Genomic DNA, 115343 nt, shown 5'->3' with positions numbered 1-115343 from the left:
GTGTGAAGTTACTAGTGGCGAGTTAAGATCGATAGATGACGAATCGTTAAAACTAAAATATTTCCCTTTATCTGAAAAGCCCCTTTTAGCATTGCCATACCCAGATAAAATATTTTTATAAATGTAAAATAGCACACCGTATTTATTACAGGTGTGCTATTTATATAACCCCGTCGTATACATTTCCGTCAATGTATGTATTATCTCTTCTAACTCTAATTTTTTATCATTTTTCACAATCGTCCAAAGAAACATCTCATTCATTGCGAACCAAGCACGTGCTACAATTTCTTTATTTAATTCAGGCTGTGCTAATCCACTTTCTTGAGAGTATGTAATATCCTGCGTAATATTGTTTATGAAGCGTTCCCGTATCTCGTCCCAGTTTTGACGTATCTCTTTTGATAATCCGATTGCTTCTTCTACAACTTGTAAAATAGCTCGTTCTTTCTTTGCTAGTTGTAGAAATGCTCTAACTTGATTTTGAATCATTTTATGTGCTTCTTCCTTCGTTTGAGGCAAAAAGGAGCGCTTGGTAATATCATAAAATTGATTCATAACATCTTCCATTAAAACGATAAGGAGATTATCTTTGTTTTTAAAGTATACATATGCTGTACCATATCCGGTTTCTGCATGTTTAATAATTTGTGTAATTGTCGTTTTTTGAAATCCGTTACGTATAAAAATAGTGTAACCAGAGTGTAATAGTTTCTTCTTGGTTTCTAAGGAGCGGTGTTTTCTTGATGAAAGGGTACTGTTTTTCAAAGAATCACCTCTTTATACTGAAATATCTGAAAATATAACTGTATTGTAAAAGAAATTCATATATAAAGTCAACTGACATAATATCATTGACGTCGTATCAATTGAGGTGATATATTTCAATTAGTTAGAATAAAAAGAAAATTAAAAGAAGGTGACACCATGTATAAAGAACCATTTCAACCGAATTATGAATATGCGCTTGAATGTGATAAACATGATGAACTGAAAGATTTTCAAACTGAATTCTATAAAAAAGAAGGAACGATATATTTAGATGGAAACTCATTAGGACTACTTTCAAAAAGAGCAGAGAAATCGTTACTTACTTTGCTAGATTCATGGAAAGAGTATGGCATTGACGGCTGGACAGAGGGTGAGCATCCGTGGTTTTTCCTCTCGGAGAAATTAGGTGAGTTGACTGCACCTCTTATTGGAGCTTTACCAGAAGAAACTATTGTAACCGGTTCCACGACGACAAATATACACCAAGTGATTGCCACATTTTATGAGCCGAAAGGAATACGTACAAAAATTCTTGCGGATGAATTAACATTCCCGTCAGATATATATGCACTTCAAAGTCAAATTCGTTTAAAAGGATTAGATCCAGATGAACATTTAGTAAGAGTGAAAAGCAGAGATGGTAGAACACTTTCTGAAGAAGATATTATCCATGCGATGGAAGATGATATCGCTTTAATTTTATTACCTTCTGTTTTATATAGAAGTGGTCAAATTCTTGATATGAAACGTTTAACAACGGAAGCTCATAAACGCGGTATTCATATTGGATTTGATTTATGCCATTCAATAGGATCTATTCCGCATTTTTTCAAAGAATGGGATGTTGATTTCGCTATTTGGTGTAATTATAAATATTTAAATGCAGGACCTGGTGGCGTTGCAGGAATTTATGTAAATAGTAAACATTTTAATAGACTGCCAGGGTTGTCTGGATGGTTTAGTTCTAGAAAAGATAAGCAGTTTGATATGGAGCATACATTAACAGCTGCCGATCATGCAGGTGCTTATCAAATTGGTACACCGCACGTATTAAGTACAGCACCTTTAATTGGTTCTCTTGAAATGTTTAAAGATGCTGGTATTGAACGTTTACGCGAAAAATCTTTACATATTACAAGATATATGCTGAATTTAATTGATCACGAATTAAAAGATTTCGGATTTACAATTGGAAATCCATTAGAGGATGAAAAACGTGGCGGGCACATATATTTAGAACATGCAGAAGCAGCACGTATTTGTAAAGCGCTAAAAGCAAATGGAGTTATCCCTGATTTCCGAGCACCTAATGGAGTAAGACTGGCGCCGGTCGCTTTATATAACACATATGAAGAAGTGTGGAAATCTGTACAAATATTAAAGAAAATTATGAAAGAAGAAGAGTATAAACAGTTTGAAAATAAGCGAGAGGTTGTGGCATAAGCATGAAAACATCAGAGTGGATTGATATTTCACAACCGCTAAATAATGATATTGCAACGTGGCCAGGAGACACACCGTTCTCATATGAAGTTTCATGGTCAAAAGAAGAAAGTGGCTCGGTAAATGTAGGAAAGTTAACGATGAGTATTCATACAGGTACTCATATTGATGCACCATTTCATTTTGATAATGATGGAAAGAAAGTATTAGATTTAGATGTTCAAGTTTATGTTGGCCCAGCACGGATTATTGACGTTTCTAATCTTGAAAGCATCGGAAAAAAAGAACTAGAAAGTTTTCACTTAGAAGGTGTAGAACGATTATTATTACGTACATCTTCACATGGGAAAGCTGAAGAATTTCCAGTTGTGATCCCTCATTTACGTGCTGATATAGCGCCGTTTCTTTCAGAAAAAGGAATACGTTTAATTGGAGTAGATGTACCATCAGTTGATCCATTAGATGATAAAGAATTAGCAGCGCATCATCAATTATTTAAACATGGAATTCATATTTTAGAAAATGTCGTACTAGATCATGTAGCAGACGGTGATTATGAATTGATTGCATTACCACTTGCATTAACTGATGCGGATGGAAGTCCAGTTCGAGCCGTTATTAGACCAATATAAGTAGAATCATATAAAAGGGGCGTTTGGCTAATATGAAAGAAAATGAAAAAGTGATTATGGAAAAAGGGATTCATACGGATTTTAAAGAGAATATGACGTATGGGGAGTATTTACAATTAGATAGTTTATTATCTTCTCAAAAAAGATTATCAGACCATCATGATGAAATGTTATTTATCGTTATTCACCAAGCAAGTGAGCTTTGGATGAAGCTCATTTTACATGAGCTAAATGCGGCGATTGAATCTATTAAACAAGATAAATTACAACCAGCTTTTAAAATGTTAGCACGTGTATCAAAAATTCAGTCTCAAATTATTCAATCTTGGGATATTCTTGCGACATTAACACCATCAGAATATATTGAGTTTCGTGATTCACTCGGTCAAGCTTCAGGTTTTCAATCGTATCAATATCGTATGATTGAGTATGCACTTGGCTATAAAACGCCACATGCATTAAAAATTTATGAAAAGGATCCAGAATTACATGCACGACTTCATAAAGCGCTACATGCACCAAGTCTATATGATGTCGCGATTCAAGCATTAGTAAAAGAAGGATTCCTTATTCATAAAGATGTGTTAAACCGTGATATTACGCAGCCTTATGAAGAAGATGCAACAGTAGAAGCAGCATGGTTAGAAGTGTATGCGGATGTGAAAAAATATTGGAACTTATATCAGCTTGCTGAAAAATTGATTGATATTGAAGACTGGCTACAACAATGGCGTTTCCGTCATATGAAAACAGTAGAAAGAATTATTGGACATAAAATGGGTACAGGTGGATCCTCCGGTGTTTCTTATTTAAAGCGAGTACTTGATCAACAATTCTTCCCAGAGCTTTGGAATGTTCGTACGAAATTATAAAAATAAACCTGTCAGTTCATTATGGCTGACAGGTTTATTTTTATTTGAGCACAATTATGTTTAAAATGAAGGAACAAGATATAATAAATGGATTAACTATTTAAATGGAGGTAAAGTTTTGGATTTCAAGCAACTAGAAAATAAATTCGAAAAGAAAAAAGTGAATACATTTCTTGTTTATCAAAAAGGACAATTAACAACTGAGTATTATAAAACACCCGAATGTGCAAATAACTTATATAAAATAAATTCGATTACAAAAAGTATCGTATCTTTATTAATTGGTATTGCAGTTGATAAGGGCTATATAAATGATATACATACACCGATCACAGAGTGGATTGAAAATGTACCTAGGGGAAAACATAATTTAACACTATATCACTTATTAACAATGACTACTGGTGAGGACTGGAAAGAGTTTGGGAATGGAGTAGTATTCCCAAATGACTTTGTAGAATCAGAGAACTGGGTACAGTACATATTAGAAAAGCCAATAATTGAAGAACCTGCTACAAAAATGAATTATAATTCAGGTTCTTCTCATTTACTGAGCTATATTATTCAAGAAGCTACTGGAATGTCGACAGAGCGGTTTGCAAAGAAATATTTATTTAATCCATTAGAAATTAACGAATACGAGTGGCAACAAGATCCGCAGGGTATATATGTCGGCGGCTTCGGTATGAAAATGAAATCTACCGATTTATTAAAATTAGGAAAATTATGTTTGCAAAATGGATATTGGAATGAAAAAGAAATTGTATCAGCGAAATGGTTAGAAGAGTCAAGTAGGGCGCATTTTGAAACATATGAACATGTCGGCGCATATGGATATCACTGGTGGGTATTACATACCGAAAGATTTCACATACCGTATTGTATATATTTCGCTATGGGATACGGCGGACAATACATCGTTATCATTCCTCAGTTAGAAGTAGTAGCTATTATAAGTAGTCATATGCCAAAACGTGGGCTCGTTCCATTAAAACTATTTATTGAGCATGTACAGGGAATTTCTAATTATATATAAGAAAAGGAGGGAATGTATGAAGGATGAAAAAATTTTATCTTTATTTAGATTCTGTTTAAGTCTTCTAGTATGTAGCGCCATTATTACGCAATTCATAATCAGGGCACAAGTGAAACCGTTCAATCCAGTTAACTTTTTTAGTTTCTTTACTATCGAAAGTAACATTTTAGTTGCATGTATTCTCCTTTTAAGCAGTATCGGAACAGCTACATTTGGTCGCTCAGAACAGTTTAGTATACTTCGTGGTGCGGCAACGGTATACATACTTACGACAGGACTCGTTTATTTTTTGTTACTAAGAGGGTTAGAAGAGTCACTTCAAACGGCAATACCATGGGTAAATACTGTGCTACATTATATCATGCCGATTGCAATGCTTTTAGATTGGATTTTAAATCCACCTATTAAGAAAATCACTTGGAAACAATCTGCAAGTTGGCTCTTATTCCCGTGTTTTTACGTTGTATATAGCTTAATACGTGGCCCAATCGTGAATTGGTATCCATATCCGTTTTTAGATCCAAGAATAGGTGGGTATGGTAAAGTACTTTTATACAGTATAGGGATAGCAGTTGTAATCGGTGCTATTTGTATATTGGTAAGATTTTTAGGGAATCGAAACTTTAGAAAAGAATTTTAGAAATGCAAGAACCCCACTGTGTCTGTTTTTAACAGTGGGGGTTTCACTTTATCCAGCTATTTGTCGGGCTGCCCGTAAAAGTCCGATTGGTGAGGGCTGATGATTAGTGGGAGATGAACAAAACCCCCACTGATTAAGGTTTCACTTTATCTACTCGTCTTCTGAAACGACAACTTTATAAATTTCTCCGTCTTCGTTTCAAATTCTACATCAACAAAAACACCGTATTCTTTTCCATCTTCACGTAACCACAATTTAAATTTTTCAACAGTTATTTGAACTGTTTTTGGTTTTCTACCTATATGAAGATAGTCAATAATTTCTGCTTTTGGGTATTGTTCTTTCGTCTTTTCTACGGCAAGCTTACCCCATTTGGCATACGGCGGCTGCGCATGAACAATTGATGAGCCTGTATATATATTTGAACATGTTGTTAGGAACAGAATGACAAGTGCGACACGCTTTAACAATTTCTTCATGATGAACTCCTTTTATCTTTTTTGTATATTGTTTACATATTTTTTCAACGATATGAGTTTGGATTTTTTTGTCTTCTTTACATAAAAGCGAGGCTTTTACAAAACATAACCAAGAAATCATTTCCGTAATTAAGGAGGGAAAATTATGCGCCAAAAGGCTATTTTTAAAATAGCAGTTTTACTTGCGTTCATAGGACTGTCTTTAATGGTCAGTAGTATACAACTAAAGAATGTAGAAGCTTTTTCTAATCAAGTCATTCAAAGAGGGGCATCTGGCGAAGATGTCATTGAACTGCAATCTCGTTTGAAATATAACGGATTTTATACGGGAAAAGTGGATGGTGTTTTCGGATGGGGTACATATTGGGCACTTCGGAATTTTCAAGAGAAATTCGGATTACCCGTTGATGGTTTAGCTGGAGCTAAAACGAAGCAAATGCTCGTGAAAGCAACAAAGTATGACAAGTCAACTGCTAATAAAGGGGCGACAACGAATAAAGGAAATAGTGGTGGCACTGCACAAGAGAATAAACCACCTCAAAATAAAGGGACAAATGTTCCGAACGGTTATTCTCAAAATGATATTCAGCTTATGGCAAACGCAGTATACGGAGAATCACGCGGTGAACCATATTTAGGACAAGTTGCAGTAGCTGCTGTCATTTTGAACCGTGTTACAAGTGCATCATTCCCAAATACTGTTTCAGGTGTAATCTTTGAGCCTAGAGCATTTACAGCGGTAGCCGATGGACAAATATATTTAACGCCAAATGAAACAGCAAAAAAAGCAGTTTTAGATGCGATTAACGGATGGGATCCAACAGGAAATGCTTTATATTATTTCAATCCAGATACTGCGACTAGTAAATGGATTTGGACTCGTCCACAAATTAAAAAAATCGGTAAACATATTTTCTGTAAATAGAGCGGAGGTGGGACAATGTTACGAGGTATTATTATTGTATTATTAACAGTCGGTGTAGTAGGAACAGGATATTGGGGCTATAAAGAGCACCAAGAGAAAAATGCGGTTTTAATTCGAGCGGAAAATAGCTATCAACGTGCATTCCATGATTTAGCATACGAAGTCGATTTATTACACGATAAAATTGGCACAACACTTGCGATGAATTCACGATCATCTTTATCACCTGCATTAGCAGATGTATGGCGTTTAACATCTGAAGCTCGCTCAGATGTAGGACAACTTCCTTTAACATTAATGCCATTTAATAAAACGGAAGAATTTTTAGCGAATATCGGTGATTTTAGTTACCGTGCAGCCATTCGTGATTTAGAAAAAGAACCGTTAAATGAGCAAGAATATAAAACGTTGCAAACTTTATATTCAAATGCAGGAAATATACAAGATGAACTAAGAAAAGTACAACATCTTGTTTTGAAAAATAATTTACGCTGGATGGATGTAGAAATGGCACTTGCATCAAATCGCGATCCAGCAGATAACACAATTATTGATGGATTGAAAACTGTAGAAAAAAACGTAACATCATATTCTTCTACAAACTTCGGACCGACCTTTACAAGTGCGCAAAAAAATAAAAAAGGCGGATTTGAAGCGGAAGGAAAGGCAATTTCTAAAGATGAAGCGGCGAAAATTGCCAAATCGTTTTTGAATTTAAAAGGAAATGAAAAAGTAGATGTTGAGAAAAGCGGAAAAGGTGCGAAAGAATCCTTCTATAGTGTGAAAATTAAAGATGAAGCAACGAACAATGAGTTCTATATGGATATTACCGGAAAAGGCGGATATCCAATTTGGGTTATGAATAACCGCGAAATTAAAGAACAGAAAGTTAGTTTAAACGATGCAGGTAGTAAAGGTTTGAAATTTTTAAAGGACCATAAGTTTAATAATATGGAGCTTTATGATAGCTCTCAATATGATAATGTTGGTGTATTTACGTATGTAGTAAATGAAAATGGAGTACGAATTTATCCAGAAGCAATCCAAATGAAAATTGCTTTAGATGATGGTTCTATTGTTGGGTTCTCCGCAAAAGAATATTTAGCATCACATCAAAAGCGAACAGTTCCATCGGCAAAGCTAACTGCAGCAGAAGCAAGAAAGAAAATCAATCCGGATGTAAAAGTCATGGAAGAACGTAAAGCTTTAGTAGTCAATGATTTGCATAATGAAGTACTTTGCTATGAATTTGTAGGCACTTTAGGAAAAGATACGTACCAAATATTCATTAATGCTAATAGCGGGGCCGAGGAAAAGGTAAAGAAAATGCAAGCTGTTGAAAAAATTTATGATTAAACCTTAATAGTGAAGTGGTGAAAATAATGAAAACTCTAATATATATATTGATGCTTTGCTTTGTTATAACTGGATGCAGTATTGGAAAAAAAGACAATCCAAACGAAAAAACGGAACAAAAAAATGTTTCAATGAAAAATGTTAATTATACGAATAAATCAAATAAGCCAAATGAAAAAGCAGCAGATCATTTAGCATCTTTAGCGGCAAGTGTGCCAGGTGTGAATGATGCAACCGCGGTCGTTGTTGGAAAATATGCTATTGTAGGTATTGATGTAAAAGCAAAACTTGATCGAACTCGAGTTGAATCAATTAAATACTCTGTTGCAGAAAGTTTAAAAAATGACCCTGACGGTGCTAATGCAGTCGTTGTAGCAGATGTTGATACGTATGAACGCCTCAAACAAATTGGAAAGCAAATTAAAAAAGGAAAAACAGGTGAAGGTATACTAGATGAATTAGCCGCTATTGTGGGCCGAGTAATGCCACAAGTTCCAAATGATATGATAGAAAATAGAGAAACGAATCCAATTAAAGATAATGATAAACAATTACCAAAAGATGAAGAACAAGAGTTAAGAAAAGAACAGAATGATCAATCAAATAATCATTTGAATAAATGAAATTAGCCTCGTACTTAATTGTACGAGGTTTTTAAATATAATATTAAATATTCAGTTTATTTTTAAGGGAAAATATGGTTTAATTATGATGGGAGGGACAACTGTTATGATGAAAAAAAGCGCATGTATATTGTTTAGTTTATGCTTAGGTTTCAGTATGACAGCGTGTGAACAGAGAAAAGAAGTGAAAAATCAAACAGCAACTTCTTCTACTGTGATGGAAAAGCAACAGAAAGAGTCTATCAATATAAATCATTTCTCGAGTATAAATGAAGGGATGACTTATACAGAAGTGAAAGATTTAATTGGTTTTGAAGGAGATTTACTTATAGAAGAAGGGGTAGAACATTCTACACAAATTAAACAAATTTTTGCTTGGAAAGGAAACAATCCAAATTCATTTGTTGAAATTACCTTTTTAGATGGAAGAGTGCATTCAAAAGCACAGCAAGGTATAGGTTAATAAGCTAAAAAATGGGAGAGTTTAGCATGAACATACACACAGGGGAAATTCAATTAGTTCCGTATAAGGAGAAATATAAAGAAGTTATACAAACATTTACTTTACCAAGTGAACAAGTTCAGTTTACATCAGATCCAAGCGCATTACTGGAGAAAGCAAAAAGTGATCGTACAAAAAATGTGATTGTTATTTTAGATTACAATGGGGTACCGGTTGGTCTTTTCTCATTGCAAACAGGCGATAGAGTACAGGAATTTACAGACAATAAAAACGCTTTACTTTTAACCTCATTTTCTATAAATCACAATAGACAAAGAAAAGGATACGCCAAAAAGTCATTGTTATTATTAGACGAGTTTGTAAAACGTTATTTTCCAATAAAAAATGAAGTTGTACTTGCTGTGAATGAAAGAAATATTCCTGCACAAGATTTATATGCAAAAGTCGGCTTCCAAGATAAAGGTTTTAGAAGAATGGGACCAATAGGCCAACAAATAATAATGCATTTGTCTATAATGAAATAATGAGATAGAAAACTTACTCTTGAATATTCATGTAGTAGGTTTTTTTATTTTAACAATATATAATATATGTATATAAAATGAAATAGAAATGAAGGATATAAAAAATGAATCAAGATAGAAAATGGAATATCGTTGGGGGAAGAGTGATTAAAACTGGGATTGCAGTTTTTCTTACAGTGTTAGTTTGTGAATTTTTTAATATCTCAACTTGGAGTTATAAAAATGATTTAAAAGATTATAAACCAAATCATTATCATCACCATTTTTCAAGTGAGTATATTATTTTATTTGAGGTATTATCTATTCATGATATGTTAGAAGAATTAAAACAAATATCCGAGAAATATGAGTGGGAAAATCGATTCAATTGATAAGTTCATTTTATTGTGGGGGGAATAGTATGACACTTTATATTGCATTACTAAGAGGAATCAATGTCGGTGGACATAAAGTAATCAAAATGGCTGAGTTAAAACGAGTGTTTGAATCAATAGGGTTAAAACAAGTGAAAACGTATATACAAAGTGGTAATATAGTGTTCGAATCTGAGGAAGATATAAACTTTCTAAAAGACCGAATACAAATGGAAATAAAAAATGAATTTGATTTCGATGTTCCAGTCATGCTAAGAACACATGATGAATTTATAAATATTATTAAGCAATGTCCGTATGAAGTTCATTCATTGTTAGAAGGAGAAAGTGTTCATATTGCTTTTTTAGCTAATGTACTTTCTGAAGAAGAGAGTAGTCAATTGCTTATATTTAAAAGTGAACTTGAAGATTGCTATATAGATGAGAAGGTCGTTTATTTGTTTTTCAAAAATAGCATTCGAAATTCTAAATTAATGAACCAGTTTCAGAAGTTACATACACCAGCTACAGTTAGGAATTGGCGGACTGTGAACAAATTAAAAGCAATTGTAGAGGGTATGTAAATATAAAAAGATGAGGTTTTCTACATGTAGAAAACCTCATCTTTTTATTTATATTGTTTTGCAACTACGAGTTCGACAATAGGATAAATAAAGAATGAAGAGCAAATTGCGATGAACAGAGGGAGGTTTTTTACTCCATCTAAATTAGCCCCCATAGAAAATCCTTCAGAGAAGATTAATATAAGGAACATTACAACTACAAGCACAAAATATGCAATTTTAAAGCTTTTATATGTAATTTGTTGTCCCATTTCATCTTGACTTTCTTCTGATACACCGTGGGGATCTCCCCAAGTAATGTAATTAATTAAATTACTAAGTATTAACGAAATAGCAAAAATCGTACCGCCCAAAATAGAACCTTCAGTTATGTATTTATATGTGCCATGTACTAGTATTGCAATTAATGCTAAAACAATGATTATAAAAATAGTTTTTTTAGTATTCAATAAATAATTGCCCCCTCGATTGTAAAAAACTCTTTACAAATATAAGTATAAAATTGGAAAAGTATCATGTCAAATACTTTTTACATAAAATATGTAAGTATGTAATATTTTAGTTCTATGATAAATAAAAAATTACAATACATTTGAATGTAAAAGAATGGGCTCGCATATATTTGGAAGGGATGTCAGATTAATTTAGGGGGTAGTTATGTCTATACTTTTAAAAGCTGGTGCAGATGCAGGAAACAACGGTTTGAAGTTAATGGTGAAAGGGCAAGACCCTATTTTTATTCCGAGTATTTATTCTTTATATATAGGTGAGCCTACAGGACTCTTAGATGAGGTAGATGTTTCATTATCTGAATTAGAAAACCACATTGATGTGACTATAAGTTCGCCATCGTTAATGCTAAATAATGTACGATACATCGTTGGAGAAAAAGTCATTCAAGATCAATTAAAAGGTACTGAGGTAGAGAAGAAATCAAATAAGTCAACGGATGAGTTAATGGTTATTACAATACTATCAGGTTTGGCGGTAAGCGCTATGCGTCAAAGTCCAACTTCTAGCCATATTAATATTCGTTATGATTTATCTGTCGCTCTTCCTATGCAACTTATTACACAAGAAATAGCTGCTGAAAATGCAAAACGTTATATGGGAAATCATAAGGTTATTTTCCATTATCCGAACGGACGCGATGTGACAATTAATGTTTCAATTGAGTATTGTAAATGCCTGCCTGAGGGTGCTTCTGGGACGTGGGGCATTGTATACGATGAAGAAGGAAATGTTGTGAAACATAAAATAGAATGTGAGCAAAATCAAGTTTCTGAAATTGATTTTGTAGATAAAACGCTACTCTCTTTTGATATTGGCGCAGGGACGACAGAAGAAGTCGTTTCATTAGGGGTGAATTTCCGTCCGCAACTAAGTAAAGGTTTATCTTATGGTGTAAAAGAGACGTTACTACAAATCATTACGAGATGGAACCGGAAGTATCCAACTAAAACGATTGATAGTATTACAGAATTCAATCAAATTTATTTAAATGATAAGCATCCGAGAAATACCTTATTAGTTGAGGAATCACAGCCAGCACTATTAGGTTTAGCAGCACGTGTTGCAACAGATATTATAAATAAAATTGATGATATGAAAGACGATCCATACGTGTTTATTTATGGCGGGGGTGCAGTAATTATTAAAAACAGTTTAAAAATGATTTTAAAGCAAAAAGGACGACTCAAAAATGTAATCTTTGTAGATAATCCGTTATTTACAAATGCACGAGGATTATTAGTCTATACTTGTTCGCCAAAATATAGAGAGCATAAGCAAAAAGAGTTAGGATTTACAAACTTAACGATAAGTTAGTTGGTGGAAGTATGCGATCTAGGCGATATAAACGTGGTGATCGAGTAAAAATCAATATTCATAAATCGGTATCACCTGAAATGCTTGCGTGGCTGAATAAACAATCAAATCCAACTAATTTCTTCTTCTTTGCTGCGCAGCAACTATTTAAACAAGTAGGAGATATTGACGTTTCTAAAGCTTTACCAAGCAGCCATGTTTTCTCATTATATGTGGAGCCTTCATCCTTATTAAAAGTCGAGGTAAACCCTTTTAAAAACATGACACTAGACACAAATACATCCACCGAAAATGCAAAAAAAAAATTATGGGAATCTGTTGATCAATTAGATTGTCCATTTTTTTAAACATAGAAAAATATAAGAAGTCCCCATCACTATACATACGAATACAGTGATGGGGTTTTGTTTGTAAATGGAAGGGGGCACAATACAATTTGTGCCCCTTCCATTAGTTATTTATCTAAATTTTAGATGTATGTTTAGAAACAGCATTAATTATGCTTTCCCAGTCATCTGGATGGTTTTCATGGCCTGCCCCTTTAAGAGTTAATAGCACTGAGTTTGGAATTTCATCAATTAGTGCGAGGCCATGTTCAAATGGGAGTGCTGTATCGTCTGTTCCGTGAATAACCAATGTAGGTGCTTGTATGGAGTGAAGTACACCCTCATATGCATCATCACCTTGAAGTAAAGCGTGATTAAACATACTTAATAAATTGTTTGCGCGTTCTATTTCTTGTTTTACTTGTTTATAAACTCTATTTTCATCAAATATTCGTTCTGATCCACATAATAGACGAGATCCTGAAACTAAATACTCTGCCACATCATTTTTATTTGTCCAATCTATACTTGTGCCATTTACATGATGTGTTAAAATCCTTTCATCCATTGGAGGTAAATCGCGAGTATTGTCATCAGATCCTATTACACTAGTCGCTAGTAAAGTTAGCGTCAAAATTCTTTCGGGATGTTTTACAGCGGCAATTTGAGCAATCATACCACCTAATGACATACCAAATAGGTGAGCTTTATCAATATGATAAGCATCTAGTACTCCAATTGCATCTTCAGCCATATCTGTTACTGTATAATTGGAAGTTCTAGGTTCATAGGTAACAGAGCGTCCAACATCACGGTTATCAAAGCGAATAACAAACTTCCCCGTACTAGCCAACAGCTCACAAAACTCTTCATCCCAATAAACCATGGAACATGTAGCACCCATAATTAATAAAATAGCAGGGTTCTTAGGGTTTCCAAAGCTTTCTGTACATATATCAATTTCGTTTATTTTAAATATCTTTTCACTCATATAGTTAGCCCCATTTCTTTTGAATTTAATTAATAAAACAGTTTTGGATGATTCTAAGATGTGTGTAAGATTCGTATTGGAATTCATCCCGCTATTTGCTGGTCAGTAAGAGTCCCGTCTCAAAATTCAGGGAAAGTAAAGAGGTTGGGAGGGGACCAACTGCCCGAAAAAGCCCAATTGGCGAGGGTTGATTAAAGTTTCACTTTATAATGCTTCTTGCATAATTACCCCCAAAAATAATTATATGTTAATTCAAGGAAAAAAATTTTGAGAAATAATTGTATGTTATTAAAATAAACAGCAAGGAGGAGAGGAAATGAAAGCAATTGTTATTGATCAATATGGTAGTGTTGAAGAATTAAAAGAAAGGCAAGTTTTAAAACCGGTTGTTCAGAATAACGAAAAAGCTCAACAATAAATAATATCCCATACTATACATTTTCATTTGCGGGTATTATTTATTGTTAGCTATTGTGATATTACTTCTAACAAATACTGTTTCGTATTGTATCGTGTAATTTTTCTAATCCAATTTCCATATCTTTCTCGTTTAACATTGAATAGCTAATTCTTAATTGGTTATCATTTGTTTCGTAATTTAATAGACAAGCCGTTCCTGGTAAAAAAGAGACATCTACTTCATTTGCTTTTTGTAATAAGGTAAAGGGATCTATCGAATCAGGCAGTGTCACCCATAAATTAAAACCTCCATTTGGTATTTCAAAGTTTAGTTCTTTTAATGGCGACAATATATCAATTGTTAAATCACGTCTCATTTGTAAAGCTGTACGTAATTTTTCTAAATGGTTTTTCATACGTTCTGCACGTAAAAATGGTAGAAGTGCCTTCTGTGTTAATAAAGGACTACCGATATCCATCGAACCTTTTACTGCATATAGCCATTCAAAAATAGGGCCATCGGCAATAAGTGCTGCGATACGCAGTCCTGGTGCTAACGTTTTACTAAATCCTTTTATATATATTACGTGGCCATCTTTATCAAAACTTTTGATTGGGGGCGGGATTATAGCATCCTCAAAATATATTTCTCCGAAAGAATCATCTTCAATGATAAAAAATTGATATAGCTCCGCTAGTTCTATAAGTTCCATTCTTCGTTCTTTACTCATTACTGTACCTGTCGGATTCTGGAAGGTTGGATTTGTATACAATAAAACGGGATTTTTACTTTGACAAATATCATCAATTAAGTCGGAGCGAACTCCATGATTATCAAGAGAAACGGGAATGATTTGAACACCTTTATTGATGAAAACATCAAGCGCAGCACTGTAACATGGACTTTCTACTAATACAATATCTCCAGGTTTTAATAATGTTTGAGCAATTAAATCAATTCCTTGTTGTGCTCCGCTTGTAATTAATAATTGAGATGGGTCTGTCACTAATTTCTGGTGTTCATTTAAGTAATTTGCTATTTCAACTCGCAATTCATAATCGCCTTGAACTGGCCCATAAGTTGCTAACAACATCGGATTTTTATCCAGCAATTTATGCATTTCATCTGCCAAAAATGGATTTGGTAACAGACGAGGATACAGAATTGCTTGTGAAAAATTATAATATTTACGGTGCTTATTCATTGCATATTGAGAACGCATAACATTAATCGTTTTCGTTTGTTGCCATTTATACGGAATTGGTTTGAAATCTTTCTTTACCCGTTTATATATGTAAGCACCTTTTCCTTGTTCGATGCGTATATACCCTTTCGTTTCTAACTGTTTATACGCTTTACGAACTGTTAATACATTGATTTGTAAATCTGTGGCCATACAACGTAAAGAAGGAAGAGATTCACCATGTGAAAGCATACCACTTTGTATTCTGTCAACAATTTGCATATATATTTGCTTGTAATACGGTATGTTTGTTTCTTTACGCAATACAATTTTCATAGGTTCACCTATTTTTCTTTTTAACTTAATTAAAGCGAAAAATATATAGGGAATCAACTACAACTTGAAGTAACTGTTATATGTACCGATACACTGTTATACACCATAGCCTCTATACTCATTCTAAGAGTAAAAAGGAGGAAGCAAAATGGTCATTTTTAATTACATTTTAGTATGTATTATTTTCGGGACAACATTTTTAACGATAAAAATTGGAATTGAAGCAGGGGCGCCACCGTTGTTTTCAGCAGGAATTCGCTTCTTTTTAGCGGGCATAATCCTTATGATTATTTTTAAATTCAAGCGAAAAGAAATTATGCCACATATATTTTCAAAACGCATTATGTATGCTGGATTTTGTTTAACATTTATGACATTCGCAAGTTTATATTGGTCAGAACAATATATTTCTTCGGGATTAGCTGCTGTTCTTTCTGCTACGGGACCAATGATGATTTTATTAATACAAGCAAAGAGGAATAGGGAGAAATTACAAAAGGAACAACTCGTTGCTTTAGTTATTGCACTAATAGGTGTTATATTTGTTTCTTTACCAGGAATGCATCAACAAGTAAGTTTCATATGGAGTATCGCTTGTATTGTGTTAGTTATAGGGGAGTTATTTTACGGAATAGGCTCTATTCGTTCGAAAGAAATACTGTCAGATTTATCAAATGTATCACCATTTCTTATTAACGGTATTCAAATGTTTTATGGAGGGATTTTACTACTAATCGCATCTATTATTGTAGAACAACCAAATGTAACCGTATTAACTTCATGGAGTGTGCAATGGCCTATTTTATATCTCATATTTATCGGATCGATTGGTGGACACGGATTATATTACTGGCTCTTATCAAAAACAAATCCAGTATTTCCATCGACGTGGTTATATGTATCACCATTAATTGCAATAATTGTGGGATATATCATTTTAGGAGAACCTTTAAATCCTACAATGGGAATGGGGGCTTGTCTTATATTGATTGGTGTATTTTTGGCCAATCGTTCAACACTACGGACTTATTTCAAAAAAGGGCGGTTATTAGAGAAGGAGATGTAGTTCCATAAAGCAACAGCCCTGTATATTACAGGACTGATAAAATAAAAAACACAGTTGGAAAAATAACCAACTGTGTTTTTTATAATTAATTCACTTTTTTAATAAAGCCTTTATAATGACGTTTTACAAGCTGGCTTTCTAACGTCTTCATAGTTTCTAGTGCTACACCGACAATGATAAGTAAGCTTGTACCACCAATTTGAGCAGAAGGTGGTAACGTAGCAATTTTCGTGAATACGAGCGGTAATATAGAAATAGCACCTAAGAAAATTGCACCGATAAATGTTAAACGGTATAGAATTTTAGTTACATATTGTTCAGTTGCTTTACCAGGACGAATACCAGGAACATATCCATTTTGCTTTTTCAAATTCTCAGCCATTTGTTCAGGATTTACTTGAATAAATGCGTAGAAGTATGTGAAAGCAACGATAAGACCGACATAAAGTGTCATTCCAATTGGATGTGCGAAATCAAGATTTGCAACTAACCATTTTGATACGCTTGAATCAGGGAAGAGCTGCGCAATTGTACGTGGCGTCATTAAAAATGCAGAAGCAAAGATAACTGGTATAACACCAGCACTATTTACTTTAAGAGGTAAATGAGTGTTTTTTGCTCCTTGATATGGATTGTTTCCTGAAACAGCTTTTGCATATTGGATCGGTATTTTACGTACAGCTTGTTGAATGTAAATAACGCCAACAACTATCGCTAAAATTACGAGTCCAATTAAAACAATTTTTATTATGTGCATGAATAGCTGATCTCCAGCATTTTGGAATTGTTGTAAATAAATTTGATTTGCAACATTTGGAATCGCAGCAACGAGACCTGCGAAGATAATCATCGAAATACCATTACCAACTCCGTTAGCGGTAATTTGTTCGCCTAACCAAAGTAAAAATGCAGTACCTGCAGTTAAAACTGTCGCAATAAATAAGTATGTAGTCCAGCTTTGATCTGTTATTAATTGTCCACCTGCTATATTATTAAAGCCATAAGACATTCCGATGGCCTGTATGAATGCGAGAATGATTGTAAAGTATCGAGTGAATTGAGCTGATTTCTTACGGCCCATTTCTCCTTGCTTTGCCCATTCCGAAAACTTAGGTATAACATCCATTTGTAGTAATTGTACTATGATGGAAGCTGTAATATATGGTGTAATACCTACAGCAAAGATTGAGAAGTGTTGCAATGCTCCTCCGCCAAATACGTTTAACATACCTAGAACGTTAGCTTGATCTTGTACTTTTAATACCTCTGCGTTAGTATGAGGAACTGGAATAAACGTGCCAATTCGAAAAACGATTAACATCGCTAGTGTAAAAAGGATTTTCCTTCTTATCTCAGCTACTCTCATGAAATTTGAAATCGTACGAAACATTATGTCGCCTCCTATATTTTTATCAGTAAAAAACTGATTATTATACCCTATGAAGTAACCACAAACCTCCTTCCACACTAAATTCATTTGACAAATGGATTTTCATACACTTTGTAGTTTTCACGGATATAAAAATATAAGGTGTTATATAAGCGACCTATACACTTTACGTAATCATTCAATACCCATAATATATCGAATAAATTAACAAATGTACATACATACGCATTAAAAATGAATAAATAGGGTCGTTTTTTACATTTATTTAATGATAAATTGATAGGACATTATACTGGTAAATGCGCTTCGTATATTCCTTTAATCAATTAAAATCCTCCACCTTTTTATTTTCTTACAATCAATATATCGATTTAAAAAGACTTTAAAATCAAATAAAAGTATGAAAGTACATACTACTTTAGTAGTAGTAATAGTAATCAATTGTATTTCAATTAAAATTCATGTGATTAGAGGATTCTTTTTATTTAAGAAGGAATAAATATTTAAAGAAAGCTAAATAAACAGTGTACATATTTATAGGGGAGAAGATGTAAATGAAAGTTTTTATAAAAAAATTACCACCATTAGAAGTAGCATATATAAGACGAACTGGTAGCTACTTTGAACCACAAGATCACTGGGGAAAGTTACTAAATTGGTCAATTGAAAATAAACTTTATCCACCAGAGCAATCATTTATCGGAATATCATTAGATAATCCTGAACTTGTTGCAAGTCATAAGTGCCGGCATGATGCATGTGTTACGATTCCTGAAAACTTCGATAAAGAAAAGTATCATGATGTGCAATTTAAAAGATTAGATGGAGGTATATATGGTCTATGCCAGTTCTATGATGAACCTCATAAATTAAGTGCAGCGTATCAATACATGTATGCAGAGTGGCTACCAAATAGTGAGTATGATGCAGATTATGATAGAGATAATTTAGAGTTTTGCTTAAATAATGTTGCTGAAGATCTAGAAGGAAAGTTAAAGGTTGATTTATTTGTGCCAATTAAAAAGATATAAAAAACAAATAACTTCATTTGTGGTTTTAAAATGAAATTGGAATAGTAGTGAAAGAAAATCTTTTTTCAAAGATAATATTTCTAGCGTAGGAATTTAAGTATGTAGGTTGCAATGAAAGGAGAATCCACATGGATACATTTGTAAATGACAAGTTTTATGAAACGAGAAAACAATTAGTTGAGGAAATTTCTTTGTTGAGTGATGCTCAATTTAATAGGAAACCAGATAAGGATAAATGGAGTATTGCACAAGTTTGTCATCATTTAGTTTTATTAGATGAGAGAGTTATAACAGTTATTTCATCAGGATTAAAAAAGTTAGATAGTACCCAAAATGAGCGTAAAGAAATTCACACTATTTTATTAGATAGAACGAAAAAGTTTATAGCCCCAGAAATGATTGAACCAAGTATAGAACCATTTGAAGTGCAGCAAATGCTCAATATGCTAAACGAATCAAGAAAAGAATTGATGCGTTTCCTGAGTACAATAGAAGATGAGTCTGTATTAGCGAAAAAAGCAGTGATGCATCCAGCTCTTGGAGAATTATCCCTTGATCAGTGGATAGAACTGATCTATTTGCATGAACAGCGTCATATAGAACAAATCAAAGAGATAAAATTGCTTTGTGAAATTGAAGAGTAAAAATCATTCCCTATTTATTGATGCGTATTATAAACAGGGGAAACGGTTGATTCATATTGATTCAGAAGAAAAAAATAGAATGAAATTAGTTGAAAGTGACCAATAAGCTTAAGAAAATATGAAACTATCCGATTTTCTGTATAAGTGTAACCCCGTCTTAAATGAAGAGCGGGGTTATTTTTTTGGAAGTATTTTCATTGAGAAGGAAATACTTCGACAATGAAATTCAAAAAATTAATCATCATAACATATTTTATATGCGAATTTTAGTAAATTGAAATAATGATTTTATGATGATGAATGATATGTCCGTATTTTGAAAGTACTCTTCACACGCTTAAGGAAGGGGTATTCTGTCAGGAAACGATAAAATACAATTCTGTTAGGGGATGTATGCAATTTATTCTCTTTATTTTGCAACAGAACCACCTTCAAAATTATCTTTTGTAGTTGAAGTTTCCTGAATAATAAGTTACATTTTTAAAGTTCAAGCAACTTTATGAAAGTACAAAAAGGGGAGAAATATTATTATTATGCAAAAAATGAAATGGAAGAACTATGTATGTTACTTTGTAATTCTATTACTGCTTGGAACAGCAGTAATAGTCAAACCACCTATCTCTAAGGCTGAGGAATCTGAAGTTAATATCACATTGTTAGGTACTGCAGATATTCATGGTAGATTTTTGCCTTGGGATTATGCGCTTGATGGAGCAAATATGAGTGGAAGTTTGACGCAGCTTTATACGGTTATAAAGAAGGTCCGTCAAGAAAATCCAAATACCATATTAGTAGATGCTGGGGATACAATTCAAGGAAACTCAGTAGAATTATTCAACGATAAACCACAATCGCCAATGATGGTAGCGATGAATACAATGGGATATGACGCCTGGGCATTTGGAAATCATGAATTCAATTTTGGATTAGATACATTGAAAAAAGTTAGTGAGCAATATAAGGGAAAAACGTTAGCAGGAAATATTTATAAGGAAAATGGAGAGCGCTTTCTTCCTGCATATACAATTGTAGAAAAAGGTGGAATTAAAGTTGGGATTATTGGTATGAATACACCAATGATTAGTGATTTTGAAAAAGGGACAGATCACTTAGATGGTTTAGTGGTGAAAAATCCGGTAGAAGAGACGAAAAAGGCAATTAAGGAATTAGAAGGTAAAGTAGATGTAATGGTAGGAGTTATGCATATGGGATTAGAAAATGAGAATGGTATCCCTGGTACTGGTGTTCAAGATATTGCAAATGCTTGTCCGGAACTAAGCGCTATTTTTGCGGCTCATATGCATAAACTTGTAAAAAAAGAAGTTGTAAATGGCGTAATTATTACAGAACCAGATAAATATGGAACACATATTTCACGTATTGACCTTACTTTTACAAAGCAAGATGGGAAATTGGTTTTAAAAGATAAAACTGCTACCGCTATACCTGTAAAAAATGCTGATGGAACAACGATATTATCTGATCCTACACTTGAAGAAACATTAACACCTTTTCACGAATATGCGAGAGGAGATGCAAATGTTGTAGTCGCTCAATTAAAGGGGAGAAATCTTGTTCCTGAAAATGAAATAAAAGGTATTCCAAGTGTTCAGATTCAAGAAACACCTTTATCAGATTTCTTTCATGAAGTCATGCTCTACTACAGTAAAGCGGATGTAGTAGCCCATCAAATTGATAATGATTATGCCCGTTTGGATATAGGTCCTATTAAGAAAAAAGATATTGCGTACAATTACCAATATGCCTTGGGAGAAATTACAGTATATAAGATTTCTGGAAAAGATTTAAAAGACTATATGGAATGGGCAGCAGGATATTTTAACTCATCTCGTGCCGGAGATGTAACCGTTAGCTTTGATAAAACCCGCCGTGCATCTAAATACAGTACGAACGATTTCTTTGGAGGCGTAAAATACGAAATTGACTTAACAAAACCATATGGAAGTAGAATTACAAATTTACGCTCTATTCGTACAAACAAACCAATCAAAACGAGCGATGTTATGACGCTGGGAATGAATGCATATAGAATGGAGGCTCTTCAGGCAAAAGGGGGAGCTTTAGAGGGGCGTAAGTTTGAACAAATTTGGTCATCTAAACAAGAGAATGCATTTGGAGAAACTGGTGGAACCATTCGTAACCTTGCTATTACATATTTAAAAGAGGTAAAGAACGGTGTATACACACCAAAAGTTATGCGTAATTGGAAAATTACTGGTGTAGATTTACATTCTTCAGAGCATAAGGCTGTAGTTGATCTTGTGAATAAAGGGATTTTAGAAATTCCAAAAACAGAAGACGGAAAATACACAAATATAGCATCTATAAATACGAAAGACTCAATTTCAAAAGAAGAGATTGTAGCACTCGCACAAAAAGCAAATATTAATCCAAATGAGTTTAATCATGCAAAGACAAAAGGTGAATTTTATAAAAAACTTAATAGGATTACTAAAAAAATATAAATTATAAGATTTCTTATAGTAATTGTTATTTTAATAGTATGAAACCCACTCTTACAATAGTAAAGAGTGGGTTTTTATGTTGTTATTTAGATGTAAGTATACTTTTATTAGAATGAATATAGATAATTAATAACTAACCAATTGGATGAGTGTCTATAAGGATTCTCTTTTATTCAAAATAATGTACATATGTGTTCCGTTCATTATTTATAATATTGACCACAATTTATGTAATTTTGCATAATGTTACATAAATTTCGTATTTTCTCTTTTTTCCGACAGGAATAGACAGTATACTTTGTACAAGCTTTCTATTTCAAAAATTATACGAGGTGAAATAATGAAAAACAAAAAGACATTAACTAAGGTAGCATTAACAACAGGATTAGCTTTAACAGCTGTGGCACCATATGGCGTAGGTCATGCAGAGGAAACAGATCAACTACAAGTTCAAATTCAAGAGGAATCGTTCCGTTCGGGTGAACTTACACAGCCGTCACAAAAGGCACCAGAAAATGTAGTAAAGGATGCACTTAAGGAGAAAACAGAGCAAGCTCTGTCCCAAAAACAAGTCAATGGAGAAGCAGGGGTAGATTATAAAGTCCTTCAAAAACGTGGTTCGTATGATGGAACTACACTTGTGCGTATGCAGCAAACATACGAAGGAAAAGAAGTATATGGCCATCAATTAACTGCACACGTAGATAATAAGGGTGTTATTAAAAGTGTTTCAGGTGATAGCGCGCAAAATTTAAAACAAGAAGAATTGAAAAAACCTATTAATCTATCAAAAGATGAAGCAAAACAATTTATTTATACGAAGTACGGGAACGATATCAAGTTTATTTCTGAGCCAGAAGTTAAAGAGGTTATTTTTGTTGATGAAAATAATGGACAAGCTAAAAATGCATACCAAGTTACCTTTGAAGCTGCAACACCAACCTATGTTTCTGGTACTTATTTAATAAATGCACAAAATGGTGATATGTTAAAAAATATGGTACAAGAATCTAACTTAAAAGCCAGTGACAAACTAGTTGGAGCTTTAAAGAAAAGTAAACAAAGCAGTCTTACATCATTAACTGGAACAGGAAAAGATGATTTAGGTATTTCTCGTTCATTTGGTATCTCTAAACAAAGTAATGGCAAATATGCTCTTGCTGATTATACAAGAGGGCAAGGCATTGAAACATATGATGTGAATTACAGAGATATTACTAAAGAAGAAAGCTATTATCCTGGTACATTAGCGACTAGTACTTCGGCAACATTTAACGATCCAAAAGCAGTAAGCGCTCATTACTTAGCAACAAAAGTATTTGATTTTTATAAAGATAAATACAAGCGTAATAGCTTTGATAATAAGGGACAAAAAGTAGTTTCAGTTGTACACGCTTGGGATTCTGAAGAGACGAATGATCCGAAAAATTGGCAGAATGCATTAAGTGCTAATAATGGAAGTATGCTTGTATATGGCGATCCTATTGTTAAAGCATATGACGTAGCTGGACATGAATTTACACATGCTGTTACTTCTAGCGAATCTAATCTTGAATATTACGGGGAATCCGGTGCGATTAATGAGGCATTATCTGATATTATGGGAACATCTATTGAGAAATACGTAAATAATGGAAACTTTAACTGGACAATGGGAGAACAAACAGGATCTGTTTTCCGTGATATGGAAAACCCAGCTTCTGTTCCATCTTCACTAGGAGTACCTTATCCAGATGATTACAGTGAATTTAACGATTTTAATGGATGGGATCAAGGCGGTGTTCATTTTAATTCAAGTATTATTAATAAAGTTGCGTATCTCATTGCAAAAGGCGGAACTCATAACGGAGTAACTGTTAAAGGAATTGGTGAAGATAAAATGTTTGATATTTTCTATTATGCAAATACAGATGAGTTAAACATGACTTCTAATTTCAAAGAATTGAGATCAGCATGTATTCGAGTGGCAACTAATAAATATGGTGCGAATACAGCTGAAGTTCAAGCAGTTCAAAAAGCATTTGATGCAGCAAAAATTAAGTAATTTAGAAATATATTTCTCATTCATATATTAATACATTATGAAAAACAGCTAATGTCATTTTAAGGATATTAGCTGTTTTTTTCATAGCAATGTATTATTGAAAATAAACTGACTAAGCAATAATGAGGCGTTTTCTCTTTAAGAAGTAGTGACAAATCAATAAGGTTTAAAGTGTATAAAAACAGAAAATTAATAATATATTGACCTCTTGATAGAAAGTCTATAAAATGAAAGCGATAACAAACGATTGCTTTAAAATGATTTCCCTGATCTTTTAGTATTTACAAATATATGAAGGCATAAACAAATCTATTTTTTTAATCATTAATGCAAACGCTTTCGTATTAAAAGGTCATTGAAATACATACGTGAAAATAGCCAATATGGAGGTGAAGTTAAAGAGATTTCTAGATAAATTTAAGCAGTTTTATTCAGTGAAAGCATAATAAATCGTTAGTAATATTTGAAGAAAGGGTGTATGTGGTGCAAATTACAAAAAGATTAATTAATAAAACAGTTTTATTACTTACTTTAATCGTTATGTTATCATCTGTTTTCTCCTTTCAGAGTGTGAAGGCAGTTTCAAATTCTAAAACAACTGAAATTATCATTCATTACAAAGAAAAGCTTGGAAATACAAAAGACTGGAATCTTTGGTTATGGGGAGAAAATGCAAATGGTACATCTTATGAATTTACTGGTGAAGATGAATTTGGAAAATACGCTAAGATAAAAATAGACGGTGACTATAATCGTGTAGGATTTATAGTTCGAACAAATGAATGGGAAAAAGATGGTGGGGATCGTTGGATTGAAAATATAAAGGACGGTCGTGCTGAAGTATGGATTCTTTCGGGTGATGAAAAAGTATATAACTCTAAGCCTTCATCGGATCTCTCAATTCAAAAAGCAACTATTGATAGTTTCAATGAAATTACTGTAACGACTAATGTCCCGTTTCATATTAAGGAAAAGAAAATTGAAATTGAAGGCATTAAAATTAAAAATATTACTCCTTATGATACAAACAGTGGAGATATTACTAATAAGGTTAAAATAATTACGGAACAGAAAATTGATTTAAAACAAACATACAAAGTTAAAATTGAAAACTTAGCTGATACGAATACTGAAATTGGTAAAGTCATTCGTAGCGAAGAATTTGATAATTTATTTTATTATGGTGGCAACGATTTAGGAAATACATATACTCCGCAACATACAAAGTTCCGTTTATGGGCTCCTACTGCAAGCGAAGCGAAGTTAGTTACATATAAAAACTGGAACGATAAAATAGGTGCTGAAATAAACATGCAGCAAGGTGAAAAGGGAACTTGGACAGCAGAACTAAAGGGGAACCAAAAAGGGCTCTTTTATACGTATAAGGTCAAAATTGGTGATAAGTGGACTGAAGCGGTTGATCCATATGTGCGTGCTGCTTCTGTAAATGGGGATAAAGGTGCAGTCGTTAATTTAGAAGAAACAAATCCGAAAAAATGGAAAGCAAACAAAAAGCCAAAATTTAAAAATCCGGAAGATGCTATTATTTATGAGTTACATGTACGCGATCTTTCCATTCAACCTGAAAGTGGTATTAAACAGAAAGGGAAGTATTTAGGTGTAACAGAAAAAGGAACAAAAGGGCCAGGAGGTGTAAAAACAGGACTTGATCATATAAAGGACCTTGGTGTTACTCACGTTCAGTTTTTACCGATATTTGATTATGCTTCAGTAAATGAAGAGACTTTAAATGAACCGCAATATAACTGGGGATATGATCCTAAAAATTTCAACGTTCCAGAAGGCTCCTATTCTACAAATCCTTATGAGCCGACTGTGCGAATAACTGAATTAAAGCAAATGGTTCAAACACTACATGGTAATAATCTTCGAGTAGTGATGGATGTAGTATATAACCATATGTATAATGCTGCTGAATCTAATTTTCATAAGTTAGTTCCAGGTTATTATTATCGTTACAATGAAGATGGAACATTTGCAAATGGAACTGGAGTAGGAAATGATACTGCTTCAGAAAGAAAAATGATGAGGAAATTTATGATAGATTCCGTAACATATTGGGCAAAAGAATACAATTTAGATGGATTCCGTTTTGATTTAATGGGTATTCATGATTATGAAACGATGAATAAAATACGTAAAGCTGTTAATCAAATTGACCCTTCTATTATACTACACGGAGAAGGATGGGATTTAAATACACCTCTTGCAGCTGAGCTGAAAGCAAATCAAAAAAATGCAGAGAAAATGAAAGGGATTGCTCATTTTAACGATAATATACGTGATGGGTTGAAAGGTAGTGTATTTGAGGAAAAGGAAAATGGTTTTATAAATGGAAAGGAAAACATGGAAGATCGTATTAAAAAAGGTATTACGGCAGGTATTGACTACGATACAAATTCGTCTACCTATCAAGATCCGGAACAGGTATTAACTTATGTGGAAGCACATGACAATCATACATTATGGGATAAACTTGAGTTAACTAATCCAGGTGACAGTGAAGAAATGCGAAAACAAATGCACAAATTGTCTTCTTCAATTTTATTAACATCACAAGGGATTCCATTTTTACATGCAGGGCAAGAGTTTATGCGCACGAAATACGGTGATCATAATAGTTACAAATCTCCAGACTCAATTAACCAGATGGATTGGCTGCGCCGTGCAACGTTTAATAATGAAGTAGATTATATGAAGGGTTTAATAGAATTACGCAAAAAGTACTCAGCTTTTCGAATGACATCTGCAGAGCAAATAAAAACACACGTATCATTTATTGATGCTCCGAAAAATACTGTAGCTTATACAATAGAGGGGAATAAAAATGAATACTTTACAGTGGCTCACAATGCAAATAGAGAAGCTGTTGAAATAACACTTCCATCGAAAGGGCCTTGGAAAGTACTAGTAGACAGCAAGCAGGCGGGAAGTAAACCACTTTATGTTGTCCATGACAATAAAATTAAAGTTCCTGCATTAAGTTCATTTGTCTTAAAAACAGAGAAACCGATTAAATAAAAGCGAAGAATGTGGAAATAAATACTGCATTGAGCAAATTTAACAAGGATTGCAAATGAAAAAAGCGAAGTGAAGATTATTCTCACTTCGCTTTTAAAGTTAATGTAATATAATTTAATAAAAGAAATAAGCAATAGATTATTTCTTTTATGGCAGTAGGAGAAGAAGATATCTTTGAGTTTATTTATAAAATTATCTGAAATACATTCGTAATTCAGATAATGTTTATTATATATTCGAACATATAACGAACTAGATGTTCGAGTTGTATTAATTCCTACAAATCGTTTAAAAATAACAAAGGCGTAAAAAGTATATGGAATTAAAATAGAGAAAAGACACCATTCAAGGTGTCTTTTCTCTATTTTGAATATGAAATGTAAGTAACTCGATTGTATGTAATAGTATGTGATATTTTCACACTAACTGATTAAGAAAAATTTAAAACTCTTTTCTTAATCTATTTGTAATAAATTACATCATAAAATTTTATCGATATAATAAATAAAACTTTCTCAACATTATTTGATTTAATAACTATATTCAACCGCTCTCCAATCCATTACAATAATTTCACATTGGAAATACATGAATATTCTCAATGTTATAAATGGTTTATACCTTATAGGATTACTATGGGAAAGGATGTGAAATATCCAAAAAAAAATCATTTTTTATGATGAAATAAAAAATTTTAATGAAGAAAAAGTTATTTCATTATTTTCAAGTTTCGTAAAAGTGCATGTATTTATAATCACTATGAGACAAGGAGCAGAATCTAAAAAAAATTTTGTAGATTAGAAAATTGCATTTCAAAAATAAGTTAAACGTTTATGGAGGGTTATATGAGCGAGAAAATTTATTACTGGTCTCCGATTAAGCATTGGGAGAAGTTGCATAATGAAGTTTTAATCGGGGAAATGAGATTTACAGGTATTCTGTCTGAGTGGTTTCCTGATTTTTATTTTATGGCTCAAAAAGGTGTGAAAATCAGTGAACTAGTAGAGCGCTTTTCATTAGGAAATGTAGAAGAGACACACAAAAACATAGAGCTCATGATAAAAAATCGTGTGTTAGTAAGTAACATATTACACCCAAGAGAAGTATTTTCTTCACAAGAAAAGATTTTTTCAAATCCATATAGCAACCAGATTCGCTTTTCTAAAGAAAAGTTAGATAAGTATATGAGTGAACAATTAAATCGCACGCACGTTGCTGCACGGTCGACCGAAATTCAACTTGAAACAACAAATGAGCTACCTACTATAATCAAGGAACGTAGATCTTGTCGTCAATTTGATATGGAAAAACATATTAGTTTTTCGGAATTTTCCCGATTCTTATCAACTCTAAAACAGGTTAGGGAAGAAAAAATATACTATCATTACGCAAGTGCAGGCGGGCTCTATCCCATTGATATCTTTGTTTATGTAAAACCAAAACGTATAGAGGGTATGAAAGCTGGATTTTATTATTATAACCCATCAAAAAATAGTCTTGTGATTGTAAATAGCATTGATCAAGTAATCAAAAGTGATCATGAGTTAATTAATCAGGATTTATTTACTCAATCTGCCTTCTCAGTTTATTTGGTTTATAATGCGAACGCTTCCATCCCGAAATACGGTTCAGATGGATATTTATTTGCTTGTATTGAGTCAGGCATTATCACTGCTACCTTAAATATGGTTGCTGAGACATTAAATTTAGGGGTTTGTTCAGTTGGTCATATGAAATTTGAAGATATTCAGCAATTTTTATGTTTGGATAATCATCAAGTGTTTCTCCATGGGCTTGAAGTTGGCTTAAAAATTAACGAGTAGAAGAAATGAATATTAGGGGGATAAAGATAAAAATGCACATTAAAGATCGAAGTTCGATTCATGAAAGTAAAGAAGTAGAAGCGTTTTGGAAGGAGCAATTATCTTCCGAGATTCTCGATTTTTCTGTATTTAAATTTAATAGCGATTACCAACTAAATAAAGAAATACCTTGTGAGTACGTTCAAGTCATAGTGAATGTAGAATTTAGTAAAAGTATACAAAAAATAAGTAAGTCTCAAGATTTATTATTATTTAGCTGGTTTCAAGCCGCTTTAAGGGTTTGTTTGGCACATTATACAGATCAAGAAAGAATTACTATTGGTATTCCTATAATTGAAAAAAATCTTGAACAAAGTGAGAATCTTAATAAGTTGATTCCTTTAGGAAGTGAAATCCATCCGCATCACACCTTTAAACAATTAGTAAATGAGATTGAACAAACGACTTTAATCGGGTATGAAAATCAGGAGTATCCGCTCTCTGAATTATTAGTTAAACACAATTTAACTCCTTTTCAAATTGTAATCGGGATGGAAGGATTACATAATGAAAATTCGCTAGAAGAATACGCAGAGAATAATTTAGTCCTATGGATACGAAGAAAATGGAATGAAATACATAATGAATTTGAATTTCAAATTTCTTGCAAGTCCCGTTCATTCTCTTCTTTGCAACAGTTTGCCAATTCGTATTGTTATGTTTTAAAGCAAGTTTCACAAAATCCGAATTTGGCATTGAAAGATATTTGTATTATTGCAGAAGAAGAAAAAGAGTTGTTAGAAGGATTGAATACTTTTCAAACGGGCATAGATTTGTTTCAATCATTTCAAGATTTGTTTGAAGCGCAAGTATTAAAAACTCCAGATCAAATTGCTGTTGTTTGTAATGATCAATCTTTGACATATAGAGAATTGAATAAGAAAGCGAATCAATTGGCTTCTATTCTTCAAAGTAAAGGTGTTTCAAAAGAAAGTATTATTGGCGTTATGGTAGATCGGTCATTAGAAATGATTATTGGTATGATGGGGATTTTAAAAGCAGGAGCAGCGTATTTACCAATCGACCCTAACTACCCAACTGAACGAATTGAATATATGTTACAAGATAGTCAAGCAAAATATTTACTTAGTAAGCGAACAGAGGAAGTATTGCCGCAATTTGCGGGTGAAGTACTGTATCTTGATAAAGAATATCTTTTCCAAGATGAAGAAAGTAATTTAGTACGAGAACATAATCCTAATGATTTGGCTTATGTTATTTACACATCAGGATCGACAGGAAATCCAAAAGGGGTAATGATCGAACAAAAATCGCTAGTTCATTTTTTAAATGTAATGAGAGAAAAAGTAAAGGCTAATCAATCATTCTTGTTTCTTGCTAGTGTATCTTTTGATATTTCCTTGTTAGAAATATGTCTTCCTTTAACGCAAGGTTCAAAAGTAGTAATTGCTACAGAGGACCAGTTTGCAACAAAAGAATTGGCTCTTTTAGTCAAAAAACATAAGGTGGATTTATGGGAATCAACGCCATCGCGAATGGAAGTGATTTTGAGTGATCCAGAAGGGGCAAATTTTCTAAAAGATTTAAAATCTATTTTATTAGCAGGAGAATCATTTTCCATTGATTTGGTTGAAAAAATTCGTTGTATCAGTGAAGCAACAATTTTAAATATTTATGGTCCCACAGAAACAACCATTTGCGCAACAGTAAAAGACTTGAGCACTTCCAAAGAAGTTACGATTGGCAAACCTAACCCGAATTATCATTCCTATATATTGAATAAGTATGGCCAATTAAAACCATTTGGAATTCCCGGTGAACTCTGCATTGCTGGCGTAGCGGTAGCACGAGGGTATCTTGGTAAAAATAAACTGACAGATGAAAAGTTTGTACCGAGTCCTTTTGCGGCAGGGGAAATGATGTATCATACAGGTGATCTCGTTCGTTGGTTGCCTAATGGAGAACTTGAATATTTAGGTCGAATGGATCATCAAGTGAAAATTCGAGGGTATCGGATTGAATTAAGAGAAATCGAAACTCGATTAAGGGAATATCCAGAAATAAACCAGGCTATCGTTGTTGATCAAGTGTATGGAAATAGGAAATTATTAGCTGCCTACTATGTATCGGATAACAAGGTGTCTTTTGGTGAAATCAGAAAATATTTAAGTGATAAACTACCTGAGTTTATGATTCCTGAAAAAATGATTCAGGTAGAAGAGATTCCATTGAATCCAAATGGAAAAGTAGATAGAAAAAGATTGTTGGATATAACACAAACGGATTATGTATCAATTCCATACGTTGCTCCGCGCAATGAAATTGAACAAAAATTAGTGCGTGCATGGGAAAAAGTTATGGAGATTGAGGGAATCGGTATTCATGATAATTTTTTTGCATTAAAAGGAGAATCTATTAAAGCACTTCAGGTAATTAATTTATTAAGAAAAGACTGCTTAAAAATAAGTACAACAGATTTTTTTAAGCACCCCACAATCGCTCAATTGAGTTCTTGTGTAAAGTTAGAGCATAAAGAGGAAAACCTTGAAAGTAGACCAACTCATGTTAAAGATTTGTCTAAGCCATTTTCCTTAACAGAAGTTCAGACAGCGTATATGATAGGACGGAATTCACAGTTTGAATTAAGCGGTATTTCACCTCAAACATATTTTGAATATGAAACAGCATTGGATATCAATCGTCTTTCAAAAAGTTTTCAAAAGGTAATTCATCGTCATCCAATGTTGCGAGCTGTAATTTTACCAGAGGGAAAACAGCAAATATTACAAAGCGTTCCTGATTACGAGATTGAAATAGTGAGTCTCATAGATTTAGATGATAGGAATCAAAATGCTCGCTTACAAGAAGAGCGTTCTCGAATGACTAACCATGTATTCCCTTTGGGGCAATGGCCTTTGTTTGAATTGAAAGCTTTTCTTTTAAAAGAAGACACGTATTTATTATGTTTTCGATACGATGCTTTATTAATGGACGGAGCAAGCATGAACATTGTTGGACAGGATTTGTTGCATTATTATTATAAACCAAATCAAAAATTAGAATCTTTATCTTTTGATTTTCAAGATTATATGTTTATCTATGATGAAATGGAACAAAGCGAAGAATATAAAACAGCAAAAGATTATTGGACAAGTAAGCTTCCTGACTTTCCTTTTGCACCTTCTTTGCTGTTAAAAAAGGATCCAGCAGAGATTGCTACTCCTAAATTCCAATCACTTACAAAAATCCTGGATAATAAAAAATGGACAAAGCTACGAAAGTTAGCACAAGAGAAAGAGGTAACGCCTTCCGCTCTACTTTGTACAATATATGGTGATGTGTTGGCATATTGGAGTAATCAACGTCGATTAGCAATTAACTTGACTGTATTTAACCGTTATCCTGTTCATGATGAAGTAGAACAGATTGTTGGAGATTTCACATCACTTATTTTATTGGATGTTGATGTAAAATCAGAGCAAACTTTCTTTACTAGAGTAAAAGAAACGCAAGCTACTTTATTAGATGGCCTTGAACATCGTCATTACGATGGAGTTAACTTTATTCGAGATTTTACTCGATATCATCAAATGACGCCAAAAGCAGTTATGCCAATCGTTTTCACCTCGATGTTAGCAGGTGCAGGTGCTTTCTCTTGGGAACAACTTGGTTCTCTTCGCTATATTCATGCTCGGACTCCACAAGTGTATTTGGATAATGTAGTAATTGAAAAAAATGGAGAGTTATTAATTAGCTGGAACTACGTTGAAGAGTTGTTTGATGTTGATGTAATAGAAGCAATGTTTTCCCAATTTGTTGACTTATTGGAACAATTGGTGAAACAAAGCGATATAACATCTTTGCAGATGAAAGAATCGGATCAAACTCTAATTAAGCAATACAATGAAACAACAGAAAAAATACCTTCAACTACCCTGTATCAATTATTTACAGACCAAGTAAAACGTACGCCGGATGAAGTAGCAGTGGTATTTGAACAAGAATGGTTAACATACTCGGAACTTCATAAACGTTCTAATCAAATTGCCCACTTCTTAAAAGAGCAAGGTATTGGTCTAGGTGACAAAGTGGGTCTTTTAGCAAAAAGGCGAGTTGACACAATTGTTAATATGTTAGGTATTTTAAAATCAGGTGCCGCTTATGTTCCGATTGATCCCGATCATCCTTTAGATCGCCAAACATATATTTTAAAAAATAGCTCATGTAAGCTTTTATTAGAACCTAGTCTTTATGAAGAAAATCATTTGTCATTTTATACAACAGAAGATATGCCCGCTATTGCTGGTTCAGAAGATATTGCCTATATTATATACACTTCAGGAAGTACAGGAAAACCAAAAGGAGTAATTATTACTCACCAAGCGGTTACAAATACTATTCAAGACATAAATCAAAAATATGAGGTGAATGAAGATGATCGTATTATTGGTATTTCTTCCATGTGTTTTGACCTATCTGTATACGATATTTTCGGAGCTTTAAGCACAGGTGCAATGTTAGTAATGATTCGTGATCCGAGAGACATGCAAGAATTAATCCGCACTGTTGAACGTAGAGGGATTACAATTTGGAATACAGTGCCTGCAATCATGGATTTGGCATTGGATCAAGTAGGTTCTCATTTTGAATATCCTTCTTTACGTTTAGTTTTACATAGTGGAGATTGGATTCCGCTTTCTTTACCAGAAAAAATAAAAAGACATTTTCCGATTGCAGAAGTAGTTTCACTAGGAGGGGCAACAGAAGCATCGATTTGGTCAATTTATTATCCGGTCAAACAGGTGGAATCACATTGGAATAGTATTCCATACGGGATGCCCTTGGCAAACCAAACGTATTATGTGTTGAACTATGAAAAGAAAATGTGCCCTGTTGGTGTAATTGGAGATTTATATATCGGGGGAGTGGGCCTTGCTAAAGGATATTTAAATGATGAAAAGAAAACAAATGAAGCGTTTGTGTCACATCCTGATTTTGGTCTTATATATAAAACAGGAGATTGTGGAAAAATGCATTCTGAGGGATATATTGAATTTTTAGGCCGCCAAGATTACCAAGTGAAAATTCAGGGATATCGAGTAGAGTTAGAAGAAATCTCTCATTGTCTTCTAACTTATAAACAAGTCGAACATACTGTCGTAATTGATCAAACAGATGAGAACGGAATAAAATTTTTAGTTGCATATGTGGTAACTGAGCAAAATATTAGTACAACAGAACTACGAAAGCATTTGCGAGATCACTTGCCAGATTATATGATTCCTTCTTATTTTGTTTATTTGGAACAATTACCCCTGACTCCAAACGGGAAATTAGATAGAAAAGCGCTTCCTACTCCGGAGAAACAAAAAAATGAAGTATTTATTGCCCCAAAAACTGAAATGGAAAAAATATTAACTAGTATTTGGCAAGAAGTACTCAAAATAGATCAAGTTGGAGTAAATGATCATTTCTTCGCCTTAGGTGGAGATTCGATAAAAGCGATTCAAGTGTCCGTTAGACTGTATCGACAAGGATTCGAGCTTGAACCAAAAAATCTATTTTCATTTCCTATATTAAGGGACATGGTTCAATTTGTTAAAAAGCTAGACCAGTTTTCAAGTTCACAAACAAATGATGTAAATATAATGAACGATAATAAAGCTATATTACTAAATGTTAAAGATAAACAACTTAATCAACATACACTTACCAAAATACAAGAAAAAATGCCGGATATAAAAATAGAACGTATTTATCCGTTAGCACCTTTCCAGGAAGTTATTTATGAGCACGCTACGAATGAACCTGATACAAATGCATATTTTGAACAAACAATTTGGGCACTTGAGGGGGAGCTGGATATTAAACTCTTTATTCAGTGTTTCCAACAATTAGTTGATCGTCATGATTCTTTAAGAACAATAATTGTGCAAGATGAACAAGCAAAACCTTGGCAAGCTGTTCTATATGATGTTCAAATAAATTCAGAAATAAAAAACTTAATTGAGATGACGAAACAAGAACAGCAAGAATTCCTAGATCAGTGGATGAATGAAAATTTAAGTCAAGGATTTAAAAATGGTGAACTTATGACCCGTCTCTGTATATTCCAACTAGGTAATAACGAGCATAAGGTAATTTGGAGTTCCCATCATCTATTATGTGATGGTTGGAGCGTCAGCATTTTGATAGACGAATTATTCCAGCTCTACGAAAATACAAATGCGGGAACTACGGCGGAGTTACCTATGGTAAAACCTTTTGAAACATTCATAGATTGGACTTTGGCACAAGATCATGAGAAAGCACGTCATTTTTGGCGAGATTATTTATCAGGATACAATCAGAAAATTAGTATTCCTAAAAAGAAAGTCCCATCTAAAAGTGAAGGGTTAAACTTCACTTTTATGGATTTAACATTAGACAAGGATTTGACTAATCAGTTACAGACATTTGTAACTAAAAATAATATAACTATGAATACGGCATTACTAGCTGTATGGGGAATATTGCTTGGCAAATTTAACGGAACGAGAGAAGTAGTATTGCCTAATCTAGTATCAGTCAGACCTCCCGAAGTAGAAGGAATTGAAAATATGTTCGGTCTGTTCACAAATGTTTTGCCGATCCGATTAGCATGGACAGAAACGCAATCTTTTGTGGATTTTCTGCAAAAGGTACAACTAGAGACATTGAAATGTAATGAGTATGCATACTATTCATTTGTTGATATACAAAAGCAAAGTGAATTAAAAACTGAGTTGACTGACCATCTTTGGGTTTTTGAAAACTATCCAACTAATCCAGCAATCTTTTCTTCAAATGAGAACAGACATTTTGCTATCACGGATTACGAAGTTGTTGATGAGCCACATGTAAAGTATGGAATTATGTGCTTCCCTGAAGAAAAACTTACAATAAAGTTTGGATTTGATCAAACGGTATATGAAGCAGAGAAAATACAGGAAATATTAAATCACATCCATGGATTAATCAACATGATTCTTCAAAATCCAATACAAGCAATTGGTGATTACAAATTATAAAAAATGAAAAGGCGAGCAAGAACTCGCCTTTTTAAATAGAATAGGAGTAAATCAAATGACAAAAAACTTGCAGTTATCAGCCGAAGAGATGCGTCAGTTAGGATATCAAGCGGTTGACTTGATTGTTGATCATATGAATCATTTAAAAAGTAAACCAGTTTCAGAAACGATTGATAGTAATATTTTTAGAGAAAAGCTAATTGAAATGATTCCGGAAAACGGATCTAATCCAAAGGAATTACTTCATTTTCTTAATAACAATGTGTTTAATCAAATTACTCATGTGGATCATCCTCATTTTATGGCTTTTGTGCCAGGTCCTAATAATTATGTTAGTGTATTAGCAGATTTTTTAGCAAGTGGGTTTAATGTATTTCCTACAGCTTGGATAGTAGGTGCAGGTGCCGAACAAATTGAATTAACAACAATTAACTGGTTAAAATCAATGCTAGGATTCCCTGATTCAGCTGAAGGACTATTTGTCAGTGGTGGTTCCATGGCTAATTTGACTGCACTTACTGTAGCGAGACAGGTCAAGCTGAATAATGACATAGAAAATACGATTGTTTATTTTTCTAACCAAACTCATTTTTCTGTAGATCGAGCACTTAAAGTATTAGGTTTTAAACAGCATCAAATTTGCCGAATTGAGACAGATGAAGATTTAAAAATTTCAGTTAGTACTTTAAGAAAACAAATAAAAGAAGATCGATTAAAAGGGAAAAAACCATTCTGTGTTATTGCTAATGCAGGGACAACGAATTGCGGAGCGGTGGACTCCCTCGATGAATTGGCTGATGTATGTGGTGATGAAGATATATGGCTACACGTGGATGGAGCTTATGGGGCTGCAGCAATTCTCAGTGAAAAAGGAAGGGAGTTATTAAGTGGAATTCATCGTGCCGATTCTTTAACGTTAGACCCGCATAAATGGCTTTTTCAGCCTTATGATGTTGGTTGTGTACTTATTCGAAATAGCCAATATTTAAGTGAAACATTCCGTATGATTCCAGAGTATATTAAGGATACAGAAACTAATATAGAAGAAAAAGTGAATTTTGGGGAGCGTGGAATTGAACTTTCTCGTAGATTTAGAGCATTAAAGGTATGGCTTTCTTTTAAAGCATTCGGAGTTACAGCTTTTCGTGAGGCAATTGATCATGGCATTATGCTAGCTGAACAAGTTGAAGAGTTTTTAAGGAAAGAAAAAGATTGGGAAGTAGTAACACCTGCCCAATTAGGAATTGTTACTTTTCGTTATATTCCATGTGAGCTAACATCTACAGATACAATTCATGAAATAAACAAAAAATTGGTGGAAGAAATTAATCAAAGAGGATTTGCTATGCTAAGTACGACTAAATTAAAAGAAAAAGTAGTAATTCGACTTTGCTCTATCAACCCAAGAACAACAAAAGAAGAAATACTTCAAATCATGATGAACATAAAAGCATTAGCAGAAGAAATAAACACATCGCCTAAACATCTTATATCTGTTTCTCAACCTTGATATATTAGGCGGATTTTACATATTAATAGCCGATTCTTATTTAGAATCGGCTATTATATTTAAACGATAAATACATATATACTATTTATAAGTGTTTCTCTTGTAATGGGATTAAGCCTCAACCTTGGATACTCGTTTGAAACCAGTCTTTATTGCTTGTACTATTTCGTTCACAGCATAAATAGATACATCGGCATTTGGATTTAACCCTTCAAACCAGTGATAGGCATTTGGATATAAATGAAACTCCACATCAACACCAGCTTGTGCTAGTTTGCTTACATAGGTTAATGTTTCGCTGCGGAATGGATCTAATTGACCAACAAATGTGTAAGTATACGGTAAGTCACTATAATCCTCAGCTCGAGAAGGTGCTGCATAGGCAGGGATTTGATCCGTTCCATACATTTCTCCTAAATACATTTTCCAACCAGCTTCATTTGCCTTTTGGTTCCAAACAAATCCCTCTTTAATTTCATTCGCTGAAGGTGTATCATTTCTGTCATCAATCATTGGATATAGTGGCATTTGTAAACAAATTGAAGGATATTTTCGATCTCGGGCTAATAATGATAATGCTGCTGTTAGTCCACCGCCAGCGCTTACTCCTGCAACCCCAATTCGATTCGAATCAATGTTTAATGACTTTGCATTATCAGCAATCCATTTTAAAGCTGAATAACAATCCTCAATTGGTGCTGGGTAAGGGTGTTCAGGTGCTAAGCGGTAGTCTACAGACACGACCACACAGCTAGCTTCTTTTGCAAACCTCATACAAGTATCATCGTTATCATCTATAGACCCTAAGATATAACCTCCACCATGTATCCATAATAAGACAGGTAAAGATTCATGATTTGATTTTGGACGATAAATTCGTAATGGTAACGGATTATCATCAGGCCCAGCAATGACTTTATCTGTTAAAGAAAGGGAGTCATCAACAACGGTAGGTGGTCTCATTTGAGCTATTCCTTCTCTGATTGATTGCAAATTTTCTGGGCGTAAATCGAGATCCGGAAACATCTCTAACCCTTGTAATAATTCTGGATTTACTCTAGTTTTCATTTTAGCACCTCTATTTGTAATTGTTTTCAAATAAACGAAGTGTATCCTAAGTAGTTTAATTGTGAAAGAACACCACAATTAAATTGTAAATTGGATATGTTATAACGGTCAACAGAATATTCGGAAATTAAAACCTTTCTCAAGAAGGAGTTTCATGCAATTAATAATACAAGTAGCAGATTTAAGAGCAAAGTGTTTTAATGTCGTTGTAATTATGTACATTAGAAAAATTTATTTTCTAGACTCATGAAGAATTATGAAAAGCAAAATTTTATAGATAGTTACCTTAAAAATAAACAAAAAGAGAAGAACTAACCAATGTTCTTCTCTCTTTTTCATATGTAATTAGGGTATCCATAAATGTAAATAAGGATGGTATAGATTAATGGATGAATAATTTATTTTTAAATAAATAACGTAATAAATAAATATTTTTGTATGTAATATTGCATATACAGGGACCACTGGTGAAAATGCTGAGCAATGTTTTTCCATATGGTAAATTAGTTCTTTAGTTATTTACTTTATTTCATTTTCAATCGTGTAAGGCTTGGGGCTAAGATTTACAAAGGTGACTAGTAAAAAATATAACAATATAAGTATAAGATTTTGTACTTAGTAATCTCGCGATTTAAGGCATGGCATTGGATAAGTGCGGGGCGTTCAATCGATTTTGAATAAAATTGATAGTATCAGTTGCAATTTTTTTACGTTTAAGAACGATCCCGGCATGCCCGCATGTATAAATATATCGTGTAGGTTTTTCCCAAGCTTCCCACAAGTAGTCTGTATCCTCAGAATGCACATATAGATCGTGCTTACCTGAAATTAATAAAATATTTTCTTTTTGTACTTTTGGTAATGCTTGACTCGGTTCAGTGATTTTCCAATAATCTATTAAATCATCATACGTAACACCATGATGTTCCAAGTCTTCTCTAATAAATTTACCTGGAGTTGTATTCCAAATAGAATAAGAAAGTCGATTTGCATAGAAAATGGATGCTAACACATCAATCTCTTCTTCAACAAGAGAGGTTAAGTTAGTAATAAATCCGCCTAAACTAATTCCTATTAGAATCAGGGGCCCCTTTTTATTTGCTTTAATCCATTTAATCAAAGCTCGTAAATCAGCTACCGCTTGTCTAGTTGCTTGTAATGTTCGTTCAATATTTGCACTTACCATATACTCTCCACTGAATAAGGATTGATCGGGTTTTCTTTCAAAATGATAGGGTAGAGTGAAATAATACATATTCCACTTCAGGCTGGTCATATGATCGTGGAATATTTTTTTCACACGTTCGTTAGAATCCATTCTCCAACCGTGAACAAAGATAACATGAGGTGCATTTTCATTTTTATGTAAGAATAATTCCCCAGTTACAGAGTCGTTGTGTGAATCACCGGATTGAACCGAACTTTTATAGTTGAATTGCCCAACCATGTATTCATTTTCCTGCTTTGAATGCTTAATGTCAAAATGAAAATGTGATGGTTTTACTTTATAAAAAGATTCTATGTTCTTTATATCTAATGAAGTGTTAGAAAGGGAAGTAAACTGAAACGCTACACTTCTTTTTTTGTGTAAATCATATAAGGCGTACCGATCAATGAGTTTTGAAAAAATCAAATTAACCTCCTCCAAAATACATATTGTTTAAAACATAGACAAAATTTATGTTTTAAATTAATTGGGAAATATTTCCTTTTCCTAATAGTAGGTGCTTGAATTATAAAAATAGGTGATAAATTTGTATATTATATTATAAATCTTACAATAAAATAAAACTATAAATAATTTATATTAAAATTTAAGAAGAATGTTAACTTGTTTCTTTTCTTATTAAAAGATGTAATTTCTATGAGGAACTTAACAATTCCCATCTAGATATTCACAAATAGCTTCTCTATATTTATTGTATAGAAATTATACAATAAATATTTTTTTATATTATATACATTAAATTAAGCTTAACCTCTCTTTTCTATAAATCTCTTAAATTGACTAACTCCTTACCAATATTCAAAAACGACTGCATTTTTGAATTTGTGTTCTAGTTTTTCTTGAACAGGTAAATGAATAACTACACATAAACTCCTTATATCTCTAGTTAAACTACCGATTAGCTCCATATAAACTCTAGATAACCTATATAGAATACAAGTTATCAAGGAGGTAAGAAAAATGAATTTTATGAAACGAGCGATTCTCAGTATGAAAAAAAGGATAGGAACATCATTAATTTTGATGGCAGTTTTTCTGATTGTTACAAATTTGGTTCTTTCAGGTTTCACAATCCAAAATGCATCAAAAAAAGCAGCGGATGCTGCAAGAAAAAAACTTGGTGCAGATGTTACTTTAGGTCTTGATTTCGACAAAATAGGTCAAAAAGCTAAGGAAACTGGAGAAATGCCAAATCCGCCGCAGCTCGATGCAAAAGAAACAGATCAATTAGCGAAGTCCAAGTATGTAAAAGATTATAATTACATAGCTAACACTTTCGGTATTTCTGATGGGCTTAAACTAGTAGGAGCTTCAGAAGGAGAAGAAGAAGGAAAAGGTAAAGTGGGAATGACGGCTGCGCGAGGCGGTTCAAGCTCTGGTACAGAAATAGATATGAATGCTTCTTTTATGATTGAGGGAGTTCGCAAGACTGCATTACAAGAAAGCTTTAAAAACGGAAAAAGTAAAATCATTGATGGAAAACCAATAACAGAGCAAATGAAGGATCAGAATGTAGCTTTAATGGAAAAACGATTAGCGGAATTAAACAATTTGAAATTAGGAGACAAAGTTAAAGTGCAATCAGGGGATAAGAAGGAAACCCTTGAAGTTGAAATTATCGGTATTTACGAAACAAATGAGCAAGCAATGGGTCAACAGGCTCCTCCTATTATGGATCCAGCTAATAAACTATATATGCCGCATTCAACTATGAAAAAATTAGAAGTAGACCAAGGTATAAATAGTGTTCAAGTCGTGTATTTCTTGAATGATCCACAATATATTGATGCATTTAAAAAAGAAGCAAAAAAATCTAATATTGATTTTAATTATTATAAATTAGATGCGCATGATTCATTGTACAAGCAAATGATTGGTCCTATCGAAAATATCTCTTCGACTTCTCAAATGATTATTTATATTGTATCGATTGCAGGTGCGATTATTTTAGGATTAATTATTATGCTATCAATTAAAGGACGTCGTAAGGAAATGGGGATTCTATTGTCCATTGGAGAGAAAAAGTGGAAACTGATGGCACAGTTCGTAGTAGAAGTAGTATGTGTCGCTATTTTAGCATTTGGATTATCTATAACAACAGGAGCTAAAGTTTCTCAATATATCGGGGATAATTTACTTTCGAATGAAATTGCTACTGCAAGCGAAGAAACAGATACCTCGCAACATGGTACTGTAATGATGGCTGGACCTGGTGGTACTCTACAAAATCAAAAAGAAGATCCAATTGATAAAATTGATGTAAGTGTAACAGGAGAAGATGTAGGGAAAATGGGTGGAATTGGACTAGCTATTGCTATAATAGCAACGCTTCTTCCGGCATTATCTATTCTACGTTTAAACCCAAAACAAATTCTTTTAAAAGATGAATGAGGAGGCTCGATATGGAGACAATTTTACAGTTTAAAAATTTGGATTATTATTATGAAAGTAATGGAAAAAATGTAGCGATACTAGAAAATGTTAACTTTTCTTTTCAAAAAGGACATTTCTACACGATTTTAGGACCATCTGGATCTGGTAAAACCACAACTCTAAGCTTAGGTTGTGGACTAGATGTCCCTAAAAATGGTTATGTACTGTATAATGGCAAAGATATTAGAAAAATTGGTTTGGATCGATACCGTAATCAAAATGTATCTGTAATTTTCCAATCTTATAACTTAATAACCTATATGACAGCTCTTCAAAATGTCTTAACAGCAATGGAAATTACAGGTGTTAAAGTGCAAAATAAAACAGCAAGAGCATTAGAATTGTTAGAAAGGGTAGGACTCACAGAAGTTGAAGCGAAACGAAACGTCCTGCAACTAAGCGGTGGACAACAACAGCGTGTAGCAATTGCTCGAGCACTATCTTGTAATGTTGATTTACTGATTGCAGATGAGCCGACAGGAAACCTCGACGAGGAAACTGCAATGGATATAATAGAACTATTTCAAGAACTTGCACATAAAGAGAATAAATGCATTATTGTTGTGACGCACTCACAGGAGGTTGCTAAAAAATCAGATCGTGCAGTGTATTTAAGTAAGAAGAAGTTGGTCGTAAATGAAATCTAATATAAACATCGTAGCTTTTCAATTCACATAATTTTCAAAATCTAGACCTTTCAAAAGCTTATATTTGATTTATAATAAAATCAAGCCATAATCAAAATGGTCTCCCTGTACTGAATGTTAAAATAGTTTGTTGTTCCCGTTTTAATAATATAATAAAAAGAACTTGTAGGATATTCTACAGGTTCTTTTTATTATAATTGGTTGCCTATATCATGGGATAATCACACATAAAAAACGGGACATTACCTAGATGTATGACCTAAATATCGTCCCGTTTACCTACTCTGTATAGTTATTGCAGAATTAAACCTACAATCATAATTAAACTAAATACTATTATCCAACCAAACGCACAATAGCCAAAATTTCTAATCCATTTAGGTAATTGATTCATGTTAATTTTATTTGAGGGAACTCCCTGCATAGAAAACATCATTTTTTGATCTCTATCTCTATTATTTTGTTGTTCATACATACTATCATCACCTTTCCAGAACTATTGCGTTTATAGTATATCAGCCTAAAGAAAATTATGTACAGAATAAGAGGGGATAGCATAAATATTATGTGGTGAATTTTATAAATAAATGCATTTAATTGCCATGGTTCTAAGCGCTAATCCGTTATAAATACTGAAAAAGAGCACTACATAAATAGGACTCTTTTTCTTCAAATATTAAGTTGCTGGATATAAATCAGAACCAAGGTAACGTTCTTTTATAATTTGAAGGTGATGAAGCTCATGACCAGCAATGATGTATGCTAATGCACGAACTGTAACTTCAGAATTATTCGCATTTCCTCTTTGTGACCAAGCTTCTTTATCTAAGCTTCTAAGTAAATACAAGGTAGATTGGCGAACAACTATTAAATTCTCAAGAAGATTTTGCATAGATTGCTTATCAAAACCAGCTCTAAGAACATACATATCATCATTATAGCCTGGAAGTTCTGCTGTCTCGCCTCGAGCGATTGATAGCAATCGATACGCCATAATCCGTTCTGTATCTGCTATATGACCGATTACTTCTTTTATACTCCATTTAGTAGGAGCATACCGGAAAAGTCCCTCACTATCAGAAATTCCCTTTAATAAAAGATTTGTTTCCTTCATTTGTTGTTCTAGAATATGTATGATATTTCCGTCTGATACCAAGTTGGTATACGTTGCATAATAGGAGTTATATTCACTTACCTCTGGTCTTATTTGCATATGAATCATCCTTTATGTTTTATATTTAATCTTTACATATAGCTTATCATAAAAGAATTCTAAATTAATCTGAAAAATGGAGGGAAATATGCATTTTTCATCTTCCTTTTCATCTTCATAGATGAAATGCATCTCGAATAAGAGAATCTAATTTGCTGTTAAGCGGAATTTCGTTTTTTTGCTATTATAGTAGAAGATAAATATGTAAATTGAATACAGTTTGTCACTACTTATGATAATCGCCATTTAAGAAGCAGCATTTGTCCATTAAGTGAAAAACCTGTTAATAAATTTATACTTACTACAAAAACAAACAAACTCGTCCTATTTAAAGGAGAGGTTGTTTGTTTTTATGTTTAGATAATGGAATACTCATGTAAAATTGCACACTATATTCCATATTTTTTATTGAATACTTTATATCTAGCGTTTCAAGAATTTGCTTAACAATATATAGCCCTAAACCATTTCCTCCAGTATTTCGATTTCTTGATTTTTCAATTCGATAAAATGGTTTGAAAATTTGTTGTAAATCTTCATCTTTAATATTGACACCTGTATTTATAATTTGCATTTCGATTTGACCTTGTTTCGAATCCTCACTTAACTTTATATAGACTTTTTCATTATGTGGTGAATACATAACCGCATTGTGAATAATATTTTTACATGCTTTTTCTAAAAGAGCACAATCGGTATAAATAGAAAGGTCAGAATCAATTTCTTTTATTATTTCAATGCTTTTTTGAGAAGCAAAAAATTCGAGATCTTTTGTGATTGTACCTATTAACTTTGAAAGATTAACTTCCTCTACTTTTAGTTTGAAGGTGTGTTGTTCTAATTTCGATACGCTTAAAATTTCACGAACTAATTGTTCCATACTTTCAATAATTTGATGATTCTTCTTTAAATATTGATCGCGATTTTGATAAGGGCCAATATTGTATATCATTCCTTCTAAGTATCCTTTCATTACAGTAAGAGGGGACTTTAATTCATGTGCTACAATCGCAAAAAACTCTCTGCGTTTTGTTTCTATTTCTCTTTCTTTTTCAATATCATTTTTTAATTGTTCATTTGCTTTTTTTAAATCAAACATAGCTTGTTGCAAGTTAATAGACATGTCATTCAAACTATTAGATAATTCTCCTAACTCATCTGTAGAGCGAACCTCAATTTTTTCGGAGAAATCTAAATTTGCCATCTTTTGTGCACCTTCATTAATATAAATAAGTGGCTTTGTAATAAACCTGGAATAAAAATAAGCACTTCCTATACCAATAACGAGCACAATGATACTAATATAGGGGAGAAAGCGTACTAAAACCTGTGAAGCTTCATCAATCGGTTGAAATGTAGCAAACACTACAAGCGTTAAACTACCATCTTGAAATTGAATTGGTTTCGTAACGTTATATGAATTGCTAAGGGTACTTGCATTCTCGAATCGTGTTGCTTTAGTAACTACTGTTTTTTGCGTACCACTTTGAATAAAAGAAAATGAAGGAGAGTAAATAATTACTCCTTCTTTATTTTGAAGATAAAGCATCGCATTATTTTTTTTGGCGTATTCATCAAAAAGTGGTATCGCATCTTGAAACGTAAGATTTTTAGACTTATCAATGATTTCGTTTATCCCTGTTTGAAGTTGATCTGTTTTATATTGCTCATAAAACGTCGGAAGAAAGAAGTATAAAGTTAAATAAATCAATACTGCAAAGGATAATAAAATGAGAGATGTAGTCATAAAGAGTTTATAAGTAATTTGCTTCATTTTCATGAGTTTCACAATACTATTCATCAATTTTATATCCAATACCCTTTATTGTTTTAATATAAGGGATAGCTAATTTTTTGCGTAGGTTTTTAATATGTGTATCAATTATTCGTGTTTCTCCAAAATAATCGTAACCCCAAGCCTTTTCAACGATATTTTCTCTTGTGAGTACTTTTCTCTCATTTTGAAATAGTAGTTGTAGAATTTCAAACTCTTTTGTCGTTAATATAATTTCAACGTCATTTACATATACTCTATATGCATCCACATCAATACGCACTTCTTTAAATATCAAATGATTATTTACATTTTTATCATAACTTCTTCTAAGTACAGCTTCGACTCGTCTAATCAAAACATGAAATGAAAAGGGCTTTGTTATATAGTCATCGATCCCAAGGTCGAATCCTTTCATTTGATCTTCCTCTTCTTCCAACGCAGTTAGCATAATAATTGGTACGTTTGACTGACTTCGAATCATTTTAGAAACTTCAAACCCATTAAGATTGGGCATCATGACATCTAGAAGAATTAAATCAAATGATTGCTTATTAAATTGTGTCATACCCTCTAGTCCATCTGAAGCGACTACCACTGTATAATGCTGTGTCATTAAAAATTGTTTAATTAATTCCTGAATTTCTTGATCGTCCTCTACCACGAGAATATGATAGTTTTTCATAATATCACCTCTGGTAGTCATTATAGCCTTACTATCTGGAGTTTATGTGGAGATACAATAGGAACTCCATAGGACGTTTAACGTAGTAGCTCCATTTTCAAGATTGTGTATTCTCCATAAAAAAGTATTATTACCCATATTCCTTTTTTATGGAGAAATATTTGTGCGCTTGAAAAAACTTATTATATAAAAAGCTAAACAATTAATATTTACAAAAACTAATGTATAATAATGTAAATTGCATGTAGTTTTTTAAACTGTTTGAAAATATACTTTTGATACTTTACTAGAAGGGGAAAGGGAGATGAATTTAAATATAAAAGAAGCCAGCGAAATTTTAGAGCTTACGCCACAAACTTTTTAGTTTTTTTGCTAATTTAGTAAAGGCCTAAGGTGCAAACAAGGGATTATTTAAATCATGTGAGAAAGGTTGTGAAATTATTTGATGGGTTATAAAGCGATGCTGTTTGATTTAGATGATACGTTAATTGATAGGGATAAGGCAGTAGATAACTTGTTTTTATTAGTTTTAGAAAAATGTTATGAGGATGTTAGTGATACAGTCAAAAACAATATGTTACAGAAATTCAAAGAATACGATAAAAGGGAATACGGCATTAGTGATAAAACGATAGTTTTAGAATCATTATTTGATGAATTCGCGCCGAAATATAGATTGCCACACAATTATATCCAAGATTTTTGGAATGAAAATTCACCTAAATGTTTTTCAATAGACCAAAATACTATTCATTTCTTAAATCAAATAAAGAAGCACTTTAAAGTTGGAATTATAACAAATGGCTCAACGCATAGACAAAAAGCTAAAATAATTAACACGAATTTAAACAATTACTTTGATACGATTATTATTTCTGAAGAAGTAGGATTGAGTAAACCTGATAAACGTATATTCGAACTAGCATTAAATAAGCTTAATGTGCAACCAGAAGATGTATTATTTATTGGAGATGACTTAGAAAAGGATATTGCTGGTCCTCAAAATGCAAATATAAAAGGTGTGTGGTTTAACCCTCAGAAAATCAAGAATACTACCAAAATACAACCATATGCCGAGATTAACACTTTGGATAGTTTGTTAAGTTATATTACTCCACAATATTTTTATAACAAGTAAAAGTAATTCCGCATATACATATTCAAAAATATAAAAAAGAGAAACTATCATTAATTTCATTGACCGTATTAGTAATAAAAAATATATATTTACAATAAAAATAGAGGCAATTTTTTATAGCTGTGGCTAATTTAATCTATGATTAATACGAAGTTTTGTAAAACAATTTTACTCGTACTGTGTAAATTGAAAAACTAAGTACATTAAAGTAATAATTATATCCCGCTAAATTCCCCCATTTCACTTAGTTCATGATTATATACGATATAGAAGAACTGATGTTTGTGGTAAACTAAGAGATGAATAAAGGGGGAGTTTTCTTGAACAATTTTAATAATATAATCCAAAATTTAAATAATATAGTTTACAAACCTAACAACTTAATGATTACGAATCTAAAAGAAGAAAAGCAAAACGCAGAATATGCAGGATGTTTATTCCATTTAAATAACAAAACTATTCGTTTTAGAAAATCAAAAGTTACACCTAATAAAATTGGTCAATTTGTTTCTTTTTGGGAGAAAGATGAAAATATGCGAAATAGAGCTTTCTCTTATGAAGCTGCTCCTGATTTATTAGTAATCACTTGTATTGCTGATAATAAACTAGGACAATTTATTTTTCCTAAAGAGATTCTTCTTAAAGAAAAAATATTGAGAACACAAAGTCAAACAGGGAAAATGGCAATGAGAATTTATCCTGTTTGGGATACCACTGTTAGCAATCAAGCTAAAAAGAGTCAAATGTGGCAACTTCAATATTTTGTTGATTTAAGTGATATTAATAATTTGCCTATAGATAAACTATTAAATTTATATTCGTAGCTTTTGATCTACTCCAAAAAGAAGTAATTACAGAAAAGGCATTTGTAATGACGCCTTCTATTAATTTACCTCGTGAATCGTAATTTTTGTACCGGTACAGTTAAATGAAATGTACGTTGTTACAGTGCCCCTTAAAATTTACAATCAGCATATATTATTTAAACTTATAAATTTTTAAGGGGTGCTAAATATGACAAGTTTACAAGATCAGCTTTTCACAAGATTAAATCTTAAAAAATGTAATGATGTAACGTTTGAAGAATTACCTACCATACTCTTTTCGTTTGCACACACTATACCATTTGAGAATTTAGATGTTATAGCACGAAATACGAATCAAATCTCTCTGGAAAACTTACGAGAGAAAATTTTAACTAGTTCCCGTGGTGGACTTTGCTACGAATTAAATACTCTTTTTTACTATTTCTTAAAAGACTGTGGCTATGATGTACAACTGGCATTAGGTACGGTGTATAAAAATGATATAAATGCATGGGCACTGGAGGATGGTCATATAACAATTATTTTAACTTATGATAATCTACAGTATTTAACTGATGTAGGTATAGCTTCGTTAGTACCTCTTGTTCCTGTACCTTTTACTGGCGAGTCTGTTTCTTCAAAAAATGGTTCGTACCGAGTGAGACGAAAAGATACAAGTAAAGGAAATTATGTTTTAGAAAGAATAGATACTGATGGAGAATGGAAAGTTTGTCATGCTTTTTATAAACCTAATATTAATGAGATAGTAGTAAACGATGTTCAAAGAAGAGTGATAGAAGATGAGAAGTCTATTTTTAATAAAGGACCAATTGCAGTAAAGTTGACGAACTCCGGCCATATTTCATTAACGAATACAAGTTTAACCGAAATTATTCATGGGGAAAAAACTAAGCGTGAAATTACAGAAGATCAATATAAAGAGTTTTTATATACTTTATTTGCTATTAAGTTATGAATAATAAAGATAGCCGGTTCTTATTCAGAAGCGGCTATCTTTATTATTTTTGGTGTAAATGGTTTTCTTCTAATATGTTTCGGAAACTGCGGTATAGTTAATGTTTTTAATGTTTCCTCCGCTTCGTCATATGTATGAAAAATTGGTTCTTTTCCATCATCCCCTTGTAAAACTAGCCCTTCATCTCGGATTACATATGGCATAAAACCACCCCATTTAGTAAAGAATTATATTCTTTTGCAGCAGAATAATACGATTTAAAGTTTGATTTTCTTAATACATATAATACACTAGAACAGTACGCAAAAGTATGTACAATGAATTTTGAATGTAAAGGAAGATTAATATGTCAGTTATTGATAAATTGAAACTTAATAAGTATACAAATATGGTCGTTATTAACGAACCAAGTGATTATGACATTTTTACAGGTAAAGAAACTGCATTCTCAAAAGAACACGATGCTATCTTTATATTTGTAGAAACTCTTGATGAAATGGTGAAACAAACGAATTTTATTATAAGTAATGAAGAATTACTAATTGAAAAAGGTTACGTATTCTTCGCATATCCGAAAAAAGGTAATGCTCGTTATAGTACGTTTATTCACCGTGATGAGATGTTTCCGGCATTAAATGTTGGAGAAGATGGTTATGTGGGAGAAAGTGATATTAAATTTGCACGAATGGTAAGTATGGATGAAGTCTTTACTGTTGTAGGTTTAAAACGCGAGAAGAAAAAAACAACGAAAACATCTGCTATGAGTCAATGTGTTGCCGATTATGCAGATCGAATTAAAGATGTTGAAGCATTATTAGCTAATCATCCGAATGAACTTAAGTTTTATCAAAGTTTAACGCCTGGATATCAGAAAGATTGGGCACGTAATCTTTTTTCTGTAAAACAAGAAAAAACACGTGAAAAACGTCTAGAGAAAATGATAGAGATCCTTTCACAAGGCTATAAAACAATTGAATTATTCCGTAAGAAGAAAAAATAATGATTAAGAAAGTCACAATGCTGCAACAATTAATTGTGATGAGTACATTGAAAAAAGTATTCCTTCTATTATACTAAGAAATGTTCTTATATTTATATAATTAGCAAAAGAGAAAAGGTGTTTGAAATGAAATCGTATATTGTAGTTGGATCTGGAATTTTAGGAGCGTCTACTGCTTATCATCTTGCTAAGGCAGGTGCGAATGTTACTATCGTGGATCGCCAACAATTAGGGCAAGCAACTGATGCAGGAGCAGGTATTGTATGTCCATGGCTATCGCAGCGTCGTAATAAAGCATGGTATAAAATTGTTAAAGGCGGTGCATGTTACTATTCTTCGTTAATTCAGCAATTAGAAGAAGACGGTGAAACTGACACAGGATATAATCGTGTAGGTGCAATTAGTTTACATACTGACGAGAAAAAGTTAGATCAAATGGAAGAGCGAGCTTATAAACGACGTGAAGATGCCCCAGAGATTGGTGAAATCACTCGCTTATCAGCTGAAGAAACAAAAAAATTATTCCCAGCATTATCAGACGAATATAGTTCTGTTCATATTAGTGGTGCTGCACGAGTAAATGGAAGATTATTACGCAATGCATTAATAAGTGCTGCGAAAAAACATGGTGCAACTTTTATAAAAGGCGATGCTATATTAGTCCGTGAAGGAAATCATATTACGGGAGTTACAGTAAACGATGAAACAATTTTAGCGGAAAAGGTTATTGTAACTGCAGGCGCATGGGCGAATGAAATCTTGAATCCATTAGGAATTAATTTCTTAGTTACATTCCAAAAAGGACAAATTGTTCATCTGCAAATCGAGAATACAGCAACAGAAAATATGCCAGTTGTTATGCCACCGAACGATCAATATATTTTAACGTTTGACAATGGGCATGTCGTAATTGGTGCAACACATGAGAATGATACTGGTTTCGATCATCGTGTAACAGCAGGTGGTTTACATGAAGTATTCCATAAGGCATTAGCAGTTGCACCTGGCTTAGAAAATGCTACAATGCTTGAAACGAGAGTTGGATTCAGACCATTTACACCAGGATTCTTACCTGTTATCGGACCACTACCTAACTTTGAAGGAATTCTCGTTGCGAATGGATTAGGGGCTTCAGGTTTAACAGCTGGTCCATACTTAGGAGCGGAACTTGCTAAATTAGCGCTGGGACAACCAATTGAGTTAGATTTAAATGATTATGATGTTGCTGGCGCAATTGAATAATATAGGGTACTGCTAACATTTAGGAAAAACCATGCTAAACACATTCGACAGGGAATAAGCAGTTTTTCCTCTGTTAAGAGTAAACCTGTTTATGAAAAATAAAATTCTTTAAAAATAGAAGGCCGACATTATAAACCTGCATTAATAATGTAGAATTGTGATGTCGGCTCTTTATTTATATTTATTTAAAACTTATTTTCGAGAGGAGCTTAAGCAATGAGAGCGCCATATCAAGTATTGACATTTCCTTATATAAAAACTGCTAATTTCATTCAATATGCTATTTTCAACCGAAGTGATTATAGTTATTGGCAAGGAATAGCTAGTGGCGGAGAGGACGGTGAGATTCCTATTGAATCAGCAAAACGGGAAGCGTTTGAAGAGGCTGGTATTACAAGAGAATGTCCATATATACAATTAGATTCTGTGTCTTCACTACCAGTAGAGGATGTAGTTGGAGGATTCCTTTGGGGAGAAGAGGTTTATGTAATAAAAGAATTTTCTTTTGGAGTTAAAGTCCCTACAAAAAACATATCATTATCTAAAGAACACTTTAATTATAAATAGTTATGCTTTGAGGAAGCAGTAACGCTTTTGAAATGGGATAGCAACAAAACAGCATTGTGGGAATTAAACAAAAGATTATTAAAACAATAAAAGTGTTAGCTAACAAAAATAGTAGTGAAAGAAGAATTGAACCATTAACAAACCCTTGCTACATTTCTAAACAATGTTTTAGGTTATAAAATAGAGTAATATAGATTTGGCATGTTATGCTAAAATTCGCTTAGTGTATATTTTCGTTAAAATGTGGGTGGGCCCCCTTTTAGCAAAACCGGAGTGGGAATGATGAGTATAAATAGTTTTGTGGGATTGATAAATGACGAATTATTAAAAGAGGTAAGTATAAGAAGTGATGATGAATTCGAGCCTGTAGTAGTTAAAGATATTCCTAGACTTTGGAAGTGTTTAGGAACAGGTAATTATGCCGCAGTATTCATGCACAGAGAATACAAAGATTGGGTAGTGAAAGTTTACGTGCGAGAAGGAGAAGGAATTGAAAAAGAGTCAGAAGTATACCGAAGAATTGGAGATCATCCTTCTTATTCAAAGCTTATATATAAAGGGAAAAATTTCATAGTATTGAAACGTTTAAAAGAAATTACCTTATACGATGCCCTTCATAAGGGGATTAAAATTCCTAAGCAGGTGATCCTTGATATAAATAAAGCTTTAGAGTATGCGAGGGAACAAGGATTAACTCCTTGTGATGTTCACGGGAAAAATGTGATGATGGAAAAAGGAAGGGGATATGTAGTCGATGTATCTGATTTCTTAAAAACAAAAGAAGATAGTAAGTGGAGGGATCTAGAAAAGGCATATTTCACCTTTTATTTTCCTTTCATTTATAAATTGCCTTTCTCTGTTAAAATACCGTATTTTATGTTAAACATTGTTAGACGTTCGTATAGAAAATATAAGAAGCTTAAAAAGAACTTCAAATTATAAAAGGACCACATATGTTCCTGAAAACGAGTTAAATTCACATAAATAACTTTAGAAAAATTTTAAATTTTGTTTAGGGGCTACTTCAAGACCTTAGCTTGCTGGGCATGTGGTGCTACCTCAAAATATAAAAAGATTAGGAGTGAACCCTAATCTTTTTATTTATACATATTTTTGTTAGTTATATCACTATCAATTCCAAAACGGGATATTTTGAATAAATGAAACCGTCAAAATAAGTGTTGATGCGGAACCAGCAGTTACTAAAGTTACTATTTTTCGTCCATTCTGTTCTTTTGAAGGTTTTATAAGTTCTGTAATTAACACAATCCATATTATGATAGAAACTATTGAAATAATATTTATAGACATATGTAACACATCCCTTCTTGTTTTCACATAAATATTTCTTCTTTTATAAAATAAAAGCAATTTAACAAGAAAATATGTAACGCATTAAAAATCAATATTTTCCTGTTAAACCACCTTTTTTAAATAGAAATACGACTGATAAAACGATAACAACAGCCTTCAAACTGCCCCAATATGGATAAATAGCATGATCTGTTAGACTAGCATGCTGAAAAATATTCTCTAAACCGAAAATTCCTATCATGACTGCTAAAAGGAATGAAGCTGATCCATACATCCCTTTACGATAGAGGGTAAATAAATAGACTGCGAAAATTAGTGGTAAGATGATTTGTAGCACGATTATCATAGTTCGTCCCCCAGATTATTTATAATTATATTATATACAAAATTGTAATAAAAAGGAATAAAACTTATTTGATACTAACAGAACTACTCTAATCATATTCTTCTATAAAAAAGAAGAAAAAGGGGTGTACAGTTAATTGACAAAAGTTAAAGTTAGTTTACGACCCATTGTTCATAACGTAAATTTACCAACTGTATTGAAAACAACGATACTTCCAGGTGAATCGACCGAAAGACTATTTATCGCAACTCAATTAGGAGAGATTTTTTACATAGGGGACGGAGTTATAAAGACATTTTTAGATATTCGTCACCTAATTATTAAATTAGGTACATTTGAAGAAGGTGTTTCTAGTAGTGGTTATGATGAACGCGGATTGCTAGGACTTGCGTTCCATCCACAATTTTATCAAAATGGGTTATTTTATCTTCATTATTCAGTAGCCGGAACTCAAGGACCAGGTGCACTTTCTGAACAATTTAAACCGAATCCTTGTGACCCTAAAACGTTAAATTTAAAGTGGGTTAATAGAAATACGCAATATGATCACATTGATACAGTGGAAGAATGGACTTTACAATCTAATGGTCAAGCTCAAAAGCGACGAACATTACTGAATGTAAGAAGACCATTTTTTAATCATAACGGAGTCAATAGTTTAAACTTTTCACCTGAGACTGGAAAACTTGTTTTTACAAATGGAGATGGCGGATCAGGTTATGATCCATTTAATTTAAGCCAAGATGATTTAGAAATAGCAGGAAAAATAATTGAAATCGATGTAAGTAAAAATACATTTATAAATAACCCTCCTGTAGTTACACGCTTTAATGAACTTCCTTTATCTATACAAGAAACACTTACAGTAATTGCAAAAGGAGTACGTAATATAACCGGCATTTCATTTCAAAGGTTTTATAATCAATATATCAAATACGCCGGAAATGTCGGACAAGATATTGTAGAGTCTATTTTTTCATTTGTTCAATATAAACCTATACTGGTAACAGAACTTGTTCAAATGCATTTTATGAGGTTAACTCCCAATCAAGATGGGTTTATCAATTTTGGGTGGCGAGGATGGGAAGGGGATTTACCTACTTCTTTTATACGACATTGTTCTGAGAATCAGACTTCGGATGAGAGAACAATGGTTTATTATGATGAAACAATACAAACTTCAGTGAAGCGTATTCTGCCTCTACTTAGTTATTTTCATAAAGATTCTAGAACAGATAAGTTTGGAGGAACTTCACTTACAGGAGTTCAGCCATATATGGGAAATGCAATTCCAAATTTAACAGGTAGCGTTGTTTTTACTGACCTTGCCAAGAAAGGAGAATCTCAGTCTCCAGTTAAGGGTGTTTTAGCCTATACTAGAGCAGGTACAGACGGTAAACATGCTGACTTTTATGCTATTGAAACCAATTATGATTTTGGTACGCAACCAGCTTATTATATGAGTTTAGGAACAAATTCGGATCAAACTAAATTATATTTAGGAGTTTACAGTTCTATGAAAGTAACTGATTTTAACAAAGGTACCATTTTTGAAATTATTCCTTGATACGATATAAATTCTCAGTTTAAAAACATAAAGAGTTTATTCTGCTTCCAAAACGCACAACTTGACTTGTCTCCCTAAAAATCTTCAATCTATAAGTATCTATTTTATATAGTGATTTATAACTAGTAGAAAGCAACTCATAAACCATAAGTGTATGAATAATATAGAAAGTAATGAATGTGGTATCTTTAGGGGGTATTTTAATGAATTGGTTTGTACGTTATTGGTATCAACTGATGATAGAACATGATACGAGCTTTGTTCATAAAAGAAAATTGTCCCTTGCGAATAAGTTAGTACTTACAGCTTTGATGAGTGCATTGGCCACCATGTTTCAAGCAGCTGGGAACTTAGTTCCTGGTATAGGTTTGCTCATTAGTCCATTTTCGACATTACCGATTTTTTTTTGCTGTTTTCTATTCTATTCGTGAGGGAATACTTTCTTATATTCTTACTATTTTTCTATTATTTATTATTGAGCCCAGTGAACTAATTGTCTTTCCTTTTACTACAGGCTTATTAGGTCTAGCCTTAGGAGTATCCTTTTTAAAATTAAAGAGGAGAATATGGATTGTTTCTTTTTCAGCAACTTGTCTACTTATAGGTATTATGATCGTTCTCGATGTTTTCCACTTTCCGGTACTTGGTCCTGCTGTTCATACAACTATGGATATAAAAATTATTTTATCAATATTTATAATGAGCTTTCTATACTGTTGGATTTATGCAGGTTTTTGCAGAATAATGATGAATAGATTATATAAAGTGTTGTATTGACAATGGCATAATGAGGATTGGAGATTGAATTCATGACTAACGTTGCAGTTAGACGACCGAATTTGAATGATGTAGATGAACTATATTTATTTTTCCGTATAGTTATTACAAATACATACAAAAATGAAGGATTGTCACAATTATTGGATGACATAGAAAATGAAATTAACTCAAAAAAGCAGTATTTGAAAAGTGATTTTGATAGTAACGGAGAAAGTCGTTACTTTTTATTAGCAATTGATACAAGTAACAATAAAATCATTGGAACAATCGAAATCGGTCCAGCAAGTACATTGATTAATAGTTGTACAGGTGGTGTACTTAAAAATTTGTATGAAATAGGAACTGTATTCATACTTCCGGAGTATCAAAGAAAGGGAATAGGGAGTTTATTACTACATACAATGTTTCTTACATTACTTAGCAGAGGGATAACAGAATATTGTTTAGATAGTGGATATAAAAATGCGCAAAGTATATGGACGAAAAAGTTTGGAAAACCTAACTATGTATTGAAAGATTACTGGGGAGAATCCAGTGATCATATGATTTGGAAGAAAAGTTTACATGATACACCTATAATATTTGAATTATAAAATGAAATATGCCTCTGAACATAGCTTTTCTTACTTATGTATGCTATTATTTATCTTTATAATAAAAGAGGACGTGAATGAACTTGATTAAAATTAATATTCCTGAAGCTGATGTTTCAATTACTGAACGTAAACAAGTTATTAAAGGAGACGAGCCAATCATTACTCCAATTAATGGATTTATCGATTTCCACTTGTTCCCTAGAGATAAAGGCGGCATTTTTATGTTTTACAATATTAATGACGAACTTCTTTTCGTAGGTAAAGCTCGTAAAATTAGACAACGTATTAAGAAGCATTTTGAAGATAATGTTTCACCAATTAAAAATCACCGTGATGAAGTATACCGCATTGATGCATGTATCGTAGAAGATCCAACAGAAAGAGAAATTTACGAAACATATATCATTAATGAATACAAAGCGAAATATAACGTTGATAAAGTATTCTACAAATAATCAACATTAATAAAAAACAATCCTAGCTAATATGCAAGGATTGTTTTTTATTTAGATTTATTCTTCATATCTTTCTCCTTTTTTCAAATGATTAGCAGCAACAAAACAGATTACACCTATAAATATAAGTACAATACCAACCGTTTTATGTTTTCCCTCAAAGAAAGGAATATCTGAAATAACATTTGTCATACATAGTCCTAAAAATACAAGGATAGGGCCCACCCAAAGTAATACATTACCGAATTTTGTGTGCTTCCACATAATAACCCTCCTTACCCCTCTTTACATATATATCCATAAATAAAAAGTAAATTCATAGAGAAATATAGTTTTTTTCATATCGAAAATTTAACCCTCATATATTGGTACAAGCAAAAGAGAAAGGAGACCATCATGAATTGGTTAGAAGCTTTCATACTAGGTATAATTCAAGGTTTAACAGAATTTTTACCAATCAGTAGTACCGGACATCTTTATTTAGGAAGGCATTTGTTCCGATTAGATGAGGCTGGCTTATTTTTAGATACGATGCTGCATATTGGGACTTTACTTGCGGTTTTTATTTATTACAAAAAAGAATTTATATATTTAATTAAAAACCCATTTTCAAAGCTCATGTTATTACTTATCGTTGGGACAATACCCGCAGTTGTAATTGGTTTATTGTTTAAAGACTTCTTTGAAGATATTTCAAAAACAGGAATCACGATCGGTTGGGAGTTTTTAGTGACCGGATTCTTTCTCTACATGGCAGATAAACAAAAGAATGGTCGTAAAAAAATGGATGACATAACATATAAAGACGCATTAATTATCGGTTCATTTCAAGCTGCTGCTATTTTTCCAGCCATTTCCCGTTCTGGAATGACAATTGTCGCTGCATTATGGAGAAAATTAGACCGTGAAACTGCTGCTTACTTTTCTTTTTTACTATCGACACCAGCCATCGTTGGAGCTATCATTTTGCAATTTGTAGACGTTTTTCAAGGGAAAGCAGAATCTATTTCTAGCACATCTTTAATTGTCGGAACGTTATCAGCAGCGTTTTTTGGATACATAGCCGTTTCATGGATGATTCAATATTTAAAACGTCACTCCTTAAAAGTATTCGCGTATTACGTATGGGGATTAGGTATTTTAATTTTAATGTTGCAATTTACTGATGTATTTTAAGTATAATGATAAAGAAGTTAATTAGTTTAAGATCCTGTTTCATTCATACAAGGCAGGATCTCTTTTTATTAAGGGGGAAAATATGTTTAATAAGGCTATCGTTATTGGTGGAAGTATGGCAGGAAAGTTTGCAGCAAAAGCATTATCAACTTCTTTTAAAGAAGTAATCATTATAGAAGCTGGTGAAAGATGGGATGGAAAGTCTTCGAGAAAAAGAGTTCCACAAAGTAATCATCCTCACGTGTTATTAAAAGGTGGAGAAAACGCAATTGAAGAATTGTTTCCTAATATTACGAACGAATTAATAGAAGCGGGTAGTATTATAAACAACTTTACGCGTGATTTGAAATGGCATCAATTCGGTCTATGGAAACAATCGTTCATAGGGGAAGTACATATGATTCAACAAAGTCGTCCTTTGCTAGAATGGCATATTCAAAAACGAATACATCAAATTTCAAATATTACTATTAAATATGAAACATTGGTTAAAGGGTTATTGGTAGATGCAAAGCTTAACAAAGTGTGTGGAGTAAAAGTTAAATATTTAGAGACAAACACACAAGAAGAAGTTCATGCGGATCTTGTAGTTGATGCGAGTGGATTTGGCTCAAAAAGTATAGAGTGGCTACGAGAATACGAAATTAAAGTACAAGAAGAGAAAGTTCGTATTGATTTATTTTACGCAACGAAAATATTCAAACTTAAAGAAAATGAGGAGTTAGACTGTTGTAATATGCTAATGTCTCCTAGTTTCCCTGATAACCCTTATGGCGTTCTTATTCAAACGATAGAAGATAATCGTTATTTTGTTACTTTTAGTGGATACGCAAATGAGAAAGCACCACAAACAGATGATGAGTTTTATGATTTTGCTGAAAATCTATCAATTTCTAATGTTACAGACTTCTTAAATAAGGCTGAGGGAATTACTGGTATAAAGACATACAAAATTCCTTATCAAGTACGCCGGCGATTTGATTTAGTGAATAATGTACCAGAAGGATTATTAGTTATTGGAGATGCGCAATGTCGTTTTGATCCCGTTTTCGGCCAAGGCGTATCAGTTGCTGCTATGGAGGCTCACCAATTGCAATTACTTTTGCAAGATAGAAAACAACTTGATAAAACATTTACACAACAATTTTATAAAAAGGCAGCTACTATAATAGAAACGCCTTGGGATATGACAACAACAGAAATATCACGTCACCCGCAACTAAAGAGAGAATTAACTACAAAACAAAAATTTCAACTATGGTATACGAAGCAAATATATCGACTATCCGCAAGTAATTCTGATGTTTATATTCGGTTAGTACGAGTGATGAATTTAATTCGTAGTCCATTTCATCTCTTTCATCCGAAAGTGCTACTATCTGTATTACTTAATCGAAAGAAATAGCAGGAATATAATTGATTAAAAAAGAATGTATAACAGTTAGTAAATCAAGAAGGAGAATACGGAATGGAAATATACATAGAGCAACTAAAGAAACAAGATGCTAAGGATTTATTTACGTTTGAACTTACAAATAAATCTTTTTTTGAAACAATGGTACCAAATCGTGGCTCGAAATATTTTGAACTTGAATATTTCCAAAAACTACTAGACGATTTATTAATAGAACAGGCAGATGGAGATTCTTATTTTTATTTAATTCGTAATGAAGAAAAAGAAATTGTAGGGCGAATCAATTTAGTAGATATAGATACGGAAACTCGAATTAGTTCGCTCGGGTATCGTGTCGGAGAAAAATTTACTAAAAAAGGAGTTGCAACAGCAGCCGTAAAATTAATTTTAGATGTAGCGAAAAATAATGAAATTACTGAAGTTCATGCTAAAACAACGACTAATAATCTCGCATCACAAATTGTACTAGAAAAAAGCGGATTTTCTTCTTATCAAAACGAATCAGATATAACATCTGTAGAATTAAATGGAGAACATGTGAAGTTTGTACACTATATTTGGAGAAATACTTCGCACTTATAATAAGGAGGACTTATTCATGAATGATTTACGTTATCCAATTGGCCAATTTACATACAAACGTCCTATAACTGAAGAAATGATTGATACATGGATTCAAGAAATTGAAGATTTACCTAATGAACTAACAAAGGCAATTAAAGATTTAGATCAGAAGCAGTTAGATACACCATATCGCGTTGGAGGTTGGACTGTACGTCAAGTAGTTCATCACGTCGTTGATAGCCATATGAATAGCTACATACGCTTTAAATTAGCACTGACAGAAAAGAATCCAACTATTAAGCCGTATAAAGAAGAGAAGTGGGCAGAGTTACCTGATTCAAAATTACCGGTAGATGTTTCACTAGTAATGCTAGATTCATTACATAAAAGATGGGTTAATCTTTTATATTCTCTAGAAATTGAAGATTTAGAAAAGACATTTAACCATCCTGAAACTGGTGAAACAAAACTTGCTGTTGCAATAGGACTATATGCATGGCATGGTCGTCACCATACCGCTCATATTACTTCTTTAAGAAAGCGTCTAAATTGGTAACATGGAGATTACATTAGAGAAGGCGACAGAAAGTGATGCAGAAGTTATATTTCAAATGCAAATAGACTCATTTAGCCCTTTATTACATAAATATAAAGACTATGAAACAAATCCAGCAAATGAAACTATTGAAAAAACTATTTTTAGAATAAATAATCCCAGCAGTAATTTTTATAAGGTGATAATAGATTCGAAACTTGTTGGAGCGATATGTATATCCGCAAAAGAACTACCTTATAAATTTTGGATTAGTCCAATGTTTATTCATCCAATCTATCAAGGGAAAGGAATTGCTCAGAAGGTACTTATTTTAATTGAAGAAATGTTTCCAGAAGCACGAAGTTTTGAACTTGCTACGATTTTAGAAGAAGAAAGAAATTGTTTTCTATACGAGAAAATGGGGTATAAAAGAACAGAAGTAATAAAGAAATTAAATGATAAAACTACACTTGTTTATTACAAAAAAGAAAGGTAAAGCATTTAAAATACGCTTTACCTTTTTATGTTATTTTAGATTAAATATACAAAAATAATGTATGTTCTTCCAAAATACTCGGGTTAGTAATTTTGAAAATGAATAAAGATACAAAAACCACTACTTTGTCGTAAAGGTTACTAGCGCTTTTTGAATGCTTAAAATACTATCGTCACCTTTAAATTCTTTCGTAATTGGTTCCTCCATACTAGACACCCAAATTTTAAGTTCTGCATCTAAATCAAAATGCCCAGCCGTTTCGATGCTATATTGTGTAATACTTTTATAAGGAATAGAATGGTATTCTGTTTTTTTGCCAGTTACTCCTTGTTTATCTACTAATATAAGACGACGATTTGTAAATACGATTAGATCACGAATTAATTTATAAGCATGCTCTACTTTTTCATCGTCTAGCATAATCTTCTCTAAATCACGTTCTACACTTTCAGAACTCGTATTTGATGCATTTCCTAAAATACCGCTAAATAAACCCATATTAAATTCCTCCTTTAATATATGTGGAATGAATTACTTATATTGTAACATGTTACTCACAAAGATATTATCACATTACTTTAGTAGTTTCTGGTTATTGTTGTAATTAGTTTATATAACCTCATCTTAAAATCTTATGCTAATATGAAATTAAGAAAAAAGAAGCAGAGGGATATAGAATGAAGAATATCGGTTTAGTATTAGAGGGCGGAGGAATGAAAGGTTTATATACTGCAGGTGTACTCGAATATTTCATGGAAAAGAACTTATTCTTTCCATATGTAGTCGGCGTATCAGCTGGAGCCTGTATGGGAGCAACCTATTTGTCGCGTCAACAAGGGAGAAATAAGAAGGTAAATACAGAGCTAGTATCAGATTACAGGTATATATCTTATCGAAATTTAATTCGAAAACGTGAATTATTTGGAATGGACTTTTTATTTGATGAAGTACCTAATAAAATTGTTCCATTTGATTTTCAAACTTTCTTAAACTGTAATGAACAATTTGTTATAGGGACGACTGATTGCGAATCAGGACAAGCTGTTTATTATAATAAAACAGAACATGGAAATGATATTTTAAAAATCATCCGTGCATCCAGCTCTGTGCCGTTTATAGCACCTGCTGTAGAATATGATAATCGAAAATTACTAGATGGAGGAATTATAGATCCTATACCAGTTTTAAAAGCTCAAACTGATGGTTATGAAAAGAACGTTGTAATTATGACAAAGCCAGAAGGATATGAGAAGCAGCGGAATAAATTTTCAGGCCTAGCTAAAATTTTATATAGAAAATATCCGAAAATCGCAGAGAATTTAGTAGGCCATTATCGTTTTTATAATGAGACGATATCTTATATGAATCAAGAAGAACAAAAAGATAATTTTTATGTAATTCAACCAAGTGTACAGCTTCCTATAAGCGGAATAGAAAGAAATAAGGAAAAGCTCGTTAATTTATATAATCTTGGGTATATCGATGCTCAATATCATTATGAAAACTTATTAAATTGGATAGAGAAATAAAGGAGGAGAAAGTTGAAGTTAGGAAAACAAATTATTTTTAAGGAATTGCAGAAAATGCATATTCCACTTCATAAACCGTTTCCTTATCGTGCTACAGCAAAATTGCAGCGAGACTTAAAAAGTAAATTTACCGAAGATGACTGTATAAACGCTAATTTTAATCATTATTGGATGCATATAGCAGCTACTTTAAATTCTGTACTAAATGGAAACGAACAGAACATTACGTTTCAACAAATAAAGTGGTTAAGAAAATCGTTTTTTGAGTGGTTTCCGCAATATCGTTTTCTAGAAACAGAGATTATGAATTATCCCATTTTATATAGAGATTTCATGAATTATGAAAAGACCCGTAAGCTATTACTTTATTATCTTACTGAATAAAAATTAAAACGTACAAGTGATGCTGCTTGTACGTTTTTTGTTCATAAAATATACAATATTAACACCTTGTCCATGTAGGTATTTTAACGAGAAAAAAGAAGTACATATAGAATATGTAAGAGGGAGGAGATAGAAGCTTGTTAGCTGTTTTCCTTTCAATTCATGTCCAACTCAAATATTTCAAGTAAAATTCGCTTCTAAATGGTATTATCAAATATCAAGAAAACTAATTTAGAAACGAAGAAGGGACAGGTTTAATATGGAAAACGTATCAAATGTAGATAAAGTAGAATCTATACAGTCTTTACAGTCAACAATCCGTAAACTTGAAAATGCACTATCTCAGATGACTCAAAAAGGTGCAAATACTACATTAGTGAAAAAAAGACTCAAAGCAGCTAGTATCGGCTTAGCTATGTTAGAAAGTATTTGGAATCAAGAAACCCATCATTACACCCAAGAGGATTTAGCAGACGCTCGAAATGTTCTAATTGGTTTGTTGCCATCAATTGAAAAGATTTATGTTAAGTCAAAGCTTGGGAGTCCTCAAAGAACACTGTTAGAAAGAAGAATAAAATCATTGGAACTTTCTATTCAAGCAATTGATCATCTTTCTAATCAATAACTTCTCTAAACACATAACTTACGACTACTTTTATATAGGGATTCTAATGAAAAAATTACATATAGAATACTACAAAGGAGAAAGAGAGGTGATGGAGAAGGTACCAATAAAGCGTCTGTGTTAAAAATAGGTATGGACGTGCAGTATAGCAGTCGTTTTCCTTCAAATGATTATCCATCCGGAAAGATTGAAACATATTCTTTTTATAGTTCGATTTTAAATAACACACGCAAAATTCATATTTATACGCCTCATGATTATTCTCACACTTCACATCTTCAAGAACTTCTCATTGTATTTGATGGGAACTCATTCATTAATGACCTTTCAATCACAAAAACACTTAATTATTTAATTTACGAAAAAGAAATCCCATCTTGTATTGCTGTTGCTATAGATCCTGTCGATCGATTAGAAGAGCTAACTTATAACGATAAAATGAATTCATTTTTAACAAAGGAATTACTTCCATGGATTCAAACTAAATATCGTGTGTATCAAAAAGCAAAACATACAACAATTGCTGGTTTCAGCCTTGGTGGCTTAGCAGCTTTTTATGCAGCACTTCAAAATCCACATATTTTCGGAAATGTGTTGTCAATGTCTGGATCCGTTCATTGGAAAAAAGATGCTTATGAAAATAAAATTCCTTGGATTGAAAATCAAATTTAATCAATAGATTCTAATGCGACTCATCTCTATTCTTACATAGCAGTAGGAGAACTTGAAAACAAACCTCTTTTAACGGCTAATAGATGTCTGTATAAAGCTTTAAAAGAAAAGGAATATCCAAATTACTTATGAAGAGTTTTAAGGCGGTCATGATAGCGTGTGGTGGCGAGAAAAGCTATGAATCAAGAAGAACTAGATAAAAAACTAAAAAAGCAAGAGATTTTAGTAAAAGATGAAAAAGTTTGGTCCTATACGTATGAGGATCATATTAGTTCTATCGTTAAAGAGGCAGAAAAGAAAGGGTCATTTAATAATTTACCTGGTAAAGGTAAACCTCTTAATCTCGATAAAGATCTTTCTTACAATCCTGAAAAGCAACTTTATAGAACTTTAGCAAATAATCATGTTTTGCCTAGGTGGATTGAGCTTTCAAAAGAAATTGACGATTTAAAAGAAAGACTAAAAGAAAATACAAATACTACAGAAGCAGCGGAATTAATTCGAACTATTAATAAAAAGGTTTTAAAGCATAATTTACTTTGTCCGCCAAGCGCGCAAAAAATGAGGGTGAAAATGGATTTTTAACGATTTTCAATTAAGCTATCGCTTACTATATAATTAAGTTAGGCATTTTCAATTCATTACTAAAGGGAGGCAAATGTAGTGAAGAATACGTATCAACTTCAAATTCCGAAAGAACTAGAACAGTATCGTAGTATTTTAGAAGAAAGTGTGAAACCGTATATTAAAGTGTCTGGAACGCAAGCAGAGACAACGCTTTTTGAAAGTAAATTTGGTGGATATCCGTATTTACCTATAGATCAAGAGCATCCTAAAGACTCAAATGGACAACCTATGATGCTGCTTGCGCAGTTAAACTTTGAAGAAATTCCGCATGTTGAATATATGCCTCAAAAGGGAATGTTACAGTTTTTCGTAAGTGCTGATGATGAGCTTTATGGAGCAGATTTTGATCATCCAACAATCCAAAAAGACTTTCGAATTATTTATCATTCTACAATTATAGAAGATTTAAATAAGGTAATTACTGATTTTAGTTATTTAAACACTTTAGAATTAGAAGACTTTATCATACCTGAAGCAGCAAAACTAAAGTTTGAGTTGGCATATCAGCCAGTAACACCAAGAGATTATCGATTTGAAATGATTTTTAGTGATAAAATTGATTGGGAAGAAATTGTTGATGAAGAAAATAATACAGAATTAGGCGAACTGTATGATGATTTATGTAAAGATCAAGGACATAAAATTGGTGGTTATCCATTTTTTACACAGACAGATCCGAGAGAATGGGAAGAAAAATACCAACAACATGATATATTATTACTGCAAATCGATACAGATGATTCATTAAATATTATGTGGGGAGATTCTGGCGTTGCTAATTTCTTTATACGTAAGGAAGATTTGTTAAATCTAGATTTTTCCAATGTCATTTACAATTGGGATTGTTACTAGAGGATATAAATAAAATAATAGCAAACAAAAAATCTTCCTGAAGGTGAGGAGGATTTTTTTATGTTAAAAATAAGCGTTATGTTAACTAGAATAAAAAACAATGAGTGTAATGAAAGTCAAGCATAAATAGCAACAAATAATCTAAAGTTATAAAACGTGTGTAAATAGCAACAAATTCATAAAGTAAAACATAAAATGAATATAATAATTTATATTTTGTATAGCAATAATTTTTCTGTATAAAAAATTTCTTGTCGATCAAAAATGTTTTTGATTCGATAATTCTTAATGGATTATTGATTTGAATTTGCTGTGAAGGATTTATAGCAAAATAAATGATAAAAACTGTAGAAATTCGTTTAGATAAAATTTTGTGTAAATCTCACTAAAAATCTCTGTTTCATCTCATTAAGTATAGTTTACTTGGTTTTTGATACCTGATATCGCTTTGTTTCTATAACTACCTATAATATATATTATGTTAACTAACTTTAAATAACAAACTTATTATAAATAAGTTTGTTTTGTGATTAGCCTCCCCTCGTTCTTTTTAATCATTCTGTATGATGGATTGTTTAGTTGTTTGTTTTATAAGTTGTTGATGAAAATGTCTCCAGATATAAATTATATTTAAGACAATAAAAAATGCAATTCGTTTTAACTGAACGCATTAAACGAATTGCATTGATATGATTACGAATAAGTTCTTAAAATTAGTTTGCTACAGCAATTGCTTCAATTTCAATTAATAAGTTATCGTTAATTAACTTTCTAACTTCGACAGCTGAACTTGCTGGTGGATTCTTTGTGTCAACGTATTGATCTCGTATATCTCTAACAGTGGCCATTTGAGAAATATCTGTTAAGAAAAATGTTAATTTTACTACATCATTAAATTTTAATTCCGAAGTTTCTAATGCACTTTTGAGGTTTTCGAATACTTGTCGCATTTGTGTAGCTAAATCGCCAACGCCAACTATTTGACCATCAGCATTAATCGCTACTTGTCCAGATATGTAAATTGTTCGTTTAGCGTTACTAACTTCCATTACATGTGAATATCCAAAAGTTGGTGGCATCGTTTCTGGATTGATAAATTTCTTTCGCAAGGTGTCTCTCTCCTTTTTTATCAAGAAAATTGTAAAATCTATGTATTCACTATATTCAATCAATAAAATTAAGAATCCTTTATGATTTAAAAATAAAAAACCTTAGAATAACTATCTTCATACCTATTCTAAGGTTTTTTAGGATTTTATATTTAGTTATCGCTAGTGGACATTGTTAAATTAATCTTTTCATAATCTCTTTTAAATTGATTATCATTTTTTAGCCAACGTTTGAAAGCCGATTCGCTTATTTCTAAATTTGAACAAGTTGTAGCATTACATTTATTTTTCATATATTCTTCAAGGAAATTTTGTTTTCTTTGTTTAACGGCAGTTTGAGTTTGTTTTAATTTTCGATCTTGTAATTGATCTAAACTCAGACTTTCTTTCTGAAACACTTCATATTTTCTATGCAAATAAATATCTTTGTCTTTATAAATCCAATTTGAAAATAGTTGTATTGATTTTCTTCCAGATAAAATAACGCGATAATGTTTGTTTTGATTTAGTAAATCGGCTCGTAAATTGCGATTTTGAAGAATTTGATGTAAAGAATTCATAAAGTTATATGATCCACCTACGAAATTAACTGTATAAGTTTCATACTTGACGTAACCATCCCCATCAAAATACCCACGAACAAAATGATGCAAATATTCTTCTGGTACAAAAGGAAATTCGATGTTAAATGATTTACATGGCCTGATTCCATGTATGTTCATAAGATCGTCTTTTATTGTTTTGCTATTAATATTTAGCATATATACGCCTGTTTTTTTGTTTTGATAAAGTGGCTGGTTTGTTTTTAGTTCTTTTTTTATATCTTCTAAAATATAACTTTCTTTTTGTGATATACTGACACATTGGTTTTCTTTTTGTATAACGCCGTCAGCTGCTATAAATCCTAAAATATAAGCCATGTTATTTGACCACGTTTTAAAATAATTTTCTGTTATGTCATACTTTCTCTTCCAACTCCCTATAGCGCGCCTTGGGACGTTGCTGTCTGATAAAACCATACGAATATACCTTGCAGACACATTAGCAAGTGTAGCAATCTCTGAGGTGCTTTTCCCCTCTGCATATAGCTGCGTTATCTCAGATTTTGATAGTTTACATTTTGATTTCTTTTTTCGCTCTATTTGCACTTACATCCTCTCCTTCCTTTCTTTTATTAGAGACATATTTTCTTCTATAACATACAATGAAACATATGTTCTTTGTTGCGTATAAGAAGGAATTTACTAAATAAAAACAATTTACATGTACTTAATATTTGTCTTAGCTGCTGCTATGCGATTTGTACTTTATAGATACAAATAATGAATTTGACGGATTTATGAAATACAAGGCATTTTAGATGAAAGGTAAAATAATATAGTTTAAACTACAAATAGCTACAATAACAACATACGTAAATTGTTAATCGTAAAAAGGAGAACGAATGAATAAGAAATATACAAATCAAATTCATACTGATATGAGTTTTAAACCGAAAGATATTATAAGTTTAATGACGGATTACTTTAAAATGAAATCAAAGCTGCGTCCTATAAAGGATTTGCCTGTTGTTTTATCAAATAAAGATAATGAAGCGTTAGAGAGTGTTACATGGTTTGGCCATTCTGCTTCTCTTTTGAAAATAGAAGGTAAAAAACTGTTATTAGACCCGATGTTTGGAGATGCCTCTTCCCCATTTCCTTTGTTTAATAGTAAACGCTATAGTGGTGCTTTTTCTTTAGAACGTGATGACCTTCAAGAAATTGATGCGATTATCATTTCTCATAATCACTATGATCATTTGAATTACAAAAGTATTATGCAGTTAAAAAATCGCGCAAAACACTTTTATGTTCCAACTGGAGTTGCACAATATCTTATTAAATGGGGTGTTTCACCTAGTAAAATTAGTGAGCATAATTGGTGGGACGAAATTACGTTTGATAATATTAAGTTAGTATGTGCGCCTGCAAGGCATTTCTCTGGACGTGGTATGACAGATAGAGATCGTTCATTATGGTGTTCATGGCTTATTCTTGGTCAAGAGACTAAAATTTTCTTTAGTGGTGATAGCGGTTATGCCCCTCACTTTAAGGAAATTGGTGATAAATACGGTCCATTCGATCTTACATTAATGGAATGCGGGCAATATGATCCGAGGTGGTCTGCGATTCATATGTTGCCTGAAGAAACGGTACAAGCTCATATTGATGTTAAAGGAGAATTACTTCTTCCGATTCATTGGGGTGCTTTTACGTTAGCATTACACGAATGGAGTGACCCGATAGAACGTGTTACGAAAGAAGCTAACCGTTTAGGAGTTAAAATTACAACGCCACAAATTGGCGAATCTATTACGTTAAAATCTACAGACTATCCTTTATCCGCTTGGTGGAAGGAAATTTAATTTTAAAATATAAAAAGAGCGAATCCTCTTATAAAGAATTCGCTCTTTTTTCTGTATTTAAACTTATTTCACTATATTGGATCTCCCACTATCTAATACTCTATTTGCTGGTACACTGGACATTTCAACCACTGTATTCATACTCTTATCAGTCAGTTCAATGAGTTCGTTTTCATGTTTTATTTTATTTAAATCCCACACCATCCCATGAAATTCATTATGTTGACCACTTGCCTGTATAATGCTTTTTGTTTTATTTGAAGGCTGTATTTGAAGGTTTGTAAATTGATTCCCACTAATTTCATTTGGCGCAGTTACTTGACTATCCATATAAATCATATTTACACAGTCTTCTAAAGAAAAGTTCATAAAACGATTGGCATTTATCCAAGCTTGTCCGGTGCTCGGTTTTTTCGCTACTAATTTCAGTCCAGTTTCCATTCCTACAACTTTAATATTTTCGAAGTTAACAAACGAAATTTCATTTTCTTTTCCAGCAGAGTATAAAGAAATTCCGGTACCTTTATTCGTTTCCGTCCAATTGATAATATTTATATCTTTTATTTGTGTTTTGTTCCAAGTGTTATAATATTTATTTTTACCGTCTAAATAAATAACTTCAGAGTTAAATTTAGGATCGTCAATAGCTATATACGCTCCTTCAATGGATGCGTTTTTCTCTAGTTCTAAAACTCTAAAGTTTCCCTCAACTACAAATTGGGATCCATAACCAAATAATAATTTCACACCTTTTTTAACAATGATTGGTGACGTGATTTTATACTTTTTATCATCAAGCAATACAGTTTTAATTTTACTAGACTCTGCTTTATTAATAGCAGATTGTATTTTTATTGAATCATTTTCCCCTTTAAAGTTTTCTACATACAAGTTAGTACTTTTAGCTGCATAGTCTTTTTTGTTGTATTGATAAAAAGCAAAAATAATTAAAACTATACCCATGAGTAAAACAATTATTTTCTTCATCGTACTCACCCCATATCGATTAATCTATGGCTTTTATATTCAGGTTATTATTATTTTGCTTTGTATTTCAGATTACCATTGCTGCTTTGTCTATTAATCCCTTCCTCTATCCTTAATAAGCTCTTACTGGCGATATAAGATGTACTGCTGCAGATTGCTCTCCTGCTTCAATCAATATCGGTCGCATAGAACCTCCAAAACTTAAAGTAATCGTTTCTTCTTTTATTGCTCTTAAAGCATCAACCATAAAACGCCCATCGAAAGATATATTTAATTGTTTTTCACCTTGAATCGCATCTATTTGTTGCGTTTCAGATATTTTCCCAATTTGAGAAGCGTTTGAAGAAATTTTAATTGTGGATTCGTTTATGATTTCTAAGTTAACATTGTTATTAGCCCATTCACTTGCTAATAAACTTGATCGGTCTACACCTTGTAATATCTTTTTTCTATCTACGTTAATAATCGTTTTAAAATCATTTGGAATAAGGTTAGAAATATTAGGATATTTCCCTTCAATTAGTCTTGAATATAATGTAGTTGTTCCGAGCGTAAATATAATATGACTCTCTGAAAGGTAGATATATACGAATTCCGAATTGCTGTTCATTAATTTTAGAAGTTCACTAATGGTTGCGCTTGGTACAATACAATTTGCTTTTACATCTGAGGAAAGTAATGTTTCGCGTATCGCTAGTCTATGTGAGTCAGTTGCAGCACAAATTAACTTATTATTAGATAACTCTATATGCACCCCAGTAAGAACAGGTCTAGACTCATTTTTTGCTACCGCAAAGACTGTTTGTTTAAATACTTCAATCAATTGCTCTGTCTCTACCTTGATTTCTGCATGATTGTCTATAAGCGGTACATTCGGAAACTCATCTGCAGGAAATCCATTTAAACTTAATGTGATTTCTTCTGATTGTATCTTAATAATTTGCTCATTCTTACTTTTTATTGCTATATCACTTGGCATTTTCTTTATTATTTCAATGAAATACTTTGCAGGTACAACAATAGTTCCTGCCTTTAAAATAGTTGCAATCTTTTCGTCTTCAATTAAAACAGGAATGAATTTTTCAATAAAAATATTCGAGTTACTTGCAATTAAAGTAATTCCAGATTGATCTGCAGTTATTTTTATACCAGATAATATAGGAATTAAAGATTTTGTTGATATTGCTTTGTTGACTTCTGAAAGTGCTTGAGTGAATTGTTTGTGATTAACGATAAACTCCATGTTTTCCCCGCCTTACATGAGATAATATTTTTATGAAGATTGATGAACGATTGTTCCGTTAAAAAAATAAGGTACTGTTTCTTTCTTTTGTAATAAATATAGTAAATGTTCTGGTATGCGTAAATATTGTGCCGCTATATGTAATTCCATCCAAGTAATCTCTTCGATTTCTTTTGGCCTTGATATATATGTCTCCCCGCCGATTATTTCGCCTAGAAAATTAAAGAAAATTGCATGATGATCTCTTTCCTCGAAAAAGGCTTCACTGATAGAAAAAATCCCGTTTACGTTTATATGTAACCCTGTTTCTTCTTTTACTTCTCGAATTACTGCTTCTTCTAATGTTTCTCCTAGTTTAACTGCGCCACCTGGTAATGTATAATAAGAACCATTTTCCCCTTTGTTTTTTACCATTAAGATCTTTTCATTAGTTTTATCGTACAAAATCGCGTATGTAACATTAACTTTTTTCATATGTACCTCCTCTATTTTTAATAAAAGGAATTTTCTGTCTTCTATTCATTCTACCATTAACTCCTTTTAATATATATAAGTTAGTTAAGTCTTGCCTTTACTGCTATTGGTGGAGTTAATAAGAATAGGCTACTGATATAAAAAAGAACGTACCTCAGGAAGATTATCCAAAGTACGTTCTTGCAGTTTTAGTATAAAAATTGATTCAATTAATACTGAAATTAATAATAACCTCGCCCTTATTGCATTTGTATTCCAAATACTAACGTTAACAAATTCTATATACTTTTTAACCGTTTTTCTAAATAATAATGAAATAGTCCAATTGTATCACTGCGAAAAAGAATGCACATTCCTAAACCAATTAGAACAATTGGAACAATAATATGACAATTGTTCTCAAGTGCTTTAGCTAGAATAGGAGCTCTTATCAATTTGTAGCTAATAAAACACCCTATCGCTATCATGGAAAAAAAGATAACTAATGTAACGATATTTGCTTCAAGAGTTTGACTAGCAAACATTGGTATATAAATTGAGATATTGTCAGCTCCATTGGCTAATGTAATCGCAGCTACTTTAAATAATGAATCGGAAGTGTTATCAATAACTTCATTACTTTTGTTAGAACGAAGCGAGAATAGTCCTTTAACCCCCATATAAATTGGTACGAATCCTAATAACCCAATCCACGAAACAGGAATAAAAAAAGAGCTTAAAGACCCAACGATACTTAGAAAAATTATCATACTAAACCCTACATATTGTCCAATAACAATATAAAGCTTTTTTCTCATAGCTTTTTCGCGGACAGCTCTTCCTTCTTTCCTAATTACTTCTGTTCTTACTTGTGAAAATAAAACAAGCAGTATAAAAATGTCATCAATATTTGTTGTAGCGAATGCCACAACAGAAGAAATTATGGTTGTAATCAATATAAGCCAACTACTTTCATTGTAAACTTATAAGAAAATAATGATCTATGAATGAAGTGAACGTTCCATCACAAAGTTGGTTAACTGTAATTTTCTAAATGTTTTTTAACAACATGTTAGTTCCTTTATAAAACAATATGAATATTCTACGTATCTGCTACTTAGTTCATCAAGAAATAAACAACTTTATTGCTTCTCAAATCATTTCATTTTAAATTAAATAACTCTATTCTCTCTACATAAAAAAGAGCCCTATATTAGGACTCTTTTTAGTATCAAGCTACTTTCCGATGTAAATGTTTTAGTTCCTTTTTCTTTTCTACATTTGGTGGGCGGATTAATATTGAAATAATGAAGGAAATAACACTTAAAACACCGATTATAATGAAAGTTGGTTGAAATCCCCCGAGTATCGCTCCAATAAATGATCCTGCAAGCGCACCAAATCCGAAACCTTGGTAGACAATCCCGTAATTTGTACTATGGTTTTTTAATCCAAAGAAATCTCCGACAATAGCTGGGAATATAGTTATATTACCGCCGAAGCAAAAGGCGACACTTGCTACACAAGCAAAATAGATTCCGTAATTTAGTGGAATAAAACTTAAAGTAAAGACTGACAATCCTATAATAATAAACGTTGCAGAGACAATTTTCATTCGGCCGATTTTATCTGATAACGTTCCAAGAATAATTCTACCTACTGTATTAAAAATTGCAATCATAGCAACGGCGTTTGCAGCGGTTGCTGCGCTAAGTCCAACGAGTTGTACACCGATATCTTTTACCATACTGATTAAATACAAACCACCCATACACGAGGTGAATAACATAAAAAATAGCAGATATACTTGTTTCGTTCGCATCATTTCACGCGGAGTATAGTCATTGTGCAATGTTTCAGTTACAGCATTACTTACAATTGCCTCATGTAAGAAGCACGATCCGATTAACACTAAAAGTAACACGATAATACCCCAATATAAGAATGCTTGTGATACACCAAGGTTATCGATAAGATTTCCGTTTATATACCTAAAGATTAAGCTGCCCATTCCATACGCTGATACAGATATACCTGAAATAAGCCCTTTCCGATTTGGAAACCATTTAATTAAATTAGATAGTGATGTAATATAAGCTGTTCCATCCGCATAACCAACAACAACACCAGCTAATAAATATAATAGTGGTAAGGAAGAAACTTGTGAACTAAGTATTAAGCCGAGTCCTAAAACAATTCCTGCAGTAGCAATAAGTTTCCGAAGTCCTAATTTTTTCTGCAATTTTGCTGCAAATAAAGTTGAGAATGATAAAGAAAAACTTGTTATAGAGAAAGTTATCGCTACTGAATTAAGATTCCATCCAAACTTACTTACAAGGGGTTGATTAAATAAACTCCATGTATAAATTGTTCCAAGGCCAATTTGAACAATGATTGTACCTAGAACAATTAGTAATGGATTTATAGAAGTTTGTTTCATACTAACTGTCCCCTTCTTTTATCTTGACATGGATTTTCACAGTTAGTATATCCATCGTAAATTGCAAGATACTGTACGGAAAATGGTAATTAAGTTCATATACACAAAAAGACACTTCATAAAGAAGTGTCTTTTGCAGGTTATATCAGATGTTTCTAAAGAAAGCTTTGTTAAGATAAGCCATTTTCAAATGCTTATGTATATATGTTATCAAATAATTTCTTATATGTGATGAGACTTAAGACGTATTTTTCATTCATCATATAGTCGGATGAAAAATTAATATTCGATTTCATCAAAATCCTTCGGCTGCGGTACAGTTTGCATATTAGCTGCATCTTTAGGATCGCTATAAATTGCATTTTGCTCTGTATTTACATCTTTTATATTTTGTTTTTTATTTTTGTTCACTTTACCTTTCACTTACAATCACTCCTTTTTGTTATAGGAGTAATTATGCCCTATTACCGTTACTAAATGTATCAGCGACTAAATTACTAAATTCACGTAAATAATATAAGTAATTATCACCGCCGTAGTTATATCTTTTGTTATACATTTTTGCAACAACTACATTATATTCAGGTATTACTAAAATAGTCGGTCCAGTAATCCCTAATATTTGATATGACCCTTTTGGAACACGTTCACCAAGTTCGCTTAATTGTGCAGGTTCATTTTGAACGAACCAAAACAAGCCATTTTGTGGTAGCTCTTTATTTACATATGTTGGACTCTGCAAACTCGTAGCGATTTTTATAACTTCTTTTGGCACAATTTGCTTACCATTTATCACACCTTGATTTAAATGAAGATTGCCCCAATAAGCAAATTCTCTAGCTGAGACAAACAAATTTTTTTCAGTACCGTCATCTACCGTACCAATTTCACTAATTGCGTCTTCATTTGGATTATTAACAACGCCAACTAAATTTTCATCTCGCTGAACTCTCCAACCTGTTTCTTGAAAATTAGCAGGCTTAAAAACACGCTCCTTTAACAATTCAGGAAAACTTTTGTTATATAGCTGATAAATAAGACGTGTCATCATTCTTACATTAATATCTCTATATGCCCATGCTTGTCCCGGTTCAAATTCACGAAAAATTGTCCCGTCATTCATTTCTTCTAATCCGTGCGAATGTGTTACTAAATGTCTTATCGTTGTTTTACCAAGCAATGCAGGATCAAAGTCTTTAAAATATTTTATCGCTTCATCATCAATAGAGTTTATTTTCCCCTCGTAAAGCGCATACGCTATCATTAATCCTAAATAACTTTTTCTAGCAGAAGCAACGTTGAACTGCGAAGATGCAGTTACTTTTTTATTAGTCGCTGTATTTGAGTGATAACCGCTATAATGCTCTAATACGACTTTATTATTTTTTATAATACAAAGTGCTGTAGCAGAACTATGATTTTTTTCTTTTATATTCTCTACCCAAGAAGTCAACTTTTCGTATGTATACAAATAAATCCTCCTTAATCCTAATACAAAATTACAGCATGAAAGAAAAGTATAAACAGTATTTACACCTTTCTTTCATGTAAAATAGTTTTGATCTTCTATACTTAAATGATCCACCAGTTCCAGCAATTAAAGCAACCAAAACATCCGGCACAACCTACGCAACCACCACATCTGCCGCCGCCACAACCGCCACAGCGTCCACCACAACCTCCGCATCCGCCACAACGACGTGCATCGCCTTGGATGTAATAATATGGATATTGACTTTGTTGTTGATCCCAATACACAACATTACCAGTTTGATAATCATTAAGGTTTAATGTTTGTAATTCATGTTGAAACTGATTCATTACGAACCCCTCCATTTATAAATATAAATTTCGCCCAAACGTTAAAGTTTATATATTTTTGTAAAACAAAATAGAAACAAGACTATAGACTAAATGCGTACATCAACAAAATATGAACTTACACTAGGTGATGTACCTTGTTTTTTAGCCTATTTTCTTTATATCCTTGCGATGGACCTATTTACTATAAATAGAGTGATTTAAAAATTACTTATCCAACAATTTAGTAGTTCATCACTTAACTTTCTTTCTAGTAATTCCTTCACTAATGGCATTGGCATGATTTCATAATGATTTAAGGCTTCTTTATTATAATCTATCCAGTGAAATGCTAAATGAGACTCGCTAGATTTCGGTGTTAAGTCCGTATGTAAATCTTGTGACTCTACTTCAAAAATGTGGTTAATTTCATGATGAAGTACTTCTTTATCTTGCCATTGATTTTCTATGACTCCTAAAAATTGTTGTATACTACAGTTTACTCCAAGTTCTTCCCTTAGCTCTCTTATTAATGCATTCTCTGCTGATTCTCCAATTTCAATATGGCCACCAGGTAAAAAATAATAATGGCCAATATATTCAGCAACTAATATTTTTTCATTTTTTATCATGACTGCTCGTACAATATGATGGAATTTACTTTTCAATTGATATCCCTCCTAGTTATTCAATGTATAGTTGCTCAAAATAGTCATTTAGTATTGGTATAATATAAATCATAGGTGTTTCATACGGATGAATATCATTAATAACTTCAAGAGCATCTTTTACAATTTCTCGTTTACACTTTATTTCAACTTTACATTCTTGCCCTTCGCATATTCGCCCAATTTCTCCATTAAAAGGAGATGCCTCGTCTAAAGGTCTCCAATATCCTTTCACTGAACTATAGGAAAGGCAATGGTCATATTCGCCCGTTTTACATGCTCCAATTTTATTTAATTCATCCCTTAATGTTTCAATATATTCTTCAGGAATGAACACTTCAATTTTCACTTCAGTAAATTGCATATTTCATTTCACACCTTTACTTCCTAATAGTTAAACAAATAAACGATATACTTGCTCACCATCATACTCTTGTCCTAATGATATGAAACCATATCGTTCATATAATTTCTTTGCAGAGAGATTATCTTTATGTACTGTTAATCTTATTTCTTTACACGATTTAAAAGTATTTTTTATTATATTAATACTTTCTCGTAATGCTGCTTTTCCATAACCATTACCTTGCTGCGATTGATCAATAATAAATCCGTTAATCCAATACATATCCGATGTCTCTCTTACAACAGCATGCATAACAAAACCAACCATAAGGTCACCATGGTATATAGCGAATGGTATGTACTCTACATTGTCACCATCTGGTTTTATATATACTTTAGCAAGCGAAACTGCTACGGGTGGAACAAATTTCAACTGATTTTCTTTAACTTGTAGTTTTAATGCTTCTTCCCAATTTTCTCTCGTAACAACCTTTAACTGGATATTCAATATTGTAAGCTCCCTTATATAGAGGATGTATGTTTATATTCAACGCATTGAAATAATTCCCTTTTTCGACAACAACTTATAACATAATTTTTATAAAATCTTGAATAAATTTTTGTTCATCTATTTCTAATGCTATATGGGCTCCTTCAGATATAGAGCTAAGGCGAAAATCAGCAAATGTTTGTCCTTTCGTATCTCCGTATGTATCAACATTCACTGTACGATGTACAAATTCAAAAAAGTTTGGATTTACTAATCCACTTATAGCAACCACATCATGAAGCAATGGCCCTTCGATAGATGGATTAAGTTTTTGGTATGCAGAAAAATAGTAATCATACATTGGTTTCATTATCGTATGGAATGGATTCTTTGAATTAGCTTGAATATAGTCAAACACATTTGGTGTTAACACAGCTTTGTTTGTTACATTCAAAGGGAATATTAATAAATTCTTTGCTTGATGGAAAACAATTTTACTTGCTATAGGATCTCCATACACATTTGCCTCTGCTAACGGCGTAACGTTTCCTACTTCTAAAAAAACACCACCCATGAAATAGATTCCTTTTACATTTAGCATTAAATCATTCCATAAATTAAAAGCAATTGCTAACGAGGTAGATCTTCCTACATCAACAATCGTTAAATCTTTTCCGTACTTTATAAGAATCGCAGCAATACTGCCAAAATTGTATATTGGAATAGATAATACGCTTTCTGGAACATGGATGGTACCTAATCCTTCTGCTCCGTGAATTTCAGGGTAGTACGTAGTAATTTCTTCTGTAAGTGGTTTTGTTGCACCACTAATGACAGGAATGTCTTGTCTATTTGCTAACTGTAAAATATACGCTGCATTATGTGCAGCATGTATATGCTCAACATTTCCGTATCCAGTTACAATACCGACAATTTCAATTTCGGGATGCAGTAAGCCATACATAATGGCAAATGAGTCATCAATACCTGGGTCTCCGAAAAATAATACTTTTTCCAAGAAATACGCTCCTCTCACGAAAAAATCGAGTCATTAGTAACTATGTATATGAAAAAAGCAAGTATATCTATGCAAATTTTAGAATGGATAATGTTTTACAAAATATTAAAAAGGAACTAGCGTATGCTAATTCCTTTCTTGAGTAACCATTCTCAAATTTAATTAATTATCGTATCCTTCATAAATTGCATCATTTATTTGATTTTGTATTTTTGTATCATCAGGTACAGGTTTCCACCAATTTCCTGTAATGAATAACATAGTTAATAAATTATAACTATCACTAAAATAACTTTCTCTCTTATTCTTCATCCAATCCCAACCGCTATTTACCCACTTTTGATTATTGCTACTTGTTATACTTGCAGCAATAAACGGTGAAACAAATACAGCAGTTGAATAACTACCAATATTAGATCCATTTAATTGATAACCATCCACAATTTTAGAAGGATTTCCATTCGTTTTATTTTGAATCCACGAAGAAACTTTATCAGAAATGACTTTACTTCTTTTCTCGCCGTACATCGCATAGTCCATTACAATTCTCAATGGTACCCGACTAGCATTGTAATAATATGCATTTGTATATTCTGACTCCTCTAAGAAGTCTTTAGGTGCGGGTTGTGGTGGGTTTTTTACAACGAAATCTGAAATAAGTCCTGTATTTGGAGAGTACTTATTACTAAATTGCGTATAAACATCGTACAAATTATTAATAACAGTAAGCCAAGTTTTATCACCTGTAAATTCATAAAATGCTCTAAGGTGTGACATCATCCAATCAGATGGTCTCGTATCAAGTGAACTTTTAGAATCCCAATCTCCTAAATTTAGTCGGTTATTATTTGTAACATTACTAGCTTTAATACCTTTTGTAATCATGTCTTGTGCTTCTTTCAAATAATTAACTGTTCCATTAGATCCCCACTGCTTATGAGCAAGAAGAAGAGAATACGCAATATCTAAATCTCCATCAGTAGCGGAATCAAAATGACCTTGTGCTTTTTTACTATCTGCGACAACCCATCCCATTAAATTAGGATTTTGAGAACTTTTAAAAGTTCTTGCTGTTTTAAATAAACCGTCATAGATTTTTTGAGCATTCGAATCATAACCAGCCATTAATACTGTAATTATCATCCCATACCCTTGACCTTCTGAAGTTCCAAGTGGCTTAAACCCATCTGCATCACCTGTAATCTCTCCTTTTACATAATAACCACCAGGTAAAGAAGATAAATCATTTTTCAAATATTTCTTTTTCCAATTATCGTAGTAACTTCTTACAGAAGCATTTAAACTTTCCTGTGTAACATGATTCGGTTTTATAACACCTGCATAATTAACTTGCTGCGGAAATGGTTTCATTTCCTTTGCAGCAGCTACTTGTTGATTAACTACGGGAATAGAATTTTGTACTGAATTGTCCGTTACACTTGCTGCGAAACTAGAATTAGAAAAACTAGCTAGTCCGATTCCTACAATAGAAATACATGTGAAAATTTTTCTTTTTCCATTCATTATGTTGTCAGCTCCTTTTAAAATGCTTACTACATAAAATGTAACATACAATATTTAACTGAAATACAAAATATTATATTTATCAACATAAGAAAGAAACTATATAAAAAAGTATCTTAAAGTCATTATTGAATTACATTATACGGATTGATTATTTGCTAAATTCCCATGTTTTTCTTTTCTTAATACTGGTATATGAGCAATCAGAATTCCAAGTATAGTAATCACTCCGCCAATTATCGAAACTAAAGTTGGCACTTCTCCTAACCATATCCAAGCAATGAAACACGCAGTTATTGGCGTTAAATATAGAGAACTTGTTGCTTCAGAAGCACCAGCACGAGATATAATATAGGCCAATGCAATATACGGGAGTACTGTTGGAAAGACACCTAAATATATAACGCTCAAGTTAACTTCAAGAGGAGCTGCTAGTATTTCTTGATAAACTCCGGGTAAGAAAATAAGCATACATATAGTACTAGACAAAATTGTATATATGGTAAATGGTAAGAAGCCGTATTTTTTTAAGTAAGATGTTTGGAAAACGAAAAATAGACTTTCTGAAATCGCCGCTAATAATATAAATAACCCCCCGCTATTTAATTGAATAGCGTCGCCTTGGCTAAATGAAATTAAGGCAATTCCTGCAAAACTCATTACACCACCGATCCAGCCATTTAATTTCATTTTTTCATTCAAAAAAACAAAAGCAAGAATTGCCGTCACTATTGGAGTGACTGAAATTATTAAACTTGCAGATCCAGCATTTACTGTTTTTTCGCCGTAGTTTAATGCGATGTGATAAATAGTAAACCCTAAAGCACCAAATATAAAAAATGCTGGGATATCCTTTAAATCCGGTAGTCGTAGTTTGTATATAAATGAAAATAACAAAAGTATAAATGAAGCGATTAATAAGCGTAGTAAAGTAAGGTGTTCCGGCGTATAAGATTCAAGCCCCATACGAATTGCTGGAAAAGCAGTTCCCCATATAAGAATTGTAAAAGCGTGAGCACATATAATGCGTAAATCCCATTTTTTATTATGCATGTTTTCTCTCCCTCCCTAATAAACCAACCATTTTTAAATTACCAATTATTTCTTTTCATCATATTTAATAGTTGATACAATGTCTTCAACCAGTTATTTATCGGAAAAACCAACCACTTTTAAATAAACGAGGGAGTTTTTTATATGACAAACGATAAAAAAGTGCCCAAATATCGGCAGATAATAGACTATATGAAAGAAAAAATTGAAAACGGAGAATGGCCAATTGGAAGTAAAATCCCTAGTCAGCGGCAGTTAGCAAAATTATTTCATGTAAATCGAAGTACTGTAATAACTGCGCTAGATGAACTTATGGCAGATGGTTTAATTCAAGGACAAATCGGAGCAGGAACAATTGTAACAAATAATACATGGTCATTATTAGCAACTAATCCCCCGCCCGATTGGAGTGAATATGTAAAGGCAGGTATTCATAAACCAAGTAAGTTAATGGTGCGAGAAATAAATGCAGCAGAAGCAAATAAAACGCTTATCCATCTTAGTAAAGGTGAACTTGCACCTCATCTTTTCCCGCTCGAAACTATGCAATCTATAATAAAAAACGTCAGTGAGGAATTAGATTATTTCGGATACGAAGAACAAAAAGGTTTTTATCCGTTACGGGAAGCAATAAGTAAATACGTAAAATCATTTGGAATACATGCATCACCGGGTTCTATATTAATAGTGTCTGGTGCACTCCAAGCATTACAATTAATATCAATTGGTCTTTTACATAGAAAATCAACTGTTTTACTTGAACAACCTTCTTACTTATATTCACTTCATGTTTTTCAATCAGCAAATATAAATTTATCCGGTATATCAATGGATCATCACGGTATTTTACCTAACGACTTATTAAAGCGAATTAAATATAGTCAAAAGAATAATATTTTATATTCAATCCCTTGTTTTCAAAATCCAACGGGGATATTGATGTCCAAAGAGCGAAGAAAAGAAATATTAAAAATATGTGAAAAAGAGCAATTGCCTATCATCGAGGATGATATTTACCGAGAGTTATGGCTTGATGAATCACCTCCAGCTCCTTTAAAGTCGATGGATAAACATGGACATGTATTATATATTGGTAGTCTCTCTAAAACACTTAGCCCAGGACTTAGAATTGGATGGATAATCGGACCAGAACCTGTTATTGATAGATTGTCAGATATAAAAATGCAAACAGACTATGGATCCAGCTCTTTATCTCAAAGAGTAGCTGCTGAATGGATAAATGAAGGTTTTTATGAAGAACATGTAGCAAACGTAAGAATGCACCTGAAAGAACGAAGACAAATAATGATACGAGCTTTAAATAAATATTGTGCAGATATTGCATCGTGGGATATTCCTAGTGGTGGATTTTTTATTTGGCTAAAGGTTGTACATAACATTCCGATGAAAAAACTATTTTCAGAGGCACTATCAAAAGGAATTCTTTTAAATCCGGGACGTATTTATGAAGAAGAATCAGATCAGTACATTCGTTTATCATATGGATATGCTACTCCAGAACAAATGACTAACGGAATTAAATTGCTCAGTGAATTAATTCGGAAGTTAACGGCATAAAAAAAAATCCTCTTTTGTTTTTGGAGGATTTTTTTATGTATCTTATTTACCACAATTTCATTTCCTGCCCTAATAAAATAAGCTCTTCATAAGGATCTCCGTCAATATTTAATACTTGAGCAAAAGCAGGTTCTGTTTTTAAACCTTGTTCCTTTAAGTGAATAACTTCTTCCCTTATATGGGGATGCTGCATTAATAACATGTGTTCCACTATCATATGTCTATATGCATTTTGATTACGCACTGGCTTAGGTTGAGCAAATAATTCAAATTCAAAACCTTCGAATTCAAAATTCACCTTTATCGATTCAGTACCTTTCATTTTTTTCTTTTTTATATTGAACCCTCTATAAGAACCATATAAAGATCTCATTTCCTGCTCAAAAACATCAAAGTTATATACTTCCATTACAATATCTAAGTCAGATTGAGGAGTATCAATTCTTATCGGGATTGTCCCGCAAAGAACAGGATTATATAAAGCTAAATCCTCCATTATGTTTAGGCTATTCAAAACATCATATATTTTTTGTTGCTTGTCATTCCCTGATTGTAAATATGTAATAGATGTAAACATGGAAGTCTCTCCTTCATTTCACGTAATACGTGTCTCACTAAACTCAAGAAAAATTTGTCCGTTTAAACTTGTTCTTGAAGTACCTTTACTTCAATATATTAAAGTGAATAAACAATATGTTTCAACTTTTCTCCTATGCTGCAATACTATAAAAATAAAAAGGGAGGAATTATGATGAGCATTTTCAACATTCTTTTAACCATCCACATATTATTTGGAACGATATGTTTAATAACTGGGATAATAGCGATGGTTGCTCAAAAGAAGAAAGGTAAACATACGGAATGGGGTGAAATATATCACGCATCCTATGTCGTTATCACCGTTACTGCCATTATATTATCCATTATAAACTGGGATAAAATCGCATATTTATTTTATGTAGCAATCTTCTCTTATTCATTTGCGATTTATGGATACCTTGCACGAAAAAAACGTTGGAAAAATTGGCTCTATCACCACATTAGAGGTATGTTAGGTTCTTATATAGGTGCAGTCACTGCACTTTTAGTAAATGTCGGCATCCATATTCCCATTATAAATTTACTTCCGCCAATATGGTTTTGGTTTTTACCCACCTTAATTGGTATCCCCCTCGTAGCCAGTGTATCAAAAAAATATAAAAAGCGTAGTTGAAATTAATTACATTTTGATTACTTTCTGATTATTAGAATGAAAAATTATAATCTATGTATCACGAATGATATCATGAGTGCTCGCCCTATGAATATTTAAAATACAATGCCGCCCAACAGGACGGCTCTTATTTTTACTTTACAAACGTAACATATTCACCAGAAACCCATTGATTTCCACCAACATTATACCAACCATCTTTATATCCAAATGATTGATATTTTTCACCTTGATACACGTTTTTCACAATGCCGTAATTTGTTCCTGGGCCGGTACGAACACGTAATACATCAGCGATTATAGTAACTACACCTATACCCTCATTTGATGATTGTGAAGGTGTTGGCACATTTCCTCCCGTATAACGAATATATGATGGATCGTTAAAAATCCACTGATCGCCACCGAGATTTAACCAGCCATTTGATTGCCCAAATACTTTGTAGGACTCTCCTTTCCCTAATTGACGAATAACGCCATATCCAGTACCAGGTCCTTTTCGTAAATTTACATTACTACCGTTAATATAAGCAATCCCTACACTATCATTCGACGTGGGAGGAGCCACTACGTTTTGAGCACCTTTTCCAAAAGTATCCGTTCCATATCCTTTGTAGTTATATTGCAAATGCGGGCTATCCACAAATCCTTTCCAGTCACCGCCCCATTCAAAACCAATTTGTTTAGCATAACGAATTGCTGATGCTCACGGTTCTTTATTATAGCCATTCCAATCTTCTGTACCATTCGACTGAATTGGAACAAAATCTAATGCCTGTCCTACTAAGTGATATGAGCGCATCGTTTGTGATGCTCCTTTACGAACATATTCACGTTGTTGCTCGACCGTTCGGATTGTTTCATAAATTAATACTTCAATTCCATTGTCGATACAGTACTGATACCACTTAAAAGCTGCAGCTTTCGTATTATCCGCTAATTTATTCAGATTACTTACATTTCTATTGTGGTATTTCAATATGCAACATCTCCTTTTCTATTATCCTATGCAAAACTCGTCTCACGGGTTGTACATATACCTAGAACGATACGAAGTACAAATACATAGGAAGCCAATTCAGCTAAAAAGGTTTTCACTTCTAGCTTCAAACTTTGTAAGTTGAAATCGAAGCAATAAAAAAACCACAACCTAAGTCTTCCCAGTTGCGGTTTTTGGTATTTTCTTTTTATATGCTACATGCCTTCTTGCATTGATAATCCTAATATACAGGTTGTGTAAATTTTCCCTTTATGAATAACACTTCTTATTCATGACTTTTCAAATCCAATAATATTGAATGTAAACGATCCGGATAATTAGTAAACATCCCATCGACTCCCCATGAAAGTAACTTTTTCATATCTTTTTCATTATCTACTGTAAATGGATGAACTTCTAATCCGTTTTTCTTTATTTTATTTACATAATCTGAATCAATATATTTGTAATTCATACCAAGACCTATGCAGTACATTTTATACTTTTCTATCTCTAATTTTGTTAATTGAACTGCTTTTTTATAAGGTAATAATTGTACTATGGATATATTACTATTTAAGCTATGAATCTTTTGTAGACTTTCTTCACTAAACGATTGAATAATAACTTTATCCTGTATTTCGTAGTGATTAATAATTTCTAATAATTTTTCTTCCATTCCTGGATATTCATCAGGTGTTTTTGTTTCAATATAATAGTTCGCGTTATGCCCAAACGTTTCAATAATTTCTGTTACTGTTGGGACTTTTGCATTTTCAAATTCTTTCTTTGCTAAATTCGGATATTTTTCATTGAAAAGAGAGCCAACATTTAGTTGCTTTATTTCTTCTAATGTATGCTCTTTTACCAGCCCAGTACCATTCGTTGTACGGTTTAATGTTTCATCATGCATAGCCACTAAATGTCCATCTTTTGTCATTTGAAGATCAATTTCTATATAATCTCCATTCATTTGTTGGCCTAATTGATATGCTGCTATTGTATGTTCAGGTGCATACGCAGAAGCACCTCTATGTGCGATATTTTTTATATGATTTGATTGATTAATAGCTTTAGTATACTTATGTTCATTTATTTTCTGAAAAACAAAGATACTTATTACTATAAAGGCACAAATTATTGTAACGGGATATATCTTTTTCATAACGATTTATAAGCTCCTATATAAAGACGATTTAACTTGAATGATTTACTCAATTAAATGTCGATTTTCCAATACAGTCATTTTGCCGATAGCTTGAAATCCCGATTTTTTATAAATGTTGATTCCATCGGGTGAAGCTTGTAACACACAATACATATTTTTTAATTTTTGTGCTTCTTGCAGAAGGAAATTGAACATAGTAGATCCGAATCCTCGTCCTCTCATTTCCTCTTTAGTTGCGATATCATAAATACCAATACTATCTTTTGAACATATCAATGAACCAACAGTTACGACTTCCCCTTCATAAAATCCTAAAAATAGTTTCATATTTTCACTGTTCCATAAATCAAGATTAGAAATTTGATTATAGAATGCTTGTACATGTATACCTTCTTCTGATGTGCCGAATAGATTAGCTAACATTTCTCCAAATTTTTTTACTTGTGCAGGTGAAGATGCCTGTTGAATTGTAAAACTTACTGGCATGTTTATTGTTGGAGAAATTGCTTTTAAGTCTGCTACCATCGCAATATTCTGTTCCGCTTCTTTTAAACCAATTTTAATTAACTTGCTTTTTATATCCCGCTCTTGCTCCTCATCCCATAACCAAACACTCATTGGAAAATTCTTTTGATTATAGTAGTCTACCTCCTTATATAATTTCTCTATCCCTACCGTTAAATTATTGTTTAATAGAGTGATGACATTGAATGTATCTGCAGGTAATCCGCAATCAACAGCAATATAATCTTTCGTTTCTTTTATATTCATTCCGGGCACAAATTGCGCAACATATGAAGTTTTAAATGTAAAGTTATCTATTAATAGTTGTTTATAATTCATCAATAGTTCTCCTTTTCATAAAAAGTAATCCTCGAATTCTTCTATATTAAATATAATATAGAAGAAATTTACCTTTTTCTATAAAAAGTACCTCTTTAAATTGTGCTCTATAGTTTAAAATAATTAAAAATGATATAACGTTGTCGGAATGAAAAAAGTGGTATATAATAAATATTAACATTACTAGTAATTATTTTAGGTATTCCTAGAATAAAGGAGCGATACATATGAAAATTACTATTTATTTCGGAAGTCATGAAGATCAAGATGTTCGTACTATGGACTGTCATTTAGATGTAGAAGATACAGAAGAGATTGTTTCTGTATCATAATATAAATAGTTAGGGTAAACCCTATTCCCTACAGCGTTTAAGGCACCTTTTATAAGGTGTCTTTTTTGTTATATTTTCATCAAAAATCCTTTACTTTATAGCGTTTTAATAGTAAAATATAAATATACGAACAAACGTTCTTTTTTATTTTAAACGTACATGAAGGGATGATTTTAACAATGGCTCCATTAAAGCGCAGAGGAAGAAAAAAGCAAGCACCTATTATTTCAAATACAGGCTTTATCGGCTCTGTCTTTATTGATACATTGGAGTTACAAAAGAAATCCTATTATTTCGCTCGTAAAAAACTTCAAATTGTTCATCACGTATTAGATGGTCTCTCTGGAGCAACAAGTGCTTTATTTAAAGAACATAACATTTCAGCATACATGTCATGTGTGTATTTACATAAACAAAAGAAAATTGGCTTTGTTCTTTCAACGAAACCATTTGAACAAAGTGATGGCGTTGCTTATTTTGTAAATTATTTAATCGAAAAGAATTTTTACGGCGGCCATGACGAAGATGTAGAATATCAAGAAGTATTTAATACAGGTTTTATCGGTGTAGTATTCGCTGATTTATCTAGTATAGATCGCTTTAATTTCGAGTTTGAAATGGGTATGCTAACGAAATTAATGAAAGATATGATTATTCCGGTTAAAGAACTCTTTTTACGCCATAATGTACCGGCTTACATCTCCACTTCTCATTTAGAAGAACAAAACAAATTAGGTTTCGTTCTCTCTGTAAAGCCATATGACGAACGCGCTGAAGCAGATTTATATTTTGAAGCATATTTAAAAGAACGAGGATTATTTATTGGTGATGAAGAAGATGAAATTGATAAGATTGTTATTAGAAAAACAGCTGAATTACGATAGAAAAGCGCAGGATTCTAATCCTGCGCTTTTTAAGTTACGTTAAACACTATAATCTTTTGAATGAATTTCTAAATTTAACTTATTTGCTAAAATTTTATTCAAAATAAAAAATACAATCCCCCCTGCAATGGGAAGCGTGTAGGCTGGAATGAAATTTAATAATAGTCCTGATATTGCAAGTGCTATTGGCTGCATTATTTTACCTAAGCTTAATCCAATACTAAGAACTCTTCCTCTATATTCTTCAGGAATCTCATTTTGCATGAAATACATTAAAGGAATATCAATTTGTGCTATCATAAATCCTAAAAAGAACATAATCATGCAATACGTAGTAACATATACCAAATTATTTACTACAATAGATTTAAATAAAACAGGTATTCCTGAAACTATCATAAAAATTGCCAACATAAAACTTATTTTCTTCAATAGATAAGAATAAGAAAAACAATCAGTTATCTTTTTTACTAATATTGCACCAACTATCATACCTATCGGAAAAGTCCCTTGAATCATACCAAATTGCTTAGAACTAAGATTGAGAACTGTGTTAATAATGTATGGAAATGGAACAGTTACAGCAAAGCCTAAAAAGAAATTAAGGGAAATTAAAATACTAAAAGTATTTTTTAAGCTTTTCCGCTCCAATAAGTAAGAGTATCCCTCCTTTATATCTTCAATAAAATTAATTTCTCTAATTGAACATTCCTCATTTATGTTTTGCTCGCACAATTTAAAGTTTATAAACAATATGGATATAGCCGAAAGGATAAATGAAATACCGTTAATAATGATAAAAGCTTTTATATCAAAGACTGCAAAAACAATGCCCCCTAACATAGGCCCTAAAATTAAAGATATAGAATCGATAATTTTACTTATAGAATTAATACGCATTAACCGTTCTTTAGTAACCATATTCGGTTTTACGGCCTCTAATCCTATTCCAAAAAACGTTGTAAATACTGTCATAAGAAAGGTAGTAGTATAAATAATGAATAAGTTTAATCCATAATAGTTGCTTAATATATAAACAGTTATTAATAAGCACCCGCTTAATACATCCATGCAAACGACGAGTTTCTTTTTATCAACCTTATCAGCAATGACACCAGCAAATGGATTCATAACAATCATTGGAAATGTTCCTAATATGAGCGTAATCGCAAAATTTAACGCAGATCCGGTTATTTGTAAAACATACAATCCTAATGCAAAACTATAAATAGAGCTACCGAATAGTGATACTGTTTTTGCAATTGAATATAAACAAATATTTCTTAGTCCTTGGTTTCTTTTTTTATTTTCTATATGTAATCGTAAACTTCCCATCACTTTCCCCTCACTTTTCTTTGTATTACATAAAGTGTAAATTCTCGGGTTAACCCAATATCAATACACTGTGTTTAAAAATTACTACAAAGAAATGAAAAAAGATGGGGTTAACCCCGTGCACATCAACTGAAGATATTAGTGCATCCTACAACGATAAAAAATAAAATGATTAATAAGATCACATGTACAAATGCAAATTTTTTATTGAAATCTAAAAAATAATATGGTATCTTCTATTACGTTGATTAATTACATATGAGAATCATGTATAACTCCAAGAATATGGCTTGGGGGTCTCTACCAGGAACCAACAACTCCTGACTACAAAATGCGTCTTTTAGCGTTTGTAGTCAGGAGTTTTTTTGTTCTACGGTAAATAATGCAGAGAAGGGAATATAAAAAATGAATTTCAAAGTATTTATATTAGCTTTAGCAACGATAGCGGTAGGTCTTGTAGAGCTTATCGTTGGAGGAATATTGCCAGACATCGCTAAAGATTTTAATGTTTCATTAAGTTCCACTGGTCAATTAATTACAATTTTCGCCTTTACTTATGCAATAGCAGGTCCTGTATTATTGATTTTCACAAGTAAAGTGGAAAGAAAAAAATTATATATTATTTCACTTTACATTTTTCTAATTGGTAATCTACTTACTTATTTTAGTCCGAACTTTACTTTTATGATGATAGCAAGAATTTTAACTGCTATGAGTACTGCTTTAGTTGTAGTACTTTCCCTAACAATTGCAGCTAAAATTGTTAATCCCGCTTATCGAGCAAAAGCATTAGGATTAATTTATATGGGTATTAGCTCTTCACTTGTACTAGGAGTACCACTAGGCATATTAATTTCAAACACATTTGGCTGGAGAATTATTTTTTTATGTATAGCTATTTTATCATTGGGGTCTATTATCTTAATTTCAGTATTTTTAGATAAAATACCTGGAGAGGAAAACCGAACTCCTTTATCTATCCAATTAAAGGCCGTTTGTAGTCTTAAACTAGGATCTGCCCATCTAGCTACCATGTTTATGTTAGCAGGACACTATACTCTATATGCTTATTTTACTCCTTTTTTAGAAAATAAGTTTCACCTAAGCCCTTATTGGATTAGCATATTTTATTTAGTGTTTGGTATAGCTGCAGTAAGTGGCGGAGCGTTTGGCGGTGTATTATCAGATAAAATAGGCGCTCAAAAAAGTATTGTGATAGTTATTACTCTATTTGCTCTAATCTTATTTATATTACCGTTTACGGCAGTTTCTATTATTCTATTTATTCCTGTTATGATAGTTTGGGCTGCATTGAGTTGGGGGCTTGCACCACCTCAACAAAGTTATTTAATCCAAACTGCCCCGGATACGTCAGATATACAGCAAAGTTTTAATAATTCAGCCCTACAAATAGGAATTTCACTCGGCTCTGCAGTTGGAGGTATAGCTTTAAAACAAGTACATAATGTTGCCAATATGGCCTGGGTTGGTGGATCTTTAGTTTTATTATCTTTAGGTTTGGCTATCTTTTCTCTTACTAGACATACACCGACAAGAGACTGTCCAGTGAGTGCTAAACATTTAGATTAACATTCTCTTTTTCTTTTAATCGTAAAAAGTATAAATAGGAATCGTCATAAATAGTCCCGTTATAAAAACGGACTTTTTATGACGGGGTTAACCCCATCTTTTTCCGAAAAATGAATATGTATAAATTTCTTCTCCTTGAACAAAGAAATCCTCGTACTTTCCCCCTCGTATCAAATAATTTGAAGTACTTTCATCAATCGATTGAAACTGTAAACTTTGGATTTCTTTCGTTACTTTTACAGATGTAAAATTCACTCTGAGTCTAGGTGCAATTTGGCTATTTATACTAAATTTATTGAATAAAATAAACGAACTTAATAAATAACTATTGTGTTTAAAAAGGGAATTTAATTCACACAATAAGAACTCCTCATGTTCAAAACTATAATTACTTGTACCTGATTGATCAATTACAATATCAATAGAATAATTCTGAATAGGTATGTTTAGAAAATCGGCACAGATAAATACAATATTTCTTTTCACATTTCTTCTCTCAATTACATCTTTTAAAAGTAAAAGTTTATTCAAATCTCGATCAACAGCAATATATAAACACTCTTCCGGTAGTTCTTCATAAATATTTCGTAAAAAGAACCCAATACCAGATCCTAAATCAAGTAGTATTTTTTCATTTAAATCTAGTTGATTTAGTTTCTTTTTCGCCCATTCTCCTCCTCTTTGAACATTTTCCAAAAAAGCAGTATCAGTTTCATGGATATAATCCGAAATAGAATCTTCAAGTGATGTCTTTTCACATGCTTTCAATGAGTTGCCAGCTGTTAAAACCCCTGAAATAATCGCGTATTCTTCACCACAATTACAAATTAACTTTCCCTCAATAATTTGATTTTTATTGATAATGCCATCTTCAAGAATTAAATTTCCGTTACACTTAACACATTTAAATAAATGAAGTACTTTTAAATCTACCCCTAAAATTGAACTCGAAATTTCAGTTTCTATAGATAAATTATGTAACGCTTCCTTTAATTTATCTTTTCGTTCCTCTAAGGTTTTTATTTCTTGTACAATCTTTTCATATTTTACTTTAAATAAAGCTTGATAAAAAGTATCCTTTTCATAGTCTAAGGATTTCCCTAAATTTTTATAAAGAAACAGTTCTTTAATTTCATTCAAGCTAAACCCTAGCCATTTGTACTCTAATATAAGTTCTATATCCTTTTGACAATACTCGTCAAAAAAATAGTGACTTCCTTTTTTCTCAGGAATAACAAGTCCAAGGTCCATATAATGTCTAATCGTATCTACACTTACATTATTTACTTCTGCAAACTTACTGATTTTCATCCTAATCACAACCATTTATATATATTTGTTTATACATACTTCTTTATTATTTTAAAAAATCCTTTCATCGCCCTATACAAAATTATTTATACTATGAAAAAGATGTAATTAATTTTAGGTTCCGCCACATACCCATTAAGCTACGCTTATATAAGTTTAGCTACTCCTTTTTTAATCTTGAATTAAAAAAAGAGTAGCAGGTAGTACGTTTATGTCTATATATCTAAAAACTGTGAATTCATGTATGAATTAAAAACTGCGGCGTAAGTACTACAGTTTCTTCCTTTTTCATTGAGTTTAAAATATTTAAGGTTACGCACTTTTATTGTAGAGGACTTGTACTACGCGTTCATAACAATTTTATAGACATTTAGGATTTTGTTTTATGGGAAGCATTCTTGCTGTGGAATCGGGATTATAAATATAGATGAACGTGATTCAAATCAAAAAAAGGTACTCCTAGAAGTACCTTTTTTACTATTCTATATGTGCGAACGCTTTCAAAATTATTGGATATAAATTGATGTACGCATTGTATTAAATGGTGCATTTATAGATGTCTTTTGGTACTCAAAGTTTCCTTGTTGGTGTCCAGAAGCATCCCATTTATAATACCAGCCAACGATTGGTCTTCCCCCAATTATAGTGGAATCAATACTTTTTACATTAGAACCATTCATTTTAGCAAATGGGTTTTGGCCATAGCCCATTTCTTTCGTTGTAATATATAAATATTTTCCCCCGTGGTTACGCGATGTGCTGAAGCTGTTCTGATTAATTGTTTCTACCCCGCCTAGCTCAGACTCTACTTGTACGACGTTTAGTGAAGTAAGTGGTGCTGCTGGTCCAGCTGAAGCTTCTGTTGCCATCCCTAATCCGACGAACGCTGTGATTGCTAACGATGAAATCCCTAGTGCTGCTTTTTTAAACATAAAAACATCCCCTTCCATCTATTGTTTTCTCTTTCATTGTCAATATAATCCTAATAATCTTATATGTAAATAGATTGTAACTGCAGAAATAAAAGAAAGAATATTCTGATTTATTAACATTAAAAAATATGACTTCAACTTTTTTCGTTAAAGATAGTCATCAATCTCTAACTACCTAATGACCTCAAATAAACGCTATTCAAGCCATTTTAAGAGGTACAAAAGACCTTATAGTATATAAGGTCTTTCCCGACACTCTGAAAAAACCCGTGAATCATTCACGGGTTTTACTTTAATAACTAATTGCAATTGTACCTTCACCTGCATGAACCGCAAATGAAATTGGTAATGGATATAATTTGAAATCCATTTCAGGGAATGCTTTTCTAATATCTGCAATCCATTCTTCAGCTCCAGCTTTATCGTTAGCATGGAACATGTGAAGTACTTTTGGTAATTCTTTTTCAAGTTCATTTTTAATATATTCTCGACATTTTTGGATTTTACGAACTTTCTTTTCAAGTAAAAGCTCTCCACCTTTTACTTCTAATATTAAGTTGACACTTAATAAACTTCCAAGTAAAAATTGAATACCCTTTACACGGCCACTTGCATATAGACCTTTTAAACTCTTTGGAAATACATGAAAAGGTCTTCTTTTTTCCTCTACTAATGTTTTGTGTATATCTTGTAAAGTCATACCATCATTGTATAACGATTTCGCTTTTCTAATTAGTTCATCCATTGGATAACTTGTTGTTTCACTGTCTAATACCGTTAATGGAAAACCTGCCATTTCTGCAGCTAACTTCATATTTTGATAGGTTCCACTTACTTTTCCGCTAATAGCAACTGCAAATCCTTCTTCATATTCTTCTTTGCATTTCGAAAATAACTCTACCATTTCCCCAATGTTAGGCTGTGATGTAGTGACAGTTTTACCTTCGTTCAAAGCATTATAAACGCGCTCACGCACACCTTCTTCACAATCTTTGTACGACACACCATCAATAATAACTTCAATTGGAATAACAAAGTTATCTCCTTCTGTTTTAAAACTCGCAGTTGTACTATCAGTAATCCAAGCAACACGCTTCATGTTGTTCCTCCCTTAATTCAATTCCTCTTTTCTGACTTTTCTATATATTTATGTTACGAAAAGAGAATATCCCTGTAATAGTAACAGGACTTTATTGTTTTGGCTATAGTAGATGCATATTAAATGTGACTATTTCTTGTCTATTTCACAAATAAAAAAGAAAATCAAGGAATTTGCTCGATTTTCTTGTTATCATATACTATTTAAAAGTTTCATTATCTAAAATTACAACATAATCATTCGTTAATCGGCCAGCTTCTTTTGTATAACTAACAAGCCTTTGTATATTATCACAGCAAATTTTTGCTCCCCATACGAGTAACGGTACGCCAATAAAATCGATATGGAACCTTCTAGAAAACAGCCCACCGAAAGTCATTGGTAAAGGTACGGTTGGTGATGTATTAGAAAAAATAATCTTTTCATGACTTTGATAATGTTTTTGCAAGATTTCTCCTAAATGCTTCATCGCAGGTACAACAACTTTTGATGCGCCGCATCCAATCGTATATACAGGATGACCGTTTTCGTCTATTCCATGAAAAATAATTTTTCCCATATCTTCTGTTTTCAATTTATTAAAGTAATCTACATTCAAAATTTCTTCTTTCGTTAACTTGCGATCCGTTGGTAATTTATTCAAATGATACGCTGCAGCTAGTGAGGTAGTATGTGTTCCACCAAAATCTGTGTAAATGTATATCATATTATCATCCCTTGTTGTAAAAGTTCAATGTTAATTAGTATTACCGTTCTTAGCAATGTTAAACAAGGGGTGAATGTATTTACGCTTTTTGTGTTAATTCATTATATTTTTTCCAAATATAATAACGTCTACTAATCACAGTGCCTAATGTAATACATAAAAAGGCATTTGTTACAACCATTAATGTCTGGTGCGTACTACCAGAAAACATACTTTGTTTAATCATAATTTTTGTTCCTAAAATAACAAGAAGGATTATTGCACTTACCCAATTTCCTTTTCGTAGTACATGACCTGTTTTACTATCTAATCGAAATGTTAAAGCTCTTCCCCGTATAATTCCTAGACCTAAGCCAATTCCAAGCATTACAACAAACAGTAGTCCTTGCAGCAAAGTTATTTGTCCCATATGAATAATGGACTGGATTGTTACAAAACACAACAAAGCCGGAATGAGCCAAATACGGTTTATTTTCACTTTTCGTTCTTTACTTTGCATTAAAACAATAATAAGAACAACAAGTAAAATATCCATTTAGAATCCTCCTATAAACTTGTTTATCTTTAAAGATTATATTCTCCTCTTTTCATTCCATACTTGAAATACGATAGCTACTTTCAAGTGTAAGATGGAAAATGTGATTTCTCATCAGCCTTAAGCATTATTTATAAAAATAAAAAGACGTACTTTTTACTCGTACGCCTTTAATAACTCGTTTAAACTCCTATTTATCAACTAATTCCACACCTTTAGAATTAGCTTTACCCAACACTCGAATGTTAAATTTATTAATAGCTTTTAAAAAGATAATATAAATACAATATCCAACAATAGAACCTATAACATTACAGATCACATCATCAATATCAGTAATACGTCCCACTCCACTAAATAAAGACTCAATTAATTGTAGCAATTCAATACTAGCTGATATAGAAAATCCTAATAAAATTGTATTTTTGAATTTCTTATATTTATCCCATAGGATTGGTGCTAAAAATCCTAAAGGCATTAATAATAAAATATTCCCGCCTACATTTCTTACAATTAGACCAATCATAAATAGGGCATCTCCATCATAAGCACTACCAATTTGATTGATGTCTTTAATAATTGATGCAAATGGTATTATATTGACCGAGCGATTTAGATTTTCAATATTAGAAGGAAAACCGATTGGTAAAGGGAATAAAGTTACTGCAACAACCATACAAATGTAGATCACAAATAAAAAACTTATTATTTCTTTCCACCAAATCACATGTTTTGTATTTTTGGTACCAATTAATATTCCACGTACAATTAAATAACAAATAACTCCTAAAATAATAAACACACTACCGTTGATCATATACAAATTGTCAACACGCCCTTTCATATGAATGAATAATTAAAATTTAAAACTATATAGTAATGTTTTTAAATTATAAAATCTATATAATTGTATATATTTTTGTGAAATTATAAAACCCTTTATTTACTAAATAAAGGGTTCCTCGTTAACTAAAATATTTTTCAAAACAGAAACAATCATGAACCCGTTTAAATTATTTTTGTATCTCTTCTTTTAAATCCATATAATTAAAAAGCTCTTTCTATTTCTGTCATTAATTTTTCAGGTCCTGCCCCTTTATTCGATGGAATAACTAAAGTGATTCCTAATTCTGGATATACAGCCGAGCGAAAACTGACGCCTGGATCATACCCCATTACATGATATTTGAATACCTTGTTTTCTCGTGTTTCAATCCATATTCCATAGCCGTAGGACTGTTTATCATTTACTTGAATGTGAGGAGTTAAAAGTAATTTTGTATATTCCTTTCCTAAAATTTCATTATTAAATAGGGCCGCCCAAAATTTCAGCATGTCTGGTGCAGTAACATATGCACCTCCATCAGCTCCTCCTTTTATCGGTATAGAGTAGGCGTTTGTTCTCCAATTTTGGTTGGTTTCGTCCTTTATATATCCTAGAGCTGTATGTCTTGGTAATCTATCTAACGAAAAATAGCCAGAATCATTCATGCCAATCGGATTAAAAATGTTCTTTTCTATATACTCCGTAAATTTAAGTCCCGTCTGTTCTTCTATTATTAATCCAAGTATGATAAAACCTGCATTGTTGTAGTGAAACTTACTTCCAGGTGCAAACATCATATTTCTGTTTTGGAATAATGGCAAAAAGTCTTTTAAGTCCTTTAATAGATACATAGGTGTTTGTTTCCAAAGACCTTCGAAGTTATCCATAATACTTTCATCAAAATAATCTGGTATACCAGCGCTATGCGTTAGTAGTTGGTGTATTGTAATATCTTCATCGAAGTTTGGAAATTTTATCTCTAGACAATCTTTTAATTTTGTATGAAAAGAAATAAAACCTTTTTCAACAAGTTGACAGATGCCAATTGCAGTGAAAATTTTACATCCTGAGGCAATGCCAAATCTTGTTTGTATCGTATTGTTTATACATTCACTTTGGTTTGCGTAACCCAAAGCTTTTTCATAGACTAAGTCTTTTTCTTTTTTTACTAAAACTACTCCAAAGAAATCTATTTTCTTTTGTATTTCTTTTACAATTTTATCAATTTCATCTTTTGTTTTTATCACGACAACCACCCTTATCTTTCGGTATTGTTCTTTCCCCTTATTAATTTTTCCATATAAAGGGGAAAGAACCCTTTTATTAAATACGATAAATTGTTAATGAGAACACAAAGTTCATTTCGAATTTATCCCGCTATTTGTGGGCAGTAAGACCCCCATCTCAAAATTCAGCGAAAGCAAAGAAGTTAAGTAGGGATCGGGCTGCCCGTAAAAGCCCGATTGGTGAGGGCTGATAATCAGTGGGGGATGCCCCCTGATTAAAGTTTCACTTTATTGATTCAGTAGAATACAACTTAGATTGTGCTGGGAATAAAGTAAACACACACAAGACGATAGTAATAAATAACATGACCAATGAACCTACAATAACTACAAGTTGTATAGAAATAAACTGAGTCGCAACACCAGATAATATTGTAATAAAGATTGTTACTATCGCAATAACAAGTCCATATATACTCCCAATCCGTCCCATCATATGAACAGGGATATTATTTTGGTAAAATGTATAAAATCCTGTATTTGCATATGCCATTGAAAAAGATAAAATAAAGAATCCAATAGCAGCTATTAAAAATACATTTGAAAAAGCATAAATTAAATAACCAATTGTAATGAATAATGATCCTATTCCAATTAGAAGTGAAGGTGCTAATTTCTTTGACAAAATTGTATTTGTTATGGCACCTAAAATAAATCCTGCACCAGCTATACTAACTAGAAAACCATATTCACTATCTGTTAGTAGTAATACCTCTTTCGCAAACGATAGTTCAAGTGAATCAGTAGCGGTTGCTAATACGAACATACTTTGAAATAAGAAGTACACGCATACGACATACACATGTTTTCTACTAAAATTTATAACAGTGTTCCAATCTTTTTTTAATACTGTAAGAGATAATGTATTACTTGTTGTATCCGAAGCTTCTTTCTTATCAAGATTAGGTAAAAGTAATGTAATGAATCCTGATAACAGAAATGCTATAGCATTTATATATATAGCAATCTCTGGTGTACTCGCAATTAATAAAACCCCTGCTATCGCTGGACCAATTAAAAATGCACCAGATCCTATTAAACTACGTAATGAGTTGAAACGTTGTCTTTGTTCTACTGGAATTAATTTCGTCATATACGTCATAGCAGTTGGCTCATAAATTGCACTGGCCATACTTATAAAGAATACAAATACATAAACAATCCAAAGTGACGGAAGTAAAGGTAAAATAGCGATAAATAACGCACGATATATATCGAGGTGAATCATTAATTTCCGTTTATTTAAACGATCAATCATACTCCCAGACCAAGCGTTTGTAAATAAAGTGGCTAATGGTTTTATTACATATAAAGCAGCAACAGCTAAGGCTGATCCGCCCATATGATAGACAAGTACATTCAATGCTATTAAGTAAATCCATGCTCCTAAATTCGCAATACCAACACCGGACAGTAGTAATAAAGGATATTTCCAATCTTTAAGAAAGTTTTTCATTTTTGGCCCCCGCTTTCCAAATTGTTTTAAAACAATAAAAAAATCCCACCCCCAAGACTTTTAATCTTAGGGACGAGATTTATCATCGCGGTGCCACCCTAGTTTGTTAATATGTCACCATATTAACCTTATCAGGTACTGCATTCTAACTCATGCTTATACCATAGCTCTATAACGGGAGCTCCCGTCACACCATCCCCTAATAATAGGTTCCGATGCGCTGCTCAGAGGCTTGGTTCAATAAAGAATTTTTACTCCTTTTCAGCTAAATGGAGCTCTCTGTGAAAAATTCATTTTATTTACTCTTCTCTTCACTGCATTTGATTTTTTCCATATTATCACAATTATTTTTAACTGTAAATAAAAAATAATCAGATATTTATATTTCCGTCATTTTTGCTTTACGACCAATTCGACATACGAAACGCATTAGCTTTTTATGAAGATAAGGAAATAAAGTAAAGAATACGTCCATCGTTTTTTTTAATGGCATTGGACAAATTACTAATTTATTTTTATGAATAGCTTTCAGTGCAATTTCAGCAAACTTGTCAGCTGAAATTGGCTTATTTGTTTTTAGTTGTTTTATAATGTGATTCTTATTCATATTAATTGCAATTGATTTTTTAAATATGGGTGTATCTACAAAAGTTGGACAAAGCACACTTACATTTACACCGTATTCTTCCGCCTCATAATGTAATGAAGTTGTTAAACCTACGATAGCATGTTTGGTTGTTGCATACGCGGTACAAAGGGGAGCTGGTCCTAAACCAGTTGCAGAAGCAGTATTAATGATATGACCAAATCCTTGTTTTTTCATGAATTGGTAAGCCAATTGTGTTCCGTAAATTACTCCTAATAAATTTATTTCAATAATATGTTTCCAATCATCCAAAGACATATCGTATACTTCTCCATACATAGCAATTCCTGCATTATTAAACATATAATCAATTCTACCAAACTCATTAACTATTTTTATAATAAGTTCTTCTACGGATCCAGCGTTAGTAACATCTAAATATTCGAACCTAGCTAGTTGATTATTATTTTTTATATTATTCACAAGGTTTTGGCCACAGGCTTCATTAATATCAGCGATAATTACAAATATATCTTTATTTGCTAATTGAATGGCTAAAGCTTTACCAATACCAGAAGCGCCGCCAGTTATAATTGCGACTCTTTGCTCATCCATATAAATAACCTCCTGTTGTTTATACATATAATGAAAACGGACGAGTGTAAGGATTTGAACAATCGTTCTAATTCGCGTGTCACGCTACATATATTTGTTTGAAATAGAGAGTAAAAAAATTTTAATAGCTTCTTCAAATAAAACTTCTAATTTCTCCATTTCAATTGAATGAATGAATTGACATAATCCACCTAGCCATGAACCTAATAAAAGGCATGAACCCTCAACATTTTTCATATAAAACTCACCACTTTTTATACCTTCATCTAAAATTTGTTGATATGCCTTTAAAGGGACAACAGCTAAACCATAAAGTTGTTGAACTGTAGAAGGATTCGTGCTCGGATCAGAGGCAAGTTCTTGCCCCGCTCTTAATAACGGCGTTTTGTAATTATAAAGTACAAATTTAGCCATTCCATATAATTTTTCAGTTGCGTTTGTATACTGTTTTTCTGCCATTTTCCATTTATCATGCCAGTTTTTCATACTGTCTTTAGCTAAATAAACAAATAATTCTTCTTTATTTTTATAATGATAATATATATGTCCTTTACTATAACCAGAGGCTTTAGCAATGTTATCAATGGAGGTTTTTGTATACCCTTTTAAGGAAAATAACTCTATCGCTTTTTCTCCTATTATTTCTTTGGCTAAATCACTATCATATCGTCTTTTATTCAATGTAGACTCCTTCCATCGTTTAATACAAAAATTGAACAATCGTTCTAATTTCAATATATGTAAGTTTTTTTGTTTTAGTAACTGTTAAGTATTTTATTTATTATTTTTTCTAAAAAATACGGTGCGTGAAATTACTCATAAATTTTTAAAAAAGAACCTATTGGATATAGGTTCTTCAACAAGTTTGAATTAATTCGTATTCGCCTCTGTTAACGGTTGTAACGGCGGTTCTAATTCTAGTTCTAGTGTATCTCCTTCTTGTAAATTTTGTCCTTTTTCAATACTTTGGCTCGTTACATAACCTGTACCAGAAGTTTTCAAATCTAATTTCAAAAGCTTAGAGAAATACATAACATCACGCATGGACCAACCTTTTACATTTGGCATTTGTGCGTTATTCCCTAATAAAAATATACGATCCCCTTCACTCATGACCTCGCCAGACTGTGGATATTGTTTTATTATTTTTCCTTCTCCTAAAATTATTGGCTGTAGCTTCTCTTTTTCTACACTTTTCTCTGCTGTACCCATCGATTGATTTACATAATTTTGTACTTTTAATTGAGATTGCTTCGTTGCATCAGCTATTTGTTTTTCTGTATACGGTTTCACCTTTAAATATTCAAGGCTGTTTTTTATAACAGGTTTAAATATTTCAGCAAGAGGCTGAGCTCCATACTCATCTCCTTTTAACTTTGGCTGCTTAATAGCTAAGTATACGATTAACTCCGGATCATCAATTGGAGCCATTCCTAAAAAGGAGAAAATGTAATTCTCTTTCCCCTCCATATATCGGCCGTTTTCAGGATTCGGTATTTGTGCTGTTCCTGTCTTACCTCCAATTGGATAACCATCCACTTTATACATTGTACCAGTTCCTTTTGAAGATGTTATAACACGCTCCATTAAGCTTCTAACCTTGTCCGCTGTTTCTTTTTTTATCGGATTCCCAATTTCTTTCGGTTGATTTTCCATAATAACTTCTTTGTTTGTTGGATTTACAACTTTATCAACAATATATGGTTGCATCATTTTCCCGTCATTTGCTATAGCAGTAGCCGCTTGGATTAATTGAATCGGAGTTACTGTAGAACCTTGACCGAAAGAAGTTGTAACCTGTTGAATTTGCGTATTTAATAATAAAGTATTTTTACTTTCTCCAGGTAAATCTATTCCTGTTTTTTGATTGAATCCAAATTTATTCATATATTGCTTAAATTTATTTGGTTTCAGTAACTGATCTTCTAAAATAGAAAAAGCTACGTTTGATGATCTTTCAAAACCTTCATCAAATGTAATTGATCCCCATCCAAATCCACCATTATGATCTTTTATATCAGAGGAACCAACGGAATATTTTCCAGATTGAAAATATTCTTTGCCGTTATATACACCTTCATTAATGGCAGCTGCTAACGTAAAAACTTTCATAGTTGAACCTGGTTCATATGCATTTGCAATCGGATCATTTAAAAAGTATTCGATATCACCTACATTAGGATTGTAACTAGGCTTACTAGACATCGCTAAAACCTTTCCTGTTTTTGGATCAGCAATAATTCCAATTAACATAGAAGGATCATAATGCACTTGTGCTTTGTTCATCGCTTCTTCTAAAAAGCTATTAATTTGTTTATCAAGCGTTAAATACACGTTATTCCCATTTTTAGCAGGTTCTACTTTACTTATATCATTTGTAAGCGGAATCCCCCTTCGTGTACCCACATATTCTATATTCCCGTTTGTCGAGCGCAAATATTTATCCAAACTCTTTTCAAGCCCAAACTTCCCTTCCGTATTCCCTTTATCATCTGGTCTAGCAAAACCAAGTATATAGGATGCAAAGTCTTCATTCGGATACACTCTTGCTTTTTCCGACATAAAAGATACACCTGGTATTTTTAAATCATTAATTTTTTCCTTCTTTTCCCTAGATAAGTTCCGACCAATTTTCCCAATTTCAACTTGCGTACGCCCTTCATGAAAGTTTTTTAATACTTCTTCTTTATCAATTTCAAGCGCATCGGCTAATTGTTGTGCGGTTTCATCTTTATTTTTCACTTTATCTTTTCCTTTTAAATTTACAACAACTCGATACGTTGTAGAATCTTGTACTAACACCTTTCCCGTTTGGTCATAGATAGTACCACGATTCGCTTCTAAAACACCTTTTTTATTATGTTGTTCATCCGCGAGGTCCTTTACATTTACATTATGCACGACTCCTACTGCCTGAATATAGACTATACGCAAAATCATAATAAGAAACAAAACAATAAAAGCAATCATCATATATCGAGCGCCTTTATTCGTTTGAAGTTTTTGCATACTTATCTCCTCTCTTTTGGAATGGATTCGTACGAAGATGCGTTTTATAATTTGTAGTTTTTGTTTACGATACTATATGTTTCGAAGTTTTCTTTTTAATTCCTTTAAAACAATACGAAACTAACTGTTGTTATTTTGTGTCATTATTTTATATATATTAAATACGGTGCGTGAAATTTCAGAATATTAATCAGTACAACTTGATTACAGAGCACTCTACACTCTTTTCGTATTTCCTATAAAAAAGTTCCCCTCTGGATGTCCAAAGGGGAACTTTTTATAAGAAAATTACGTGATATGATTATATTTCGCTAAGAAAGGAATTCGTCTCGCTACTAATGCATACATTTTGAATACAAGTTTCGCTATTGGTTCAAACATACGTGTACTTTGCATTACTAAAGCGCTCGTAATAAGCGTTAAGAATGCTGCACCAAGTATATCTAAAGGATAATGAACACCTACGTACATACGTGATATACCGACTAGCACTGCCCATAATAGCGCGATATATTTCAGTTTTTCGCCTCTAAGAATAAATACGAAGGCGATTGAAAATACAAGTACAGAATGATCGCTAACGAATGATGAATCTGCTGCGTGTGGCACTAATTGGTGTACATCATATGATACGAACGGACGCGGATGGTAATATACTGCGTGTATAAGAACATTTACTACTAATGCAATAATAACCGAAAGCGTCGTATATAAAACTGTATATTGTTTTCTAATTGCATTCTCTTTCTTTCCATTATTAAACCATAAGATAAGCATAAATAGAACGGCTACGTATGCAGCGCTATTTGTAATAGCAACCATTATCGTATCAAATAGTTTGGATGAATCAGCAAAATTATTAAACCACCGAAATACTGTGTAATTCATAATACTCTCTCCCTACTTACAAGTGTTCTTAATTTACACAGTATACAATACCATTATGAAAATGGGCTTAAACTTTTCTCATCTAATTCTCATTTTACTATTGCTCATGTGACAATTATAAAACAAATTTTATACGCTATTTATGTATAAAGTTCGTAAACCTTTATAATAAGGCGATTCGTATTTTTTTCATGTTTGGAATACATAACATGTTCATTTAAATATACTAATTGCAAAATCATATTTTTTAATTCATTTGAAGTACAATATTTCCGAATTGTTCTCCACGTTCCATACGGCTTAGTGCTCGAATTGCTTCTTCTAACGAGTAAACTTTATCAATAATTGGTTTAATTTGATGTTTTTCTATAAACTTTATCATCTCATTAAATTCCTCACGGCTACCCATGGATGTTCCCATAATATCAATTTGATTGTAAAATAGCGCGCGTAATGGTAATTCAATTTTATCTCCTGAGCTTGCACCAAAATTCACGATTCTTCCGTTTGGTTTTAATACATTAAAATATTTCAAAAAAGTTGCTGGACCTATACTATCTATTATTAAATCTACTTTTTCACCTTGTAAGCTCTCTCCCCAATTTCCGGCACTATGAAAAGAAATATCTGCACCATATTTTGCAGCAAGTTCCCTTTTATTCTCTACCCTTGAAGTAACACTCACTTTTGCGCCAATTGCTTTCGCGAATAACATGGCAAATGTAGCAACACCACCGCCTATTCCCGGAATTAAAACGTGTTCGCCGCGCTTCAATCTACCTTTAGTAAAAAGCGCTCTGTATGCAGTTAATGCGGATAAAGATAAAACACCTGATTCTTCCCAAGTAAGATATGACGGCTTTTCTACAACATTTTCAACTGGTACAATTACATATTCAGCAAACGTTCCATCTTTCGGCCCACCTAGCACTTCCGGTAACTCCGGTACTTCAGTAGCATGTTCCCATCCAATACTAGGATTAATAATAACTTCTGTATGTAGTGTAATATTTGAAACTCCTTCTCCTATTTCTGTAACAATTCCTGATCCATCTGACCCTATTACTAATGGTAGATCCATTTCTTTTCTGTTATTTATAATAAATAAATCCCTATGATTTAACCCGGCAGCTTTTAACTTTACTTTTACTTCACCTGCACTAGGACTTATCTTAGGTGAAAATTTATATCCTACTCCCTCTAATCCTTTTTTATATTGATGTACAATAGCTTTCATTGCTTAATTCCCCCTTAATATTTCCAATGTACTAGAAATATCAAAATAAATAAAATAGTTTGCCTCCAATAATTAGAAATTATATATTTAGTCATGAAAAAACAAAAAATCCCCTCCCTATAAAAAGTGTAGGAAGAGGTTTCAAAACTAGTTAGATAAGAATCTATAAATTCATTGAGTTCTAGCCAATTCTAATATTTTTCGAATAAACGGCGCTTTTGCCTTTGTATATGAAACACGATCAAAAGCATATGTAATAGCAAGTATCTCTTTTAATTCTCTATATTCTTTACGTGCCCATTCATGGCTTATTAGAAAGTCACGAAATAAAATATTGTTCCTCCATTCGTCACTATTATAAATATAAACATGCAAATGATGAGTACCCGCTCTCCACTTTCCTTTTCTAAAAAAACGCCAATTGGTTGCATCTTTTGGAACATACTCATATCCAATTTCCGATAGAACTTCAATCCACTTTTCAGTTATTTGCAGTTCTGTTACGCCAATCATCATATCAATAAGAGGTTTAGCTCCTAATCCTTCTACTGCTGTGCTTCCTATATGTTCAACAGCAATTATTTCTTGTCCTAACAAGGAACAGAATTTCTCTTTTTCTTTTATATACTCTTCAACCCAGTCTTTTTGATACGGTTTAATAACAATTTGTTGATCCATTGTATTCACCTCTTTATAAGTGTTTATCATTATATTTATAAAATTTTATATTATTAGCATAGGATTTCCATAAAATATGTCGAATAGTGGAATGTACAACTTAATTATATTAAATGTGAGGTAAGCTATGAAAGATAATTCCGTCGAAATTCAGTTAAATAGTGTAACATTCCAATTAAAAGAATATCATAATTTTGATTGGCTTATTAAATTAGGGACCGTATTTGCAGTTTTTGACCAGCAAGACTCAGGTAATATAAGTTTTGGTGTAGAAAAAGATGGTCACAAGAAATTTATCAAATACGCAGGAGCACAAACAATTGCATATGAAGGAACAACGGGTGATGCTATTAAAAGGCTAAAAAATTCAGTTACTATTTATGAAGATTTAAAGCATGAATCGCTCATAAAATTAATTGATCATTTTCCAGTTCAATCTGGATATGTATTAATTTTCGATTGGTTTGATGGTGAATGTCTTCATTCGCATTGGCGCTTCCCACCTCCTGAGAAATATGAAAATCCAAACTCTCCATTTTATAAATTTAGACATTTATCTGCTATAGAACGAGTTCATTCCTTACATTCCATTTTTTCTTTCCATACTTATGTAGAAAAGAAAAATTATGTAGCGATAGATTTTTATGACGGTAGTATTTTATATAATTTTAATACAAACGAGACAAAAATTTGTGATATAGATTTATACAGTAAGAAACCTTACATAAATAAAATGGGCCGGCTATGGGGTTCCTCCCGTTTTATGTCACCAGAGGAATTTGAACTAAACGCAACAATTGATGAAAGAACAAATGTATTTAATATGGGAGCAATGGCTTTCTCACTTTTAGGCGGTGAAAAAAATCGTTCTTTTATAAAATGGAAAGCAAGTAAGGAATTATATGAGGTAGCGTATCGTGCTGTAAATAAAAATCGTGCAGAACGTTATGCATCAGTTACAGCATTTTACGAAGCGTGGTTAAAAGCATCTAATGCAGAAAAGATATAACCCTAAATTATTAAAAGAAATATAGAGTTTATACTATTATCATGTAAATTAAAAATGGTTTTATGAGCGTTTCGTACTAGTGTGTTCTAATTTATTATGGCTATTATTGAGGAAGACATATCAGCGATAATTTATGTATATTTTGTATAAGTGTTAGCAAGTTCGTTTGCAAACTTGCTAACACTTTTTTGTTTAAATATTTCACACCCAAAAGGTGCATACATATGATGATCAACATATAAACCGACTTTCTTAGCACCTAATTGACATAATTCATCGATAAAAGCCTGTGTACCTGCTCGCATATCATCCATTGTTTTCACTTCTACATCAGCCACCCAAACTGTTGCACTCTTGTCACCACGGTTTCAGAAATCACGGGCTTCTACGCGTGCATCATTTTCAGAAACGACAGAATGCATAGTTACCAAAAGAAATCACATGCTGCTTCATAGCTTGTACATAACCTTTATACGATACCTCTGCACCACTTGTATGTAAAACTGATATATCATTAATTAATAGATGATAATGCATTACACCTTTTATTTCTACATCTTTTTCACGCTCTTTTATGCTACCCGTAACACGTATAACGTGTTTTGTAGTTTCCATACTTCCATCACTTTTCTAATTAACGACCTGTCCACATATCTTGCACAATTCCATTTTTAAATAATTCATATGGGAAATAGCAATATCCTTTATCTCCCCAGTCTTCTCCCCAGCTGTTTCGAATAATAACCGTTTGCTTATCATCGTCCTATCCAACAGCACAAACAGCATGTCCGGCTGGTTGACCATCTTCAACAATTACATCATCTGTTCCTGATACTGGAACTATACCAGTCTTTTTCACTTCTTCTGACATAAAAGATTTTGGTACAGCAAATCCAAGTACAGCAACTAATCCATGAGCAAGTGCAGCCTTTAATCCCGATAAATCTTGAATACGATGGTAGGTTCCAATTTTATAAAGTGCAGCATCTGATTCAGCCTTTGGTGATGGCTTATCTCTAAAATTCTCGGTATAAGGAAAATCCTCTTCAGGGCATACTCCAATATTTTTAAGAACCCCCATACCATCACGAACATTCGCTCCACTATCTTCCTGAATATGTCCTTCTATTTCTCGTTCATGATAATATAAAAACAAACGAGATAAGCAAGTAAATGGACGACCTGATTGTAATAATAGATATTCTCGTAACCCTGAAACAATTGCATTTGCCGTACAAGAACCTATATTCCATTGATTTACTATACCTGACATTTTAGGACGAAGATCGACTTGCGTTGGCAAATCCACCTCATTACTAAACAAGTAACTCCGAAACATTTTGTCTCTTAAATCAACAGGGTCTTTTCTTACATTAAGGTACTTTACAATATCTTTGTTACTGGTAAAACTGAAATTTGATTCATTTGAACTCATTGTAAAAATCCATTCTTTCTTAATATCTAGATAACTCATTTCTTCTCTATACTTAACTTAAAAATTAAAAATATACCTATTTAATTTTTATTTCATTTGCATTCAATACATCCGCATGTTTAATTATTTATCTTTTTACTTATCAATTTCTATTTTCAATTTATCTCACAACTACTTGAACTCTATATCTTTTTTTCTTTCTTGTTTGATTCAATTGCTTTTTCCACTCACGTAATTAGTCTTGTAGTGCCCTCATATTTTCCTATCTCCCCCTTCCAAAATAAAAAGGACACCAATTCATTAAAACAACTTGAATTGCTGCTTTAATGAATTGGTGTCCTCTAGTTTTCTAGCCGGACTATATTTATTTCATTATACTTGTCTGTATAAAAAGATTCCTCCAAGCTTTATCTATTCTGTCTTTCTCATATTTTTGTATAACCTTTGTCCAACGAGCAATTGCTTTTTTTAGTTTCTTTTTCTTTAAATTATCCAATCCTCTCACTCCTTCTTATAAAACATTTTTTTCCATTTTAGGCGTTTTCATTAATTTAATACCTTCTTACATTCTAAAAGCGGCTCAAATGTGAATTGTACCTATATAATTTCAAAAGGATTATTTTGTTAAGTTTCTACAAAATGGTAATTGTTATATAATTAAATTATTAAAATATTAGGTGGTGATGTAGATGACTGAAACAATCCGAATTGCTCTTTTCACTCTTGTAGGAATCAGTGCTTTATTCTCTGTAATTAAAGAATTTCAAAAACCAGAAAAAAGAAAATTTTGGATTACATTTGAAACTTTAGTTCTAATCGGTGCAGCCTGGATGTTAATAGGACTTCTCATGTAACCTACATAATTAGTAACCCCCTGAATAAAACTCAATATTCCGTTAATACTGTAGACAACCCATTTCGAACCATATTCCATTACCCGAGCAGTTAGCTTTTGCTAGCTGCTCTTTTATTTCGTTCCTGCTCTTGCTTCTTAAAGAATTCTTTAACTACGTTTTCCCAATAAGTGCACATTATCCATTCCTCCTCGAATAAATTTCTAAATCTTGTCCATACTATAAATACACTTGAGTTCTGAACTTCCTTCTTAATGCTTTTCTGGAGAGCAGTTTGCTTTTGCTAGCTGCTCTTTTTACGTTTTAAGTGAATAAAATTCTAAACATTGTCTAACACTGTAGACAAGACTTTAAAAAGTCGATTTCTCCCACTCTAGCTTTCTTGGTCGAGAGCCGAGCGGTTAGCAAAAGCTAACTGCTCCTTTTTTAATTGAAGGTTTTCTATAACATAATTTATCTGTTTTATGATTAAACTTTCATGATTCTATCTATACTAAATTTGGGCTTTATAGCTCAAATAATCTTTCATTCACTTGGCGGACAGTTTATTTAATAAATTGTCTGCCTAAGCCATTTAATAATTCTGTTTTATATTAAAATGAAATTTTTATACAGTTTTCTAATTTGCTAGTCCGACAATAACGCATGGTGTATCACCAAATTCTTTCTCTTTATATAGTTCTTCTAATGTTTTATATACTGGGAAACCAACACACGAAACTTCAATTTTTTCATCCGCTGACATCTTTTCAAGTACCACATCAGCCATAAAACCGCTTCCGTTGTGACACTGCATTAAATAATACCCTGCAGCTTCATATTTACTATTAGCCAGAATAACTTTTATATCCTGATCGCCACAAAAAGACACTTTATAAAATTCCATTCCTAGTCCTCCTCAAGTTCCGTAACAGTTATATAATTTCTAGCATTCTTCCGACTTGCTATTCTCCTTTGATACGCTGGCCTTGTATAAAAACGAACTGTCGCAGGAAGTACGCCCATATAATCAGCGCATTCCTGTATAGTTCCGATACATAGCAATGATTCACCTTTATAAACGACGTACTCCTTTAAGTTCATTTTTTATTCTCCTTTTCACTAAAATGAAGTTTTTATTTAGTTTACTTTCCTGCATAACATTTTCAAATCTGTTTATACTATAAATGTAACTTGCGGTTACAATTTGCGTATCCATCTGGAATAGTATTTACGGCAGGCAGTTAGCTACTTTAGCTAGCTGCTTTGTTGTGCCAAATAGCGTTTTTATTGAAAATAATACCCTCATATATTTGGACACATTCACCAGTGTTTTTACCAAAAAATTCATGATATGGTTAATTAATCGAGTACGTCATTACTTGGCACTTACCCTTAGAAGCCCCGCGGACAATCGGGGATTTCTTTTTATCAAAATATAGTTGTCAAAATAAGAATTTGAGTGTTAAAATATCACAGATTCTCCTTAGGGAGCTTTCATGTAATTAAACAAGAGTTTAAAAGTTCTCGAATCTCAGCCCCTTGGAGCGCCCTTCAAGGGGCTGAACCAATTAAAATAACGATTTTGTTAAAACTTTTCACCTTTTAACTGGACAAGCATATAGTATTGTATGGAGGCATCCACTCATAGACATCTACCTTTCTTGTCAAAGAGCATACTTACATGTGTGCTCTTTTTTGTTCACTTAAATTTTTCACCTTCACTCAAAACATACATAAGATATAATTGCAGTCTCCTCTTTTCGATATAAGTCTTAATCAAAGAGCGCTTTCCCGGGCGCTCTTTTTTATTTTCTTTCATTTCCGAATAACATTTCCAACCCTGTTCATACTATGTTTGTAACTTAAAGTTACAAACTATTTCTGTAAGCGCAGCGTTTCTTTTGTACAACAAGCAGTTAGTTTTATTAACTAGCTGCTTTGTTGTGCAAAAGAAAGATCTGCACATGTATTAAGAACATACATAAAATATCATGTGGTATTCTTTTTCAATTTTAGTTTTGGTCATGGAGCGCCTTAAAAAGCGCTCTTGATATTTGCAAATAACCATTTCGTTCAAACATACACACGATTTATATAAACTAAGCATATATTTACATAGACAAGACATAGCTTTTACTATACATGCACAATAACTATTTTGTACATTCCTTGCACCTTTAAATGAGGCAATCATATGTTGTAGTATTATGTTTCATCGTTTATAGGAGCCTCCTTTTTTCAAGAGTACATATTTGATATGTGCTCTTTTTTCATTCTCCTATACGAATAATCTTTTTTTACATTACACATACTATCCTCAAGTCAACTTCCCATGACTACACTCTTTAAAAACGGAGCTTTACCCCTCCGAACTTTTTAGGCACACGGCAGGTAACTTAGTCAATTACCTGCCATTTTCTATTCAAATAACGCTTTTGTTTAGTTCTGATTTTTATAGTTAGATTAGATAAATTTGTTTCTTATTATCTCAAAATACAATCACACCCAATTCATATCATGCATCTACTGGATATAATCTGAGATTCTAAGAAAGGATGATATACATATGTCTAGAAAAGACAAATTTAACCGGTCACGTATGTCTAGGAAAGACAGATTCAATTCATCTAAAATAAAATCTGAAATTTCAATTTCTCCCGACCTAGTCGGGCCTACTTTCCCACCAATCCCATCATTTACTCTGCCTACTGGCATTACCGGACCTACTGGGAACACTGGGCCTACCGGCGATACAGGACCTACTGGCAGCACCGGGCCTACTGGAAACATCGGGCCTACCGGCAATACTGGACCTACTGGAAATACTGGACCTATCGGAAATACTGGACCTACTGGAAACACTGGGCCTACTGGAGATACAGGACCTACTGGAAACACCGGGCCTACCGGAGATACAGGACCTACCGGAAATACTGGGCCTACTGGAGATACAGGACCTACTGGAAACACCGGGCCTACCGGAGATACAGGACCTACCGGAGATACAGGACCTACCGGAAATACTGGGCCTACTGGAGATACAGGACCTACTGGAAACACCGGGCCTACTGGAAACACCGGGTCTACTGGAAACACCGGGCCTACTGGACCTACGGTTTCAGCTTTTGTTAATCAAATTTATGTGGCAAATCAAGGTAGTAACAATGTGTCTGTCATTGATGGAGCAAATAATGCTGTGATTGCTACCATTTCCGTTGGCACCGGTCCATTTGCAGTTGGAGTTAATCCTTTAACTGATCGAATTTTTATAACAAACCTTAACAGCAATAATGTTTCCGTTATTGACGGTTTAACGAATACTGTTATTACTACTATTCCTGTCGGTGTTAATCCGGATGGGGCAGGAGTCAATTTATCTACTAATCTTATCTATGTGTCCAATATTAATAACTCAAATGTTTCTGTGATTAGTGGCGCGACTAATACCATAATTACTACCATTGCCGTTGGAAATGCTCCACGAGGAATTGAGGTCAATCCCTTAACTAATAGAGTCTATGTAGCAAATCAAGGTAGTGGGAATGTGTCTGTAATTGATGGATTAACGAATACCGTAATTACTACTATTACAGTAGGAACTGGTCCAATAGGAGTGGGGGTCAATCCATCTACCAATCGAATTTATGTGGCAAATGCAGATAGTAATAACGTCTCTGTAATTGATGGATTAACGAATACTGTGATTGCTACTGTTCCTGTCGGTGTTGAGCCAAGGGGAGGGATTGGAGTTAACTTATCTACCAATCTTATATATGTACCAAATCGTGGGAGCAATAACGTGTCTGTAATTAGTGGCGCAACCAATACTGTGATTGCCACTATTCCTACTGGAAATCAGCCCGGTAGTTTTGGATCAAGAGGAATAGGAGTTAACTCATCTACTAATCGAATTTATACTAGTGTATCTGGTCCTCCTGGCAATGTCACCGTAATTGATGGATTAACAAATACTGTGATTGATACAATTTCTGTTGGTTTATCCCCTGATCAAGTAACCATCATACCTGATGGCACTCGAGCATATGTTACAAATCAAGCTAGTAATACTGTTTCCGTTATTGATATTGCTACGAATACTGTTATCACTAACGTCCCAGTAGGTGTCGCTCCAACCGGAATAGCTACTGGAACTATTTGTGAATAAAATAAAGAAGTGAAAGCCACAGATAGTTTTTATTAACATTGATAGTATGTGATATTCTTTAACTACGTTCAAACAACCAGGATAAACCTCTATATTCTGTTAATATTCTTTTCTGTTTTGTCTTACAGAACCTGCAGAGCAGCTAGCTGTTGTTAGCTGCTCTCTTTCTATAAAACCCAAATCACATACCAATTAATTTACTAACATTGAATTTTTTAGAATTTAATAATAATATTTACCTATAAAACCATTACCCTTATACAAAGAGCTATGAGCCTTTCCACTCATGACTCTTTTTTTTACGATTTTCACTTCACATCTACGCGATTTTGACTAGCTTCTCGACTAAATCCGTCTGGGTATCTTTCTAAAAATAATCATTTTATCTTTTCAGTAAACTTAGTATCTACACAATCAACCTTACCCTTTATCTAAACCGCAACTTGCTCACCAAATCCGCTCATTGGTGGATTGACTACTGTTACATTTTCGTCCTAAACTATTAAAAGTTTGTTGCTACTAACATCAATTTCTACTTTTTTCATATGTCCATCTACATTTTACTACCACATGTACTCAACAACATCAGTTTTAAAAGCCACTTCCCAAATAAACTCTTACTGGAATTACTACACGACCTAGCTCGTCCACTTTTCTTGAAACACCTGTTTTTTCATACCTTACTTTCCTTTAGTATTTTTATATTTATTTAGAATC

At 32.6% G+C, this 115343-nt stretch carries 105 protein-coding genes, 9 pseudogenes, 1 riboswitch and 1 other annotated feature (1 of these 116 running past the window's edge); of the genes and pseudogenes, 56 read left to right on the top strand and 58 right to left on the bottom strand.

The features are described 5' to 3' along the window. On the top strand, positions 1–121 hold the 3' end of the coding sequence (locus ACTFRY_RS17505; protein WP_000062930.1) for an NUDIX domain-containing protein. Its footprint begins 317 nt before the window's first position; the window shows 121 of its 438 coding nt (coding positions 318–438); the start codon falls outside the window, past its left edge; its stop codon occupies positions 119–121. Positions 122–156: 35 nt separating this feature from the next. Here the strand turns inward: ACTFRY_RS17505 and ACTFRY_RS17500 are convergent, their stop codons facing one another. Further along, a complete protein-coding gene (locus ACTFRY_RS17500) occupies positions 157–768 on the bottom strand; it encodes a TetR/AcrR family transcriptional regulator (RefSeq protein WP_000798556.1) in 612 nt (203 codons plus the stop codon). Between the two features lie 159 nt (positions 769–927). Here ACTFRY_RS17500 and kynU point away from each other — a divergent pair, with 159 nt between their 5' ends. The 5 genes from kynU (at position 928) to ACTFRY_RS17475 (ending at position 5394) form a co-directional block, all read left to right on the top strand. Next, entirely contained in the window at positions 928–2214 is a 1287-nt protein-coding gene (gene kynU, locus ACTFRY_RS17495; RefSeq protein ID WP_044797654.1) for a kynureninase, read from the top strand. Between the two features lie 2 nt (positions 2215–2216). Continuing rightward, positions 2217–2846, top strand: a complete 630-nt coding sequence (gene kynB / locus ACTFRY_RS17490) for an arylformamidase (protein WP_000858062.1) — start codon at positions 2217–2219, stop codon at positions 2844–2846. A 32-nt stretch (positions 2847–2878) separates the two neighbouring features. Then, positions 2879–3718, top strand: coding sequence for a tryptophan 2,3-dioxygenase (kynA, locus tag ACTFRY_RS17485; RefSeq protein ID WP_000661953.1), 840 nt, complete (start codon positions 2879–2881; stop codon positions 3716–3718). 118 nt (positions 3719–3836) lie between these two features. After that, positions 3837–4754, top strand: coding sequence for a serine hydrolase domain-containing protein (locus tag ACTFRY_RS17480; RefSeq protein ID WP_000346264.1), 918 nt, complete (start codon positions 3837–3839; stop codon positions 4752–4754). 16 nt (positions 4755–4770) lie between these two features. Beyond that, positions 4771–5394: a Pr6Pr family membrane protein gene (locus ACTFRY_RS17475; RefSeq protein WP_000650949.1), complete on the top strand. Its 624-nt coding sequence runs from the start codon at positions 4771–4773 to the stop codon at positions 5392–5394. Between the two features lie 146 nt (positions 5395–5540). Here the strand turns inward: ACTFRY_RS17475 and ACTFRY_RS17470 are convergent, their stop codons facing one another. Then, positions 5541–5873: a DUF3889 domain-containing protein gene (locus ACTFRY_RS17470; RefSeq protein WP_000734901.1), complete on the bottom strand. Its 333-nt coding sequence runs from the start codon at positions 5871–5873 to the stop codon at positions 5541–5543. A gap of 145 nt (positions 5874–6018) precedes the next feature. Between ACTFRY_RS17470 and sleB the strand changes: the two genes are divergently transcribed. The 7 genes and pseudogenes from sleB to ACTFRY_RS17435 all read left to right on the top strand — a co-directional run bounded on the left by sleB (position 6019) and on the right by ACTFRY_RS17435 (position 10701). Further along, positions 6019–6798 carry a spore cortex-lytic enzyme gene (gene sleB, locus ACTFRY_RS17465; protein ID WP_044797656.1) on the top strand — a complete coding sequence of 260 codons (780 nt, stop codon included), beginning with the start codon at positions 6019–6021 and terminating at the stop codon, positions 6796–6798. 15 nt (positions 6799–6813) lie between these two features. Beyond that, positions 6814–8154, top strand: coding sequence for a germination protein YpeB (ypeB, locus tag ACTFRY_RS17460; protein ID WP_000943727.1), 1341 nt, complete (start codon positions 6814–6816; stop codon positions 8152–8154). A 26-nt stretch (positions 8155–8180) separates the two neighbouring features. After that, positions 8181–8777, top strand: a complete 597-nt coding sequence (locus ACTFRY_RS17455; protein WP_000854059.1) for a YhcN/YlaJ family sporulation lipoprotein — start codon at positions 8181–8183, stop codon at positions 8775–8777. 106 nt (positions 8778–8883) lie between these two features. Continuing rightward, positions 8884–9240, top strand: coding sequence for a hypothetical protein (locus tag ACTFRY_RS17450; RefSeq protein ID WP_000976442.1), 357 nt, complete (start codon positions 8884–8886; stop codon positions 9238–9240). An 11-nt stretch (positions 9241–9251) separates the two neighbouring features. Then, a complete protein-coding gene (locus ACTFRY_RS17445; protein WP_001999922.1) occupies positions 9252–9764 on the top strand; it encodes a GNAT family N-acetyltransferase in 513 nt (170 codons plus the stop codon). A 104-nt stretch (positions 9765–9868) separates the two neighbouring features. Continuing rightward, positions 9869–9940 (top strand): annotated as a pseudogene (locus ACTFRY_RS17440) (hypothetical protein); the annotation flags it as partial. A 224-nt stretch (positions 9941–10164) separates the two neighbouring features. After that, positions 10165–10701, top strand: a complete 537-nt coding sequence (locus tag ACTFRY_RS17435; protein WP_016118045.1) for a DUF1697 domain-containing protein — start codon at positions 10165–10167, stop codon at positions 10699–10701. 44 nt (positions 10702–10745) lie between these two features. Here ACTFRY_RS17435 and ACTFRY_RS17430 read toward each other — a convergent pair whose 3' ends face one another. Continuing rightward, entirely contained in the window at positions 10746–11150 is a 405-nt protein-coding gene (locus tag ACTFRY_RS17430) for a hypothetical protein (RefSeq protein WP_001093144.1), read from the bottom strand. Positions 11151–11358: 208 nt separating this feature from the next. Here ACTFRY_RS17430 and ACTFRY_RS17425 point away from each other — a divergent pair, with 208 nt between their 5' ends. Both ACTFRY_RS17425 and ACTFRY_RS17420 read left to right on the top strand, forming a co-directional pair. Next, positions 11359–12528, top strand: a complete 1170-nt coding sequence (locus ACTFRY_RS17425; RefSeq protein WP_000025622.1) for a ParM/StbA family protein — start codon at positions 11359–11361, stop codon at positions 12526–12528. 11 nt (positions 12529–12539) lie between these two features. After that, positions 12540–12875 (top strand): hypothetical protein, encoded by a 336-nt coding sequence (locus ACTFRY_RS17420; RefSeq protein ID WP_001257760.1) that lies wholly within the window; start codon positions 12540–12542, stop codon positions 12873–12875. Between the two features lie 115 nt (positions 12876–12990). Here the strand turns inward: ACTFRY_RS17420 and ACTFRY_RS17415 are convergent, their stop codons facing one another. Together ACTFRY_RS17415 and pdxR are read right to left on the bottom strand one after the other, a co-directional pair. Beyond that, a complete protein-coding gene (locus tag ACTFRY_RS17415) occupies positions 12991–13845 on the bottom strand; it encodes an alpha/beta fold hydrolase (protein ID WP_044797657.1) in 855 nt (284 codons plus the stop codon). Positions 13846–14330: 485 nt separating this feature from the next. Beyond that, positions 14331–15764, bottom strand: a complete 1434-nt coding sequence (gene pdxR, locus ACTFRY_RS17410; RefSeq protein WP_000706799.1) for a MocR-like pyridoxine biosynthesis transcription factor PdxR — start codon at positions 15762–15764, stop codon at positions 14331–14333. A 148-nt stretch (positions 15765–15912) separates the two neighbouring features. On the opposite strand from pdxR, the gene ACTFRY_RS17405 reads away from it, so the two are divergent. After that, positions 15913–16830 (top strand): DMT family transporter, encoded by a 918-nt coding sequence (locus ACTFRY_RS17405; RefSeq protein ID WP_000234327.1) that lies wholly within the window; start codon positions 15913–15915, stop codon positions 16828–16830. 85 nt (positions 16831–16915) lie between these two features. Here ACTFRY_RS17405 and secY read toward each other — a convergent pair whose 3' ends face one another. Further along, positions 16916–18220 carry a preprotein translocase subunit SecY gene (gene secY / locus ACTFRY_RS17400; protein ID WP_000490131.1) on the bottom strand — a complete coding sequence of 435 codons (1305 nt, stop codon included), beginning with the start codon at positions 18218–18220 and terminating at the stop codon, positions 16916–16918. A 554-nt stretch (positions 18221–18774) separates the two neighbouring features. Between secY and ACTFRY_RS17395 the strand changes: the two genes are divergently transcribed. The 8 genes from ACTFRY_RS17395 to ACTFRY_RS17360 all read left to right on the top strand — a co-directional run bounded on the left by ACTFRY_RS17395 (position 18775) and on the right by ACTFRY_RS17360 (position 37849). Continuing rightward, positions 18775–19251 carry an AraC family transcriptional regulator gene (locus ACTFRY_RS17395; protein ID WP_000862356.1) on the top strand — a complete coding sequence of 159 codons (477 nt, stop codon included), beginning with the start codon at positions 18775–18777 and terminating at the stop codon, positions 19249–19251. A gap of 128 nt (positions 19252–19379) precedes the next feature. After that, positions 19380–19895, top strand: coding sequence for a DinB family protein (locus ACTFRY_RS17390; RefSeq protein WP_000379372.1), 516 nt, complete (start codon positions 19380–19382; stop codon positions 19893–19895). A gap of 533 nt (positions 19896–20428) precedes the next feature. After that, the gene (locus tag ACTFRY_RS17385) at positions 20429–22381 is read left to right on the top strand and encodes a bifunctional metallophosphatase/5'-nucleotidase (RefSeq protein WP_098616637.1); all 1953 of its coding nucleotides are present in this window, start codon (positions 20429–20431) and stop codon (positions 22379–22381) included. A gap of 340 nt (positions 22382–22721) precedes the next feature. Continuing rightward, complete coding sequence (locus ACTFRY_RS17380; RefSeq protein ID WP_000791444.1) at positions 22722–24425, top strand: M4 family metallopeptidase; 1704 nt, start codon at positions 22722–22724, stop codon at positions 24423–24425. A 483-nt stretch (positions 24426–24908) separates the two neighbouring features. Next, on the top strand, positions 24909–27467 hold the full coding sequence (pulA, locus tag ACTFRY_RS17375; RefSeq protein WP_098616636.1) for a type I pullulanase: 2559 nt from the start codon (positions 24909–24911) through the stop codon (positions 27465–27467). Between the two features lie 845 nt (positions 27468–28312). Continuing rightward, on the top strand, positions 28313–29290 hold the full coding sequence (locus tag ACTFRY_RS17370) for a SagB/ThcOx family dehydrogenase (RefSeq protein ID WP_016110111.1): 978 nt from the start codon (positions 28313–28315) through the stop codon (positions 29288–29290). Between the two features lie 32 nt (positions 29291–29322). Continuing rightward, the gene (locus ACTFRY_RS17365) at positions 29323–36339 is read left to right on the top strand and encodes a non-ribosomal peptide synthetase (protein WP_141541467.1); all 7017 of its coding nucleotides are present in this window, start codon (positions 29323–29325) and stop codon (positions 36337–36339) included. 55 nt (positions 36340–36394) lie between these two features. Beyond that, positions 36395–37849, top strand: a complete 1455-nt coding sequence (locus ACTFRY_RS17360) for a pyridoxal phosphate-dependent decarboxylase family protein (RefSeq protein ID WP_098616634.1) — start codon at positions 36395–36397, stop codon at positions 37847–37849. Between the two features lie 111 nt (positions 37850–37960). Here ACTFRY_RS17360 and ACTFRY_RS17355 read toward each other — a convergent pair whose 3' ends face one another. Both ACTFRY_RS17355 and ACTFRY_RS17350 read right to left on the bottom strand, forming a co-directional pair. Next, positions 37961–38917, bottom strand: a complete 957-nt coding sequence (locus tag ACTFRY_RS17355; protein ID WP_016118038.1) for an alpha/beta hydrolase — start codon at positions 38915–38917, stop codon at positions 37961–37963. Positions 38918–39548: 631 nt separating this feature from the next. Continuing rightward, entirely contained in the window at positions 39549–40550 is a 1002-nt protein-coding gene (locus tag ACTFRY_RS17350; protein ID WP_098616633.1) for an alpha/beta hydrolase, read from the bottom strand. Positions 40551–41105: 555 nt separating this feature from the next. Here ACTFRY_RS17350 and ACTFRY_RS17345 point away from each other — a divergent pair. Both ACTFRY_RS17345 and ACTFRY_RS17340 read left to right on the top strand, forming a co-directional pair. After that, entirely contained in the window at positions 41106–42536 is a 1431-nt protein-coding gene (locus ACTFRY_RS17345; RefSeq protein ID WP_016118036.1) for an ABC transporter permease, read from the top strand. 11 nt (positions 42537–42547) lie between these two features. Next, entirely contained in the window at positions 42548–43225 is a 678-nt protein-coding gene (locus ACTFRY_RS17340; RefSeq protein ID WP_000447863.1) for an ABC transporter ATP-binding protein, read from the top strand. A gap of 292 nt (positions 43226–43517) precedes the next feature. Here the strand turns inward: ACTFRY_RS17340 and ACTFRY_RS17335 are convergent, their stop codons facing one another. The 4 genes from ACTFRY_RS17335 to ACTFRY_RS17320 form a co-directional block, all read right to left on the bottom strand. Continuing rightward, entirely contained in the window at positions 43518–43700 is a 183-nt protein-coding gene (locus ACTFRY_RS17335) for a hypothetical protein (RefSeq protein ID WP_098616632.1), read from the bottom strand. A gap of 201 nt (positions 43701–43901) precedes the next feature. Continuing rightward, positions 43902–44438: a DinB family protein gene (locus tag ACTFRY_RS17330; protein WP_001167106.1), complete on the bottom strand. Its 537-nt coding sequence runs from the start codon at positions 44436–44438 to the stop codon at positions 43902–43904. 328 nt (positions 44439–44766) lie between these two features. After that, positions 44767–46239, bottom strand: coding sequence for a sensor histidine kinase (locus tag ACTFRY_RS17325; protein ID WP_176545903.1), 1473 nt, complete (start codon positions 46237–46239; stop codon positions 44767–44769). Further along, positions 46232–46897: a response regulator transcription factor gene (locus ACTFRY_RS17320; protein ID WP_098616631.1), complete on the bottom strand. Its 666-nt coding sequence runs from the start codon at positions 46895–46897 to the stop codon at positions 46232–46234. The genes ACTFRY_RS17325 and ACTFRY_RS17320 overlap by 8 nt, the downstream gene beginning before the upstream one ends. 445 nt (positions 46898–47342) lie before the next feature. Here ACTFRY_RS17320 and ACTFRY_RS17315 point away from each other — a divergent pair, with 445 nt between their 5' ends. The 3 genes from ACTFRY_RS17315 to ACTFRY_RS17305 all read left to right on the top strand — a co-directional run bounded on the left by ACTFRY_RS17315 (position 47343) and on the right by ACTFRY_RS17305 (position 49817). Continuing rightward, positions 47343–48035 (top strand): HAD family hydrolase, encoded by a 693-nt coding sequence (locus tag ACTFRY_RS17315; protein ID WP_141541473.1) that lies wholly within the window; start codon positions 47343–47345, stop codon positions 48033–48035. A gap of 299 nt (positions 48036–48334) precedes the next feature. Continuing rightward, positions 48335–48859 carry a MepB family protein gene (locus ACTFRY_RS17310; protein WP_080451570.1) on the top strand — a complete coding sequence of 175 codons (525 nt, stop codon included), beginning with the start codon at positions 48335–48337 and terminating at the stop codon, positions 48857–48859. A 190-nt stretch (positions 48860–49049) separates the two neighbouring features. Then, positions 49050–49817, top strand: a complete 768-nt coding sequence (locus ACTFRY_RS17305; RefSeq protein WP_086392481.1) for an arylamine N-acetyltransferase family protein — start codon at positions 49050–49052, stop codon at positions 49815–49817. A gap of 20 nt (positions 49818–49837) precedes the next feature. On the opposite strand, the gene ACTFRY_RS17300 is transcribed toward ACTFRY_RS17305, so the two are convergent. Next, positions 49838–50020 (bottom strand): hypothetical protein, encoded by a 183-nt coding sequence (locus tag ACTFRY_RS17300; RefSeq protein ID WP_086392480.1) that lies wholly within the window; start codon positions 50018–50020, stop codon positions 49838–49840. A 143-nt stretch (positions 50021–50163) separates the two neighbouring features. Here ACTFRY_RS17300 and ACTFRY_RS17295 point away from each other — a divergent pair, with 143 nt between their 5' ends. The 4 genes and pseudogenes from ACTFRY_RS17295 (at position 50164) to ACTFRY_RS17280 (ending at position 53568) form a co-directional block, all read left to right on the top strand. Further along, the gene (locus ACTFRY_RS17295) at positions 50164–50817 is read left to right on the top strand and encodes a YdeI/OmpD-associated family protein (RefSeq protein ID WP_000110844.1); all 654 of its coding nucleotides are present in this window, start codon (positions 50164–50166) and stop codon (positions 50815–50817) included. Between the two features lie 126 nt (positions 50818–50943). Next, on the top strand, positions 50944–52059 hold the full coding sequence (locus ACTFRY_RS17290) for an NAD(P)/FAD-dependent oxidoreductase (protein ID WP_098616629.1): 1116 nt from the start codon (positions 50944–50946) through the stop codon (positions 52057–52059). A 216-nt stretch (positions 52060–52275) separates the two neighbouring features. Next, positions 52276–52716, top strand: a pseudogene (locus ACTFRY_RS17285) (NUDIX hydrolase). Between the two features lie 192 nt (positions 52717–52908). Further along, complete coding sequence (locus ACTFRY_RS17280; RefSeq protein WP_000026531.1) at positions 52909–53568, top strand: serine/threonine protein kinase; 660 nt, start codon at positions 52909–52911, stop codon at positions 53566–53568. A gap of 189 nt (positions 53569–53757) precedes the next feature. Here ACTFRY_RS17280 and ACTFRY_RS17275 read toward each other — a convergent pair whose 3' ends face one another. Both ACTFRY_RS17275 and ACTFRY_RS17270 read right to left on the bottom strand, forming a co-directional pair. After that, on the bottom strand, positions 53758–53937 hold the full coding sequence (locus ACTFRY_RS17275; protein ID WP_000026325.1) for a hypothetical protein: 180 nt from the start codon (positions 53935–53937) through the stop codon (positions 53758–53760). 91 nt (positions 53938–54028) lie between these two features. Next, a complete protein-coding gene (locus tag ACTFRY_RS17270) occupies positions 54029–54286 on the bottom strand; it encodes a hypothetical protein (protein WP_000587701.1) in 258 nt (85 codons plus the stop codon). A 136-nt stretch (positions 54287–54422) separates the two neighbouring features. On the opposite strand from ACTFRY_RS17270, the gene ACTFRY_RS17265 reads away from it, so the two are divergent. The 4 genes and pseudogenes from ACTFRY_RS17265 (at position 54423) to ACTFRY_RS17250 (ending at position 57684) form a co-directional block, all read left to right on the top strand. Further along, entirely contained in the window at positions 54423–55853 is a 1431-nt protein-coding gene (locus tag ACTFRY_RS17265; RefSeq protein WP_098616628.1) for a PQQ-dependent sugar dehydrogenase, read from the top strand. A gap of 203 nt (positions 55854–56056) precedes the next feature. Then, positions 56057–56630, top strand: a pseudogene (locus ACTFRY_RS17260) (hypothetical protein). Positions 56631–56662: 32 nt separating this feature from the next. Further along, on the top strand, positions 56663–57226 hold the full coding sequence (locus tag ACTFRY_RS17255) for a GNAT family N-acetyltransferase (RefSeq protein ID WP_000185963.1): 564 nt from the start codon (positions 56663–56665) through the stop codon (positions 57224–57226). A gap of 77 nt (positions 57227–57303) precedes the next feature. Then, positions 57304–57684 (top strand): nucleotide excision repair endonuclease, encoded by a 381-nt coding sequence (locus ACTFRY_RS17250; protein WP_001048941.1) that lies wholly within the window; start codon positions 57304–57306, stop codon positions 57682–57684. A gap of 57 nt (positions 57685–57741) precedes the next feature. Here ACTFRY_RS17250 and ACTFRY_RS17245 read toward each other — a convergent pair whose 3' ends face one another. Next, on the bottom strand, positions 57742–57948 hold the full coding sequence (locus ACTFRY_RS17245) for a hypothetical protein (protein ID WP_000265477.1): 207 nt from the start codon (positions 57946–57948) through the stop codon (positions 57742–57744). Between the two features lie 132 nt (positions 57949–58080). Between ACTFRY_RS17245 and ACTFRY_RS17240 the strand changes: the two genes are divergently transcribed. The 5 genes and pseudogenes from ACTFRY_RS17240 to ACTFRY_RS17220 all read left to right on the top strand — a co-directional run. After that, positions 58081–58860 (top strand): undecaprenyl-diphosphate phosphatase, encoded by a 780-nt coding sequence (locus tag ACTFRY_RS17240; RefSeq protein WP_001104298.1) that lies wholly within the window; start codon positions 58081–58083, stop codon positions 58858–58860. 82 nt (positions 58861–58942) lie between these two features. After that, positions 58943–60265 (top strand): FAD-dependent oxidoreductase, encoded by a 1323-nt coding sequence (locus ACTFRY_RS17235; RefSeq protein WP_098616627.1) that lies wholly within the window; start codon positions 58943–58945, stop codon positions 60263–60265. 63 nt (positions 60266–60328) lie between these two features. Beyond that, positions 60329–60856 carry a GNAT family N-acetyltransferase gene (locus ACTFRY_RS17230; RefSeq protein WP_098616626.1) on the top strand — a complete coding sequence of 176 codons (528 nt, stop codon included), beginning with the start codon at positions 60329–60331 and terminating at the stop codon, positions 60854–60856. 16 nt (positions 60857–60872) lie between these two features. Beyond that, the gene (locus ACTFRY_RS17225) at positions 60873–61394 is read left to right on the top strand and encodes a YfiT family bacillithiol transferase (RefSeq protein ID WP_000999070.1); all 522 of its coding nucleotides are present in this window, start codon (positions 60873–60875) and stop codon (positions 61392–61394) included. Position 61395: 1 nt separating this feature from the next. After that, positions 61396–61869, top strand: a pseudogene (locus tag ACTFRY_RS17220) (GNAT family N-acetyltransferase); the annotation flags it as partial. 120 nt (positions 61870–61989) lie between these two features. Here ACTFRY_RS17220 and ACTFRY_RS17215 read toward each other — a convergent pair. Continuing rightward, the gene (locus ACTFRY_RS17215; RefSeq protein WP_000522476.1) at positions 61990–62367 is read right to left on the bottom strand and encodes a PH domain-containing protein; all 378 of its coding nucleotides are present in this window, start codon (positions 62365–62367) and stop codon (positions 61990–61992) included. A gap of 179 nt (positions 62368–62546) precedes the next feature. On the opposite strand from ACTFRY_RS17215, the gene ACTFRY_RS17210 reads away from it, so the two are divergent. The 6 genes and pseudogenes from ACTFRY_RS17210 to ACTFRY_RS17185 all read left to right on the top strand — a co-directional run bounded on the left by ACTFRY_RS17210 (position 62547) and on the right by ACTFRY_RS17185 (position 66558). Further along, on the top strand, positions 62547–63398 hold the full coding sequence (locus tag ACTFRY_RS17210) for a patatin-like phospholipase family protein (protein ID WP_000789293.1): 852 nt from the start codon (positions 62547–62549) through the stop codon (positions 63396–63398). A gap of 12 nt (positions 63399–63410) precedes the next feature. Next, positions 63411–63782, top strand: a complete 372-nt coding sequence (locus ACTFRY_RS17205; protein WP_098616625.1) for a YxiJ-like family protein — start codon at positions 63411–63413, stop codon at positions 63780–63782. A gap of 259 nt (positions 63783–64041) precedes the next feature. After that, positions 64042–64407 (top strand): hypothetical protein, encoded by a 366-nt coding sequence (locus ACTFRY_RS17200; RefSeq protein ID WP_000432685.1) that lies wholly within the window; start codon positions 64042–64044, stop codon positions 64405–64407. Positions 64408–64497: 90 nt separating this feature from the next. Next, positions 64498–65211: pseudogene (locus ACTFRY_RS17195) on the top strand (alpha/beta hydrolase); the annotation flags it as partial. Positions 65212–65256: 45 nt separating this feature from the next. Next, entirely contained in the window at positions 65257–65664 is a 408-nt protein-coding gene (locus tag ACTFRY_RS17190; RefSeq protein ID WP_431603266.1) for a DUF1992 domain-containing protein, read from the top strand. Between the two features lie 78 nt (positions 65665–65742). Then, a complete protein-coding gene (locus ACTFRY_RS17185; protein ID WP_098616624.1) occupies positions 65743–66558 on the top strand; it encodes a YwqG family protein in 816 nt (271 codons plus the stop codon). A gap of 713 nt (positions 66559–67271) precedes the next feature. Here the strand turns inward: ACTFRY_RS17185 and ACTFRY_RS17180 are convergent. After that, positions 67272–67667, bottom strand: coding sequence for a RidA family protein (locus ACTFRY_RS17180; RefSeq protein WP_098616623.1), 396 nt, complete (start codon positions 67665–67667; stop codon positions 67272–67274). Positions 67668–67819: 152 nt separating this feature from the next. After that, complete coding sequence (locus ACTFRY_RS17175) at positions 67820–68815, bottom strand: LAGLIDADG family homing endonuclease (protein WP_098616622.1); 996 nt, start codon at positions 68813–68815, stop codon at positions 67820–67822. 296 nt (positions 68816–69111) lie between these two features. Here ACTFRY_RS17175 and ACTFRY_RS17170 point away from each other — a divergent pair, with 296 nt between their 5' ends. Continuing rightward, the gene (locus tag ACTFRY_RS17170) at positions 69112–70074 is read left to right on the top strand and encodes an MBL fold metallo-hydrolase (protein ID WP_001037078.1); all 963 of its coding nucleotides are present in this window, start codon (positions 69112–69114) and stop codon (positions 70072–70074) included. Positions 70075–70137: 63 nt separating this feature from the next. Here the strand turns inward: ACTFRY_RS17170 and ACTFRY_RS17165 are convergent, their stop codons facing one another. From ACTFRY_RS17165 to ACTFRY_RS17100, 14 genes are all read right to left on the bottom strand, one after another. Further along, positions 70138–71061, bottom strand: coding sequence for a hypothetical protein (locus ACTFRY_RS17165; RefSeq protein ID WP_098616621.1), 924 nt, complete (start codon positions 71059–71061; stop codon positions 70138–70140). Positions 71062–71173: 112 nt separating this feature from the next. Beyond that, on the bottom strand, positions 71174–72304 hold the full coding sequence (dnaN, locus tag ACTFRY_RS17160; protein ID WP_098616620.1) for a DNA polymerase III subunit beta: 1131 nt from the start codon (positions 72302–72304) through the stop codon (positions 71174–71176). 30 nt (positions 72305–72334) lie between these two features. Next, entirely contained in the window at positions 72335–72778 is a 444-nt protein-coding gene (locus tag ACTFRY_RS17155) for an NUDIX hydrolase (RefSeq protein ID WP_098616619.1), read from the bottom strand. Positions 72779–73056: 278 nt separating this feature from the next. Beyond that, positions 73057–73713: a cadmium resistance transporter gene (locus ACTFRY_RS17150; protein ID WP_098616618.1), complete on the bottom strand. Its 657-nt coding sequence runs from the start codon at positions 73711–73713 to the stop codon at positions 73057–73059. Between the two features lie 275 nt (positions 73714–73988). Continuing rightward, positions 73989–75197, bottom strand: coding sequence for an L-lactate MFS transporter (locus tag ACTFRY_RS17145; RefSeq protein ID WP_098616617.1), 1209 nt, complete (start codon positions 75195–75197; stop codon positions 73989–73991). A 279-nt stretch (positions 75198–75476) separates the two neighbouring features. Next, positions 75477–75620, bottom strand: coding sequence for a hypothetical protein (locus ACTFRY_RS17140; protein ID WP_098616616.1), 144 nt, complete (start codon positions 75618–75620; stop codon positions 75477–75479). A gap of 31 nt (positions 75621–75651) precedes the next feature. Then, the gene (locus tag ACTFRY_RS17135) at positions 75652–76668 is read right to left on the bottom strand and encodes a serine hydrolase domain-containing protein (RefSeq protein WP_098616615.1); all 1017 of its coding nucleotides are present in this window, start codon (positions 76666–76668) and stop codon (positions 75652–75654) included. A 101-nt stretch (positions 76669–76769) separates the two neighbouring features. Then, positions 76770–77018: a heterocycloanthracin/sonorensin family bacteriocin gene (locus ACTFRY_RS17130; protein ID WP_001071345.1), complete on the bottom strand. Its 249-nt coding sequence runs from the start codon at positions 77016–77018 to the stop codon at positions 76770–76772. A 200-nt stretch (positions 77019–77218) separates the two neighbouring features. Continuing rightward, positions 77219–77665 (bottom strand): NUDIX domain-containing protein, encoded by a 447-nt coding sequence (locus tag ACTFRY_RS17125; RefSeq protein ID WP_098616614.1) that lies wholly within the window; start codon positions 77663–77665, stop codon positions 77219–77221. A gap of 16 nt (positions 77666–77681) precedes the next feature. Next, positions 77682–78029, bottom strand: a complete 348-nt coding sequence (cutA, locus tag ACTFRY_RS17120) for a divalent cation tolerance protein CutA (protein ID WP_001160788.1) — start codon at positions 78027–78029, stop codon at positions 77682–77684. Positions 78030–78059: 30 nt separating this feature from the next. Next, on the bottom strand, positions 78060–78518 hold the full coding sequence (locus ACTFRY_RS17115; RefSeq protein WP_001025613.1) for a GNAT family N-acetyltransferase: 459 nt from the start codon (positions 78516–78518) through the stop codon (positions 78060–78062). A 76-nt stretch (positions 78519–78594) separates the two neighbouring features. Further along, positions 78595–79518, bottom strand: a complete 924-nt coding sequence (locus tag ACTFRY_RS17110) for a nucleoside hydrolase (protein ID WP_098616613.1) — start codon at positions 79516–79518, stop codon at positions 78595–78597. A gap of 162 nt (positions 79519–79680) precedes the next feature. Next, the gene (locus ACTFRY_RS17105; protein ID WP_016118017.1) at positions 79681–81042 is read right to left on the bottom strand and encodes a glycosyl hydrolase family 8; all 1362 of its coding nucleotides are present in this window, start codon (positions 81040–81042) and stop codon (positions 79681–79683) included. Positions 81043–81180: 138 nt separating this feature from the next. Continuing rightward, positions 81181–82095 (bottom strand): DMT family transporter, encoded by a 915-nt coding sequence (locus ACTFRY_RS17100; RefSeq protein WP_098616612.1) that lies wholly within the window; start codon positions 82093–82095, stop codon positions 81181–81183. A 144-nt stretch (positions 82096–82239) separates the two neighbouring features. On the opposite strand from ACTFRY_RS17100, the gene norG reads away from it, so the two are divergent. After that, positions 82240–83673 carry an efflux pump transcription regulator NorG gene (gene norG, locus ACTFRY_RS17095; protein ID WP_098616611.1) on the top strand — a complete coding sequence of 478 codons (1434 nt, stop codon included), beginning with the start codon at positions 82240–82242 and terminating at the stop codon, positions 83671–83673. 46 nt (positions 83674–83719) lie between these two features. Here norG and ACTFRY_RS17090 read toward each other — a convergent pair whose 3' ends face one another. Continuing rightward, the gene (locus tag ACTFRY_RS17090; RefSeq protein ID WP_000495169.1) at positions 83720–84250 is read right to left on the bottom strand and encodes a DUF4269 domain-containing protein; all 531 of its coding nucleotides are present in this window, start codon (positions 84248–84250) and stop codon (positions 83720–83722) included. A gap of 174 nt (positions 84251–84424) precedes the next feature. On the opposite strand from ACTFRY_RS17090, the gene ACTFRY_RS17085 reads away from it, so the two are divergent. Beyond that, positions 84425–84886, top strand: a complete 462-nt coding sequence (locus tag ACTFRY_RS17085; protein WP_086409016.1) for a DUF2306 domain-containing protein — start codon at positions 84425–84427, stop codon at positions 84884–84886. Between the two features lie 133 nt (positions 84887–85019). Here the strand turns inward: ACTFRY_RS17085 and ACTFRY_RS17080 are convergent. The 3 genes and pseudogenes from ACTFRY_RS17080 to ACTFRY_RS17070 all read right to left on the bottom strand — a co-directional run bounded on the left by ACTFRY_RS17080 (position 85020) and on the right by ACTFRY_RS17070 (position 87876). Then, positions 85020–85865 (bottom strand): annotated as a pseudogene (locus tag ACTFRY_RS17080) (SH3 domain-containing protein). 286 nt (positions 85866–86151) lie between these two features. Next, positions 86152–87030 carry a glycerophosphodiester phosphodiesterase gene (locus tag ACTFRY_RS17075; protein WP_098616610.1) on the bottom strand — a complete coding sequence of 293 codons (879 nt, stop codon included), beginning with the start codon at positions 87028–87030 and terminating at the stop codon, positions 86152–86154. Positions 87031–87075: 45 nt separating this feature from the next. Next, complete coding sequence (locus ACTFRY_RS17070; RefSeq protein WP_141541466.1) at positions 87076–87876, bottom strand: GNAT family N-acetyltransferase; 801 nt, start codon at positions 87874–87876, stop codon at positions 87076–87078. Between the two features lie 511 nt (positions 87877–88387). On the opposite strand from ACTFRY_RS17070, the gene ACTFRY_RS17065 reads away from it, so the two are divergent. Continuing rightward, positions 88388–89092, top strand: coding sequence for a hypothetical protein (locus ACTFRY_RS17065; protein WP_000035356.1), 705 nt, complete (start codon positions 88388–88390; stop codon positions 89090–89092). A 39-nt stretch (positions 89093–89131) separates the two neighbouring features. On the opposite strand, the gene ACTFRY_RS17060 is transcribed toward ACTFRY_RS17065, so the two are convergent. Next, positions 89132–90427, bottom strand: coding sequence for an MFS transporter (locus tag ACTFRY_RS17060; protein WP_098616608.1), 1296 nt, complete (start codon positions 90425–90427; stop codon positions 89132–89134). A gap of 247 nt (positions 90428–90674) precedes the next feature. After that, positions 90675–90774, top strand: a riboswitch (purine riboswitch). 58 nt (positions 90775–90832) lie between these two features. Here ACTFRY_RS17060 and ACTFRY_RS17055 point away from each other — a divergent pair. Next, complete coding sequence (locus tag ACTFRY_RS17055; RefSeq protein ID WP_098616607.1) at positions 90833–92017, top strand: MFS transporter; 1185 nt, start codon at positions 90833–90835, stop codon at positions 92015–92017. 87 nt (positions 92018–92104) lie between these two features. On the opposite strand, the gene ACTFRY_RS17050 is transcribed toward ACTFRY_RS17055, so the two are convergent. The 14 genes from ACTFRY_RS17050 to ACTFRY_RS16985 form a co-directional block, all read right to left on the bottom strand. Then, positions 92105–93328 carry a methyltransferase domain-containing protein gene (locus tag ACTFRY_RS17050; protein ID WP_098616606.1) on the bottom strand — a complete coding sequence of 408 codons (1224 nt, stop codon included), beginning with the start codon at positions 93326–93328 and terminating at the stop codon, positions 92105–92107. A gap of 506 nt (positions 93329–93834) precedes the next feature. Continuing rightward, on the bottom strand, positions 93835–94260 hold the full coding sequence (locus ACTFRY_RS17045) for a DUF4879 domain-containing protein (RefSeq protein ID WP_098299811.1): 426 nt from the start codon (positions 94258–94260) through the stop codon (positions 93835–93837). Between the two features lie 292 nt (positions 94261–94552). Next, positions 94553–95359, bottom strand: coding sequence for a DegV family protein (locus ACTFRY_RS17040; RefSeq protein ID WP_098616605.1), 807 nt, complete (start codon positions 95357–95359; stop codon positions 94553–94555). A gap of 199 nt (positions 95360–95558) precedes the next feature. Next, positions 95559–96065, bottom strand: coding sequence for a DUF3189 family protein (locus tag ACTFRY_RS17035; RefSeq protein ID WP_000639423.1), 507 nt, complete (start codon positions 96063–96065; stop codon positions 95559–95561). A gap of 79 nt (positions 96066–96144) precedes the next feature. Further along, complete coding sequence (locus tag ACTFRY_RS17030; RefSeq protein WP_098616604.1) at positions 96145–96600, bottom strand: DUF1453 family protein; 456 nt, start codon at positions 96598–96600, stop codon at positions 96145–96147. A 190-nt stretch (positions 96601–96790) separates the two neighbouring features. Next, entirely contained in the window at positions 96791–97423 is a 633-nt protein-coding gene (locus ACTFRY_RS17025; protein ID WP_033694005.1) for a VanZ family protein, read from the bottom strand. A 224-nt stretch (positions 97424–97647) separates the two neighbouring features. Continuing rightward, entirely contained in the window at positions 97648–98673 is a 1026-nt protein-coding gene (locus ACTFRY_RS17020) for a serine hydrolase domain-containing protein (RefSeq protein WP_141541465.1), read from the bottom strand. 262 nt (positions 98674–98935) lie between these two features. Then, positions 98936–100168, bottom strand: a complete 1233-nt coding sequence (locus ACTFRY_RS17015) for an MFS transporter (protein WP_098616603.1) — start codon at positions 100166–100168, stop codon at positions 98936–98938. A 65-nt stretch (positions 100169–100233) separates the two neighbouring features. After that, positions 100234–100492, bottom strand: a binding site (T-box leader). A 55-nt stretch (positions 100493–100547) separates the two neighbouring features. Continuing rightward, complete coding sequence (locus tag ACTFRY_RS17010; RefSeq protein WP_000344372.1) at positions 100548–101369, bottom strand: SDR family NAD(P)-dependent oxidoreductase; 822 nt, start codon at positions 101367–101369, stop codon at positions 100548–100550. A gap of 84 nt (positions 101370–101453) precedes the next feature. After that, complete coding sequence (locus tag ACTFRY_RS17005; RefSeq protein WP_001042683.1) at positions 101454–102050, bottom strand: TetR family transcriptional regulator C-terminal domain-containing protein; 597 nt, start codon at positions 102048–102050, stop codon at positions 101454–101456. Between the two features lie 189 nt (positions 102051–102239). Beyond that, on the bottom strand, positions 102240–104378 hold the full coding sequence (locus tag ACTFRY_RS17000) for a penicillin-binding protein (protein ID WP_098616602.1): 2139 nt from the start codon (positions 104376–104378) through the stop codon (positions 102240–102242). Between the two features lie 288 nt (positions 104379–104666). After that, on the bottom strand, positions 104667–105266 hold the full coding sequence (locus tag ACTFRY_RS16995) for an undecaprenyl-diphosphatase (protein ID WP_098616601.1): 600 nt from the start codon (positions 105264–105266) through the stop codon (positions 104667–104669). Between the two features lie 247 nt (positions 105267–105513). After that, positions 105514–106503 carry a zinc-binding dehydrogenase gene (locus tag ACTFRY_RS16990; RefSeq protein WP_098616600.1) on the bottom strand — a complete coding sequence of 330 codons (990 nt, stop codon included), beginning with the start codon at positions 106501–106503 and terminating at the stop codon, positions 105514–105516. A 171-nt stretch (positions 106504–106674) separates the two neighbouring features. Continuing rightward, positions 106675–107181 carry a GrpB family protein gene (locus tag ACTFRY_RS16985; protein WP_000372688.1) on the bottom strand — a complete coding sequence of 169 codons (507 nt, stop codon included), beginning with the start codon at positions 107179–107181 and terminating at the stop codon, positions 106675–106677. 127 nt (positions 107182–107308) lie between these two features. Between ACTFRY_RS16985 and ACTFRY_RS16980 the strand changes: the two genes are divergently transcribed. After that, positions 107309–108190, top strand: coding sequence for a protein kinase domain-containing protein (locus ACTFRY_RS16980; RefSeq protein ID WP_098616599.1), 882 nt, complete (start codon positions 107309–107311; stop codon positions 108188–108190). Between the two features lie 206 nt (positions 108191–108396). Here ACTFRY_RS16980 and ACTFRY_RS16975 read toward each other — a convergent pair. The 3 genes and pseudogenes from ACTFRY_RS16975 to ACTFRY_RS16965 all read right to left on the bottom strand — a co-directional run. Then, positions 108397–108664, bottom strand: a pseudogene (locus tag ACTFRY_RS16975) (GH25 family lysozyme); the annotation flags it as partial. A gap of 160 nt (positions 108665–108824) precedes the next feature. Continuing rightward, positions 108825–109625: pseudogene (locus ACTFRY_RS16970) on the bottom strand (C1 family peptidase). Between the two features lie 364 nt (positions 109626–109989). Continuing rightward, positions 109990–110121 (bottom strand): DUF3983 domain-containing protein, encoded by a 132-nt coding sequence (locus ACTFRY_RS16965; protein WP_114556335.1) that lies wholly within the window; start codon positions 110119–110121, stop codon positions 109990–109992. Positions 110122–110314: 193 nt separating this feature from the next. Here ACTFRY_RS16965 and ACTFRY_RS16960 point away from each other — a divergent pair, with 193 nt between their 5' ends. Beyond that, positions 110315–110479, top strand: coding sequence for a hypothetical protein (locus ACTFRY_RS16960; RefSeq protein ID WP_000140899.1), 165 nt, complete (start codon positions 110315–110317; stop codon positions 110477–110479). Between the two features lie 619 nt (positions 110480–111098). Here the strand turns inward: ACTFRY_RS16960 and ACTFRY_RS16955 are convergent. Both ACTFRY_RS16955 and ACTFRY_RS16950 read right to left on the bottom strand, forming a co-directional pair. Further along, positions 111099–111365 carry a hypothetical protein gene (locus ACTFRY_RS16955; RefSeq protein WP_098616597.1) on the bottom strand — a complete coding sequence of 89 codons (267 nt, stop codon included), beginning with the start codon at positions 111363–111365 and terminating at the stop codon, positions 111099–111101. Between the two features lie 2 nt (positions 111366–111367). Beyond that, a complete protein-coding gene (locus ACTFRY_RS16950; RefSeq protein ID WP_098012863.1) occupies positions 111368–111562 on the bottom strand; it encodes a hypothetical protein in 195 nt (64 codons plus the stop codon). Positions 111563–113027: 1465 nt separating this feature from the next. On the opposite strand from ACTFRY_RS16950, the gene ACTFRY_RS16945 reads away from it, so the two are divergent. Continuing rightward, complete coding sequence (locus ACTFRY_RS16945) at positions 113028–114626, top strand: exosporium leader peptide-containing protein (RefSeq protein WP_415461572.1); 1599 nt, start codon at positions 113028–113030, stop codon at positions 114624–114626. A 431-nt stretch (positions 114627–115057) separates the two neighbouring features. Here the strand turns inward: ACTFRY_RS16945 and ACTFRY_RS16940 are convergent. Continuing rightward, positions 115058–115171: pseudogene (locus ACTFRY_RS16940) on the bottom strand (DUF3954 domain-containing protein). Positions 115172–115343 lie beyond the last annotated feature (172 nt).

The sequence above is a fragment of the Bacillus cereus group sp. MYBK195-1 genome, assembly GCF_051916605.1.
Lineage (GTDB): Bacteria > Bacillota > Bacilli > Bacillales > Bacillaceae_G > Bacillus_A > Bacillus_A cereus.
This window is presented reverse-complemented; position numbering and strand designations above follow the sequence as displayed.

Excerpts from the sequence above, each read along its gene's own strand:
- kynU (WP_044797654.1), top strand. The coding sequence starts at position 928 with ATGTATAAAGAACCATTTCAACCGAATTATGAATATGCGCTTGAATGT.
- kynB (WP_000858062.1), top strand. The coding sequence starts at position 2,217 with ATGAAAACATCAGAGTGGATTGATATTTCACAACCGCTAAATAATGAT.
- kynA (WP_000661953.1), top strand. The coding sequence starts at position 2,879 with ATGAAAGAAAATGAAAAAGTGATTATGGAAAAAGGGATTCATACGGAT.
- ACTFRY_RS17475 (WP_000650949.1), top strand. The coding sequence starts at position 4,771 with ATGAAGGATGAAAAAATTTTATCTTTATTTAGATTCTGTTTAAGTCTT.
- ACTFRY_RS17470 (WP_000734901.1), bottom strand. The coding sequence starts at position 5,873 with ATGAAGAAATTGTTAAAGCGTGTCGCACTTGTCATTCTGTTCCTAACA.
- sleB (WP_044797656.1), top strand. The coding sequence starts at position 6,019 with ATGCGCCAAAAGGCTATTTTTAAAATAGCAGTTTTACTTGCGTTCATA.
- ypeB (WP_000943727.1), top strand. The coding sequence starts at position 6,814 with ATGTTACGAGGTATTATTATTGTATTATTAACAGTCGGTGTAGTAGGA.
- ACTFRY_RS17455 (WP_000854059.1), top strand. The coding sequence starts at position 8,181 with ATGAAAACTCTAATATATATATTGATGCTTTGCTTTGTTATAACTGGA.
- ACTFRY_RS17450 (WP_000976442.1), top strand. The coding sequence starts at position 8,884 with ATGATGAAAAAAAGCGCATGTATATTGTTTAGTTTATGCTTAGGTTTC.
- ACTFRY_RS17445 (WP_001999922.1), top strand. The coding sequence starts at position 9,252 with ATGGGAGAGTTTAGCATGAACATACACACAGGGGAAATTCAATTAGTT.
- ACTFRY_RS17435 (WP_016118045.1), top strand. The coding sequence starts at position 10,165 with ATGACACTTTATATTGCATTACTAAGAGGAATCAATGTCGGTGGACAT.
- ACTFRY_RS17425 (WP_000025622.1), top strand. The coding sequence starts at position 11,359 with ATGTCTATACTTTTAAAAGCTGGTGCAGATGCAGGAAACAACGGTTTG.
- ACTFRY_RS17420 (WP_001257760.1), top strand. The coding sequence starts at position 12,540 with ATGCGATCTAGGCGATATAAACGTGGTGATCGAGTAAAAATCAATATT.
- ACTFRY_RS17415 (WP_044797657.1), bottom strand. The coding sequence starts at position 13,845 with ATGAGTGAAAAGATATTTAAAATAAACGAAATTGATATATGTACAGAA.
- pdxR (WP_000706799.1), bottom strand. The coding sequence starts at position 15,764 with ATGAAAATTGTATTGCGTAAAGAAACAAACATACCGTATTACAAGCAA.
- ACTFRY_RS17405 (WP_000234327.1), top strand. The coding sequence starts at position 15,913 with ATGGTCATTTTTAATTACATTTTAGTATGTATTATTTTCGGGACAACA.
- secY (WP_000490131.1), bottom strand. The coding sequence starts at position 18,220 with ATGTTTCGTACGATTTCAAATTTCATGAGAGTAGCTGAGATAAGAAGG.
- ACTFRY_RS17395 (WP_000862356.1), top strand. The coding sequence starts at position 18,775 with ATGAAAGTTTTTATAAAAAAATTACCACCATTAGAAGTAGCATATATA.
- ACTFRY_RS17390 (WP_000379372.1), top strand. The coding sequence starts at position 19,380 with ATGGATACATTTGTAAATGACAAGTTTTATGAAACGAGAAAACAATTA.
- ACTFRY_RS17385 (WP_098616637.1), top strand. The coding sequence starts at position 20,429 with ATGCAAAAAATGAAATGGAAGAACTATGTATGTTACTTTGTAATTCTA.
- ACTFRY_RS17380 (WP_000791444.1), top strand. The coding sequence starts at position 22,722 with ATGAAAAACAAAAAGACATTAACTAAGGTAGCATTAACAACAGGATTA.
- ACTFRY_RS17370 (WP_016110111.1), top strand. The coding sequence starts at position 28,313 with ATGAGCGAGAAAATTTATTACTGGTCTCCGATTAAGCATTGGGAGAAG.
- ACTFRY_RS17365 (WP_141541467.1), top strand. The coding sequence starts at position 29,323 with ATGCACATTAAAGATCGAAGTTCGATTCATGAAAGTAAAGAAGTAGAA.
- ACTFRY_RS17360 (WP_098616634.1), top strand. The coding sequence starts at position 36,395 with ATGACAAAAAACTTGCAGTTATCAGCCGAAGAGATGCGTCAGTTAGGA.
- ACTFRY_RS17355 (WP_016118038.1), bottom strand. The coding sequence starts at position 38,917 with ATGAAAACTAGAGTAAATCCAGAATTATTACAAGGGTTAGAGATGTTT.
- ACTFRY_RS17345 (WP_016118036.1), top strand. The coding sequence starts at position 41,106 with ATGAATTTTATGAAACGAGCGATTCTCAGTATGAAAAAAAGGATAGGA.
- ACTFRY_RS17340 (WP_000447863.1), top strand. The coding sequence starts at position 42,548 with ATGGAGACAATTTTACAGTTTAAAAATTTGGATTATTATTATGAAAGT.
- ACTFRY_RS17335 (WP_098616632.1), bottom strand. The coding sequence starts at position 43,700 with ATGTATGAACAACAAAATAATAGAGATAGAGATCAAAAAATGATGTTT.
- ACTFRY_RS17330 (WP_001167106.1), bottom strand. The coding sequence starts at position 44,438 with ATGCAAATAAGACCAGAGGTAAGTGAATATAACTCCTATTATGCAACG.
- ACTFRY_RS17325 (WP_176545903.1), bottom strand. The coding sequence starts at position 46,239 with ATGAATAGTATTGTGAAACTCATGAAAATGAAGCAAATTACTTATAAA.
- ACTFRY_RS17320 (WP_098616631.1), bottom strand. The coding sequence starts at position 46,897 with ATGAAAAACTATCATATTCTCGTGGTAGAGGACGATCAAGAAATTCAG.
- ACTFRY_RS17315 (WP_141541473.1), top strand. The coding sequence starts at position 47,343 with ATGGGTTATAAAGCGATGCTGTTTGATTTAGATGATACGTTAATTGAT.
- ACTFRY_RS17310 (WP_080451570.1), top strand. The coding sequence starts at position 48,335 with ATGAATAAAGGGGGAGTTTTCTTGAACAATTTTAATAATATAATCCAA.
- ACTFRY_RS17305 (WP_086392481.1), top strand. The coding sequence starts at position 49,050 with ATGACAAGTTTACAAGATCAGCTTTTCACAAGATTAAATCTTAAAAAA.
- ACTFRY_RS17300 (WP_086392480.1), bottom strand. The coding sequence starts at position 50,020 with ATGCCATATGTAATCCGAGATGAAGGGCTAGTTTTACAAGGGGATGAT.
- ACTFRY_RS17295 (WP_000110844.1), top strand. The coding sequence starts at position 50,164 with ATGTCAGTTATTGATAAATTGAAACTTAATAAGTATACAAATATGGTC.
- ACTFRY_RS17290 (WP_098616629.1), top strand. The coding sequence starts at position 50,944 with ATGAAATCGTATATTGTAGTTGGATCTGGAATTTTAGGAGCGTCTACT.
- ACTFRY_RS17280 (WP_000026531.1), top strand. The coding sequence starts at position 52,909 with ATGAGTATAAATAGTTTTGTGGGATTGATAAATGACGAATTATTAAAA.
- ACTFRY_RS17275 (WP_000026325.1), bottom strand. The coding sequence starts at position 53,937 with ATGTCTATAAATATTATTTCAATAGTTTCTATCATAATATGGATTGTG.
- ACTFRY_RS17270 (WP_000587701.1), bottom strand. The coding sequence starts at position 54,286 with ATGATAATCGTGCTACAAATCATCTTACCACTAATTTTCGCAGTCTAT.
- ACTFRY_RS17255 (WP_000185963.1), top strand. The coding sequence starts at position 56,663 with ATGACTAACGTTGCAGTTAGACGACCGAATTTGAATGATGTAGATGAA.
- ACTFRY_RS17250 (WP_001048941.1), top strand. The coding sequence starts at position 57,304 with ATGAACTTGATTAAAATTAATATTCCTGAAGCTGATGTTTCAATTACT.
- ACTFRY_RS17245 (WP_000265477.1), bottom strand. The coding sequence starts at position 57,948 with ATGTGGAAGCACACAAAATTCGGTAATGTATTACTTTGGGTGGGCCCT.
- ACTFRY_RS17240 (WP_001104298.1), top strand. The coding sequence starts at position 58,081 with ATGAATTGGTTAGAAGCTTTCATACTAGGTATAATTCAAGGTTTAACA.
- ACTFRY_RS17235 (WP_098616627.1), top strand. The coding sequence starts at position 58,943 with ATGTTTAATAAGGCTATCGTTATTGGTGGAAGTATGGCAGGAAAGTTT.
- ACTFRY_RS17230 (WP_098616626.1), top strand. The coding sequence starts at position 60,329 with ATGGAAATATACATAGAGCAACTAAAGAAACAAGATGCTAAGGATTTA.
- ACTFRY_RS17225 (WP_000999070.1), top strand. The coding sequence starts at position 60,873 with ATGAATGATTTACGTTATCCAATTGGCCAATTTACATACAAACGTCCT.
- ACTFRY_RS17215 (WP_000522476.1), bottom strand. The coding sequence starts at position 62,367 with ATGGGTTTATTTAGCGGTATTTTAGGAAATGCATCAAATACGAGTTCT.
- ACTFRY_RS17210 (WP_000789293.1), top strand. The coding sequence starts at position 62,547 with ATGAAGAATATCGGTTTAGTATTAGAGGGCGGAGGAATGAAAGGTTTA.
- ACTFRY_RS17200 (WP_000432685.1), top strand. The coding sequence starts at position 64,042 with ATGGAAAACGTATCAAATGTAGATAAAGTAGAATCTATACAGTCTTTA.
- ACTFRY_RS17190 (WP_431603266.1), top strand. The coding sequence starts at position 65,257 with ATGAATCAAGAAGAACTAGATAAAAAACTAAAAAAGCAAGAGATTTTA.
- ACTFRY_RS17170 (WP_001037078.1), top strand. The coding sequence starts at position 69,112 with ATGAATAAGAAATATACAAATCAAATTCATACTGATATGAGTTTTAAA.
- ACTFRY_RS17165 (WP_098616621.1), bottom strand. The coding sequence starts at position 71,061 with ATGAAGAAAATAATTGTTTTACTCATGGGTATAGTTTTAATTATTTTT.
- dnaN (WP_098616620.1), bottom strand. The coding sequence starts at position 72,304 with ATGGAGTTTATCGTTAATCACAAACAATTCACTCAAGCACTTTCAGAA.
- ACTFRY_RS17155 (WP_098616619.1), bottom strand. The coding sequence starts at position 72,778 with ATGAAAAAAGTTAATGTTACATACGCGATTTTGTACGATAAAACTAAT.
- ACTFRY_RS17145 (WP_098616617.1), bottom strand. The coding sequence starts at position 75,197 with ATGAAACAAACTTCTATAAATCCATTACTAATTGTTCTAGGTACAATC.
- ACTFRY_RS17130 (WP_001071345.1), bottom strand. The coding sequence starts at position 77,018 with ATGAATCAGTTTCAACATGAATTACAAACATTAAACCTTAATGATTAT.
- cutA (WP_001160788.1), bottom strand. The coding sequence starts at position 78,029 with ATGCAATTTACTGAAGTGAAAATTGAAGTGTTCATTCCTGAAGAATAT.
- ACTFRY_RS17105 (WP_016118017.1), bottom strand. The coding sequence starts at position 81,042 with ATGAATGGAAAAAGAAAAATTTTCACATGTATTTCTATTGTAGGAATC.
- ACTFRY_RS17100 (WP_098616612.1), bottom strand. The coding sequence starts at position 82,095 with ATGCATAATAAAAAATGGGATTTACGCATTATATGTGCTCACGCTTTT.
- norG (WP_098616611.1), top strand. The coding sequence starts at position 82,240 with ATGACAAACGATAAAAAAGTGCCCAAATATCGGCAGATAATAGACTAT.
- ACTFRY_RS17090 (WP_000495169.1), bottom strand. The coding sequence starts at position 84,250 with ATGTTTACATCTATTACATATTTACAATCAGGGAATGACAAGCAACAA.
- ACTFRY_RS17085 (WP_086409016.1), top strand. The coding sequence starts at position 84,425 with ATGAGCATTTTCAACATTCTTTTAACCATCCACATATTATTTGGAACG.
- ACTFRY_RS17075 (WP_098616610.1), bottom strand. The coding sequence starts at position 87,030 with ATGAAAAAGATATATCCCGTTACAATAATTTGTGCCTTTATAGTAATA.
- ACTFRY_RS17070 (WP_141541466.1), bottom strand. The coding sequence starts at position 87,876 with ATGAATTATAAACAACTATTAATAGATAACTTTACATTTAAAACTTCA.
- ACTFRY_RS17065 (WP_000035356.1), top strand. The coding sequence starts at position 88,388 with ATGGCTCCATTAAAGCGCAGAGGAAGAAAAAAGCAAGCACCTATTATT.
- ACTFRY_RS17060 (WP_098616608.1), bottom strand. The coding sequence starts at position 90,427 with ATGGGAAGTTTACGATTACATATAGAAAATAAAAAAAGAAACCAAGGA.
- ACTFRY_RS17055 (WP_098616607.1), top strand. The coding sequence starts at position 90,833 with ATGAATTTCAAAGTATTTATATTAGCTTTAGCAACGATAGCGGTAGGT.
- ACTFRY_RS17050 (WP_098616606.1), bottom strand. The coding sequence starts at position 93,328 with ATGAAAATCAGTAAGTTTGCAGAAGTAAATAATGTAAGTGTAGATACG.
- ACTFRY_RS17045 (WP_098299811.1), bottom strand. The coding sequence starts at position 94,260 with ATGTTTAAAAAAGCAGCACTAGGGATTTCATCGTTAGCAATCACAGCG.
- ACTFRY_RS17040 (WP_098616605.1), bottom strand. The coding sequence starts at position 95,359 with ATGAAGCGTGTTGCTTGGATTACTGATAGTACAACTGCGAGTTTTAAA.
- ACTFRY_RS17035 (WP_000639423.1), bottom strand. The coding sequence starts at position 96,065 with ATGATATACATTTACACAGATTTTGGTGGAACACATACTACCTCACTA.
- ACTFRY_RS17030 (WP_098616604.1), bottom strand. The coding sequence starts at position 96,600 with ATGGATATTTTACTTGTTGTTCTTATTATTGTTTTAATGCAAAGTAAA.
- ACTFRY_RS17015 (WP_098616603.1), bottom strand. The coding sequence starts at position 100,168 with ATGAAAAACTTTCTTAAAGATTGGAAATATCCTTTATTACTACTGTCC.
- ACTFRY_RS17010 (WP_000344372.1), bottom strand. The coding sequence starts at position 101,369 with ATGGATGAGCAAAGAGTCGCAATTATAACTGGCGGCGCTTCTGGTATT.
- ACTFRY_RS17000 (WP_098616602.1), bottom strand. The coding sequence starts at position 104,378 with ATGCAAAAACTTCAAACGAATAAAGGCGCTCGATATATGATGATTGCT.
- ACTFRY_RS16995 (WP_098616601.1), bottom strand. The coding sequence starts at position 105,266 with ATGAATTACACAGTATTTCGGTGGTTTAATAATTTTGCTGATTCATCC.
- ACTFRY_RS16990 (WP_098616600.1), bottom strand. The coding sequence starts at position 106,503 with ATGAAAGCTATTGTACATCAATATAAAAAAGGATTAGAGGGAGTAGGA.
- ACTFRY_RS16985 (WP_000372688.1), bottom strand. The coding sequence starts at position 107,181 with ATGGATCAACAAATTGTTATTAAACCGTATCAAAAAGACTGGGTTGAA.
- ACTFRY_RS16980 (WP_098616599.1), top strand. The coding sequence starts at position 107,309 with ATGAAAGATAATTCCGTCGAAATTCAGTTAAATAGTGTAACATTCCAA.
- ACTFRY_RS16960 (WP_000140899.1), top strand. The coding sequence starts at position 110,315 with ATGACTGAAACAATCCGAATTGCTCTTTTCACTCTTGTAGGAATCAGT.
- ACTFRY_RS16955 (WP_098616597.1), bottom strand. The coding sequence starts at position 111,365 with ATGGAATTTTATAAAGTGTCTTTTTGTGGCGATCAGGATATAAAAGTT.
- ACTFRY_RS16950 (WP_098012863.1), bottom strand. The coding sequence starts at position 111,562 with ATGAACTTAAAGGAGTACGTCGTTTATAAAGGTGAATCATTGCTATGT.
- ACTFRY_RS16945 (WP_415461572.1), top strand. The coding sequence starts at position 113,028 with ATGTCTAGAAAAGACAAATTTAACCGGTCACGTATGTCTAGGAAAGAC.